The sequence below is a fragment of the Vibrio cionasavignyae genome, from assembly GCF_050337155.1.
GTDB classification, from domain to species: domain Bacteria; phylum Pseudomonadota; class Gammaproteobacteria; order Enterobacterales; family Vibrionaceae; genus Vibrio; species Vibrio nomapromontoriensis.
In genome coordinates, this window is the sequence record NZ_JAKJSR010000021.1 from 1 (window position 1) to 115343 (window position 115343).

The 115343-nt window shown below is 44.2% G+C and carries 99 protein-coding genes (1 of these 99 running past the window's edge); 39 read left to right on the top strand and 60 right to left on the bottom strand.

Annotated elements, in window-relative coordinates; translation table 11 throughout:
- Nucleotides 1-298 precede the first annotated feature (298 nt).
- Both L4D74_RS16730 and L4D74_RS16735 read right to left on the bottom strand, forming a co-directional pair.
- Nucleotides 299-1120, bottom strand: coding sequence for an NAD-dependent epimerase/dehydratase family protein (locus L4D74_RS16730; RefSeq protein ID WP_038891922.1), 822 nt, complete (start codon nt 1118-1120; stop codon nt 299-301).
- A gap of 180 nt (nt 1121-1300) precedes the next feature.
- Nucleotides 1301-1699: a GFA family protein gene (locus L4D74_RS16735; protein WP_428753422.1), complete on the bottom strand. Its 399-nt coding sequence runs from the start codon at nt 1697-1699 to the stop codon at nt 1301-1303.
- Nucleotides 1700-1949: 250 nt separating this feature from the next.
- Here L4D74_RS16735 and L4D74_RS16740 point away from each other — a divergent pair, with 250 nt between their 5' ends.
- Nucleotides 1950-2915, top strand: a complete 966-nt coding sequence (locus L4D74_RS16740; protein WP_428753423.1) for an integron integrase — start codon at nt 1950-1952, stop codon at nt 2913-2915.
- A gap of 52 nt (nt 2916-2967) precedes the next feature.
- On the opposite strand, the gene rplT is transcribed toward L4D74_RS16740, so the two are convergent.
- From rplT to thrS, 4 genes are all read right to left on the bottom strand, one after another.
- Nucleotides 2968-3321 carry a 50S ribosomal protein L20 gene (gene rplT / locus L4D74_RS16745; RefSeq protein ID WP_004401084.1) on the bottom strand — a complete coding sequence of 118 codons (354 nt, stop codon included), beginning with the start codon at nt 3319-3321 and terminating at the stop codon, nt 2968-2970.
- Between the two features lie 41 nt (nt 3322-3362).
- Complete coding sequence (gene rpmI / locus L4D74_RS16750) at nt 3363-3557, bottom strand: 50S ribosomal protein L35 (RefSeq protein ID WP_250618111.1); 195 nt, start codon at nt 3555-3557, stop codon at nt 3363-3365.
- A gap of 115 nt (nt 3558-3672) precedes the next feature.
- On the bottom strand, nt 3673-4224 hold the full coding sequence (infC, locus tag L4D74_RS16755) for a translation initiation factor IF-3 (RefSeq protein ID WP_428753586.1): 552 nt from the start codon (nt 4222-4224) through the stop codon (nt 3673-3675).
- Nucleotides 4225-4227: 3 nt separating this feature from the next.
- Nucleotides 4228-6153 carry a threonine--tRNA ligase gene (gene thrS, locus L4D74_RS16760; protein WP_265676645.1) on the bottom strand — a complete coding sequence of 642 codons (1926 nt, stop codon included), beginning with the start codon at nt 6151-6153 and terminating at the stop codon, nt 4228-4230.
- 361 nt (nt 6154-6514) lie between these two features.
- On the opposite strand from thrS, the gene L4D74_RS16765 reads away from it, so the two are divergent.
- Nucleotides 6515-6718: a hypothetical protein gene (locus L4D74_RS16765; RefSeq protein WP_428753425.1), complete on the top strand. Its 204-nt coding sequence runs from the start codon at nt 6515-6517 to the stop codon at nt 6716-6718.
- 71 nt (nt 6719-6789) lie between these two features.
- Here L4D74_RS16765 and fabV read toward each other — a convergent pair whose 3' ends face one another.
- From fabV to L4D74_RS16790, 5 genes are all read right to left on the bottom strand, one after another.
- On the bottom strand, nt 6790-7992 hold the full coding sequence (fabV, locus tag L4D74_RS16770; protein ID WP_265676647.1) for an enoyl-ACP reductase FabV: 1203 nt from the start codon (nt 7990-7992) through the stop codon (nt 6790-6792).
- A gap of 217 nt (nt 7993-8209) precedes the next feature.
- On the bottom strand, nt 8210-10492 hold the full coding sequence (locus L4D74_RS16775; RefSeq protein WP_428753427.1) for an acyl-CoA dehydrogenase: 2283 nt from the start codon (nt 10490-10492) through the stop codon (nt 8210-8212).
- A 154-nt stretch (nt 10493-10646) separates the two neighbouring features.
- Complete coding sequence (psrA, locus tag L4D74_RS16780) at nt 10647-11279, bottom strand: TetR family transcriptional repressor PsrA (protein ID WP_428753428.1); 633 nt, start codon at nt 11277-11279, stop codon at nt 10647-10649.
- A gap of 363 nt (nt 11280-11642) precedes the next feature.
- A complete protein-coding gene (locus L4D74_RS16785; RefSeq protein WP_428753430.1) occupies nt 11643-12827 on the bottom strand; it encodes a D-alanyl-D-alanine carboxypeptidase family protein in 1185 nt (394 codons plus the stop codon).
- 262 nt (nt 12828-13089) lie between these two features.
- Nucleotides 13090-14385 (bottom strand): sensor domain-containing diguanylate cyclase, encoded by a 1296-nt coding sequence (locus tag L4D74_RS16790; RefSeq protein WP_428753432.1) that lies wholly within the window; start codon nt 14383-14385, stop codon nt 13090-13092.
- 294 nt (nt 14386-14679) lie between these two features.
- Between L4D74_RS16790 and L4D74_RS16795 the strand changes: the two genes are divergently transcribed.
- The 6 genes from L4D74_RS16795 to L4D74_RS16820 all read left to right on the top strand — a co-directional run bounded on the left by L4D74_RS16795 (nt 14680) and on the right by L4D74_RS16820 (nt 19948).
- Nucleotides 14680-15072: a hypothetical protein gene (locus L4D74_RS16795; protein ID WP_428753434.1), complete on the top strand. Its 393-nt coding sequence runs from the start codon at nt 14680-14682 to the stop codon at nt 15070-15072.
- 285 nt (nt 15073-15357) lie between these two features.
- Entirely contained in the window at nt 15358-16563 is a 1206-nt protein-coding gene (locus tag L4D74_RS16800; protein WP_428753436.1) for an ABC transporter substrate-binding protein, read from the top strand.
- 6 nt (nt 16564-16569) lie between these two features.
- Complete coding sequence (locus L4D74_RS16805) at nt 16570-18276, top strand: ABC transporter permease (RefSeq protein WP_428753437.1); 1707 nt, start codon at nt 16570-16572, stop codon at nt 18274-18276.
- Nucleotides 18242-18892, top strand: coding sequence for an ATP-binding cassette domain-containing protein (locus L4D74_RS16810; RefSeq protein ID WP_428753439.1), 651 nt, complete (start codon nt 18242-18244; stop codon nt 18890-18892). The genes L4D74_RS16805 and L4D74_RS16810 overlap by 35 nt, the downstream gene beginning before the upstream one ends.
- Entirely contained in the window at nt 18885-19511 is a 627-nt protein-coding gene (locus tag L4D74_RS16815) for a CDP-alcohol phosphatidyltransferase family protein (protein WP_428753440.1), read from the top strand. The genes L4D74_RS16810 and L4D74_RS16815 overlap by 8 nt, the downstream gene beginning before the upstream one ends.
- A gap of 92 nt (nt 19512-19603) precedes the next feature.
- Nucleotides 19604-19948 (top strand): YajD family HNH nuclease, encoded by a 345-nt coding sequence (locus L4D74_RS16820; protein ID WP_265676656.1) that lies wholly within the window; start codon nt 19604-19606, stop codon nt 19946-19948.
- An 86-nt stretch (nt 19949-20034) separates the two neighbouring features.
- Here L4D74_RS16820 and L4D74_RS16825 read toward each other — a convergent pair whose 3' ends face one another.
- Nucleotides 20035-20634, bottom strand: coding sequence for a TetR/AcrR family transcriptional regulator (locus tag L4D74_RS16825; protein WP_428753441.1), 600 nt, complete (start codon nt 20632-20634; stop codon nt 20035-20037).
- A 164-nt stretch (nt 20635-20798) separates the two neighbouring features.
- Here L4D74_RS16825 and L4D74_RS16830 point away from each other — a divergent pair, with 164 nt between their 5' ends.
- Both L4D74_RS16830 and L4D74_RS16835 read left to right on the top strand, forming a co-directional pair.
- The gene (locus tag L4D74_RS16830) at nt 20799-21917 is read left to right on the top strand and encodes an efflux RND transporter periplasmic adaptor subunit (protein WP_428753442.1); all 1119 of its coding nucleotides are present in this window, start codon (nt 20799-20801) and stop codon (nt 21915-21917) included.
- Nucleotides 21914-24961, top strand: a complete 3048-nt coding sequence (locus L4D74_RS16835; protein WP_428753444.1) for an efflux RND transporter permease subunit — start codon at nt 21914-21916, stop codon at nt 24959-24961. Before L4D74_RS16830 ends, L4D74_RS16835 begins: the two co-directional genes overlap by 4 nt.
- 91 nt (nt 24962-25052) lie before the next feature.
- Here L4D74_RS16835 and gnd read toward each other — a convergent pair whose 3' ends face one another.
- A complete protein-coding gene (gene gnd, locus L4D74_RS16840; RefSeq protein ID WP_265676690.1) occupies nt 25053-26501 on the bottom strand; it encodes a decarboxylating NADP(+)-dependent phosphogluconate dehydrogenase in 1449 nt (482 codons plus the stop codon).
- A 101-nt stretch (nt 26502-26602) separates the two neighbouring features.
- The gene (gene zwf, locus L4D74_RS16845) at nt 26603-28105 is read right to left on the bottom strand and encodes a glucose-6-phosphate dehydrogenase (RefSeq protein WP_428753446.1); all 1503 of its coding nucleotides are present in this window, start codon (nt 28103-28105) and stop codon (nt 26603-26605) included.
- A 328-nt stretch (nt 28106-28433) separates the two neighbouring features.
- On the opposite strand from zwf, the gene L4D74_RS16850 reads away from it, so the two are divergent.
- Entirely contained in the window at nt 28434-29804 is a 1371-nt protein-coding gene (locus tag L4D74_RS16850) for an L-serine ammonia-lyase (protein WP_428753447.1), read from the top strand.
- A gap of 137 nt (nt 29805-29941) precedes the next feature.
- Here the strand turns inward: L4D74_RS16850 and L4D74_RS16855 are convergent, their stop codons facing one another.
- The 4 genes from L4D74_RS16855 to L4D74_RS16870 form a co-directional block, all read right to left on the bottom strand.
- Nucleotides 29942-30961 carry a YcjF family protein gene (locus L4D74_RS16855; RefSeq protein ID WP_428753449.1) on the bottom strand — a complete coding sequence of 340 codons (1020 nt, stop codon included), beginning with the start codon at nt 30959-30961 and terminating at the stop codon, nt 29942-29944.
- On the bottom strand, nt 30958-32331 hold the full coding sequence (locus L4D74_RS16860; RefSeq protein ID WP_428753450.1) for a YcjX family GTP-binding protein: 1374 nt from the start codon (nt 32329-32331) through the stop codon (nt 30958-30960). Before L4D74_RS16860 ends, L4D74_RS16855 begins: the two co-directional genes overlap by 4 nt.
- A gap of 131 nt (nt 32332-32462) precedes the next feature.
- Nucleotides 32463-32648 (bottom strand): hypothetical protein, encoded by a 186-nt coding sequence (locus tag L4D74_RS16865; RefSeq protein WP_428753451.1) that lies wholly within the window; start codon nt 32646-32648, stop codon nt 32463-32465.
- A 94-nt stretch (nt 32649-32742) separates the two neighbouring features.
- A complete protein-coding gene (locus tag L4D74_RS16870; protein WP_428753452.1) occupies nt 32743-34263 on the bottom strand; it encodes a fumarate hydratase in 1521 nt (506 codons plus the stop codon).
- 188 nt (nt 34264-34451) lie between these two features.
- Here L4D74_RS16870 and pabB point away from each other — a divergent pair, with 188 nt between their 5' ends.
- Complete coding sequence (gene pabB / locus L4D74_RS16875) at nt 34452-35846, top strand: aminodeoxychorismate synthase component 1 (RefSeq protein WP_428753454.1); 1395 nt, start codon at nt 34452-34454, stop codon at nt 35844-35846.
- A gap of 68 nt (nt 35847-35914) precedes the next feature.
- Here pabB and L4D74_RS16880 read toward each other — a convergent pair whose 3' ends face one another.
- From L4D74_RS16880 to L4D74_RS16895, 4 genes are all read right to left on the bottom strand, one after another.
- Nucleotides 35915-37609: an ATP-binding protein gene (locus tag L4D74_RS16880; protein ID WP_428753456.1), complete on the bottom strand. Its 1695-nt coding sequence runs from the start codon at nt 37607-37609 to the stop codon at nt 35915-35917.
- 12 nt (nt 37610-37621) lie between these two features.
- The gene (locus L4D74_RS16885; RefSeq protein ID WP_428753458.1) at nt 37622-38161 is read right to left on the bottom strand and encodes a heme NO-binding domain-containing protein; all 540 of its coding nucleotides are present in this window, start codon (nt 38159-38161) and stop codon (nt 37622-37624) included.
- A gap of 124 nt (nt 38162-38285) precedes the next feature.
- A complete protein-coding gene (locus tag L4D74_RS16890; protein ID WP_428753459.1) occupies nt 38286-39593 on the bottom strand; it encodes a hypothetical protein in 1308 nt (435 codons plus the stop codon).
- A 148-nt stretch (nt 39594-39741) separates the two neighbouring features.
- Nucleotides 39742-41721, bottom strand: coding sequence for an EAL domain-containing protein (locus L4D74_RS16895; protein WP_428753462.1), 1980 nt, complete (start codon nt 41719-41721; stop codon nt 39742-39744).
- A 292-nt stretch (nt 41722-42013) separates the two neighbouring features.
- On the opposite strand from L4D74_RS16895, the gene L4D74_RS16900 reads away from it, so the two are divergent.
- Together L4D74_RS16900 and L4D74_RS16905 are read left to right on the top strand one after the other, a co-directional pair.
- Nucleotides 42014-42388: a hypothetical protein gene (locus tag L4D74_RS16900; RefSeq protein WP_428753463.1), complete on the top strand. Its 375-nt coding sequence runs from the start codon at nt 42014-42016 to the stop codon at nt 42386-42388.
- Between the two features lie 99 nt (nt 42389-42487).
- Nucleotides 42488-42850, top strand: coding sequence for a hypothetical protein (locus tag L4D74_RS16905; protein ID WP_428753464.1), 363 nt, complete (start codon nt 42488-42490; stop codon nt 42848-42850).
- Nucleotides 42851-42889: 39 nt separating this feature from the next.
- Here the strand turns inward: L4D74_RS16905 and L4D74_RS16910 are convergent, their stop codons facing one another.
- Complete coding sequence (locus L4D74_RS16910) at nt 42890-43774, bottom strand: sigma-70 family RNA polymerase sigma factor (RefSeq protein ID WP_428753465.1); 885 nt, start codon at nt 43772-43774, stop codon at nt 42890-42892.
- 332 nt (nt 43775-44106) lie between these two features.
- Between L4D74_RS16910 and L4D74_RS16915 the strand changes: the two genes are divergently transcribed.
- The 4 genes from L4D74_RS16915 to L4D74_RS16930 all read left to right on the top strand — a co-directional run bounded on the left by L4D74_RS16915 (nt 44107) and on the right by L4D74_RS16930 (nt 47994).
- Nucleotides 44107-44442, top strand: a complete 336-nt coding sequence (locus tag L4D74_RS16915) for an Hpt domain-containing protein (protein WP_428753467.1) — start codon at nt 44107-44109, stop codon at nt 44440-44442.
- Nucleotides 44443-44448: 6 nt separating this feature from the next.
- On the top strand, nt 44449-45042 hold the full coding sequence (locus tag L4D74_RS16920; protein ID WP_428753469.1) for a CoA pyrophosphatase: 594 nt from the start codon (nt 44449-44451) through the stop codon (nt 45040-45042).
- 252 nt (nt 45043-45294) lie between these two features.
- Nucleotides 45295-46545, top strand: coding sequence for an aromatic amino acid transport family protein (locus L4D74_RS16925; protein WP_428753470.1), 1251 nt, complete (start codon nt 45295-45297; stop codon nt 46543-46545).
- 87 nt (nt 46546-46632) lie between these two features.
- On the top strand, nt 46633-47994 hold the full coding sequence (locus L4D74_RS16930; protein ID WP_428753472.1) for an L-serine ammonia-lyase: 1362 nt from the start codon (nt 46633-46635) through the stop codon (nt 47992-47994).
- Between the two features lie 164 nt (nt 47995-48158).
- On the opposite strand, the gene queD is transcribed toward L4D74_RS16930, so the two are convergent.
- From queD to L4D74_RS16950, 4 genes are read right to left on the bottom strand one after another with little or no spacing between them, the layout of a single operon-like run.
- A complete protein-coding gene (gene queD, locus L4D74_RS16935) occupies nt 48159-48521 on the bottom strand; it encodes a 6-carboxytetrahydropterin synthase QueD (RefSeq protein WP_250618141.1) in 363 nt (120 codons plus the stop codon).
- Between the two features lie 59 nt (nt 48522-48580).
- Complete coding sequence (locus L4D74_RS16940; protein ID WP_428753474.1) at nt 48581-49714, bottom strand: hypothetical protein; 1134 nt, start codon at nt 49712-49714, stop codon at nt 48581-48583.
- 4 nt (nt 49715-49718) lie between these two features.
- Entirely contained in the window at nt 49719-50723 is a 1005-nt protein-coding gene (locus L4D74_RS16945; RefSeq protein WP_428753475.1) for a glycosyltransferase family 2 protein, read from the bottom strand.
- Nucleotides 50720-51301, bottom strand: a complete 582-nt coding sequence (locus L4D74_RS16950) for a hypothetical protein (RefSeq protein ID WP_428753477.1) — start codon at nt 51299-51301, stop codon at nt 50720-50722. The genes L4D74_RS16945 and L4D74_RS16950 overlap by 4 nt, the downstream gene beginning before the upstream one ends.
- A 322-nt stretch (nt 51302-51623) precedes the next feature.
- On the opposite strand from L4D74_RS16950, the gene L4D74_RS16955 reads away from it, so the two are divergent.
- The 6 genes from L4D74_RS16955 (at nt 51624) to L4D74_RS16980 (ending at nt 59607) form a co-directional block, all read left to right on the top strand.
- Entirely contained in the window at nt 51624-53243 is a 1620-nt protein-coding gene (locus tag L4D74_RS16955) for a methyl-accepting chemotaxis protein (RefSeq protein WP_428753479.1), read from the top strand.
- Between the two features lie 144 nt (nt 53244-53387).
- The gene (asnS, locus tag L4D74_RS16960) at nt 53388-54788 is read left to right on the top strand and encodes an asparagine--tRNA ligase (protein ID WP_428753588.1); all 1401 of its coding nucleotides are present in this window, start codon (nt 53388-53390) and stop codon (nt 54786-54788) included.
- A 241-nt stretch (nt 54789-55029) separates the two neighbouring features.
- A complete protein-coding gene (locus tag L4D74_RS16965) occupies nt 55030-55329 on the top strand; it encodes a hypothetical protein (RefSeq protein WP_428753590.1) in 300 nt (99 codons plus the stop codon).
- Between the two features lie 247 nt (nt 55330-55576).
- Nucleotides 55577-56767 (top strand): amino acid aminotransferase, encoded by a 1191-nt coding sequence (locus L4D74_RS16970; protein WP_428753481.1) that lies wholly within the window; start codon nt 55577-55579, stop codon nt 56765-56767.
- 204 nt (nt 56768-56971) lie between these two features.
- Nucleotides 56972-58861, top strand: a complete 1890-nt coding sequence (locus L4D74_RS16975) for a DUF294 nucleotidyltransferase-like domain-containing protein (RefSeq protein ID WP_428753482.1) — start codon at nt 56972-56974, stop codon at nt 58859-58861.
- 29 nt (nt 58862-58890) lie between these two features.
- Nucleotides 58891-59607: a 3'-5' exonuclease gene (locus L4D74_RS16980; protein ID WP_428753592.1), complete on the top strand. Its 717-nt coding sequence runs from the start codon at nt 58891-58893 to the stop codon at nt 59605-59607.
- Between the two features lie 125 nt (nt 59608-59732).
- On the opposite strand, the gene L4D74_RS16985 is transcribed toward L4D74_RS16980, so the two are convergent.
- The 3 genes from L4D74_RS16985 to L4D74_RS16995 form a co-directional block, all read right to left on the bottom strand.
- Nucleotides 59733-61616, bottom strand: a complete 1884-nt coding sequence (locus tag L4D74_RS16985; protein ID WP_428753484.1) for a methyl-accepting chemotaxis protein — start codon at nt 61614-61616, stop codon at nt 59733-59735.
- Between the two features lie 501 nt (nt 61617-62117).
- Nucleotides 62118-63689 (bottom strand): BCCT family transporter, encoded by a 1572-nt coding sequence (locus L4D74_RS16990; protein WP_428753485.1) that lies wholly within the window; start codon nt 63687-63689, stop codon nt 62118-62120.
- A gap of 324 nt (nt 63690-64013) precedes the next feature.
- Nucleotides 64014-64487: a MarR family winged helix-turn-helix transcriptional regulator gene (locus tag L4D74_RS16995; RefSeq protein WP_428753487.1), complete on the bottom strand. Its 474-nt coding sequence runs from the start codon at nt 64485-64487 to the stop codon at nt 64014-64016.
- A gap of 383 nt (nt 64488-64870) precedes the next feature.
- Here L4D74_RS16995 and L4D74_RS17000 point away from each other — a divergent pair, with 383 nt between their 5' ends.
- Entirely contained in the window at nt 64871-66463 is a 1593-nt protein-coding gene (locus L4D74_RS17000) for a BCCT family transporter (RefSeq protein ID WP_428753594.1), read from the top strand.
- Nucleotides 66464-66551: 88 nt separating this feature from the next.
- Here L4D74_RS17000 and L4D74_RS17005 read toward each other — a convergent pair whose 3' ends face one another.
- The 6 genes from L4D74_RS17005 to L4D74_RS17030 all read right to left on the bottom strand — a co-directional run bounded on the left by L4D74_RS17005 (nt 66552) and on the right by L4D74_RS17030 (nt 72689).
- A complete protein-coding gene (locus L4D74_RS17005; RefSeq protein WP_428753488.1) occupies nt 66552-67187 on the bottom strand; it encodes a response regulator in 636 nt (211 codons plus the stop codon).
- Entirely contained in the window at nt 67187-68536 is a 1350-nt protein-coding gene (locus L4D74_RS17010; RefSeq protein WP_428753489.1) for a cache domain-containing protein, read from the bottom strand. The genes L4D74_RS17005 and L4D74_RS17010 overlap by 1 nt, the downstream gene beginning before the upstream one ends.
- Nucleotides 68537-68643: 107 nt before the next feature.
- Nucleotides 68644-69927: a TRAP transporter large permease gene (locus L4D74_RS17015; protein WP_428753491.1), complete on the bottom strand. Its 1284-nt coding sequence runs from the start codon at nt 69925-69927 to the stop codon at nt 68644-68646.
- 11 nt (nt 69928-69938) lie between these two features.
- Nucleotides 69939-70481, bottom strand: a complete 543-nt coding sequence (locus L4D74_RS17020) for a TRAP transporter small permease subunit (RefSeq protein ID WP_428753492.1) — start codon at nt 70479-70481, stop codon at nt 69939-69941.
- A 208-nt stretch (nt 70482-70689) separates the two neighbouring features.
- On the bottom strand, nt 70690-71784 hold the full coding sequence (locus L4D74_RS17025) for a TRAP transporter substrate-binding protein (protein ID WP_428753493.1): 1095 nt from the start codon (nt 71782-71784) through the stop codon (nt 70690-70692).
- Between the two features lie 491 nt (nt 71785-72275).
- Complete coding sequence (locus L4D74_RS17030; RefSeq protein WP_428753495.1) at nt 72276-72689, bottom strand: MarR family transcriptional regulator; 414 nt, start codon at nt 72687-72689, stop codon at nt 72276-72278.
- Between the two features lie 229 nt (nt 72690-72918).
- Here L4D74_RS17030 and L4D74_RS17035 point away from each other — a divergent pair, with 229 nt between their 5' ends.
- Nucleotides 72919-73596 (top strand): DUF2982 domain-containing protein, encoded by a 678-nt coding sequence (locus L4D74_RS17035; protein ID WP_428753496.1) that lies wholly within the window; start codon nt 72919-72921, stop codon nt 73594-73596.
- A 35-nt stretch (nt 73597-73631) separates the two neighbouring features.
- On the opposite strand, the gene L4D74_RS17040 is transcribed toward L4D74_RS17035, so the two are convergent.
- The 8 genes from L4D74_RS17040 to L4D74_RS17075 form a co-directional block, all read right to left on the bottom strand.
- Complete coding sequence (locus tag L4D74_RS17040) at nt 73632-74285, bottom strand: MBL fold metallo-hydrolase (RefSeq protein WP_428753498.1); 654 nt, start codon at nt 74283-74285, stop codon at nt 73632-73634.
- 78 nt (nt 74286-74363) lie between these two features.
- Complete coding sequence (locus L4D74_RS17045) at nt 74364-76025, bottom strand: L,D-transpeptidase family protein (protein ID WP_428753499.1); 1662 nt, start codon at nt 76023-76025, stop codon at nt 74364-74366.
- A gap of 88 nt (nt 76026-76113) precedes the next feature.
- On the bottom strand, nt 76114-77217 hold the full coding sequence (locus L4D74_RS17050; RefSeq protein WP_428753500.1) for a DUF1513 domain-containing protein: 1104 nt from the start codon (nt 77215-77217) through the stop codon (nt 76114-76116).
- A complete protein-coding gene (locus L4D74_RS17055; protein ID WP_428753502.1) occupies nt 77198-78265 on the bottom strand; it encodes an imelysin family protein in 1068 nt (355 codons plus the stop codon). Before L4D74_RS17055 ends, L4D74_RS17050 begins: the two co-directional genes overlap by 20 nt.
- Before the next feature lie 9 nt (nt 78266-78274).
- Nucleotides 78275-79633, bottom strand: a complete 1359-nt coding sequence (locus tag L4D74_RS17060) for a di-heme oxidoreductase family protein (protein WP_428753596.1) — start codon at nt 79631-79633, stop codon at nt 78275-78277.
- 120 nt (nt 79634-79753) lie between these two features.
- Complete coding sequence (locus L4D74_RS17065) at nt 79754-81013, bottom strand: imelysin family protein (RefSeq protein ID WP_428753503.1); 1260 nt, start codon at nt 81011-81013, stop codon at nt 79754-79756.
- 157 nt (nt 81014-81170) lie between these two features.
- Nucleotides 81171-81767 carry a GTP cyclohydrolase II gene (locus L4D74_RS17070; protein WP_428753504.1) on the bottom strand — a complete coding sequence of 199 codons (597 nt, stop codon included), beginning with the start codon at nt 81765-81767 and terminating at the stop codon, nt 81171-81173.
- 283 nt (nt 81768-82050) lie between these two features.
- A complete protein-coding gene (locus L4D74_RS17075) occupies nt 82051-82224 on the bottom strand; it encodes a hypothetical protein (protein ID WP_428753505.1) in 174 nt (57 codons plus the stop codon).
- Nucleotides 82225-82449: 225 nt separating this feature from the next.
- Between L4D74_RS17075 and L4D74_RS17080 the strand changes: the two genes are divergently transcribed.
- Nucleotides 82450-82926 (top strand): WbuC family cupin fold metalloprotein, encoded by a 477-nt coding sequence (locus L4D74_RS17080; RefSeq protein ID WP_428753506.1) that lies wholly within the window; start codon nt 82450-82452, stop codon nt 82924-82926.
- 260 nt (nt 82927-83186) lie between these two features.
- Nucleotides 83187-84563, top strand: a complete 1377-nt coding sequence (dbpA, locus tag L4D74_RS17085; RefSeq protein WP_265675540.1) for an ATP-dependent RNA helicase DbpA — start codon at nt 83187-83189, stop codon at nt 84561-84563.
- Between the two features lie 160 nt (nt 84564-84723).
- Here the strand turns inward: dbpA and gyrA are convergent, their stop codons facing one another.
- On the bottom strand, nt 84724-87369 hold the full coding sequence (gene gyrA, locus L4D74_RS17090) for a DNA topoisomerase (ATP-hydrolyzing) subunit A (RefSeq protein ID WP_428753508.1): 2646 nt from the start codon (nt 87367-87369) through the stop codon (nt 84724-84726).
- Nucleotides 87370-87677: 308 nt separating this feature from the next.
- On the opposite strand from gyrA, the gene ubiG reads away from it, so the two are divergent.
- The 4 genes from ubiG (at nt 87678) to yfaE (ending at nt 92848) form a co-directional block, all read left to right on the top strand.
- Nucleotides 87678-88388 carry a bifunctional 2-polyprenyl-6-hydroxyphenol methylase/3-demethylubiquinol 3-O-methyltransferase UbiG gene (ubiG, locus tag L4D74_RS17095; RefSeq protein ID WP_428753509.1) on the top strand — a complete coding sequence of 237 codons (711 nt, stop codon included), beginning with the start codon at nt 87678-87680 and terminating at the stop codon, nt 88386-88388.
- A gap of 694 nt (nt 88389-89082) precedes the next feature.
- On the top strand, nt 89083-91371 hold the full coding sequence (nrdA, locus tag L4D74_RS17100) for a class 1a ribonucleoside-diphosphate reductase subunit alpha (RefSeq protein ID WP_428753510.1): 2289 nt from the start codon (nt 89083-89085) through the stop codon (nt 91369-91371).
- Nucleotides 91372-91439: 68 nt separating this feature from the next.
- Complete coding sequence (nrdB, locus tag L4D74_RS17105; protein WP_428753511.1) at nt 91440-92573, top strand: class Ia ribonucleoside-diphosphate reductase subunit beta; 1134 nt, start codon at nt 91440-91442, stop codon at nt 92571-92573.
- Nucleotides 92573-92848 carry a class I ribonucleotide reductase maintenance protein YfaE gene (yfaE, locus tag L4D74_RS17110; RefSeq protein ID WP_428753512.1) on the top strand — a complete coding sequence of 92 codons (276 nt, stop codon included), beginning with the start codon at nt 92573-92575 and terminating at the stop codon, nt 92846-92848. The genes nrdB and yfaE overlap by 1 nt, the downstream gene beginning before the upstream one ends.
- A 102-nt stretch (nt 92849-92950) precedes the next feature.
- Here the strand turns inward: yfaE and L4D74_RS17115 are convergent, their stop codons facing one another.
- From L4D74_RS17115 to L4D74_RS17130, 4 genes are all read right to left on the bottom strand, one after another.
- Nucleotides 92951-93799 (bottom strand): sterol desaturase family protein, encoded by an 849-nt coding sequence (locus tag L4D74_RS17115; RefSeq protein ID WP_428753514.1) that lies wholly within the window; start codon nt 93797-93799, stop codon nt 92951-92953.
- A 12-nt stretch (nt 93800-93811) separates the two neighbouring features.
- Nucleotides 93812-94828 (bottom strand): DUF2804 domain-containing protein, encoded by a 1017-nt coding sequence (locus L4D74_RS17120; protein ID WP_428753515.1) that lies wholly within the window; start codon nt 94826-94828, stop codon nt 93812-93814.
- Between the two features lie 283 nt (nt 94829-95111).
- Nucleotides 95112-95354 carry a hypothetical protein gene (locus L4D74_RS17125; RefSeq protein ID WP_265675548.1) on the bottom strand — a complete coding sequence of 81 codons (243 nt, stop codon included), beginning with the start codon at nt 95352-95354 and terminating at the stop codon, nt 95112-95114.
- 226 nt (nt 95355-95580) lie between these two features.
- Complete coding sequence (locus L4D74_RS17130; RefSeq protein WP_428753516.1) at nt 95581-96819, bottom strand: CinA family nicotinamide mononucleotide deamidase-related protein; 1239 nt, start codon at nt 96817-96819, stop codon at nt 95581-95583.
- Nucleotides 96820-96981: 162 nt separating this feature from the next.
- On the opposite strand from L4D74_RS17130, the gene L4D74_RS17135 reads away from it, so the two are divergent.
- Nucleotides 96982-97551, top strand: a complete 570-nt coding sequence (locus L4D74_RS17135; RefSeq protein ID WP_428753517.1) for a TetR/AcrR family transcriptional regulator — start codon at nt 96982-96984, stop codon at nt 97549-97551.
- Between the two features lie 44 nt (nt 97552-97595).
- Here L4D74_RS17135 and L4D74_RS17140 read toward each other — a convergent pair whose 3' ends face one another.
- The 3 genes from L4D74_RS17140 to L4D74_RS17150 all read right to left on the bottom strand — a co-directional run bounded on the left by L4D74_RS17140 (nt 97596) and on the right by L4D74_RS17150 (nt 100093).
- A complete protein-coding gene (locus L4D74_RS17140; RefSeq protein ID WP_428753519.1) occupies nt 97596-99098 on the bottom strand; it encodes an arylsulfatase in 1503 nt (500 codons plus the stop codon).
- 45 nt (nt 99099-99143) lie between these two features.
- Nucleotides 99144-99545 carry a DUF4345 domain-containing protein gene (locus L4D74_RS17145; RefSeq protein ID WP_265675551.1) on the bottom strand — a complete coding sequence of 134 codons (402 nt, stop codon included), beginning with the start codon at nt 99543-99545 and terminating at the stop codon, nt 99144-99146.
- A gap of 80 nt (nt 99546-99625) precedes the next feature.
- Complete coding sequence (locus L4D74_RS17150) at nt 99626-100093, bottom strand: hypothetical protein (RefSeq protein WP_265675552.1); 468 nt, start codon at nt 100091-100093, stop codon at nt 99626-99628.
- 518 nt (nt 100094-100611) lie between these two features.
- Between L4D74_RS17150 and L4D74_RS17155 the strand changes: the two genes are divergently transcribed.
- Nucleotides 100612-101127 (top strand): glycine cleavage system transcriptional repressor, encoded by a 516-nt coding sequence (locus tag L4D74_RS17155; RefSeq protein WP_265675553.1) that lies wholly within the window; start codon nt 100612-100614, stop codon nt 101125-101127.
- A 123-nt stretch (nt 101128-101250) separates the two neighbouring features.
- On the opposite strand, the gene L4D74_RS17160 is transcribed toward L4D74_RS17155, so the two are convergent.
- The 8 genes from L4D74_RS17160 to pspA all read right to left on the bottom strand — a co-directional run bounded on the left by L4D74_RS17160 (nt 101251) and on the right by pspA (nt 109607).
- Nucleotides 101251-101931: a DNA-3-methyladenine glycosylase I gene (locus L4D74_RS17160; RefSeq protein WP_428753521.1), complete on the bottom strand. Its 681-nt coding sequence runs from the start codon at nt 101929-101931 to the stop codon at nt 101251-101253.
- A gap of 193 nt (nt 101932-102124) precedes the next feature.
- Nucleotides 102125-102736 (bottom strand): DNA-3-methyladenine glycosylase I, encoded by a 612-nt coding sequence (locus L4D74_RS17165; protein ID WP_428753523.1) that lies wholly within the window; start codon nt 102734-102736, stop codon nt 102125-102127.
- Between the two features lie 127 nt (nt 102737-102863).
- Nucleotides 102864-105974, bottom strand: a complete 3111-nt coding sequence (locus L4D74_RS17170; protein ID WP_428753524.1) for an efflux RND transporter permease subunit — start codon at nt 105972-105974, stop codon at nt 102864-102866.
- The gene (locus L4D74_RS17175) at nt 105974-107092 is read right to left on the bottom strand and encodes an efflux RND transporter periplasmic adaptor subunit (protein ID WP_428753598.1); all 1119 of its coding nucleotides are present in this window, start codon (nt 107090-107092) and stop codon (nt 105974-105976) included. Before L4D74_RS17175 ends, L4D74_RS17170 begins: the two co-directional genes overlap by 1 nt.
- Nucleotides 107092-108120: an efflux RND transporter periplasmic adaptor subunit gene (locus tag L4D74_RS17180; RefSeq protein ID WP_428753600.1), complete on the bottom strand. Its 1029-nt coding sequence runs from the start codon at nt 108118-108120 to the stop codon at nt 107092-107094. Before L4D74_RS17180 ends, L4D74_RS17175 begins: the two co-directional genes overlap by 1 nt.
- Nucleotides 108121-108313: 193 nt before the next feature.
- Nucleotides 108314-108700: an envelope stress response membrane protein PspC gene (pspC, locus tag L4D74_RS17185; RefSeq protein WP_265675608.1), complete on the bottom strand. Its 387-nt coding sequence runs from the start codon at nt 108698-108700 to the stop codon at nt 108314-108316.
- Nucleotides 108693-108929, bottom strand: a complete 237-nt coding sequence (pspB, locus tag L4D74_RS17190; protein ID WP_265675557.1) for an envelope stress response membrane protein PspB — start codon at nt 108927-108929, stop codon at nt 108693-108695. The genes pspC and pspB overlap by 8 nt, the downstream gene beginning before the upstream one ends.
- A 9-nt stretch (nt 108930-108938) precedes the next feature.
- Entirely contained in the window at nt 108939-109607 is a 669-nt protein-coding gene (gene pspA / locus L4D74_RS17195; protein ID WP_265675558.1) for a phage shock protein PspA, read from the bottom strand.
- A gap of 190 nt (nt 109608-109797) precedes the next feature.
- On the opposite strand from pspA, the gene pspF reads away from it, so the two are divergent.
- From pspF to L4D74_RS17220, 5 genes are all read left to right on the top strand, one after another.
- Complete coding sequence (gene pspF / locus L4D74_RS17200; RefSeq protein WP_428753526.1) at nt 109798-110880, top strand: phage shock protein operon transcriptional activator; 1083 nt, start codon at nt 109798-109800, stop codon at nt 110878-110880.
- A gap of 140 nt (nt 110881-111020) precedes the next feature.
- A complete protein-coding gene (locus tag L4D74_RS17205) occupies nt 111021-112640 on the top strand; it encodes an ABC transporter substrate-binding protein (protein WP_428753527.1) in 1620 nt (539 codons plus the stop codon).
- Nucleotides 112641-113603, top strand: a complete 963-nt coding sequence (locus L4D74_RS17210) for an ABC transporter permease (protein WP_265675561.1) — start codon at nt 112641-112643, stop codon at nt 113601-113603.
- Complete coding sequence (gene sapC, locus L4D74_RS17215; RefSeq protein ID WP_428753528.1) at nt 113590-114477, top strand: putrescine export ABC transporter permease SapC; 888 nt, start codon at nt 113590-113592, stop codon at nt 114475-114477. The genes L4D74_RS17210 and sapC overlap by 14 nt, the downstream gene beginning before the upstream one ends.
- Nucleotides 114477-115343: the 5' portion of a peptide ABC transporter ATP-binding protein gene (locus L4D74_RS17220; protein WP_428753529.1), read on the top strand. 129 nt of this gene lie beyond the right edge of the window; 867 of the gene's 996 nt are visible here — the first part of the coding sequence; it begins with the start codon at nt 114477-114479; its stop codon lies beyond the right edge, outside the window. Before sapC ends, L4D74_RS17220 begins: the two co-directional genes overlap by 1 nt.

Genomic DNA, 115343 nt, shown 5'->3' on the forward strand with positions numbered 1-115343 from the left:
TTACCTCTGGGTACGACACTTAAACCAGCTACTGGACCTTTTCCTGAGACATAAAGTAAATTGCCTGTTCGAACGCAATTACAATAACTACCTTGCGGATCACTGGCTTGAGGTAACTCCAAGCCAAGTTCTGCTAATCTTCTTTCTATGTTCATCTATCCTCCGTGATTGAATGGAAACATAACGCCTGCTTAAGTGGTGAGTGACGCACCACCAAACTTAAATTGACCACCGTAAACACATAAGCCGACAGTTACACCAAAATTGCCAAGCGTTACGAATCCACTTGAAGCATTTGTTATGTGTAATTTTCTATGTACTTCCTTAATGACTCAGTCGATTCAAACAAGGGACTAATTGGAAGGTTAAGATTTAGCTTTTCAATTTCGACTGCCGAAGAGCCATGGTATTTCTCAAAGTCACTCCAACTGCACTCGTGAACGCGCTTTACGACTCGAGAGTCGAGTAGCAATTGAGAAAATGCTTCGGGGCTATACCCCTTAGTCTCAGCAATAAAGTGTTGTGTAGCCGGACGTTTACCTTGAACCAGTGCCAAATAAAATCGAGCGATGTCATTAACATGGATATATTGGTTGTAACCTTGAGATGGTATCGCTACTTGGAGAGTTTGGTCAGATAAGGAGTCTACAATCCGCTTTAGCTGACAGTTTTCACCACCATAAACCAAACTAGGACAGTAAACGACATGCCACTTCTTTTTGATAGCACAACCTATTGTAACTGTGTCCGGTTTCACCACCTCTAGAGGCTTAAGCCTAAATTCTTTCAGGTCATTGTGAGAAGCATTGCCAAATAACCAAACGCCCGATGTGTGGATTTTTGTTGCTCCATCAGCCGCTAGTCTATCCAGCTGCGTGAGCAGCTTGGACTCTATATCAGCTATTTCCTCCGGTGAAAATTCTGACCAATGTGGGCGAGCACAATTTATAACGATATCAAAGTAACCAGAGAAATCTGATAGCACATCGGTAAGCTTCCGAGCAAGAGGTAAGACACCATTAGACCTGCTGTAAGTTGAAACTTCAAAGCCACTCTCGACAAACATCTTAGTCACGTGGCTACCAATATACCCATTAGATCCTGATATAAGTACTTTCATTCTTTCCCTGAACTCTCGATTACACATAACGCCTTGTTAAGTAGCAGCTAACTACCACTACACTCAAACAAGAGCAACGTAATCACTAATCTCAATTCAAACCAAAATCGCCAACTGTTAGCTGTCTGCTTGAACAATTTGTTATGCATACGTCTCCACGAAACGTACCTCGTTGATCGCTCACAGGGGCATCTTCTCGAATTTAGGGATATTGTCACTTAAGAAACCCTTATCCCAATCAGCTCTTGAGCTAACAAAAACATGTGCCGTTACACTTGTATTAGTAGCATCTGTTATTAAGCCCGCTGGTACCCAATATGAGTCACTACTGGTAGTTAAATTAGGAACTGGACTACCACATTGAGTACAGAACTCCGACTTGAAGCCTGATTTGGTGGAATAGGATTTAATTAAATGCTCACCCGAGCACCATCTAAAATTAGACGCTTTTACTATCAGAGCTGAATTAGACGAAGAGCCCGAAACTTTTCGGCATAGGGAACAATGGCATTGATAGATGGACGGTAGTTCGCTCAACAGTTCAAACGTAACATCACCGCACAAACAGCTTCCTTTCAATTTGGTTCTCCAAAACTAAATAGTATGCATAACATGTATTAGACTGCACCACGCTCGTATAGTCACCCCATGCTACCGCCCCTACTTGACAGCAGTACTCGTTCAATTTAACACGAACTTTCAATGTAATCAGTGCATTACGCGTGGAATTAATGTGAAGCGACTCACGGTATGCATCATTATGCTCATATAGTTCGGCGAATAGGCTAAAATCAATACTACTGTTTATTTATACATCACTTAAAAGACAATGAAATCACTCTACCTCTTGTATATCTCGGACTACATGTATGCTCGGCATTACGCTAAACGCACGATCGAGACCTATCTATATTGGATAAAAAATTTCATTATTTTTAATGGAAAAAAGCACCCTCGGGATATGGGATCACATGAAGTGGAAGAGTACCTTACTTTCCTTGCAGTAAAGCAGCATGTCGCCCCCAAGACACAGGCACTCGCGCTAAATGCACTGCACTTTTTGTACAAGGAAATCCAAAAAACACCCATTAGTTCTGAGCTGAAGTTCAAGCGTTCACATCAAGAGACAAAACTCCCTGTTGTGCTAACAAAACCTGAAATCACTCGGCTCATTGAGTGTGTGAATCCGAATTTCATGCTACCAGTACAGCTTATGTACGGTTCGGGACTGCGAGTTATGGAATGTGTTCGGCTTAGGGTCAATGACATTGACTCAGATTACAAAGCAATAAGGGTTTGGCAAGGGAAAGGGGCTAAAAATAGAATCGTGACACTGGCAGAGAAGTTGATGAGCTCACTGGAAGAACAAAAGAATCGGGCTCAACATTACTACCAAATGGATTATCAAACCAAAGGCTATTCAGGGGTGTATTTACCACATGCACTAAAGCGAAAATACCCAGATGCTAACCTAGATTTTGGTTGGCATTATTTGTTTCCATCAGTCAAACTTAGTATCGACCCGAAAAATCAACTTCTTCGTCGACAACACGTCCACCCTTCTAGTATTCAAAGAGCAGTGCGAAGCGCTGCTACAAAAGCAAACCTGCAAAAACCAGTGACCTGCCACACATTAAGACACTCTTTTGCTACACATCTATTAGAAAGCGGTGCCGATATACGCACGGTACAAGAACAATTAGGGCATACTGATGTGAAAACCACTCAAATATACACACATGTCATTAATCGTGGTGCTAGTGGGGTAACCAGCCCACTGTCTTCTATCTTATAGATATAAAAAAGGAGAGCAAATGCTCTCCTTTATCAAAGATCTAAACTGCTAATTAAAGAGCAGCTTTCGCTTTTTCAACTAGAACTGCGAATGCAGCTTTGTCGAATACAGCGATATCAGCAAGGATCTTACGATCGATCTCGATAGATGCTTTCTTAAGACCGTTGATGAAACGGCTGTAAGATAGACCATTTTGACGAGAAGCCGCGTTGATACGTGCAATCCACAGTTGACGGAATTGACGTTTCTTGTTGCGACGGTCACGGTAAGCGTATTGACCTGCTTTAGTAACAGCTTGGAAAGCTACGCGGTAAACACGTGAACGTGCTCCGTAGTAACCTTTAGCTTGTTTTAGAACTTTCTTATGACGTGCACGAGCTTGTACACCACGTTTTACGCGAGGCATTATGTCTCTCCTAAACTAAACGATTGATAAACTAAAAAGAATTAAGCGTATGGCAACATACGTAGAACTGCAGCAACTTCACATTTAGGAAGAATTGCATTCGGACGTAGTTGACGCTTGTTCTTAGTAGTACGCTTAGTCAAGATGTGACGTTTACCAGCGTGCTTAAATTTGATACCACCAGCTGTTTTCTTGAAACGCTTAGCTGCACCTTTGTTGGATTTCATCTTAGGCATGATGAAGAACTCCGCATTGTTGAGTTAATTAAACAATAGTAATTAGGCGAATAAAACCCTACCGCGTCCCTCTTTGAGAAGGAACGGCAAGGTTATATTACTTGCAAGCCGTAAATTACTTCTTCTTAGGGGCCAACACCATGATCATCTGGCGACCTTCTATTCTCGTTGGGAAAGATTCGACTACTGCAAATTCTTCAGTATCCGCTTTCAAACGATGTAGAACGTCAACACCGATGTCTTGGTGAGCCATTTCGCGGCCACGGAAGCGAATTGTTACCTTCACTTTGTTGCCGTCTTCAAGGAAACCAGTCAGGTTGCGTAGTTTTACCTGATAGTCTCCAATATCAGTTCCAGGACGGAATTTTATTTCCTTAATCTGAACCTGTTTTTGCTTTTTCTTCTGCTCTTTAGCAGCTTTGCTCTTTTCAAAGAGGAACTTACCATAGTCCATCACACGACAGACCGGTGGCTCGGCGTTAGGGCTGATCTCTACAAGATCCATACCAGCTTCTACAGCTGCATCTAGCGCTTCTTGAATCAGAACGATACCAACAGGTTCACCATCTGCGCCTGTTAGACGAACTTCACGAATGCCACGAATTTCACCGTTTAAACGGTGCTGGTTTTGTTTGGCCGGTTGTTGGCCACGTCTTCCGCCTTTAATAGGTTATTCCTCCAGATTGAGCTTACGGCTTGCGATTTCGGCTTGGATGTATGCGATAAAGTCATCCACTTTAAACTTACCTAAATCGTTGCCCTTACGAGTACGTACTGCAATTTCGCCAGCTTCCATTTCTTGGTCGCCACAAACGAGCATATACGGTACACGTTTCAAAGTATGTTCGCGGATTTTAAAGCCAATCTTCTCATTTCTCAAGTCCGCTTTGGCTCTAATTCCACTTTTTTGCAGTTTTTTCGTAATTTCTTGAACATATTCAGACTGTTTGTCAGTAATTCCCATAACAACAGCTTGCTCTGGAGCTAACCATGTTGGGAAGAAGCCTGCATATTCTTCAATTAGAATACCAATAAAGCGCTCTAGTGAACCTAAAATCGCGCGGTGAATCATAACTGGCGTGTGACGCTCGTTATCTTCGCCTACGTAAGTTGCTCCTAAACGCTCTGGTAGTGCAAAATCGAGCTGCACTGTACCACATTGCCAAGCTCGGTCCAAACAATCATGCAAAGTAAATTCAATTTTAGGTCCATAGAATGCACCCTCACCTTCTTGAATCTCATATGCGATGTCCATAGATTTAAGCGCAAGCTCTAAATCCGACTCTGCACGGTCCCACATTTCATCAGAACCAACACGTTTTTCAGGACGCGTAGATAGTTTAACAACGATATTGTCAAAACCAAAAGTCTGATATGTATCGTAAACCATCTCAATACAAGATTTTACTTCTTGCTGAACTTGTTGCTCGGTACAGAATACGTGAGCATCATCTTGAGTAAAGCCACGAACACGCATAATGCCGTGCAATGCGCCAGACGGCTCATTACGGTGACAAGAGCCAAACTCAGCCATGCGCAATGGCAGATCGCGGTAAGACTTAAGACCTTGGTTAAAGATCTGTACGTGACCAGGACAGTTCATTGGTTTGATAGCGTATTCACGGTTCTCTGAAGAGGTTGTGAACATGGCTTCTGCGTATTTGTCCCAGTGACCAGAACGTTCCCAAAGTACGCGGTCCATCATCAATGGGCCTTTTACTTCTTGGTAATCGTATTCTGTCAGTTTCTCACGAACAAAGACTTCTAAATCACGGAAGATAGACCAACCGTTGTGGTGCCAGAACACCATACCAGGCGCTTCTTGCTGCATATGGAACAAGTCCAGATGTTTACCAATTTTACGGTGGTCACGCTTAGCAGCTTCTTCTAGACGTGTTAGATGCGCCTTCAGTGCTTTCTTGTCGTGGAATGCCGTGCCATAGATACGCTGCAACATCTTGTTGTCGCTGTTACCACGCCAGTATGCGCCTGCTACGTTCAGCAGTTTAAAGTGCTGGCAGAAGCTCATGTTTGGCACATGTGGACCACGACACATGTCGATGTATTCTTCGTGATGGTATAGACCTGGACGATCATCTTTAGAGACGTTCTCATCCAAGATTTCAATTTTGTAAGTTTCGCCGCGGCTTTCAAATGCGTCGCGCGCTTCTTGCCAGCTTACTTTTTTCTTAACCACTTGATATTTGGTTTTAGCAAGCTCTTTCATGCGCTTTTCGATCTTCTCTATATCATCTTGTGTTAGAGATTCTTCTAGATCGATATCGTAATAAAAGCCATTGTCGATCGTAGGACCAATCGCCATTTTTACGTCTGGGTACAATTGCTTAATCGCATGTCCCAATAAGTGAGCACAAGAGTGACGAACGATCTCTAGACCGTCTTCGTCTTTTGCCGTGATGATTTCTAGGCTTGCATCATTTTCGATAAGATCACAAGCATCTACACGTTCGCCATCTACACGGCCAGCAATGGTTGCTTTCGCTAAACCAGGACCAATAGAAAGGGCAACATCTAGAGTAGAAACAGGGGCATCAAATGAACGCTGACTGCCGTCAGGAAGAGTAATTACAGGCATGTATAATCCTATTACAGTGGTCTTGCACACCAAGCAAGACTTGCATTAATGATTAACAACCTTACGCAGGGTAAGACTGTCACTATTTATAGAGAAAATTGCGCTATTGAGTACAAATACAGATGCACCCTTTAACGCAATGCGACATTGTAACTAATGAGTGTTAAATAACAATCGAATTCTATCGCTCATCACAGTTTTACTTACTGAGTTTGTCTATGCCTCTTCCATGGTCACTGAATCAATATTGAATTAACAAACAAGTTTCCTAATATTTATAGTGTAAGGCGGTCAATTTCTTCGGCGAGCCCTTCGTTTGAATAAAAGTTATTTAGTTAACGAATATGGATAGGTGAACAGTATGGATACTTTAGATTATTACGTCAGACTCAATAAAAACGGCCACGCCAATGTCTATCGCGATGGACACCTTCTGCTAGGAAGTGAAGTGATTGAAATTGATAACATGCACGATGAAAACAACCATTTAAACTCAGAAGCAACGGCTATTATTCAACTGGCGAATGGACAGCGAATCGATGATATTAAGGTGCGTGGCGAATAAGGTGCATGGCGAATAAAAAAGAAGGAAGCACTAGGCTTCCTTCTTCGATTTTGTACTAGCTAATTCGCTATTTATAGGTCGATAACGTCGAACTCTACGAGTGGAGAGATATCCGCTTCGTAGTCCACGCCTTCAACACCAAAGCCAAATAGCTTCAAGAACTCTTCTTTATACTCAACGTAATCCGTTAGCTCTTTCAAGTTTTCAGAAGTGATCTGTGGCCATAGTGCTTCACAGTGCTTCTGAATGTCTTCACGCAGTTCCCAGTCATCAAGACGCAGACGGTTTTTGTCGTCTACTTCAGGTGCTGTACCATCTTCTTTATATAGGCGCTGCGAGAACATACGGTGAATCTGTTCCATACAACCTTCATGAATGCCTTCTTCGCGCATCTTCTTAAAGACCATCGCGATATATAATGGCATAACAGGGATAGCTGAACTTGCTTGAGTCACAACAGATTTAAGCACAGCAACGTTTGCACTGCCGCCCTTTTCTGCAAGCTTAGCGTTTAGCTCAGACGCAGCACGGTCTAAGTCCATTTTCGCTTTACCCAATGCGCCTTCCCAGTAAATTGGCCACGTTAGCTCTGTACCAATGTATGAGTAAGCAACAGTCTTACAACCATCAGCCAAGACACCAGCATCAGAAAGTGCGTTAACCCACAATTCCCAATCCTCGCCACCCATAACGGTAACAGTATCTTTGATCTCTTCTTCTGTTGCAGGCTCAACGCTTGCTTCAATAATCGTGTCAGAGTTAGTGTCAACTGCGGTAGACGTGTATGTCTCACCAATTGGTTTTAGCGATGAACGAATCAGCTCACCGGTATCTGGCAACTTACGTACAGGTGACGCTAGTGAGTAAACAACCATGTCGATTTGACCAAGGTCTTCTTTAATCAGATCGATAACTTTTTGTTTTGCTTCATGAGAGAAGGCATCACCGTTAATGCTTTTCGCATAAAGGCCTTCTTCTTTCGCCAACTTTTCAAATGCCGCTGAGTTGTAGTAACCCGCAGTACCTGGCTTGCGCTCAGTCGCTGGTTTTTCGAAAAATACGCCGATTGTTGACGCACCACCACCAAATGCCGCAGCGATACGAGAAGAAAGGCCGTAACCACTAGAAGAACCAACAACAAGCACACGCTTTGGTGCATTCGCGATTGGGCCTTGCGCTTTGGTATAAGCAATTTGTTCTTTTACGTTAGCTTCACAACCTACTGGGTGAGTAGTAGTACAGATAAATCCACGAATTCGGGGTTTGATGATCATATTCAGTTCCTCAAAAAATCCTTGTTAGGATAAAAGGTTCAAAGACAAATCGCATCTTATTTCTGTCAAAACCCCTTAATTTCCTAAGTGGTTGGAGCACTTTCAGAGCAAAATCGTCTTTTCTTGAGAGCAAAAGAAGAGCGCATAAGCGCCCTTCTTGGATTTACTGGTTACGTTTCTCGCACCGAACGGAGTTATCCTCGGCAGGATTCAGTGATTAGGCCACACTATTTAACTTAGGCTTATTTTCACTGTGTGTTCTGACCTCTCTCAAATCATGGCTAAAGTGATCCACCTGAATCGCTTTATAACGCAATGCGTCCGCTGCGTTGATTTTGTCGACTTCTTCTTGTGTCAACACACCCGCTTCCAGAGCTTGAGCCAAGCGCTCGTTGAGCAAACCTTTTTTCGCTACCTTGCCCTCTTTTACACCTTTGAATAGTTTCTTCTCCAGATCTTGAATGTCGAACATCGCAATGAAAGCGCTCTCCATTAAGCCGATTTTGTCATCCTCTTGAGGCCCGATATAACAAAGTTGGGTTAATCGGTCACGTTGCGCACCTGGTACCATCATTGCTTTAGCGATATTAAGGCCAATTTCATCCGATGGTTTTTCAAAGTGATTACCAATTGGGAACAACAAGCCTTTTAAGGTTCGTCCTGCCCAACGTGCTGGGAAGTTACGATACGCTTCATTCAAAGACGTCGCAGCATGGTGCATACAGTGCTGAACTGCGTAATGAACAAAGTCTAGATCCGCACGCTGACGACCATCATCTTCATACTTTTTCAGTGCCGCCGACGCCATAAACAAGTACGCCAATCCATCACCTAAGCGAGCTGAAATCGTCTCTTTTCGTTTTAGGTCACCACCAAGCGTTAGCATGGCAAAATCCGCACTTACCGCTAAGGCTTTGCTAAGCCTTGTCAGATCTTTATAGTAGCGCTTTGTTGGACCACTCATGTACGCCCCAACAAAAGCGGAGCCTGTTAATGCCGCACCAAATGCGCCAAAGGTATTTTTCGTCGCGTGACCAATGTGCTTGAATAGTAACTTATCAAAGTCCGCTAATGCCTGCTTTTCATCTGGGTTTGCTGCCGCTTCCATCTCTTTTAGCACGTAAGGATGACAACGCGTGGCACCTTGACCAAAGATCATTAAGTTACGGGTTAAAATGTTCGCCCCTTCCACCGTAATGGCTACAGGGATCCCAAGATAGCTGGAGGCTAAATAGTTCATCGGACCATCTTGAATCGCTCGCCCTGCATGAATATCCATGGAGTCATTTAGAATGGTACGCGCCATCTCCGTCATGTGGTATTTCGCGATAGCGGTAACAATGCCTGGTTTTTCGCCCATATCAAGAGACGTTGTCGTCATGGTACGCGTGGCTTCAAGCAGATACGTCAAACCGCCAATGCGGCCCATGGCCTCTGCCACCCCTTCAAACTTACCAATCGACATGCCAAATTGCTTACGTACATAGGCATACGCCCCGGTAGTTCGTGTTGTGAGATGCCCGATTGCCGTGCCCAGTGCTGGTAATGAAATACCACGCCCTGCTGACAAACATTCCACCAGCATACGCCAGCCGCGACCTGCGTAATCAGCGCCGCCAATTAACCAATCCATAGGAATGAATACATCGTTACCACGTGTTGGACCGTTCATAAATGCAAGGTGAATTGGGTCATGACGCTCACCAATTTCCACACCTTTATGGTTTGCCGGAATCAATGCACAGGTAATACCTAAATCTTCTTTCTCACCCATCAGTTGGTCAGGATCATGAAGCTTAAAGGCTAAGCCTAATACCGTCGCAACAGGGGCAAGGGTGATGTAACGTTTGTTCCAGTTAAGGCGGATACCAAGCACTTCTTTACCTTCATGCTCGCCATAACACACAATACCTTTATCTGGGATACCACCAGCATCGGAGCCTGCTTCAGGGCCCGTCAGTGCGAAACACGGAATATCCGTTCCGTCTGCAAGACGTGGTAGCCAGTAGTCTTTTTGCTCTTGTGTTCCGTAGTGGGATAATAGCTCACCAGGGCCCAACGAGTTTGGAACCATAACCGATACAGCCGCACTAATACTTCGCGTTGCAATTTTGGTCACTATCGTTGAGTTCGCCAATGAAGAAAATTCACGACCGCCATATTCTTTGGAAATAATCAGTGAGAAGAAACGTTCTTTGCGTAAAAAGTCCCACACTTCTTTCGGGAGATCACGATCTTCAGTCACAATTTTATAGTCATCAAGCATCGCCAGTAGCGTTTCAAGCTCGTTGTCCATAAACGACTGCTCTTCCGCCGTCAGGGTAGGTTTGGGATATTGGTGTAATGTTTTAAAATTAGGTGTTCCAGAGAACAACTCCCCATCCCACCAAACACTGCCCGCTTCCATGGCCTCACGCTCTGTTGCGGATAGTGGTGGCAGTACTTTTTTAAACATTTTAAACGCTGGGTCACTTACCCATTTTCTTCTTAGAGAGCTCATGTTACCTATCCTTTTGTTCACAATTTGTCTTGTTTTTTAAAATAATTATTTAGGGTACAAACTTTGAGGTACAGCCCTATCAACCATGGTTGAAAGGGGGAAACACGTAAACAATTGTCGAGTTAAATATAAAAACTCGAGTTAACCATCTTGGCTAATCAGCGGCGACGCCGGCAGCCAAATACGGAATAATTTGGTCGATGATCATTTCCGCATCAACATTTCTTTCAAATGAACTGTATGCAATTTCTGAAAGGGCTTGGCTTGACGCCATGGTAAAAACACACGTTCCTAGGGTGAAATGCAACCGCCAAAACAGCGTTTCGGGGGTTAACTGAGTATTCGCCTTTAATATCGATTGAGTAAACATCGCCAAAGTTTCGGTGTAGCGCGTGGTAATAAACCAGCGTAAATGACCTTGTACATCGGTATAGCCACGCCCCACTAACAACATGAAACGACTGGCGCCATTAGGCTTCACTTTATTCAAGCTCAACAGCGGCTGTTTCAATGCCACAAACACTTCTTCCATCGTGTAGGTATCGCGATCGTTTAACTCATACAGAGCTTTCTCCACCGCTGGCATAAAGGCTTCTAAATAGCGATTCAATACCGCTCGCACTAAGGTTTTTTTATCACCAAAATGATAATTGACCGATGCCAAGTTGACATTCGCTTTGCTGGTAATCGTACGCAGGGAAGTGTCATTAAAGCCCTGTTCGGCAAACAATACCTCGGCTACATCTAAGATTTTGTCTTTGGTGGTTATCTTTGCCATTTCAATCATCCGTATAAAACATATGTTTGAATATACCCCCGCAACAGCAATATAACAAGTGATTAACATCAAAGATTTCAAAACTGGTTAGACCAGAGACCCAAAAGGTCACAGAACATCAAACGGTTACAAAAAGAAATTTGTTTGAATTTTTTGAAAAGAAAACGGAACTAACGCAAAAGAAGGGGGTCTATTATTATGCAGTCAGTAATAAACCGATGAACACATTTCCACTGATTTTTCATTACTGGCGGCAATGCTGCTTTTTTCTTATAAACTCCTATATTTGTATGTGCCCAAACCACCATTGGTTTGGGCTTTTTTTTTGTTTGAGCTTTTTCTTCGAAAGTGGTTACTTAGATGTTTAAATACCTAACTTTCCCACAGCGACTTGGTATCTGAAAACAACGACTTAAACCAAAGCACCACAGTATCAATAATACGAGTAATAATAGATCCTTGTTCAACACTCGACTTAGCGACCAAAGGTTCCGTCATGATCTCTTCTGCGCCAACTCGCCATGTCACGCTACCTACAATATCGCCTTGTTTCACTGGTGCAATGAGCGGCGCATAAATTTCGACTTCTTTGGACAACTGTCTGCCATTTCCTCGCACATAAGTGGCATAGACATCCTGCTCAAAACCCACTGAGACGTTCTTACCCTCACCTTTCCAAATACGAACCGAACGTTCATCCTTATCCGCTACTGCCAGTTGGTCTGTTTCATAGAAACGGAAACCATAATTGAGTAACTGCCTAGAAGCCTCTACTCGAGTTTGTTTACTTGGCGTCCCCATCACAACAGAAATCAATCGCATCTGCCCTTCCGTCGCAGAGCTGACCAAACTGTAACCTGCCTCTGATGTATAACCCGTTTTCCCACCGTCCACGTTGAGTGAGTTGTCCCACAATAAACGGTTTCGGTTATATTGCTTAATATCAGCCCAAACAAAACGTTTTTCCGAGTACAGCTCGTAAACCTCTGGTACGTCTTCAATGATACGTTGCATCAAGATTGCCATATTTTGCGGCGTAGTATGAATCCCTTCACCATCAAGTCCATGGGCGTTGATGAACTCTGTACTGCTCATTCCCAGCGACAATGCCCATTGGTTCATTAATGCGACAAAACCACTCTCTGTGCCCGCCACATGTTCCGCTAACGCTACTGCAGCGTCATTGCCAGACTGTATGATTAAACCACGCATCAAATCTGCCACTGTGACGCTGTCACCTGGTTTGATAAACATTTTTGATGAATCTGGGAATTTTACCGACCATGCATTTTCACTCACGGCCACTTTACTGTCCCAACTAGTACGGCCCGATTCAATTTCTTTGCCCACAACATAAGCCGTCATCAACTTTGTCAGGCTGGCTGGTGCTAACGCCCCGTCTTGATTCTTGCCCACTAAAATTGCACCAGATTGGTAATCCATCAACACATAGCCTTTCGCATTTAATGTTGGTGGGTTTGGTGTCACCAACGCAAAAGCGGTAGCGGACGAACACAAAGTCATCGATGCAAATAGCAGTGACAATGATCTATTCATCTCACTTACTCCTTAAATAATGGTTGCTCCATTCGTTTTCGATAGAGGAAATGCGGCATCGCTTGATGTTATAAATTCATCGAGTTCTGAACAGAGCGGATAAATGGATCCCCTCTCATCAAACTAGTTGAAAATCAGTTATTTCACATGGTTTTTTTGTAAGATTTATTGCAGGGATAGATCGCATGTAGACCCGATAAGGGATACACGTCAATCTATCAATTTGAAAAGGTAGCCAACGCCACTCGCTAGCATGGCGGGCTTATTGGCAATCTAGAAAGGCAATCGCCGAACCAGCGTGTTTCTTTGCTTGATACATGGCTTTATCGGCAATCGCAATCGCGTCTGTTGTACACCATTGCGATTCTTTACAAAGCGTAACACCAATACTCAAGCTAACCGCAATTTCTTCTCCATCATGAGTGATAAACTGATGCGAAAAGACTTGTAACAAATGTTCGGCAATACTTTGTGCATGCGGTTGGTTTTTAATTCCACTCATCACGATCAAAAACTCGTCGCCTCCTAAGCGTGCAATGATATCGGACTGGCGAGTGAAGTCGTTTATTCGCCGCGCAAGTTCTATTAACACTTCATCGCCTATCGTATGGCCATAGTGATCATTGATGAGCTTGAAATTGTCGACATCTAAATAAAGGAAGGCAATGGATTGTGTAAAGCTCTGGCTATCGTGGATTAAGGCTTTCAATCGGCGTTCCAATAGTCGACGGTTAGGTAGGTTGGTTAATGGATCAAGGTTTTGCTCTTCAATAACTTTAATTTCTCTCGCTTTTCGTTCCGAGATATCACGAACAATGGCCAACAGGTAGGAACAACCGTTGTGTTCAACCAAGTTCACGCTCGCTTCAACGGGTAATTCTGTGCCATCTTTCCTTCTGTGCGTCGCTTCAATATATTTACTGCGCTCAACTTTCATGATAGAGACATGCTTGCCCCATGAGACTGGAGGCTTAAACAACGGATTAATATCTGGCACGCTTAAGCGTAACATCTCCGCTTTAGTATACCCTAAGCGCTTATACGCTAATTCATTGCAGTTAAGAATTTGCCCTGATGGAGGATCGACTACATAAATGGCATCATTAGACTTCAATACCAATTGCTCTAGTAACAACTCTCCAGCTTGAGATTGGCGTTCAATCGATAGATCACGGATTTGCGAAACAAAATGAGTCACAGAGCTCTCATCGTCCCGCTGGGCGACAATGCAAAGCAAAGCATAAATGGTATGCCCATCTTTATGTTGATAACGTTTTTGAATTTCTACTGGTTCATCCGGGGTTTGCTCGAGCTTACTACGAATAACCTTGTTGAGACTTCTATCGTCTGGATGTGTAATCACCACATGATCCGACATAATTTCATCTTTCGTGTAACCCAATAAACTCAGCATTGCCTGATTGACATAGTCAAGCTTACCGGACGAATCTGTGATTATCGTCGGTACAGACGTTACATCAAATAGTTTCAATATCGCACTATTCAAATTAGCGGCACTCTTTTCAGTCACTTCCCTGTCACCTCTTACGGCATCCATTCCGCATCCATCAACTTAACTGTCTATTTAGTGGTCTCAGTTGCACTCTCGTCTCAATTGCACTTGCGTCTAAATGTTTAGACCATTATCGACATTAGAAACTATCGACATGAATAGCTCCTCTCATCACATTGAAGCGTGTAATCAGGGAAAATCGAATCACTGGCCTACCGTTATTTACAAAATGCTCAAAATTGAGACAGATCAAACTCCTGTTTGATTACTCATTTCGAGGCATATATTCCAGGTTCTTTATGCAATAGCATCGCGCCTTTCCTATTCTTGGCGCTCGCTATGCATACTCAAACAGATCACAAAATCAGCATTGTTAATCAGCAACTTAACGACAAAGCCCATCATGTAGCCGCCACTAGTACGCTTATTTCTCGCAAGCCCAGTATTTGTCGCAAGCCCAACTTAAACGAGGCAACTAAAACACTCATTACTCAAGTCAAAGCTGAACTGCCGCTATACGATGAGTCCACATTCAAATGTGGCCCTGATAATTCATGCATAGGCTGTCCAAAAAAACTATTGGAATTGGTTGAAACGGAAGTGAGCTACTGGGAGTCAGCGCTAGATCGCGGCATCACACCCAATTTTGAAGAACTGCGTCGTTTTGGAAAACTATGCCACAGCGTCAGACGCGGTCTCATGCGTAATGGACTGGTTAAAAATAACAATTAGCCTAACCATTATAATGCCGTGAAATGATCACGGCATTATCGTCTACCCAATCTCATCTCCCACCGTACAAACCTGCTTTCGCTCATCTCTGCTATAAATAAACAAAATCATTGAAATTTATTTTAATTTTGTCCGGTCGAGTGTCATAAGCTTCATGATTATTAAGAATTTTGCGGGTGTATTGACCTGAAAGCAAACTCACTATTGATTCTGACACACTAACCTTTAGTATCTTTTATTAACAACTCGGCATGGTTTGCCACACTATTCACAATGGATGATAAAATGAATAAAAAAACATTCAGCCGCGTCGCGCTGACCACCATCGTCAGTCTTTCGCCTTTTCAACTCTACGCACAAAACAGCCATGCTTTAGATAGCAATACGTCAGCCAACAGTCCGTCAGAAAAAAGCTGGGGCTCGATTGTAAAAGAGGCTAACGGTCAGACTGTCTACTTTCATGCTTGGGGTGGCAGCCAAGAAATTAACCGTTATTTACAATGGGCGGGTGAACAAATCCAGCAACAATATGGCGTCACGTTAAAGCATGTCAAAGTGACCGACATTGCTGAAACCAGTGCTCGATTATTGGCAGAAAAAGCGGCTGGTAAGACCAAAAATGGCAGCGTTGACATGGTCTGGATTAATGGCGAGAACTTCAAATCCATGAAAGAAAATGCACTTCTTCATGGCCCTTTTGTCACTTCTCTACCAAGTTGGCAATACGTAGATAAATCCTTGCCTATCGATGTTGATTTCTCGGTACCAACCGACGGACTTGAAGCTCCTTGGGGGGTCGGACAGCTCGTCTATATCCATGATACTCAAACACTTAATAACCCTCCTACGTCATACTCAGAAATGCTCAACTACGCGCAGGCGTATCCCGGTAAACTCAGCTACCCAAAACCGCCTGAGTTCCATGGCACCAGCTTCTTAAAATCATTACTAATTGAGTTAACTGAAAATGATCCGTCTTTAGCAAAACCTGTTGCGGAGGCGGACTTTGCCGGCGTCACTCAACCACTATGGGCGTATCTCGACGCATTTCATAAGGTCGCATGGCGTGGCGGCAAACAATTCCCGGCAGGTACCGCTGAAACGCTACAGTTGCTTGATGATGGGCAACTTGATTTAGCGATTACGTTTAACCCCAATGCGGTTTTTTCTGCTCAAGAAAGCGGCACATTAAGCGAAACCACCGCCGCCTACGCTTTCGATAATGGTGCACTATCTAACATTCACTTTCTTGCAATTCCATGGAATGCAAAGGCACAAGCAGGCGCACAGGTTGCCATCAACTTCCTACTCAGCCCAGAAGCACAGTCTCGCAAGGGTGACATTACCGTCTGGGGCGACCCTTCAGTGCTAGAAACGCAGTATTTACAAGGCTCCGCTGCCAAAAGTCAGCAATTCAAGTCGGTAGCAGAACCGCATCCAAGTTGGCAAGCCGCTCTCGAACAAGAGTGGCTAAAGCGTTATGGTAGCTAGTTCACGATGCTAAGACTGTTGTACGGCCTATTAGTCGTTGTCTGCATACTACCAACCATACCTGGATTACTGGGTGTGGTGGTGGCATCACTTGGCTACATTCCACCATTGAACCTGTATGCATTTTCTTTGGATGGATTTAGCCAAGTATTAGCCTGGCAAGGCGTTGAAACGTCACTGATACTGACCCTGTTTACGACACTCGCCAGCAGCTACCTTGCCTGCGTAGTGACCTTTTTTATCTTAGAGTCCTGCTGGAATCGGCCAATCTGGAACAAGATCGAACTGGCGCTGTCGCCGTTGCTTGCGATGCCCCATGTAGCTTTCGCCATCGGGTTCGCGTTTTTATTTGCGCCAACTGGATTTGGTATTCGCATGCTCCTCGAGTTTTTCGACATCCACCTGCACTCCGGCGCAGAGGCGCGAGCTTGGCTTATTAAAGATCCTTATGGCGTGGGTCTAACACTCATGCTGGCCTTAAAAGAAGTACCTTTTCTACTTCTAATGAGTATTCCAATCGTTAAACAGCTTAAAGTTCAGGAAACGATAAAAGTAGCATCAGCGTTAGGCTATCGTCACCATGTGACATGGTGGAAGGTCATCATGCCTCAATGGTTTAACAAAATGCGTTTTCCCATACTTGCCGTCATCGCATACAGCTTATCCGTCGTTGATGTGGCGTTAGTACTTGGCCCAACTAACCCGCCTACCTTTGCCGTACTCGTTTGGCAATGGTTCAATGACCCTGACCTACAGCTATTACCTCGCGCTTCAGCAGGCGCCGTCATGTTATTTATTATCGCGTCACTGTTAATCCTGCTAGCCAGACTCATCGAATCCATAATCTGCAGCTATGCAAAGCAATGGCAATATTCTGGGCGCTGGGCGCCTCGCCTCCCGGGCAAAATCATTATTCTCGCCATCATCACGCTTTCGCTTACCATTGTTCCGCTTTTAATCACTTGGAGCTTTGCCCAGCGGTGGCGCTTTCCGGATATTTTTCCAAGCCGTTTTACCTTACGATTTTGGCAATATGAATGGCACGGTGTACTCGACGTTTTGTCGCAAAGTTTATCCATCGCTTTAGTCTCTGCCACTATTGCCCTTTTCTTTGCGATTATTGGCCACGAATATCGACTCCGCTATCGATGGCAAATCCCGGGGTATGTCATTGCCATCCCCATGCTTATTCCACAGTTAAGCATTTTGTTCGGCTTACAAATTATGACGCTGGTTGTCAGCGATGGAAATTACGCATTCTGGGTCTGTTGGTCTCATGTATTTTTTGCCTTTCCCTTTGTGTATCTTTCATTAGATGGCCCCTGGAGAAGTTACAATGAAAAATTAACTCAAGTGTCATTAAGCCTTGGCAAGGGCCCGGTTTACACCTGGATCCACGTAAAGCTTCCACAACTACTGCCTGCCATTGTCTTTGCTTGGGCGGTCGGAATGAGTGTCAGCCTAGCCCAATACCTGCCAACACTGGTTCTCGGGGCGGGGCGAATTTCTACCGTCACCACCGAAGCAGTTGCGCTGTCGAGCGGTTTTGACCGCCGTGTCACCGCCATTTATGCGCTTTTCCAAGCGCTGCTTCCACTGTTATTTTTTACTCTGGCCGTACTGGTCAGTCGGTTAAATACTCGTTATCGAAGGGTACGAGTGAAAGGATTACGACTCAATGACGCTTTCTCTAGAAAACCTCACCATCCGTAAGAGTGATGGCGAGGTGCTGTTTTCTAATTGCAACATCTCGATTCAACCGGGAGAAATTGTGACCTTAATGGGCCCTAGTGGTTGTGGGAAATCAACGCTGCTCGATGCTGTCGCTGGGCACCTAAGTGCTGAATTCACATACACTGGACGCGTTATTCTAAACGATCAGGCTATGGATGCTCTCGCTCCCCATGAAAGGCGCGTCGGCATATTATTTCAAGATGATCTGCTATTCCCTCACCTTAATGTTTGGGAAAACTTGGCATTTGCACTTCCCAATTCCATAAAGGGCAAAAATCGCAAGGAAGAAGCATTCAGCGCACTTAACGCCATTACGCTGACACAACTTGCCCACCATTTCCCTGAACAGTTATCAGGCGGACAACGCGCACGGATCAGCTTAACAAGAATGTTGCTGGCAAAGCCAAAAGTTGCGCTATTAGACGAGCCTTTTAGCAAACTTGATAAGGCATTACGCAGCCAGTTTCGTGACTGGGTGGTCACGCAATTACATGACGCCAATATTCCCGCGTTAATGGTTACTCACGACAAGGACGACATCCCATTAAATAGTCGAGTCTATACTTGGCCATGGGAGGCACACACACATGCTTGATAGACTCAGTATTAAGGTTATTCGTTGGCCGTTGTCAAAAAGCGCCGAAGCACTAAATCAATTCGATATCACGGCAAATCAGATCACCCTGTTCGGCTTTGCTCTCGGCTGTCTAGCCTTCCCCGCCTTGGTATTGGAACAGTATACTGTGGCACTGATGTTCATCTTACTCAATCGGATCTGTGACGGGTTGGACGGCGCACTAGCACGTATTCAAGGTATCTCGGATGCGGGTGGTTTTCTCGATATCAGCCTCGATTTTTTGTTTTATTCTCTCATCCCTTTCGGATTTGTTATTGCCAACCCTGAAAGCAATGCTATCGCTGGCGCCTTCCTTATTTTTTCTTTTATCGGTACCGGTTCAAGCTTTTTGGCGTTTGCTGTAATGGCAGGAAAACAGGGCATAGAAAACCCAGTTTATCAGCACAAATCCTTATACTATATGAGTGGACTAACCGAAGGCACTGAAACCATTGCTTGCTTCGTGCTGTTTTGTTTATTCCCGCAACATTTTGCCATTATTGCCTATGTTTTCGGCTGCGCTTGCTGGTTTACCACATTCACTCGTATTTACTCCGGCTTTCACACACTCAAAGCAGCTAAAAATAATCAGCAATAATGAGATGGGGCTAACGGTGACATCGTCTCAATCCTGCATTAATATGATAAAATTAACGTTAGTATTAAAATTGAAAAAACGAAGGATTTACTATGTCTTCTGATTACACGGGTTCTAGCTCGGCGTATGCACGCCAAGAAAGCGGCTACCGCGAGAAAGCACTAAAGCTCTACCCATGGGTATGTGGTAACTGTGCTCGTGAGTTTGTTTATTCAAACCTTCGTGAACTTACGGTTCACCATAAAGATCACGACCATACGAACAATCCCAACGACGGCAGTAACTGGGAACTCTTGTGTCTGTATTGCCACGATCATGAGCACTCAAAGTACACCGACCACGACCGTTACGGCAGTGAAGTCAAACCGGGTCAAGATGAGCATGAAGGTGCCACTCATAACCCGTTCGCTGATTTAGCGAAAATGATGAAGAAATGACGATCATTCAGAGTCATTTTTGGCTCTGAATATCCCCCTACCTGTTCATAAACATCATTGCAGTCCTTAAGAATTAACAACGACAATTATTCCTTACTTGCAAAGCCTCGTAGCACGGTTCCAACAATCAATTCCACTTTTATACGCAATGCCTCTCCTTCAGGAGTAGGTGCGAGATCAAGCACCTGCGGCCAAAACAATTGACCTTGAAACAAACTTAAGTAAACACTTGTAATCGTTGTTGCATTAGCAGCGTGTAACTTGCCATCAGCAAGGGCTTGCTCAAACCATTGCGTAACCGCACGGGTGTGGTGAATACGCTGGCTGACACTTTTTGCTAGTTCAGGCTGTCTAAAGAACTCCATAATGATCGTTCTAGAAAACGCAATCCCATAGGTGCGATAAGACACTTCTACTTCTCGCAACGTAATGTCAACTAACTGTTGATATAAATCACCTTCAGGGTCATACGGGTAGCAACCTTCTGTTTCTACACTCTCTTGTACAATGGTCAGAACCGCTTCAAACAGCAGCTCTTTACTTTCAAAGTACCGATATAACGTACGCTTAGACACTTCTGCAGCACTACAAATATTATTCATGTTCGCAGCAGAGAAGCCATTTTCAATAAACTCTTCTCGTGCAGCCTCTAAAATGGCGCGTTTTTTTTGCTCAGAACGAGTCATTGCTGCCTCTCCTCTATGTTCGCTCAGCAGTCTATCAAAATGACAACTAAAGGTAAACTTCGGGGTTTACTTTTGCAAAGATCTACCATAACATCCAAAAATAAACTCATGAGTTTACTTTTGGCCTCTAATCTAAGGCCGCAACTTGTGCTTTGGAGAACAGCGTGGAAAACACACATACTTTTGCGACAACAAATACCCTTAAAACACAGGCATTGGTTATTGGCCTCTCTCTCTCTGGCTTATTGTTAACTGGCTGCCAGCCTGAATCTAAGCCTCACGCTTTAGAGCCTGCCATTCGTCCCGCATTAATTGAAACTGTAACTCGCCAAAGTAATGAGCATTTAAGTTTCAATGGCGTGGTGAGAGCGGCTGAACGCGCCGACCTTTCGTTTCGCGTTGGTGGCCGTCTTACCGAAATACTGGCTCAAGAGGGGGATCGCGTAGTTAAAGGGCAACTTCTCGCGAAACTTGATTCAAGAGATGCCGAAATCGCGTTAGCATCCGCTCAATTAGAGCTAAACAATGTCGAAGCAGAATATCGCCGAGCTCGTACCATTTATGACAAAAGCCAAGCAATATCAAAAAGCAGTTTAGATGAACTAACAACTCGCTTTAATCTCGCAACCAACCGTCGAGATGAAGCGAAACGTCAACTTGACTATACCCGTGTCGAAGCACCCTTTAGCGGTGTTATTGGCCAGAAACTTGTCGACAACCATATACAGGTGCAAGCCAATGCGGCCATTTTTACGCTGCATGATCTGCAAGATATGGAGGTGGTGATCCACATACCCGACAGCGTCATGCTATCTGGCTTACGGAGTACAACCGCTATCGGCGAAGTGACCGCGATACCAAATAAGCCGTTTAATTTACATTTACGCACCCACGCGACCCAAGCTGACGCAATCAGTCAAACATACGCTGTTGTACTGGGTTTTGACTCGTTAGAGGGCTACCGCGTGCTGCCTGGTATGACGGTAAAAGTTAGGCCAACCGATGAGAACAACGCACTGGTTGATCAGCTCATTACATTACCCATCACGGCGCTCGTCCCTGACAATCAAGGCAAGCAGTTCGTCTGGTTGGTAACCGAAGAAAACCAAGTTATTCGACGCTACGTTGGGGTTGGGGCATTGAGCCAAAAACGTGTCGAAATCAGTGATGGACTAACACAGGGTGACAATGTTGTGATCGCCGGTGTATCAAGTCTAAAGGACGGGATGAACATTCGTCCGGTTAAGTCCGTGGGAAATAATGCTAGTAAGGCGCAACAATGAATATCGTTCGTTATACCATAGCCAAACGCACCAGCGTTTGGGTTCTTATCGCCCTTATTTTGATTGGTGGCTATATCAGCTACTTAAAGCTAGGGCGTTTTGAAGATCCAGAATTTGTTATTCGCCAAGCCGTCATTCACACCTCCTATTCAGGTGCAACTGCGCAAGAGGTGTCTGACGAAGTGACCGATGTCATCGAAGGTGCCGTGCAAAGCCTTCAAGAATTAAAAGAGGTGAAGTCCGTCTCCAAACAAGGAATGTCGGAAGTCACTGTTGAAATTAAACTGGAATTTGCCAACAGTACTGCTGAACTGCAGCAAGTGTGGGATAAGCTAAGACGCAAGATCAATGATGTACAACGACAGCTTCCTCCTGGTGCAGGGCCTTCCATCGTTAATGACGATTTTTCAGATGTATACGCCCTATTCTTTGCCGTCACTGGTGAAGGGTTTAGCGACAAACAATTACAAGATTATGTGGATCAACTCCGTCGTGAAATCGTCCTCGTTCCGGGGGTGGCAAAAACCGCTACGCTGGCAGAGCAACAAGAGACTATTTTTGTTGAAGTCTCGAGCGAGCGCTTAGCGAGATTTGGCTTATCCGCAGAACAAGTGTTCCAAGTCCTGCAAAAACAAAACTTAGTCACCGTTGCTGGTGCGATTGAAACGAAAGCCATGCGTATCCCTGTGATACCCAGCTCTAACATTCGTACATTTGACGATTTACGTAACTTACAAGTTGGTGTTGGGCAAAGTAACACGGTCATGCGTCTGGGTGATATCGCAACCGTAACGCGGGGATATCAAGAGCCAGCAAGCATGTTGATGCGCTACAACGGCCAACGTGCTATCGGCTTTGGTATCTCAAATGTCAATGGGGGCAACGTTGTTGAAATGGGCGACGCCGTTAAAGCACGGCTCCTAGAGTTACAGCCACAGCGCCCTATTGGCATGGAGCTGCATACTATTTCGATGCAGTCTGATTCTGTTAAAGCATCGGTTGCCAATTTTATCGACAACCTCATAGCAGCCGTGTTGATTGTGTTCATCGTATTGCTGGTCTTTATGGGGGTTCGATCAGGGATCATTATTGGATTTGTTCTGCTGTTAACGGTCGCTGGTACCCTTTGCATCATGCTTATTGATGATATTGCAATGCAGAGGATCTCTCTTGGCGCGCTTATTATTGCCTTAGGCATGTTGGTCGATAACGCCATTGTGGTTACCGATGGCATTTTAGTGCGTTTACAGCAAGATCCTGTTCAAGACAAAGAAACCATCGTGTCAGACGTTGTTAAAGCCGCGCAATGGCCGCTATTAGGCGGAACTGTGGTAGGCATTTGTGCATTTAGTGCTATTGGTCTATCACCTTCAGATATGGGCGAGTATGCAGGTTCGCTGTTTTGGGTCATCCTCTACTCCATGTTTTTAAGTTGGATCTTTGCGGTTACGGTGACTCCGTTACTGTGTTTTGACTTGCTAAAGGTGAAAGCGAAAAAACAAGAGGAAAAGGTCAGTCGTACAATGGCAATGTACAAGCGCTTATTGGCGTGGGTATTACATCATCGATTGCTGAGTCTTACGATGCTACTGCTACTGATGGTCAGTGCAGTATTTAGCTTACGCTTTGTTCCGCCGGGCTTTATGCCGGACTCACAGCGCGCGCAATTTGTGGTGGATGTTTATTTACCGCAAGGCTCCGATATCCGTCGCACAGAACAGGTGATTGCTGAAATAGAACAGGATATTCGAGCTCAAGATGGGGTAACCAACATCACGAGCTTTATTGGCGGTGGCGGTTTGCGTTTTATGCTGACCTACTCCCCTGAAGCCCGTAACAGCAGCTACGGTCAATTGCTGATTGATATTGACGACTATAAAAAAATCGCTCCGCTACTGGTGCAACTACAAAGCGAACTGTCGCTCAAGTATTCTGATGCCTCCATTAAAGTCTGGAAGTTCATGCTAGGCCGAGGGGGAGGCAAAAAAATAGAAGCTGGTTTTAGAGGCCCAAATAGCGAAGTGTTACGCTCGTTAGCTGAACAAGCCAAAGCAGCCATGTTAGCGAATAACAATCTGATTGCTGTCCAAGATGATTGGCGACAACAGGTGCCAGTGCTTCGCCCGGTTTATTCAGCAGAAAAAGCGCAGCGCTTTGGGCTAACCACACAAGAAATTAATCAAGCCATCGCGCAAACGCTGGCAGGTCGGCATGTGGGTATTTTTAGAGAGGGCAATGACTTGATCCCAATTGTGGTTCGGGCGCCTGAAGCTGAGCGAAACCACCACCGAGCGGTAGAAAACACCGAAGTTTACGCCGCTAATGTGGATGGTTTTATCACAGTAAGTCAGCTGGTAGACTCGGTTGATGTTGTTTGGCAAGATGCAATTTTAAGACGTATTGATCGTGTTCCAACCATCTTGGTGCAAGCTGATCCTGCGCCGGGGGTAATGACATCCGATGCCTTTAATAGCATACAAAAAAATATTGAAGATATAGAGCTCCCACCCGGATATGAACTGATTTGGTATGGGGAATATAAGGCGTCCAAGGACGCTAATGAAGGGCTTGCTATTTCAGCCCCCTATGGCTTTGCAGCCATGATTCTGTCGGTTATTTTTATGTTCAATGCGATTCGTCAACCGCTTGTCATCTGGCTCACCGCGCCGCTGGCTGTGGTAGGGGTAACCGTTGGATTGATTCTATTCCAAACCCCGTTTGAGTTTATGGCGATCCTTGGGTTTCTAAGCTTAATCGGTATGATGGTGAAAAATGCTATCGTGTTAGTGGACCAAGCTGATGTGGAAATAGGACAAGGCAAGCAGGCCTATCAGGCAATTATCGACGCTGCGACAAGCCGCGCCCGACCTGTAATGCTTGGTGCGCTGACCACTATACTCGGTGTCGCACCGCTACTGGTAGATCCGTTTTTCAAAAGTATGGCGGTCACCATTATGTTTGGTTTGTTATTTGCCACCATCTTAACGTTAGTGGTTATCCCACTATTTTATGCGCTATTTTTTGGCATTCGTTCAGAGCCGTAACCGGTAGTACCACACAAATAAGTAGTACCACACAAAAAAATGGAGCCATAAGGCTCCATTTTTTAATTAGCATTCATTGATTATTAATCAATTAAACGTCGTAGGTAGTTGACGCTGTATCGCCACCAGTACCGGTCCAGTTTGTGTGGAAGAATTCACCACGTGGACGATCAGTACGCTCGTAAGTGTGAGCACCGAAGTAGTCACGTTGAGCTTGTAGCAGGTTAGCTGGCAAGCGAGCTGTTGTGTAACCGTCTAGGAACGAAAGTGCAGAGATAGTACATGGCATTGGGATACCAGACTCTAGTGACTTCGCAGAAACCTTACGCCACGCTGCTAGGCTGCTTTGTAGGATGTTCTTGAAGTACTCATCAGAACCTAGGAATGCGATGTCTGGGTTCGCTTCGTACGCGTCACGGATGTTACCTAGGAATGCGCTGCGAATGATACAACCACCACGCCACATAAGCGCTACGTTACCGTAGTTTAGGTCCCAACCATTTTCGTTTGACGCTTCACGCATTAGCATGAAACCTTGAGCGTAAGAGATGATTTTAGAAGCAAGTAGTGCTTGGCGAAGTGCATCAACCCACTCTTGCTTATCACCTTCAACTGGAGTGATTGTCTTCTCGAACAATGCTTCAGCTTCAACACGTTGGTCTTTCAGCGCAGATAGGCAACGAGAGAATACAGACTCAGAGATAAGCGTTAAAGGAATACCTAGGTCTAGTGCGTTAATGCCTGTCCACTTACCAGTACCTTTTTGGCCTGCCGTGTCTAGGATCTTCTCAACTAAAGCTTCACCGTCTTCATCTTTGTAGCCAAGGATGTCAGCCGTGATTTCTACTAGGTAGCTGTCTAGCTCAGTCTTATTCCAGTCCGCGAATACAGCTTGCATCTCGTCAGCAGACATACCTAGGCCATCTTTCATGAACTGGTATGCTTCCGTGATAAGCTGCATGTCACCATATTCGATGCCATTGTGAACCATTTTCACGAAGTGACCTGCACCGTCGTTACCAACCCAGTCACAACAAGGCTCGCCAGCATCTGTTTTTGCAGAGATGCCTTGGAAGATTGGCTTAACGGCTTCCCAAGCTTCAGCCGCACCACCTGGCATGATTGAAGGACCAAAACGTGCACCTTCTTCACCACCAGATACACCAGTACCGATAAAGTGAATGCCTTTCTCACGACAATGCGCGACGCGGCGGTTGGTATCTGGGTAGTTAGTGTTACCACCGTCAATGATGATGTCGCCTTTGTCTAGAAGCGGGATTAGGTTTTCGATGAACGTATCTACAACGTCACCAGCACGGACCATAAGCATCACTTTACGTGGGGCTTCTAGCTTCTCAACTAGCTCTTCTAGAGAGTAAGCACCAACAATGTTCGTCCCTTTCGCAGGACCTTGCAAAAATTCATCAACTTTGGCAGCAGTACGGTTATGCGCCACAACTTTAAAGCCGTGATCGTTCATGTTTAGGATAAGGTTCTGACCCATTACGGCCAAACCAATAACACCAATATCACCTTTCATCGTTCTCTCCATCAATTCGGCAACTTAACTTGCTGCGATTAAGTTTTATTTAACTTCATACAACCAAAGCAAACGGCTCTGATCGTTAATTTTATTTAAGTTTACAGCTCACAATAGTCTGTGTCTGTGAGGTTTTTACATGGGAAGCGCCAAGCTCGGCCGTCGTCATGCAATAACTTGTCGCACTCTTTTGGTCCCCAAGTGCCACATGCATAGCCATACAACGCTTGCGGTCCCTGCTTATAATCTAAGATTGGCTGAACAAACTCCCAGCATGCTTCTACGGCATCGCTGCGGGCAAATAGCGTGGCATCACCATTCAGCGCATCCAACAATAAACGTTCGTATGCGGTTAGCATCTGAGTCTCTTGCAATGAAGCGTAGTGGAAATTCATCTTCACTTCTTTGGCGTTAAACCCAGCACCGGGCTCTTTCAAGCCAAAACTCATTTGAATGCCTTCATCTGGCTGAATACGAATGATGAGCTTATTCTCCGGCGCATTTTTTCCAAAAACAGGGTGTGGCGTCTGTTTAAAGTGAATCACCACCTCTGTCACACGTGTAGGCAAACGCTTACCAGAACGAACGTAGAATGGCACACCATTCCAACGCCAGTTGTCGATAAACATTTTAAGGCCCACATACGTTTCCGTTCTTGAGTCGTCGGCCACGCCATGTTCATCTCGGTAACTAGGCAGGAACTGTCCGCGAACATTAGACTCGGTATACTGACCTAATACGAGGTTGTCACGTAGATCATCGTCGGATAATGGACGAAGACACTGAAGTACCTTAACCACCTCATTTCGGATAGCATCCGCGTTAATTTGTGCTGGTGACTCCATGCCCACCATTGCCAAGACCTGCAACAAGTGGTTTTGGAACATATCACGAACCGCGCCAGAGCCGTCGTAATAACCGCCACGCTCTTCTACACCAAGGAATTCTGCGCCAGTGATCTCAACATAGTCCACATACTGATGGTTCCACAGCGGCTCAAACATCGCATTTGAAAAACGCAATACCAACAAGTTCTGAACCGTTTCTTTACCTAAATAGTGGTCAATACGGTAAATTTGATGCTCTTGAAAATGCTCATGAATCTCTTTATCCAATTGACGAGCAGAAGCCAGATCGTAACCAAATGGTTTTTCAATAATAAGACGCTTCCAGCCATCTGCTTCACTGTTAAGACCGTGAGCTGCGAGACTTGCAGGAATAATGCTGTAAAGGCTTGGCGGAGTCGCCAAATAGAAAAGCGTATTACGTTGTTCAAAACCATATTGATTGGCTACGTCATCAAGACGAGTTGCCAGCTTTGCGTAATCTTGAGTATCAGACGTATCTATCGCTTGGTAATGAAGGTGGTCACAGAACGCGTCTAGTGTTTCGGGTTCCGTTTTCTCCATTTCTTGTAGCGATTTTTTAAGCTTTTCTCGATAAGACTCATCACTGTATTTTGTGCGGCTTACACCAAGAATAGCGAACGATTTTGGCAGCTGTTTGCTGGCAAACAAATGGTAAAGTGCAGGGATCAGCTTACGATAAGTCAGATCACCCGAAGCACCAAAAATAACGATGCTGCTGTTTTCAGGGATTACCATCTTTTTTCCTTAGACAATGGGGGCAGTTGTTTAGCGGACGCAATGTTAACAGCGTGCTAGACAAAAAGAAAATAACTTTTACCTATCCAAATAATAGGCAAATTCACTCAATTTATGACATCCGACCACCATAACGCAAACGTTTTACTGACCATATAAAACTAGGCTCATTAAAAACAGCATATTCCATACGACTTCATTCGCCATGACAGTGGAAAATCAAACCATTGCCAAAATTTACAAACAAATAATAATAAAATAGAAAATTTAACAATATAATAGAAAGGTCAATCGACGAATAGCTATAAGAAACAGTGAGACAGTCAATATGCTTTCAATTTTCGAAATCTACAAAATCGGTGTCGGCCCCTCAAGCTCTCATACTAATGGGCCGATGATCGCCGGGTACGAATTCACTCAACTCCTCGCAACTGACCTCGACAGAGTGAGTCGAATTCAAGTTGATTTGTATGGGTCACTTTCACTCACTGGTATTGGCCACCACACTGACCGTGCAACTATCCTCGGATTATTGGGTAACAAACCAGACACCATTAAAATCACCAGTGCTAATGAGGCCATGCGCGCCGCGATTAAAGAAGGCACATTATCCCTTTCCGGTCAGCATGATATTGGCTTCAACTTCAAAAAAGACATTCTTTTTCATGAAGAGAACCTTCCGTTACATGAAAATGGTATGACGATATCCGCCTTTAATGAGCAAGGTGATCGCCTCGCTTTTGAGACCTACTATTCTATTGGTGGCGGTTTCATCGCAACAGAAGATGAACTTAAGCATGGTAAAAAGACCAAAACCATTGAGGTAGAATTTCCATTCTCTAGTGCAGACGAAATGCTGGAACAAGCCGAAAAAAATGGTTTAAGTCTTGGCGGAATGATACTCCGCAACGAAGTATCGTTCACGGATATGGAGGCTATTAACGCCAAAACGGAACAAATTTGGCGTGTTATGACTCGCTGTATGGAGCGAGGCTTTGAAACCGAAGGCATCTTGGATGGTGGATTAAACGTTACTCGTCGTGCGCCTAATTTACTGAAAAAGCTCGAAGCCAATGCCGCAGTTGAAAATGACCCGATGGAAATACTTGATTGGGTTAACCTATTCGCTTTCGCCGTTAGCGAAGAAAACGCCGCCGGCGGGCAAGTTGTCACATCACCAACCAATGGTGCGGCTGGTGTCATTCCTTCGGTCTTGATGTACTACCATCGTTTCATCAAGGAGCTTGATACGAAACAGCTTAAAGACTTCCTTGCGGTATCTGGCGCCATCGGTATTCTTTATAAGACAAACGCTTCTATTTCTGGCGCAGAAGTAGGATGCCAAGGCGAAGTTGGCGTATCCTCATCAATGGCGGCAGCAGGATTGACCGCACTTCGAGGCGGCAGCAACGAACAAATTTGTATCGCGGCAGAAATTGCGATGGAGCATTCTCTAGGTATGACTTGTGACCCTATTGGGGGGTTGGTTCAAGTACCGTGTATTGAACGAAATGCTATGGGCGCAATGAAAGCCATTAATGCTTCTCGCATGGCGTTAAAACGCACCAGTAAATGCCTCATCTCTTTGGATAAAGTTATCGAGACTATGTACCAAACGGGCAAAGACATGCATAAGAAATACCGTGAGACATCGCAAGGAGGGCTGGCTCTCATTCATCTTGCACCGCCTTGCGAGTAATGTTGTCCAGAACGCCTAAACAATGAAAAAGCCAGCTAGATTAAAGCCTAGCTGGCTTTTTTAAATGACACTTAAGACTGTAAACGACCTGGTTTCGGTAGACGTTTAGCCACATCGGCCACGAGAACAGAAAATGGTTAACTTAGCTTGTTTTTTAGACTCGCCATCACTGACTTGCGAATTGATCCAAGCTTGGGCTTCTCTTCCACCGGAAACGGTATCGGGCGCATTAAACTGATGGTTTTAAGCCCTAATCGAGCAGTAATCAAACCAACACCCAGCCCCTGTCCCGCCCTTGCCGATAACTTTTCCGCTAAATTTAGTGACAAAATATCAGCGCTCGATTCAATGGCTAGCTCCGTTGCCCCCGCTAGCGCAATGTTTACTAACACTAACTTGAAGAGTTTTAAACGAGACCAGTATCCAAGTTCAACACCATACACTTCTGACAGTTTGTCGATCATCTTGAAATTTCGCCATGCTATTAACAGCATATCAGCGATTGCCAACGGGCTTAAAGCCACAAGCAGCGCGGCTTCTCCGGACAACTTCGACACCGTCGTGAGTGCTTGTTTATCTTGCTCTTTAAGCACCATAGATTGATACATATTCAGTACTTCAGCATCGCTATGGGCACTATGAACACTGTTTTTCCAGCGATCATACGAGGGATGCTCGGCTTGTATTCCCGCTTCCTCTGCTAATTGTTGACAGAACTTTTCTCCCTGCCCAACTCCATCACTATCAATTAACTTTTCCGCTTGTTCTTGAACCGAGAAATGATCTTTCAGCTTCCTCAGTTTGTAGAGTTCTTTCCCTAAAGCACCAATACCTAGAGTAGCAATAGCCGTGATTAAACCAGACCACCCCAATGACAGCCAATCACCTGTGTTCGCAGCAGTTATTACATTGTCAACCGCTTGCCAACCCACTAGCCCAGCAAAAGCCACGAGCAAGGTTGTGGCGACCCAGCCTTTTTTACTACTGCCTTTAATAACTCGCTCTAACTCTTTATCTTCGCTCTCACAAGACTCACTTGACACTATCGGTACAAATGTCTCTTGAGGTTCAAACAGTGTTTGACTGGTAACGTCAGAATCAACATCAACTTTCTTGTCATCTTCTGTAAATACTTGTCGCCCTTTTAGGTCATTCATCGAAGTTTATCTCCAATTAAATACTGCAGTGCTTTATCAATACGAATGTGTCCACATGGCTCATCCGCAGAAGTTTCCAGCGGCCTAAATGACGTAAACTCAAATTGCTTCGTTTGCCAGTAGTCTGGCTTTGGCAACTTAGCTGGTACGTCCCCTGGATAAAGCGTCATCGGCTCGCCATCGAGATTCGTTCCTCTCAACGCTGGTACACTCTCACCACTCTTTCCTACGAATCCCGCTTGAGTCGCCCGAATCGATGCGACACTCATACAGTTCATATCAATATTTTCGAACGCGGTTTCTTGCCACGCAGGGTGAACCATTTGTTGCAGTAGGCTCACTAAATTATTGTGTTGTTCGGGTGTAACGTGATCCGCCTTAGTCGCGGCAAATAGAATCTTGTCAATTCGAGACGAAAACATGCGACGCAGTAAGTTAGTTTGCCCATAACGGAAACTTTTCATAATTTGCTGTAATGCGTCTTTCATATCATGAAAGGCTTCATCTCCGGCCATTAAGGGCTGTAAACAATCCACCAGCACAATCTGACGATCAAAGGTTGCGAAGTGATTTTTATAGAACTGCTTCACGACCTTATTTTGGTACTCTTCGTATCGGCGTTGAAGCATGTCATAGCTACTATTTTTCACCACTTTTCCATCTGGATGTTTACATGGGAAAAACTGCAGTACTGGCGCGCCTTGCAGCTCACCTGGTAAAACAAACCGCCCAGGTTGTACCCAATGAAGGCCGCGACTTTTACAATCAAATAGATAGTCAGTAAACACGTGTGCGACTTCAGCAATGTTTTTTTCATTGGCTGGTGCGTTCAAATCAAAGTCTTCTAACGTGGCTAACCATGCTTGTGCACATTCCAAGCGAACGCCTTTCAAGTGTTCAAATTGCAAATCACTCCATTGCTCAAATGTCATATCCAATAAAGGTAAATCGAGCAACCACTCTCCCGGATAATCAATCACATCTATGTGCAGTGTTGAAGTTTTACTCAATAACCGTTTCGCGCCTTTTGCTGGCTTGTATTTTAACGCTAAACGTATTTCGCTTACGTCTCTTGTCGGCTTTGGCCAATCTGGTGGCGTACCATGCAGTTGAACCATCGCTTCATCGTAAGCAAAACGCGGAACCATCAGATTTGATTGCGGCATTCGCTTAGCCCCAATCAAGCGTTTATCGCGTGCGCACTCTAATAAAGGCAAGTTGTCATGAGTCGATGTGTGAAGTAATTGATTAACTAACGAAGTAATGAACGCGGTTTTCCCCGCGCGAGACAAACCGGTGACCGCTATTCTCACATGAGAGTCCATGCTGCGATGTAAAAGATCTGATACTTCCTGACCAATTCGGTTCATTCAACGAACTCCAAATAATTAACGAGATTGCAGTATGCACTATACGAGATTAATGAAACATGAACAAAAAACCCCTGAAACTATTCAGGGGCTTTAGTAATAATCAGGAGTACAATAAACGCATGACGGGGCTAATCGTCTTCGATGAGCTTGTAAATAACGAACAGGGCAATTTCAAGCAGTGCGGTGAGTACGCATACCATGGTCACGTATTTTTCATTAAAAATACTTACCCCATGAAGAATCAGATCGTAGCCGACAAAAAAACCGACGATGAGCAGTACTGCAATTTGTAATATTTGTATAAATCGAGGCATTCGCGCACTCTCCTTCATTGTTTTTTTCAGTATACTGCTGAATTATAGATAAAAAAGAGAGTATGTCTGCACATACTCTCTTATTATTTTTCTTCTATGACGCTCTTTCAGCCTCAGCAATTTTGACTTTCCACGTATCTGGTCCGATCTGGTGAGCATTTGCACCCGTCGAATCAACCGCTACCGTAACCGGCATATCCTCAACTTCAAATTCATAAATGGCTTCCATACCGAGATCTTCAAAAGCCACAACACGCGCTTTCTTAATAGCTTTAGCCACCAAATAAGCCGCCCCACCGACCGCCATCAAGTACACGGCTTTGTGCGCTTTAATGGACTGAACCGTTGCAGGCCCTCGCTCCGCTTTACCAATCATACCCATGATGCCAGTTTCATTGAGCATCATATCGGTAAACTTATCCATTCGCGTCGATGTTGTCGGTCCCGCAGGGCCAACGGCTTCATCACCTACCGCGTCAACAGGGCCAACGTAATAAATAAATTTGCCTTTAAAGTCCACACCAGCAGGTAAGCCTTCACCACTTTCTAACATTCCTTGAATACGCTTATGTGCGGCATCACGACCCGTCAGAATTTTCCCAGAAAGCAGAACCGTCTCCCCTGTCTTCCATTCTTGGACGTCTTCTTGGGTGACTTCATCTAAGTTAACGCGACGCGTATTTGCGCCCGCTTCCCAAGTAATATCAGGCCACTCTTCCAGTTTCGGTGGTGTTAGTTCAGCAGGACCACTTCCATCAAGAGTAAAATGAACATGACGCGTTGCTGCACAGTTAGGAATAAGACAAACGGGTTTAGATGCCGCATGCGTCGGCGCGGTTTTGATCTTAACATCAACAACTGTCGTCAATCCGCCCAGACCTTGCGCACCAATGCCAAGCTTATTCACACGGTTAAAAATATCGAGACGAAGTTCTTCTTCAGCGTTCTCGGCACCTTTATCAATAAGGTCTTGAATGTCGATGTGCTCCATCAACGATTCTTTGGCTAGTACCGCGGCTTTCTCGGCAGTACCACCAATACCTATTCCGAGCATACCCGGTGGACACCAACCTGCGCCCATTGTCGGCAGCGTCTTCTCTACCCACTCAGCGACATCATCCGATGGGTTTAGCATTACCATTTTCGTTTTATTCTCGGAACCGCCGCCTTTCGCCGCAATCTGAATTTCAACTTTATCACCCGGCACCATATTTATGTGTACTACTGCGGGTGTGTTGTCTTTAGTATTAATTCGCTTACCCGCAGGATCTGCGAGAACTGAAGCGCGCAACGGGTTATCTGGATTCGTATAAGCTTGTCGCACCCCTTCATCGACCATCTGTTGAACAGTAAGATCCGACTCCCATTGGACATTCATACCAATGTTAACAAAACACGTCACAATACCCGTATCTTGGCAAATTGGTCGATGGCCTTCCGCAGACATTCGAGAGTTAATCAAAATCTGTGCAATCGCATCTTTTGCCGCTTGGCTCTCTTCTTTTTGATACGCTTTGTCCAGCGCTTGAACAAAATCGAGAGGGTGATAGTACGAGATGTACTGCAATGCATCAGCGACGCTACTGATTACGTCTTCTTTACGAATAATCGCCATTGAATACCTCTTTATTCTAATTGCTTCCTATAGGACGGACTTCTAGTGCGCGATTTCCTTGTTGGTAACCAGGCTAAACCCCAATAAATTCAAGGATAATTGTCCGACTTTTTATTGTGAAATTATGATACTCTTGCTTTCCTCTATGCGCCATGTGTGCGACAACGTTTCTGTCACAATTTACACAAATGAATACAAAACAAGTACAACCTATTCAATTCCTTGACGTTCCTTATCAAGAAGATCTTGCGAAGCACTACTTTGCTAAGATTGAATCTCAGCCTTGGTCTATGTTACTCAAATCTTCATCATTGACCCATGAAAACGGCCGATTTGATATTCTCGTCAGCAATCCAATCGCCACATTAGTGACTCACGGTTTAACCACCACGTTAACACATGGCACAGTGGCACACGCTGGCACCGTAAGACAGGAAACATCTAGTACTCACAGTCAACAAGACCCTTTTGTATTAGTTGACAAGGCAATCCAAGATCATATCGGTCATATTGAATACCAGTCAAAATGGCCATTTCTAGGCGGGGCGCTAGGCTACTTTGCCTATGACCTAGGGCGACGAGTTGAAAACCTTCCCGAGTTATCGCTTCATGATATTCATGCGCCCGATATGGCGGTAGGCATTTATGAGTGGGCTCTGATTGTCGATCATCAAGACAAAGAAGCAGCGATCATTGGCCGTAACGTCAACGACCATTTTCAATGGCTGCAAGCGCAGCAGCCCGCATCAGTGGAGCCGTTTGTGCGAACGTCAGATTGGCAGACCAATATGTGCCAAGTGGATTACTCCACAAAGTTTTCCGCGGTTCAGCAGTACCTTCAAGCCGGAGACTGCTACCAGATTAACCTCGCCCAACGCTGGCAAGCCGACTACCAAGGTAATGAGTGGCACGCTTTTCTACAACTAGACCAGCAAAACAAAGCCCCTTTCAGCGCGTTTATTCGTCTAGAGGACATTGCAGTATTGAGTGTTTCACCAGAACGATTCCTTCTGGTCAATGACAAGCAAATTGAAACCAAACCAATCAAAGGGACGCGTCCACGTAGCCTTAATCCACAACTAGACCAAGCGAATGCCATTGAACTGGCGAGTGCGGAAAAAGATCAAGCAGAAAACTTGATGATCGTGGACTTGCTGCGTAATGATATTGGTCGCGTCGCCCAACCTGGTAGCGTTAAAGTACCCAAGCTGTTTGCCATAGAGAGCTTCCCTGCCGTTCATCACTTGGTGAGCACAATTACTGCTACGCTAGATGACAAATTCAACGCCATTGACCTATTAAGAGCGAGCTTTCCCGGGGGGTCAATTACCGGTGCGCCTAAAATTCGGGCGATGGAAATAATTGAAGAATTGGAACCTCACCGTCGGCATATATACTGCGGCAGTATTGGCTATATCAGCGCTCATGGCGTGATGGATACGAGTATTACCATTAGAACGTTAGCCGCTTATAACGGTAAACTTCATGCTTGGGCGGGTGGTGGTATTGTCGCCGATAGCCAATGCGAAGCCGAGTATCAAGAAACCTTTGATAAGCTCGCTAAAATTCTGCCTATTTTGTAGCCGACGAAATTAATTTAAACTAGGTTGTTCTAGACTAAGTTGTTCTAAACTAGTTTTTCTAAATAAGGTTAAGCCAAGTTTGAGCTCCATTTCGTCAGCGTTTTCACGAGGTCCTTTGCGGTGTAGGGTTTGGACAAAATATCGTCCATACCCACATCAAAACAGGTCTGTCGTTCTTCTCGGGTAGTACCCGCGGTCAATGCAACAATAGGTTTTTGATAGTGTTTTGAACGCAATATTCGCGTTGCTTCAAACCCATCCATAACTGGCATCCGGCAGTCCATAAAGATAAGGTCGTACTGTTGCTCCTTTACGTAGTCAAGCGCTTCAACGCCATTGACTGCAACGTCAGGGGAAATGTCAAATTTACTTAACATCTTAGTGATGATGACCTGATTAAGCTTAATATCATCAACGACCAGTACTTTCATGGTAGATAAATCAACGGGCGCTGCCGCACTGTTTTCCGACCTTTTCGAATGTGTTTCCGTCGCCTCAACCTTTAATGGCAAGCTAACGTTAAAGACAGTTCCAACACCTAACTCACTATGAAGTGAGATACTGCCACCCATTAATTCGACTAAGCGCTTGCAAATCGCCAAACCTAACCCAGTGCCTTCATAATTTCTTGAACTTGACCGGTCAGCTTGAGTAAATGGCTGAAATAGCTTTTTTTGCGCGGCTTCACTAATACCAATGCCAGTATCAGCAACACGGAATACGTAATTCCCTTTCTCTTCCTCAATGCTCAAACGCACTTGTCCGCGATCAGTAAACTTGACAGCATTGCCCAATAAATTGACCAGTACTTGAGTCATACGTTCTTGATCGGCACAAATGATTTTGTCATCTAAGCATTGTGCGTCGATACTAAACTTCAGTTGTTTCTCGGCCGTTTTATGTTCAAAGATGCTTTGCAACATTGTATTGATACTATGCCAACGAAACTCTGAATCAATGAGCTCTAACATCCCCGCATTAATCTTACTGAAATCGAGGAGATCATTAATAATCGTTCGCAGCATTAACCCAGATTGACTTAAATTTTGATGAAGGTCTCGTTGAGAATCTGTCAGCGCGGTATCGGCTAATAGCTCCACACTACCTAACAACCCATTAAGTGGCGTTCTAAGCTCATGGTTGATCATTGCTAAAAACTCTCGAGTTGCCCGCTCAGATGCTTCTGCACGCTCTTTTGATTCAACTAAACGAAGGTTAATCAAATTTCGATAAATTGAACTAGAAAGTAGTTCTCCAACCAACGACATTTGGCTATGAACAAAGCCCATATCGACTGAGGATTGCGACACAAGCAGGTTAATTGACCCTATTTTCTTTTGTTCGATCTCAATGGGGATACTTGCGTTAATGTTCGCATCCCCTTCAGGTATGACTTTAGGAGTACCAGAAACATAGGCGCTTAACTTTAGCGACGGTAAAATGCCGGGGGTTAATGTTATAGAGCATTTTATACTCTCAGATATTTCATCAAGTTGCCCTACCACATCAAGCAGTAACACGTCGTCGATATTGGTTCGTAAAAACAACCGACCAAAATAAATTAATATTTTTTCAACACGCTGTTGTATCTCCAAGCGTTTGAAGCTCGCTTCCGAGCGCTGCTCGACTTGCTTAAGCGCTACCTCAAGTTTTTGATTCGCATGAAACAATTCAAGACTTTTTTCTTCTAATAACTTCTCGGCTGCCTGACGGGCGGCCTTCTCGCGTTTTAGTTTTCTTTCGATTGCTGCTTGGCTAGGCATAACATATACGCCTTAAACTAAGGTCAAATGAAACCGAACCACACTGTTGTCGTCTGTTTGTGGCGCCATATTGACCTCGATTTTCTCTCCAAAATGATTCGCACACCCTTCGATTAAGCCCAAACAAACATGCGACATACAACGTGCACTCTCATAATCCATGACCATTTCTGATTCGTTTTCGCTAACAAAGTGGAACTTGGGTGGCTGAGCATCGGCATACAGCTTTTTTACTTCAACATGAATATAATTTTCTACATGGCGAATAAATTGAAACGTAGAGTTACTGTTATTGATCCCTGCATTATCCGGTAATGAGCGCAACAAAGCATTAAAGACCGTTTGTCCGAAAACTTGTTGTAGTGTGGCAGGATCGATATTGGTTTTTTTACTGAGATTAACAATCAATTTGACCAAGTCTCGATGGTCATAGCTACCGACTGAGGTATATACCCCCTCATCTCCTGACATTTCAAGAACCTCGTCCAGAACATCTAGGCCAAATTTCTCTTCGACTAACTCCATAAATTCAGTAAAAATAATTCCCTTCATCTACGTTCTCCTTGCCTACAATAGAAATAAGTCGTTTATCTTTCTTTGTTATAAAAGTAATAGAAGATTATCACCATAAATCAATACTTGTGGTACCAATAGCATGGCTAAAACCGTGTCACTATTAAATTGTAATGGAAGAAAAACCTACGGTTCCATCATCAAAACTAAGTGTTAAATTCAACATCATTTGCTCTTTAGACTCAGCAGTCCACAACGAACACAGATTAAGGTCATTTGCGGTAATAAAAGCTTGTCGGCAGCTCACACCAACATGCTGTATGCGTTTACGAGTCCTCTGGCTAACTAATTGTTCAATTTCGCGTCGACTCACCTGCCAATGATTGTCTGTTTTATTTGTTACACAATTTTCATAAACCAGATTGGGCATAAAAATCAATTCAAACGATGATAAGCCCGCAGTACCACAAGAATCGTCTGGGTATATTGATACTTTCTCTATCCCTCGACTATTATCAGACGTTGTCAGCCGCAATAAGTGACTACTTTGTCTCTTCATTGCTACCATATCGGAATAATCAAACTGAATAGTGCTTATTGTGCCAGCGATATCAGGTTGAGAAATGACGTGCAGAAGATCTGACTGATTCAGCTCTATCGCACACCACTTCATTTTTTCCTTCTGCGCGAGCCTATTGTCCCAGGCATCCCTTAACGGCTTCACAACGCCTAAACCGACCACGGCAACCGCGTCTGAAATATTGTAAAAAAGCAGCTCTTTATGCTTATCACCTAAACTTCCGTAATCTATATCAAAAGAGCCATTGGGCTTCGGTGAGTAAATTGCTTGCGTGGCGGTCGAATACAACGCATCGACAAGCAAAATCGGACTGGATAATTGGCCGGTGTTCTCCAGCAATTGCTGCTGTTCAAACGTATACTGGTTAGATAGTGAGGATGACAAAAACCACTGTGGAATAACGCTAGAAAACAATGCACCATCGATCATTAGTGTCTGCTTTCTAGCGGTCTGCTGTGTTACATCAAGCACGGTTACGTCTAAAGAACAACGCTGCGGCCTGCTGCTCTGCGGATTTTCTTGGAAGACAACGCAATACTGGTCAGTTTGCTTAACGACATAACCTAAAGAGTTTGTCGATATAGAAATAATACGCAAAACATTGTTAGCTGAGGGTACTATTCCTAACGCATCGGTAAGCTGCTGTTTAGAAATAAATACTGAATTATCACTTAATATTGAATAAGAAAAGGTGGGGCGCTGTGCATGGGTACGACTAAATTGTTCAGGAATAGTGATATTTGTCTGATGACTGAGACGGCACTTAACTCTTATTGGTATGCCCTCCACCATACAGCGTAGATAAACGCTGCCATTAAAGCTCGCCGAAGGAATAAAGCCGTAAATTCCGCAACCGAAATCCTTAACTACGCCATCTAAATTATCGCTCAATACTAACTCTGGAGACAATCCATTTAACGCAGGGCATTGAGCACAAAGATAAGTGTCTGAAAAAATCAATAAGCCACACGCGAGTTTAGCCACGGGGCTGAAAACCGTTGTGTTAAGTGACTGAGGAGGTGATGCGTGTCTATTCATATCAGCACATCGCCTCCTCTGTCGGCCGTGCGAGTAACTTCGCCACCTGCTGCGGTGTCATTGGTCGATAAAACAAGTAGCCTTGAATATAATCAATACCAATATTTTTTAGAACTTCCAGTTCAGCCTCTGTCTCTACCCCCTCGGCAACAACCTTAATGTCTAAGTCATGTGAAAGCTGCCCTAACATTTTAACAGCAAAGTACTTTTGTTTGGTATTTTGAATATTTGAAATGAATTTTTTATCAATTTTCAACTCATCAAAATCAAAATCACTAAAATATGAAAATGACGCATTCCCTGTTCCAAAGTCATCGACAGCAATTTTCACCCCTGAAGAGCGAATAGTTTCAATCAAAGTCGCGTTTTTACTATTATTGGTAAAATAGGACGTCTCTGTAATTTCAATCGTGACATGATCATTACTAATCAACGACGAATTGATTAAATCAAAAAGGTCATGAAGATGATCAGAGTACTCACCTGATTCTGCAAGTGAGCAATTTAGTGAGATCGACAACGGTTCTGTTCTTGCCACTTGTATCTGTAACATTTCAGTAATCGCTCGTTCAGCCACGATCAAATCAAGCTCAGAGATAAGCTTCAGGTCTTCGGCTAAATGAATGAGCTCCTGAACAGAATATTCTATTCCTTCGAATCTAAAACGGCATAAGGCTTCCAATTTAGCCACTTTGCCTGTGGCCAAGTCGACAATTGGTTGAAAGTAGACATCTATTTCCTTATTTTGGATTGCGCTGATTAACAAGCGTTCCAAGTTTTTTCTTCTAATGTTTGCTTTAACGAGTGCTTCATCATAAAAGTTAACATTACTCGCTCCCACATCATGAACATACATAGCTTGCAGTGACTGAGAAATGACTTCGTCAACGCTAAATTCATTCCCTCCATACAAAGCAACACCAATTTTCCCTTCAGAGATATCATTAATTAAATGATCTTCTAGATAAGCTCTTAGACCTGCAAGAAATTGTCCGACGCTGGTGTTTATCGTCTGTAAGCTTTGCCCATCGGTGCTTCTGATTCGAATCAGCACTAGAAACGTATTGTTGCCTAAATACCCAAAGCTCTCTTTATTATAAAAATCGCTCAATGCGAGCAACACTTTATTGCGTGACGCTTCTTCAAGGCCTGAATAAAAGTTTGGCTGAAAAGCCAACACGACAAATTTTTCTGCTCGCAATGACAAGCTCTGCGCTTTTTTACGAAAAGAAGCCTCATCCAGTACACGCTTGGCGATATCACGACCTTCACTTGATGGTGCGCTGATAAATCGAAGGTCAAAGTCAGTGCGAAAGGTATAAATATACAAACTCTGAGAGTTCGCTAATTGAACTTGTCGTACATTCACCATCTCTAGCATTGTTTTATTTTCTTTGGATCGCGTAGCCATCGCACCTTGCCATTTATCACTGCAAGTAATTGCGCGTTTAAACGCCTCTAGATGTGCGCGATTTTGATGAAATAAGCTGATATCGGTTATGTTGTGTCCCAACATTGTAATAGCGGACACCGAATGCTGCTGGCACAGCGTTTCATTAACAAAAATAACGTCATGGTGATGATTGGTGATCATCACCCCCCCCATTCGTTCATCTAACAGCTGATCAATAAGGGTGAGTACGCTGATATAATCAATCGTTTTTGAAAGTACGGTAGCGCAGCCCTTAACCTTGCCATCCAGTACTAAATAGACTTCAAACTTGATGATCAATACTTGACCTTCCGAAGTTTGTAGCGATACCGATAAGGCCTCCGGCTTACCGCTAAACTCCACATTTCGCACCAAACGAAGCAGTTGGTTAATGGTTTCTAGTGGCGGCGTTTGTACATAGTCGTTAGCTCCGTCATGTGGATGTGATAGCAACTTCTGCCAGAAATCCGCCGTCGATATGACATAAGCCATATCGGATAACACCTCAGTCCAGAATATTTTCTCTCTAGCCTTTGTAGTCGATACCATGACGTCTCTCTCATAAATTCACAACACATATGATGTGGTCTATATACGATATTGCATGCAGTTGAATAAGCCTATTTTCAAACTAGGAAAAATGTACCAATAATCAAGCCCCCTTATTCCAATCGTTCTATATTCTCTCCTTCGACTGGCTGCATTCCAATATTTGCACCTTATTGAACTATGTGAACTTCGTCCCGTTCTGTTAACTTAATTCAACTTTATCAATAACAACCTTGAATCAAGGAAAAACACTCCTAGTTTAGTGTTATCCCAAACTGAACGAGAACATATAATGAGTTACATTTATGTATCTGATATATATGACGATCATTATGTTTCCCCCCCTCCATCAAGGACTTTAAGTAGAAGAGAGGTTCCGGAAGAGGAAATTGAAATTCGGGATATCTTAGTATGCTGGTATGAGACTGGATTTGTGCCCCTTCAGCACTCAATGCAGTTGCAAACAACGTTCCTTGATAGCAAAACAACATTTGAGCGTCTGACACGTACACTAAATACATTAGTGAAATACAAAGCGTACTTTTTTGCGGTAAAGCGCGTCATTTCAATGTGGGATCGCGATTCACTTGAATGCCGCTACCTTACCTACTTGCTCAATAAACACTCACAAGGTTCAGCAATAATCGACCGTAATATTCAACTGTGACACTTATTTGTCGCTTTTGTGAGAGCGAGCACTAATAACAACAATATCAATAGAAGCCTTAATGATGGCATGTTAGTATTACATTAAAAGGTCAACCGTATGATTTTTATGTATAAATTCGTTACAGACAAGCTAGACACTCAGTATACTCAACTCCCTCCTACTGATCGTGAGTTGAATCATGCAGACATACCACTTGAAGAAATTGAGATGAGAGAAATGCTGTCTGCATGGTATGACAGTGCTTATCAGCCTTTGATCAACGTAAACAGTAAAGGGGGCAATAACCAAAGCGAAAGCGCTCGCTTGACGAAACTAGAGAACACCTTGCTGACAGTACTAAAAAATAGAGTCTATCAAGCGGCTTTCCAACGTATCTTGACGACGATGAAACCGTCTACAAGTAAGGAGCGACTGCTAAGACTGCTATCCAATTCAAAAGGAAATTACTCAGTACAGTAGCAAAGCCCGAAAGCTATCATGCTTTGTCTTAGTTGATCGCTAGTTAATCCAACCATCAAACTTAAGTTTATTTTGGAGCTTAGCAACACCTTCTTGCTGCAATTGTCGCACTCGCTCTTTCGATAAACCATATTTCTCACCTAGCGCATCTAACGTAAGTGTTTCTTTACCAAACAATCCAAAGCGGTGAATGACTATGTCTTTATACTTCTCTGGTAATGTCATGATAACTTGCTCGAGATTATTAAGTAACTTTTCGTCATAGCAAACCTCATAAGGCTCAGGTATTGCCTCTGAACGACAGTTATCCAGTGACAAATACGCTTTATCGATCGTATCCACCGAAGAGCTGGATTCGATAAAACCACTCATGTGGATCAACTCACTAATATGATTTTGCGACTTATCCGCTTGAACAGCAATTTCTTTAACAGAGGGGGCACGCTTTAAATCAGCACTCATTTGATTCGTTTGCTTAGACAGGCGATTAATTTCTTTGATAACATGAACAGGCAATCGAACCGTTCTCCCCGTATTCATCAAAGAAGATTCAATGCTTTCTCGGATCCACCACACAGCGTAGGTACTAAAGCGAAACCCTTTATCTGGGTCAAACTTGTCTACCGCTTTCATTAATCCTAGGTTGCCTTCTTCAATGAGATCTAAGATTGTATGATTGCTCAACCCCCGCTTGGTGTACCCTCTTGCTATTTTCACGACAAGTCTTAAGTTAGATTCAATCAACACGTCTCGTGCAGATTTCTCGCCTCTTCGCGCCAATGTTGCATAATGAAATTCCTGCTCAGGTGTGAGCAAATCAATACCCACAACATCGCTAATGTACCTAGAGTAAAAGTCGATACTTTTTTCGTTATAGTCCTTACCTGTATTTTTTGGACTTGAACCTTCTATCCGTGTACCCATAACATGCTCCTTTTTGCATCTAGGCATCAATTCCAATGATTAAAATTGTTAATTATTTGTAAGAAATGCCGCACAGATAAGCATAGGCAGGTTTAATCAAAGCATCAAAGTTTAATACCAAAGATCAAGTCAATTAGTAGAAAATTTAGTAGTAAAGTACTAGATAATGACACTGAAAAACTAACGAGTTTAGATAATGTAGCGTTTTTATAAGTTAAGACAGTTTCTATTTTCATTTTCTCAATAGCTGTACTATTTTGTACTGTATGAATTTGAAAAATAAACGTAAACCAGATTTGAGTACCCTTACCCAATCGTAGAAGGACCTTAGAATGATTGATTTCGAAGTATTACGTAGCTATATGGATAATGACGAAGACATCATCGCAGCCGTGTTTATGGCCTTTATGGAAGAACATGAAAATGGCGCAGAAACAGTACAGCATCTCTATCAGACTCAAAACTGGAGTGAGCTATTTATCACTGCACACTCTTTAAAAGGTATTCTCGCCAGTTTCGGTGAAACTAAGGCAGTAGACAAACTTGAAGCCATTGAAGGGACGACTCGCAATAATGAGTCTCCTAATGCCGATGACATTAATTTTGTGGTTGCAGAGATGCAGGTGATAAAAAATCAAATTAATGATTATTTAGCTTCGGTAGCGTAAGGCACAATGACACGACTCGAATTCCTACAACGCTTTCAGCTTCATCAGTTATCGGACTATCACCCAGAGTCTAAACAACGCTCAGCTCATATTCAGCACTTGTCACTTCGATCCGCAAGTGTGCTTATTGGTTTGGTCGAGCGGCAAGGGCGGCTACAGGTCATTTTGACAAAAAGAGCCGCTCACCTTAAGCACCACCCCGGACAAATTAGCTTCCCCGGAGGAAAAGTAGAGCCCAGTGATGCCAATGTTCACTTCACCGCGTTAAGAGAAGCCAAAGAAGAAGTCGGAATTTTACATAACGAAGTCGAAATCGTAGGTGATTTACCTGAGCTTCTCACTATTACTCGTTTCCAAATCACACCAGTTATTGCATTTATTGATCCGAACTACCAACCTAAACTTGACAGAAATGAAGTGGATTATCTGTTTGAAGTGCCATTGGAGTTTCTGGCCAAGACGAGCAACATGACGACGCACCGCTTCAATATTAAAGGTGAAAAACATCGCGTATTGGCGATTCCATACCAATCCCACTTCATATGGGGCGTCACCGCACAAATTATTCAAAGTTTGCAAACTCAACTCCTGCAACACTAACGCTACCCACCGACACAACTAACACACTTCCTTGCAACAAAAAGTAATCGTTTACATCACTTCGGATTAGTTATTCTAATAACAGACATAGGTAAACTAATCTGTAGCACACAAAAAACGTGAGCCAATTAACGAATTAATCAGTACAATGAATAGACCCAACCAAACCATGACCTAGATCTAATTTTTACACGCAAAAACGTTGCAAACTCCTCCCGACTTATTTCCTGTTCCCAAAATGAGTAAAACTTAATGACTACTTCAACTTCTACGGCTACAAGCCGCACTTCAACTAAGTGGAATTATAAAGATTTCACTTGGGCTCTATCACTTTTCGGTACTGCAGTTGGTGCCGGTGTACTATTCTTACCAATTAAAGCGGGTGCTGGTGGCTTTTGGCCATTAGTTATCTTAGCGCTAATTGCAGCTCCAATGACTTGGTTCGCGCACAAAAGCTTAGCGCGTTTTGTACTTTCAGCTAAAAACCCTGATGCAGATATTACTGATACGGTAGAAGAACACTTCGGTAAAACTGGCGCAAACCTTATCACCTTCGCTTACTTTTTCGCCATCTACCCTATCGTTCTAATCTACGGTGTGGGTATCACTAACACAGTAGACTCATTCCTAGTAAACCAAATGGGTATGGAATCTATCCCGCGCTGGTTGCTGTCTGGTTGCTTAATCGCAGCAATGACATGTGGTGTGGTATTTGGTAAAGAGCTGATGCTAAAAGCAACGTCAGTGATGGTATACCCACTGGTTGCTATCCTACTTGCTCTTTCACTTTACCTAATCCCTGATTGGAATACTTCAATGGTTAGCGTTAGTCCAGACTGGGGCTCAATGCCAGCAGTTATCTGGCTTGCAATCCCTATCATTGTATTCTCATTCAACCACAGCCCTATTATCAGCCAGTTCTCTAAAGAACAACGTCGTGTCTATGGTGAAGATGCCGTTAAGAAAACAGACATGATTACTGGTGGTGCAGCGACAATGCTAATGGGCTTTGTTATGTTCTTCGTATTCTCTGTTGTATTGTCTCTTTCACCAGAGCAACTTGCGACAGCACAAGAGCAAAACATCAGCGTGCTATCATACTTAGCGAACGTTCATGAATCTCCTCTGATTTCTTACCTTGGTCCAATCGTTGCTTTTGCTGCAATTACATCAAGCTACTTTGGTCACTTCCTAGGTGCTCATGAAGGTTTGGTAGGCTTAGGTAAATCTCGCTCTGCTATGCCAGTTAAGAAACTTGAAAAAGCATCTTTGCTATTCATCGTTATCACAACTTGGATTGTTTCTATCATCAACCCAAGCATCCTTGGCATGATTGAAACAATGGGCGCACCAATGATTGCGGCTATCCTGTTCCTAATGCCTGTGTTTGCAATGCGTAAAGTACCAGCAATGGCTAAGTTGAAAACCTCTGCTCCTGTACAAATTTTTACAGCAGTTTGTGGTATTGCGGCAATTACTTCTGTAATCTACGGCGCTTTTTAATTGACTCCATCAATTAAAAAAACAAACAACCTATAACAATAAGATAAGCCTCCTCACTCGAGGGGGCTTTGCTAGAGGTAAATCAGTATGATCAGTGTTTTCGATATCTATAAAATTGGTGTTGGTCCTTCAAGCTCTCACACTGTGGGTCCAATGAAGGCTGGTAAAGAGTTTATTGATGACTTACGTTCAATGGGCAAACTACGCGACATCACCAAAATTACCGTAGATGTTTATGGATCACTATCACTGACAGGGAAAGGTCACCACACAGATATCGCGATTATTATGGGCTTAGCTGGTAACTCACCTGAAAAGGTAGATATCGACTCGATTCCAAATTTTATTGCGCGCGTAGAAGAAACTGAACGTCTTCCAGTTGGCATGCACTGCCATACTGTGTCATTTCCACGCGATGGCGGAATGAACTTCCACTCTTCAAACTTATCACTCCACGAAAATGGCATGCAAATTCATGCTTGGATAGATGAAGAAGTGGCTTACTCAAAAACATACTACTCGATTGGCGGTGGTTTCATTGTCGACGAAGAACACTTCGGCAAAGAAGAAACATCAGCAATCAAAGCGCCGTACGAATTTAACACCGCTGAAGAGCTGGTGAATCAATGTAAAGAGCATGGCTTATCTATCAGTACGCTTGTCATGGCAAATGAACATGCTATGTATTCTGATGACGAGGTTCGTACCTACTTTGCTAACATTTGGAAAACCATGCGTGAGTGTATGGAGCGCGGTATGAATACCGAAGGTATTTTACCGGGTCCATTGCGAGTACCTCGTCGCGCATCTGCATTACGTCAGCAGTTAATCACCTCTGAAAAAACAACGACCGATCCAATGGCTGTTGTAGACTGGGTGAACATGTACGCATTTGCAGTAAACGAAGAAAATGCAGCTGGTGGTCGTGTAGTGACCGCTCCAACCAATGGTGCTTGTGGCATCATCCCAGCAGTACTTGCTTACTACGATAAGTTCATCCAAACCGTGACAGAGAAAGACTACATTCGCTACTTTGCTGCTTCTGGCGCGGTAGGTGGTCTTTATAAGCAAAACGCTTCTATTTCTGGCGCTGAGGTTGGCTGTCAGGGTGAAGTGGGAGTGGCTTGCTCTATGGCAGCTGCGGGTCTTGCAGAACTGATGGGTGGAAGTCCAGAGCAAGTATGTATGGCTGCAGAAATCGCGATGGAACACAACCTAGGGCTAACTTGTGACCCTGTTGCTGGTCAAGTGCAGGTACCATGTATTGAGCGTAACGGCATTGCTGCGGTTAAAGCGATTAACTCAACTCGCATGGCACTTCGTCGTGCCTCTGCACCACGTGTCTCTTTGGACAAAGTGATTGAGACGATGCTTGAAACCGGGAAAGACATGAATGCTAAGTACCGTGAAACCTCTCAAGGTGGGCTAGCAATCAAAGTTGTGTGCTAAATCAAGCAACCGATAAGCAAAAACAAAAAAACCGAAGCATTCGCTTCGGTTTTTTCAAATTAATAGCAGCTCTATTCGTTTATAATGCTTTAAGAAGGCGTGTTTACTACTCTCCTTCCCTACCATTTAACACCACTATTTCTAAGTGTTACTCGCCTATATAGTTACTCGCCTATATAAATACAGCCAGCAGTACATGTTTCTTTAATTTCTACTTTACTTAGTAATGGCAAGCTTGGCTTAAGTTGTTGCCAAATCCACTTTGCTAGCACTTCACTTGTTGGGTTCTCTAACCCTTCAATATCGTTCAAATAGTAGTGATCAAGGCGGTTATAGATTGGCTTGAATGCCGCTTTTATTTCAGAAAAATCAATCACCCAACCTGTATGTGGATCAACTTCACCTTCAACATAGAGACGCACCAAAAAAGAGTGCCCATGCAAACGTCCACACTTATGCCCTTCCGGCACATGTGGAAGATGGTGAGCAGCTTCAAACATGAACTCTTTATACAACTCAGTTTTCATAGGGTATCTCTGGTAAAAAATGACACGCAATCCTACTGAAAACCGAGCGGTATCTCAAGTTATACCGTAAAGAATACCTTTGAGAAAAAGCCAATAGTAATAAAGGTAGAGACGGCTGAACTCACCAATAGTGCTGGCATCCTTACCGTCGGAAACCGCTCGAGCAACATAAATATCGCTAAGTAGGTCGGATAAAGACCAAACAAGTACCTTGGCATTGCGTTCACACCCGATGAGAGAGGAATAAGCAAATTAATGAGCATAAACGTCGCTTCCGCATAGCGCTTCTTAAAGAACAGATATGCATTAAGTGCTAGCCCAATAAGAGACACAACAACCAAGTAAAGTTTAGCGCCGCCAGTTTCCACACCATAAATAAGCCACTCAACCGGATGACTAAACACCCTTCCCCAAGCAACTTGAATATGACCAAACGCTAAGGCATCTCCCATATGGAAATGAAGAAAAACCATATAGGTAAAGAACCCCAATGGGATTAACCAAATCGCAGCAATGACAGACAGAGCATTGTTTTTTAACCGTATAAAACTGGATACGCCATACGCCTGCACACCAAAAATCAGAACCGAGAAAACCAACATAACACCTAAATTACGAGTCACTGCCGCCACCAACCCAAGCAGCCCAACAAGCCACCAATTTTTCCGATAGCACGCAATAAAAACACCACAGATAAGTGCGATATACAGCGGCTCAGAGTAACCCGCAAGAGCATATACGGTATAAGGCGAGAAACACATCAACCAAATAGCTGTGTCTTGAATGTCCTTACTAAATGACTGTTGCTTAAGCGCCATAATAAACACAGCAATACTGGCGACAAATGTGAGGTTAGACATCACTATCAAGGCAAGATTCGTATCACCAACGAGCAACGACATCCATTTACCTAAATAAGGGGATACTGGCATGAAGGCCCAGTTCGCGGCATTACCACCCTTCATATAACTTGGGATGAGTGCATACCCATCATCGGCGATTCTTTGGAACCACAGGCAATCGAAACGACAAATTTGCTGCCAAACATCCATATTTGTCATTGATTCTGGGTTATATGCGTGAGCGCCAATTAACCCCAAACTATAGAACACGGTGCGGCTGACAATAACGGCAAGAAGTATCGTCAACCATTGTTGCTTAGAAATAGTGAGAGAAGGTTGTTCATATTGCATCGGATTAACTCGCCTTTCTAGCTGGGTGGTTTAAGATTTCTTGTGATTTTTCCTGCTTTCCATATCGACCGTAAACCCCTTCTACAAGGTATATAGGCCGCTGCTTTAACTCCCTGTACATACGGCTAATATAACCACCAATAATTCCCAATGAGATGAGTTGAATGCCACCTAGAAAAAGAACGACACTAATAGTGGACGCATAGCCTGGCGTTTTGACATCAAAAAATGTCGCACCAATGACAATCTTCAACATAAATAAAAAAGCAAGACAAGAAATCGCGCAACCAACAAACCCCCAAATTCTTAAAGGCCATGCGGTAAAGCTAAATATCCCATCGACAGCAAAATTCCACAGTTTCCAATAGTTGAATTTAGTTTCACCTGCATGCCGCTCCGGGCGTTGAAATGTCACTCCTGTCGAGCGAAAGGCCGACCACGCCATCAGCCCTTTCATAAAACGGTTACGCTCTGGTAGTTGACGAAGTGCATCTATCACGACGCGATCGATTAATCGGAAGTCCCCTGCATTTTCAGGTATTTTAGTATCCGAAGTTACCCAATTGAAAAATCGATAAAAGCCGCCCGCAGTTAGTCGCTTAAACCATGTATCTTTGGAGCGATCAACTCTAACGCCATAAATGGTATCCCACTGCTTGGTTTGCCATAACTCAACAAACTCCAGAATCAGCTCTGGTGGGTCTTGCAAGTCAACATCCATAATGACGCAAGCATCGCCTTTAACATAGTCAAGTCCCGCTGTCATCGCCGCTTCTTTGCCGAAGTTACGAGCTAGATTCACTAAGCTTACTTGGGGATCTGAGGCCATTACCGACTCAATAACCTGCTTGGTATTATCACTGCTACCATCGTTGACAAAAACGACGTCAAGGTTGGCTTTTATTGGATCCAGCACCTCGTCAAGAGCTTGTATAAATGGGGTAATAGACGCTTCTTCGTTATACACAGGAACCAATATTGATAAGATGAAATCGTTGTTGCACTTCATGAGGTTAACTCCTGTATCGCAATCTGTTTAATAGTTAAGCTCGCTGGTGTTTCAATTTCCCAATGCTGAAGCTTAGGGCTAATGGCACCAGCCGGGATAAGCGCTTCTAACATTTCAAAACCCATTGGCATTAATTTTACTTTGTTGCCATTTCCCAACGACAAATAAACCGGCTCAGTAATGGATTTAGATAAGGAAAGCTGCACTCGTACTGGCCCTTTAGGAACCTGAGAAAAATTGAAAAACAAGCCTCCAGAATGAACCAAAACCCTCGCCCCCTCACTCGCGGTCTTAGCCCAGCCAGCCCGACTAAAGTACGGAGAGTTGTCACTGGCAGTCACGACTCCAGAACTAGGCCAAAGCAATTCTGTATTTGCTTTGGCCCAGTAATGCGTTTTTTTATCGATATAATAGACTTGATAAGCGACGGTGACGTTAGGGTGGGCGGCAAGATACAGCGTCCACAGATAAAAGGACGATAAAGTGACAAGCATTAAGAGCGTCAGTGGCCGAAAAAAACGTTGGATCAACGATTTCTTAACATCCACAGTTTGTAGTTCAAAAGATAAAGAAGGCATGAGCAAATACATTTAGTTACATATACCCTCGTTTTACTCTTGTGCCAGCCACCCCCTGTCAATGCACGGTCAGAAGCAGATTAAGATTCCATGAATGCCAAATACCACCAATTAACCCATCAAAGAGGTGAATTATTCCTTTTAGTCGAGTATTCAATAACTAACGAACTTTCAATAATAGATTGCTTCAATTCTCAGAAATGATACAAGTTGCAACAAAAACCATGAGCTTTACGAGGTTTTATGCATCTATAACCTTCCCCACCCATTGAAATTAACTTACCATTCACTCCGTCAGCCCAACCTTTTAACAAAAACAATTATGCGACTTACAATAACTAATAAACTACTTATCGCGCTTATATTGGTATTTGGCACTGTTGTGATTACCTCAACAACCTATCAATATAACCAGCAACGCGAGCTCATTTATTCCGTACTCGGTGAACAACTCCATGACAAAGCGGGTAACTACTTTGATAGCCTGAACATGATGATGCTCACCGGTACCATGGCTCAAAAGGAAACACTTAGAAATAAAGCGCTCGCACAAGAGAATATAGAAACCGTGCGTGTACTACGTGGCGACGCAGTAAGCAAACTCTACGGCGCAGGGCTAGCCAACCAAGTCCCTATCGATGATATAGATAAACGTGCATTACTTGGTGAAACCGTATTAGAACCCTTCAAAGCAGAATGGGGGAATGGATTAGTTGTCGCCCTGCCAATGAAAGCCAGTGCGGATTATCGAGGTACTAACTGTATAACCTGCCATATGACAGAAGAAGGGGAGGTACTTGGTGCGATTCGAATTGAATACAACTTAAATCAAGTGAACGGTTTAATTAATAAGCGTACGGCTATTGCCGTTGCTATCATGGCCGCAATTGCCTTTATTGGTTACCTATGTACTATTTTTATTGCTCGCCGCTTCATCGTTGCACCCGTTCAAACCACATCCCGATTTATGAACAGAGTGAGCGGCAGTAAAGATCTCTCGATCCGTCTATCTCAACACCAAAATGATGAGGTTGGCGATCTCACTAACGATATCAACGCGTTCTTAGATACCGTGTCTGAAAGTTTGAATAAGGTCCAGTCAACGGCAAAGACCGTTAGCGCCAATGCCGACAAGCTGACTGATATAGCCCAAAACAACGAGGAAACCGCCAAAAGACAACTTGATGAAACCGCGGCCGTTGAGAGCAACATGCAACTATTAGAGCAACAGCAAAGCACGGTGAGCGAAGCAACCGAACGAGCCTCCGAACTCATGCAGCAAACTTGCCAACTCACCAAAGCCAGTAGCTCAGAAGCACAAAGCGCCAGCGCTGATATCGAATCTTTAGTCCAAGATATTGGCCAAGTATCAACACACATCTCCGAACTGAACGAGCAAACCGAACAAGTGTCAGCTATTCTCTCTACGATTAAAGGCATTGCAGACCAAACTAACCTGCTCGCCTTAAACGCAGCCATTGAAGCCGCGAGAGCTGGGGAACAAGGTCGCGGGTTTGCCGTTGTTGCCGATGAGGTCCGCTCACTTGCGAGCAGAACAACCGAGGCCACCAGTGATATAGAAGCCATTATTGCCAAATTCCAACAAGGCAGTAGCTTTTCGGTACAAGCCGTGAATAAAGTCTCACAAACTGCCCATCAGCGTGCTGATGAAGTTCAAGCCTTAGCCAGCAAAATGCAGCGAGTTGTCGAACAAATAGAGTCAACAACCGACATTGCGAATCACGTTCAAACTCAGATTCAAGCTAACCGACAAACTAGCGCAAGCGTTGGACAAAAGACCGTGGTTATAACAGAACACGCCAACGAAACCTCTGGAGCCGCGACACAAACTCATCAAATCAGCATGGATTTGCAACAGCTTTCCCATCAATTAGAGACATTACTTAATCAATTTGTATTGAATAGCCACAATAAAGGCTGATTAACCACAATAAAGGTTGAACCAAGAAAATTGACAGGTAATATATCTGTTTGAAAAGAAATTTATACTCCACTCAATATAACGTTCATATTTTAAACAATGAACATTGAGTGGTTTTTTACCTCCATGGAGAAGATGAATAACATGACTTACGCGCCTGTAACAGACGTACTTGGCGGCAAGCTAGCAGTAGACAGTGAAGTAACTGTTCGCGGCTGGATCCGTTCACGTCGTGATTCCAAAGCTGGAATCTCTTTCCTTGCCATTTACGACGGCTCTTGTTTCGACCCGATTCAGGCCGTGGTCCCTAATAATCTTAATAATTACGACGAAGAAGTGCTTAAGTTAACGACTGGCTGTTCTGTTGAAGTAACGGGCAAGATTGTTGAATCTCCAGCAAAAGGTCAAGACTTCGAACTTGCAGCCACTGACGTTAAAGTCGTTGGCTGGGTTGAAGATGCAGACACATACCCAATGGCTAAGACTCGCCACTCTATTGAGTACCTTCGTGAAGTAGCGCACCTTCGCCCACGCACTAACGTCATCGGCGCAGTCGCACGTGTACGTAACTGTCTATCTCAAGCGATTCACCGTTTCTACCACGAGCAAGGTTTCTTCTGGACTTCGGCTCCGCTTATCACTGCGTCTGATGCAGAAGGCGCAGGTGAAATGTTCCGCGTGTCTACGCTAGACATGGAAAACCTACCTCGCACTGAAGCGGGCAAAGTGGACTTCAACGAAGATTTCTTCGGTAAAGAGACGTTCCTAACCGTATCTGGCCAACTTAATGCTGAAGCTTACGCTTGTGCACTAAGCAAAGTTTACACGTTCGGTCCTACTTTCCGTGCTGAAAACTCAAATACCAGCCGCCACCTAGCGGAATTCTGGATGGTTGAACCTGAAATTGCTTTCGCAGACCTTGATGATGCTGCAAAACTGGCTGAAGACATGCTTAAATACGTGTTTGCTGCTGTTCTTGAAGAGCGTCGCGATGACCTTGAGTTCTTCGCTTCTCGCATCGACAAGCAAGCCATCACTCGTCTAGAGCAATTTGTTGACGCAGATTTCGCACAAGTTGACTACACTGACGCAATCCAAATCCTACTAGATTCTGGTAAGAAATTTGAGTTCGACGTTGAGTGGGGCATCGACATGTCTTCTGAACATGAGCGTTACCTAGCTGAAGAGCACTTCAAAGCGCCAGTTATCGTTAAAAACTACCCGAAAGACATCAAAGCTTTCTACATGCGCTTAAACGACGACGGCAAAACGGTTGCGGCAATGGATGTACTTGCACCAGGTATTGGTGAAATCATCGGTGGTGCACAACGTGAAGAGCGTCTAGATATTCTAGATGAGCGCATGATTGCTATGGGCATCGACCCTGAGCACATGAGCTGGTACCGCGATCTACGTAAATACGGCACAGTGCCTCACGCAGGTTTCGGACTTGGCTTTGAGCGTCTAGTGTCTTACGTAACAGGTATGGGCAACGTTCGTGACGTAATTCCATTCCCACGTACGCCACGCTCTGCTAACTTCTAAGCAGCGTTTAGGTATAATAATTAGGTCACTCTTAGGGTGGCCTTTTTTACGCCCGCTCACTCAAAGCTCTTGCCGCCCTCTTCCCTTATATACTGCTATTTCACCTTACATTTCTGCACCCTTACGTTTCATTTTCAATCCATCATTCGGCTTGGTTTCTTTCTTCGCCAGCACTATATTTAAAATAACAATACAGTAATTCAAATCAGCGATACGGCTGATAGGATAAAAGGTGTTAATGATGAGCAAATTTACTGAATCTGATATTCAATATCGAGGTGAGTCCAACGGTGTTCATAAATGGGAAGCTTCCAATGGCCAACCTTATTACTGGCACCCAGACTGGCTTCACGTGGCAGAAGATGAAATGGGACTTCACGCCAGAGCTAAGCTTAACGTTGAAGAAAGCGCAACCCCATCAAAAGCTCACGCGATTTCGGCTGTACTTCAACATTTGAATGATTGGGTTGAATCAAAACTTACTCAACATCCAGACATTGAAACTCAAGCGCACGAATCAGAAATCAATCTAAAAAAATAACAACCTCATTGTTCCCAAATGCCAAATTGGTGTTTGGGACTCCATTCTTACTCACGAGATTAGCAAACGTTTCCGCTTCAAAATTACAAAAAGAACGAATTAGCGCCATTTTCTGCTCCAAATCAAACTAATTTTTTGTTTTCTTCTTTAATCTGGTTGTCACGTATGGCCTACAGAGGTATAAATAGGCTGTTATCGTCACAAAATATGTTCACATTTGCCCCTTCAATTAACATGGATGAAGATTATGTTTGAAAAAGTTGTAGCTGCACCCGCTGACCCTATACTTGGCCTCACTGAAGAGTTTAAAAAAGACACTCGTGCAGAAAAAATTAACCTCGGCGTTGGTATCTACAAAAATGAGCAAGGCCAAACCCCTGTTCTTGCTACAGTAAAAAAAGCTGAAGCAGCATTGCTAGAAAATGAAAAAACAAAATCTTACCTGACGATTGAAGGCACAGCTGAGTATGGTTTAGCTGTACAAAAACTGCTATTCGGTGCTGATTCAGCGATAGTTAGCGAAAAATTGGCAAAAACCGCACAAGCTCCGGGTGGCACTGGCGCACTTCGCGTAGCTGGGGAGTTTATTAAACGCCAACTTAGCAGCGCTAAAATTTGGATAAGTAATCCAACATGGGCGAACCATAATGGCGTATTTGCTGCCGCTGGCATCGAAACAGCCCAATACAGCTACTACAACTCAGAAACAAAAGACAAAGACTTCGCAGGCATGGTGGCTGATTTAGAGCAAGCCGCTGTGGGCGATATTGTTTTGCTACATGGCTGCTGCCACAACCCAACTGGCATCGACCCTACTCCTGCCGAGTGGGAGCAATTAGCAAAACTGGTAGCGGACAAAGGTCTGATCCCATTATTCGACTTTGCATACCAAGGCTTTGCAAAAGGCGTTGAAGACGATGCTCAAGGCCTACGCACCTTTGCTAAATACAATAAAGAAATTCTCGTCGCGAGTTCATTTTCAAAGAACTTCGGTCTGTACAATGAGCGTGTAGGCGCCTTCACTCTTGTTGCCGCGTCTGAAGAAATCGCAACGACAGCCTTCTCACAAGTAAAAGGCATCATTCGCTCAATCTATTCTAACCCACCCGCTCACGGCGCTGCGGTTGTTACATACATTCTTAACGATGAAGCACTTCGTGCTGAATGGGAAAACGAAGTAGCGGAAATGCGTGATCGCATTCAAGAAATGCGTGGCCTGTTTGTTGAAACGCTAAAAGCAGAAGGCGTAGATGCGGACTTTAGCTTCATTGAGCGTCAAAATGGCATGTTCTCTTTCTCTGGGCTGTCTAAAGAGCAAGTAAACCGCCTAAAAGACGAGTTTGCAATTTACATTGTTGGCTCTGGCCGTATCAGCGTTGCTGGTATGACGAAATCTAACATGACACCATTGTGTAAAGGCATAGCGGCAGTTTTATAACCGTACTGCGATGCACAATTAAGCGTGAATTCGCCTGTCATTTAGCGTATTCACTAGCTTATTAATCAACGTGTTAGCGTTTGTGCTTGATAAAAATAAAGGTCAGCTTCGGCTGACCTTTTGTGTTTCTGCGTGTACTATTAACCCATCACGATTACATTTAGATAGTACGTAATTACATTTAAATAGTACTTAAGGCCGCACATGGACGCAGAACTCATAGAGATCCAACACTTTCTCGCCAGCTACCCTCCTTTTGATGAACTACCAGAAGAGACCATTTTGTATGCGTCTCAACATATTGAGATAGCCTACTATCGCCAAGATACGCCCATCATACATTTTGGTGATGAGATCAATGACCTCTATATGGTTAGAAGTGGCGTTGTAGAGGTTTACCGTCGTAAGGGCGAGCTGTACAACCGATTGGACGAAGGCGATCTCTTTGGGCAAATGGGTCTGCTGACAAATAATAAAGTCCGATTCCCAGCCAAAGCGGTCGAAGATACGCTCGTCTACTGCTTATCCGCTGAGGTATTTCAAGAGCTCTATGACAAATTTGATTCATTTGCCGACTTTGTTGAAGTTGAAGACAGAGTCAGGCTAAGACAAACTGTCTCCAACAATAGCAACACTAACGACCTCACCACATCAAAAGTCCGAACGCTACTCACTGGTGAACCTGCCACAATCGATCGGCATAGAACCATTCAAGAAGCGGCGAAGCAAATGGCCGACGAACAAGTGTCATCCCTGCTCATTCTCAATCCTGATATCACCGAAAACGATGAAGATGATTCCTCACCCATCGTTGGTATCATTACCGATAGAGACCTTTGTACGCGAGTGTTAGCTCAAAACCTAAGTCCACAAGATGAAGTGGCTTCCGTGATGTCTACCGACCTTATTTCACTCGATCACAACGCCTATGTGTACGAAGCCATGCTTATCATGCTGCGCTATAACGTCCATCATTTACCTGTTGTAAAAAACAAAATTCCTCTTGGTGTTATCGAAACATCCGATATCGTTCGCTACGAGTCTCAAAACTCACTCCTATTAGTAAGTAGTATTTTCCAGCAGCAGTCGGTTGAAGAGCTTAAGCAGCTGTCTGATCAAGTTCGCGATAGTTTCGTTCGCTTAGTCAATGAAGACGCCAACGCACACATGGTCGGCACGGCAATGTCAGTAATTGGCCGCAGTTTCAAACAGCGCATCATTGAGCTTGCTGAAGAAGAGTTAGGTCATGCCCCTATTCCTTATTGCTTCCTAGCACTTGGCTCCATGGGACGCGATGAACAACTCATGGTCACCGACCAAGACAATGCCATCATTCTTGACGACAGCTACGACGAAAAGAAACACGGCGCTTACTTTAAAGCCTTCTCGACCTTTATTTGTGATGCGCTTGCCGATTGTGGTTATACCTACTGCAGTGGTGACATCATGGCGACGAATCCGGAATGGCGCATGACGAGAAAAGAATGGGAAGCGTGCTTCTCAGATTGGATTGATGATCCAAACCCAAAAGCATTACTCAATGCGTCTATCTTTTTCGATTTGGATGGGGTTTACGGCAAGCTCAAATGGGCAGAGCAACTCAATAGCTTCATCGTCAGAAGAGCAAGAAGAAATAACCGCTTTTTGGCCTGCTTAGCGCGAAATGCGCTTAATCGTACTCCTCCATTAGGCTTTTTCAAAGATTTTGTGATGGAAAAAGATGGGCAACACAACAACTCCATCAACCTAAAACGTCGCGGTACAGCGCCACTGGCTGATTTAATTCGTGTCCATGCCCTAGCGGTTGGTTCTCGTTCTACCAACTCATTCGAGCGCTTAGACGACATCCACGACGCCGGCATATTGCCAAAAGGACGCGCTCGTGACTTGAAAGATGCCATGGAATTCATCTCAATGGTTCGTATCAGCCACCAAGCTATGGATGTTCAGATGGGCATCGCGCCAGACAACAACATTGAGCCAGAAAACTTGTCCGACTTTGAACGTCGCAACCTTAAAGATGCGTTCCAAGTCTTGAGTAATGGCCAGAATTTCCTAAAATTTCGCTATCAAGCTAACAACAATTTTAAATAGAGCCGTCTAAGTGGTGAGTGTGGATTATGATAAAAAAGCTATTTAGTGCGCCTAGTATACAGTGGCAAAGCAAGTTTAAAACGCTAGCGGGTCGCGCTCAGGATGAGCGTCTGCAGGCGTTTTACGCTAAAGGGTTGCCCAACAGCGATACACTGCTCAAAGACGTATCATTTGTTGCTCTAGATTTTGAAACGACAGGGTTAAACCCAGAGAAAGATGGCATCCTCTCAATTGGCCTTGTGCCTTTCACCACCTCAAGGATACGACTCAATGCCGCTAAGCACTGGACGGTAAGGCCTAAGGCCATCTTAGAAGAAGAGTCTGTGGTCATCCATGGTATTACTCATAATGACATCTTAGACGCACCAAAATTCAAAGATATCCTTGGCGATGTGTTGGATTCGCTGGCAGGACATATCATCGTGGTGCATTACAACCCAATTGAACGTGGTTTCTTTGATGATGCATTAAAGGGCATGATAGGTGAAGGCATCGAATTTCCGGTCATCGACACAATGCAAATTGAGTCTGTCTACCAAAAACGCGCCACAGCTGGTGTAATCAATATGTTGAAAGGTAAGCAAGCCGACTCGGTCCGTTTAGGGCAAACTCGCCGTCGTTACGGATTGCCTGACTACCCGCCCCATCATGCATTAACCGATGCGGTGGCGACTGCAGAACTGCTCCAAGCACAGCTTGCCTATCACTACGATGAAAATACCGTGCTTAACGATATCTGGATATAGACGCAGCAAACCTGACTATCCCGACTATCCCGCAATCTAACCTACCCTCTGATATCAGATGGTACACACAAAAAAGAAGGCTCTGATGAGCCTTCTTTTAGTTTTTAGATCTGAGTGTTACCTAACTAAATCTTGAATCGACCAATCTCACGACCTAGCTTCTGCGACAGCTCTGACAGCTCTACCGCTTGTTGAGCAGCTTCATGCGCTTCTTCGGCTAATTCATCGGAAACATCGCGGATACCCTGAGTATTACGAGTAATTTCAGAGGTCACCGACGCTTGCTCTTCTGCCGCTGTCGCGATTTGCGTTGCCATATCACTGATTTGCCCTACCGCCGACAAGATTTGAGTCAAGCTTACCGCTGCACTGTTGGCATCGTCTACACTGGTTTCAGCTAAGCCACGGCTATCATTCATAATACCAACCGCTTTGCCTGTTGTGGCTTGAAGTGTCTCGATGGTCTGCTGAATCTCTTGAGTCGATGCATGAGTACGTTGACTCAATACACGCACTTCATCAGCAACCACAGCGAACCCTCGACCTTGCTCGCCCGCTCGTGCGGCTTCAATTGCGGCATTCAGAGCCAACAAATTCGTCTGCTCGGCAATGCCTTGAATCGTAGATAAAATGGTGTTGATGCTACTACCATGGACTTCGAGCTCACGAATCACCGTGGTAGCAACATCCACTTCTTGAGCCAGATTTTGAATTGAGTTTTGTGTCGCAGATACTTGACCCGCTCCATGGTTACTCGCCTCTACGGCCTCAGAAGAGTTATTAGCGGTCATATCAGCGTTATTAGCAATTTCTTGAGTCGCCGCTGCCATCTCATTGATTGCCGTGGCGACCATATTGATTTCATCTTGCTGCGTTTGAATACGCTGGCTTCGGACGCGCGCGTGGCTCGCGGTATCTTTCGCTTGTTCTGACAAGGCGACCGATACATCGGTAAGCTTCATAATCGTTTCGTGCATGTAACTAACAAACGTGTTGAAGTTACGAGCTAACTGACCCACTTCATCGTTACTTCTTGGTTCTAAACGGCTAGTTAAGTCCCCTTCACCAGATGCAATCTCCGCTAGTGCTTTAGAGACTCGCGCTAAATCATTAATAAGAAAACTCACCATCCAAGAGGCTATCGCGGCAACAAAAATAACGATGACGACTGACGTGAGTATTAACTGCGTCAGCGCACTGTTCAGTTTTGCTAGCTCCGTTTGCTTATCTAACTCTACCGCCAGTACCCAATTAGTTTCTGGAACCTTTGTAAAGTACAGCATTTTCTCTATGCCCTGGATGGTCACTTCTGCCATCTCTCCACGAGAAGCTAACGCATTGATAGCAGAGCTCGTCAATGTTGGGCTGAGTTCCGTTGTTGATTTCAGCAACAATGAGGTTTTTTGGTGGGCCAAGAATGTATTGTTTGATAAGTCTATCAACATCGCGCTGGCATTATGGCCAACATTCAAACTAATCACGTCTTGCACTAATTGGTCAATCAGTACATCAGCACCAACGATACCAACTAAGCGACCATTTTTCTTCACTGGCTCCGCTATAGTTACAAGCAAAGCATTAGTAATGGCATCTTGGTATGCCTCGGTAATGATCTGTTCATTCGCCGACGCTGCATCTTGATACCACGGACGAGTTCTAGGGTCATAATCAGCTCGGTTACGCTCTGGATGAGAACGATACATCCCCCCTTCAGGAGTACCCAAGAATATGTCGTCAAAGCCCCCGGCGACACGTGCTTGTTTTAGGTAGGGAACTTTATCTTCTACTTCGGAGAATGGATTAAAAGCGGTCGCAATGTCCTTTCTCACTCCGATCCAATTTTCTATTCCTTCTACTGCCGCAAGCGATACGTTATTCGCACGACTCGAGATTGCATCATGCGTCTGTGTTGAAAGTTGTTGCGCAGACAAGATGGTTAATACCACTGCCATCAATAGTACAGCAGACAACATTGCTGTAATTAATTTTTGCTTTAGAGATAATTTCATAGGTTATTATTCTTTTAGTAACTTAATAGTTAATTAATCATGTTAGTCATGAAAAGTACTGCGGGCAGATAATATCCAAATTCCGATGCAAAATCGACCGTCAATATTTTGTCTGGCTTTTCATTTCCGCCAAAATTATGCCGATGTGAATCGCAACCAATCGAGTCACATTTTTTACCTCAGTTAGCCAAGCATTCTCTCGTTATCCCACTTTTAACACCCATGCTAAAACTTCACATTAAGCATATGATTTTATGATGCTATTTATCGGTAGCTGTTTATCACCTCGATATAGTGAACAGGCTGACCAAGTAAGAGCATAGGGGTCGTGTAATATAAGATTTCAGAAGCGGAACATGACAAATTAAATATCAGTTTATAAGAATAAATAGGAAAACTTAACGTAGAAGAACATCGATTAGATCAAAAAAAGAGCAGCCTTAGCTGCTCTTTTTACGTTATTTAGAATTTATACACATCAACATACATAGATGCTGTTCACTATGTGCGTTCTGTTTTCATACCCATAAGTAGACTCACACACATTGCCAGTAATATAAAGGTAAATGGCAACGCTGATGAAATAGCACCCGCTTGCAATGCTTGAATGGCTTCACTGCCACCAATCCACAATAACGCGACCGCAATAGCACCTTCCATAAAGGCCCAAAATACGCGTTGAATAACAGGTGCATCAATTTTACCACCAGCAGTAATGCTATCGATCACCAAAGAACCGGAATCCGAGGAAGTGATAAAGAACACCAGAACAAGGATCACGGCAATGACAGACAGTAGCGTGCCCATTGGTAGCGAATCAAACATTTCAAACATGGCGAGCGGCACATCACGCAATCCATTTGCACCCAGCGTACCCACTTGATTAACCACTTGGTCAATGGCAAGGCCGCCAAATACAGACATCCAAATAATCGTCACGGATGTCGGGACAATAAGTACAGCTGTAATGAACTGCCTTACTGTACGTCCTTTAGAAACGCGAGCAATAAACATACCAACGAATGGGGACCACGAAATCCACCAAGCCCAATAGAATACTGTCCAACCGTGCATCCATGCTTCATCATCTCGACCATGAGGATTACTCAATGGCACGATATTCTTCAAATACGCAAACAGGGTATCAGGAATCGATGCGAACGTTACTGCGTATCCAATTAAAGCGACTAAAGCCAAAAGAATAAAAGCAACGATCATGTTGATATTACTGATGACCTTAACACCACCATCAATACCACGTAATACCGAAACAACGGCAAGCAAAGTCACGACTGCGATAACGATCACTTGCAACGTCATACCCGATTCCACACCAAAGACATGATGGATACCGCTTGCTGCTTGCTGTGCACCTAAACCAAGAGAGGTCGCTAATCCAAATAAGGTCGCAAGAACGGCTAGGATATCAATGATATGTCCTGCCCATCCCCACGCTCTATCGCCCAAAATAGGATAGAAAACCGAGCGCATTGAAAGAGGCAAGCCTTTATTATACGTAAAGAACGCAAGAGATAAGGCGACAACACCGTAGATTGCCCATGGGTGTAAACCCCAGTGGAACATAGTGGCGCCCATCGCCAGCTCGCGAGCCTGTTCTGTGTTGGCAGCCACGCCTAACGGCGTTTCATAGAAGCCAGTAAAGTAAGCCACTGGCTCCGCGACACTCCAAAACATAAGACCAATGCCCATACCAGCGGCAAATAGCATCGCCAGCCAAGACATAAATGAATAATCTGCCGTAGCATCTTTGCCGCCTAAGCGTATTTTACCAAATGGAGAAACAATCAGACCCAAACAGAAGATGACAAAAATATTGCCCGCCCACATAAATAGCCAGTCGAACTTATTTATGATCTGCCATTTAATTCCATCCAACGCATTTTTCGCTGTCTCGGCATCGACAACCACAGCCAGCACTAGTAACAGCGCAATAAAACCTGCACTCCAGCCAAATACCGGGTTGTGCACGTCAAATCCCCATTTTTGGACATTATCTTGCCCAATTGTATAGTCAGTACTGTCAATACTGTACTTATCAATACCTTTTGTCATCGTTCCTCACCCTGACGAACTGCTATCCATCAAAATATTTTGTGTACTAAGTAATACCAAAAATCCGCATCACACAGACTGGGCTATCACTCAACTTTTAGTGCTACGAAAGTTTCAGTTTAGCAAAAAATGTCTGATTTATCATATAGTCTTTGCCATTAGCACGTTATCCATCGTCGACTACCGCAAAGTATAGACTATTTAGATGTCAAATTATTGATACTAAAATCGACCCTGTTAATCGCTAACTTACGAGCACAAAAAAGCCCACAATACTTTCCAGTAATATGGGCTTAATGCGTTATTATTCGGGCGTAGACAACGTTAGTTTTTCGCTATCGCATCTATTTGTAATACTGGCGCGGCATCGATGCCTTCCGCATTCATCATCGATGATATTCTTTGGATAGAAGACAACAACAAGGTTTGCTCCCACACCTCAAGACTTTGAAATTTTTGAACAAAGCTGTCTTGAAGTGGCAAAGGGGCGCTATCAAGCACTTCAGTGCCTTTTTCTGTTAACACTGCATGAACTTTTCGCTTGTCTTGATGACTTCGTTCACGTCTTACATAATCGTTCAGTTCTAGACGGTCGATAATAGTCGTCGCTGTCGCCTGACTAACATTGGTATAATTCGATAACTCACGAATGGTTACATTCCCTTTTTCCCTGATTGCCTTCATCAGCACCAGTTGCGGCCCAGTAAGTCCGCACTCTTTTTTTAATTTTTTCGAATGTAAATCGATGGCTCTTATTACTTGGCGTATCGCCACGAGCACTTCTTCGTGTTTTTCCAATTCTTTATTCCAAATTAGCGATTATCCGTTGATCCCTGCGTTGTAACACATTCATACCAATGATGCATCTCAATCACACCTATAAACCGATCGCGGCCACCATTGACTCATTATTAGTGTTTAAAAAGGTGCGCTTACGCGCTCCCTTGACAATGCACTGTAACCCTTGGTCGCACTTACGTTTACTGCGGTTATTTTACCGATAAAAACACAGAAAAAACAGCCTATTTCATTAGAGCTAAAACGGTTAGTGCTCTATACAGTTTGTCTATTCAATTTAGTCCAAAATGCGAGCAAAACAATGAATATCTTCCCATTTATAATTACTTTTGTTAGTATTCCGCCGAATTTTAGTTAGAGCTCTAAGTAGTATCAGAGGAATGATGAATAATACTAAGGACAAGTATAGTATTGAAAATACTGACTATACTGTTGGGCAAGACAATGTCCAAAAATGGGGGTTTGATGTTCACAACCCTGTCTTCGGCACCAGTGCAGCACTGATCGTACTGTTTCTCGTCGCCCTTCTCGTCGTAGACCCAGCCACTGCCAAAGCCACACTCGATGGCGCTAAATGGCAAATCATCGGCGCATTCGACAACTTATTTATGTGGGCTGGCAATATCTTCGTGATTTTTTGCCTAGGCCTCGTCTTATCCCCTTACGGGAAAATTCGCATTGGTGGTGCTAGCGCAAAACCTGACCATTCAACCCTATCTTGGATCGCGATGCTGTTTGCTGGCGGTATGGGTATTGGTTTGATGTTTTGGGGGGTAGCTGAGCCTGTTGCCTATTTCACAGGTTGGTATGAAACGCCACTAGGTGTTGAAGCTTATACTGAAGAAGCTCGTAAAGTAGCACTAGGCGCAACAATGTTCCACTGGGGTATTCACCCATGGTCCATGTACGCAGTTGTGGCACTTTCGATGGCCTTCTTTGCCTTTAATAAAGGTTTGCCTCTTTCAATGCGCTCAGTGTTCTATCCACTACTTGGTGATAGAACGTGGGGGTGGTTTGGTCACGTTATTGATGTCCTTGCTGTGTTAGCGACCCTATTTGGTCTCGCGACATCATTAGGTCTTGGGGCACAACAAGCGGCCAGTGGTATTGGGCATGTATTTGGGTTTGAAGCCGGTACTTCATTACAACTCGTCGTGATTGCCTTTGTGACTGCTCTAGCAATTTTTTCCGTTGTTCGTGGTATTGATGGGGGTGTAAAGCTACTGAGTAACACCAACATCTTGGTTGCTTTCGTGCTATTAATTGTTGTTATTGTGGTATCAATTGCGACGTTCTTCGGCTCACTAGGCACGACTATTGTCGGCTACGTAGAGAATATCATCCCACTGAGTAATCCTCACGGTCGTGAAGACGAAGCTTGGATGCACGGTTGGACCGTATTCTACTGGGCGTGGTGGATTTCATGGTCCCCATGTGTTGGCATGTTCATTGCGCGTGTTTCTAAAGGACGTACCGTACGTGAATTCCTGACAGCCGTTATTGTCATCCCGACAACCATCACTCTATTTTGGATGGCGGCGTTCGGTGGCATGGCAATCGACCAAGTGATCAACCAAGTCGGTGAGCTCGGCCAAAATGGATTGACCGATCTAACGTTGTCACTGTTCTATGCATACGAAGCACTACCGATGAGCACCATTTTGTCGGTTATCTCTATCATCTTGATTATGGTGTTCTTCATTACTTCGTCAGATTCAGCTTCACTGGTTATCGACAGCATCACTGCTGGCGGTAAAGTTGATGCACCAGTACCACAGCGTGTGTTCTGGGCAACTATTGAAGGTGCAATCGCTGCAGTATTACTATGGGTTGGTGGTACAGAGGCAATTCAAGCACTGCAAGCTGGCGCGATCTCAACCGCGTTGCCGTTTACGGTTATTCTGCTGGTTATGTGTGTCAGCCTATTGAAAGGCATGCGTACCGAGCTGCAAGTGCATCAACATAGCTACGCGTAACGCTATGATGTAGAACGTAAAGACCCGCTTTCGCGGGTCTTTTTTTGTCTAGCGTCACTGCTCATATCAATAGTGTTCACTCTCTGCCCTACCCCAAACCATGTTCCAGTGCGTATTTTGCCAATTCAGCTGTCGAATGTAAGTCCAACTTATGTTTAATGTTCTGCCGGTGCGTTTCTACCGTACGATAGGATATATTGAGCACCTGCGCTATTTTCTTGCTGCTACTCCCCTGTGCGACTAATTTCAACACTGACTCTTCTCGACGACTCAATGGGTTTGTCTTGCTCACGGCTGGTGACACCTCTTGCGAAAATAGCGTTTGTGTGACGGACTCACAAAAATAGGTAGAACCTTGTTTAACCGTTTTAATGGCTTGAACCATTTTTTCTGCAGAGATTTCCTTTAACATATAGCCCACCGCACCTGCCTGCATCACTTTCATAATATACTCACGGTTATCATGCATAGTAAGCATTAAGACCTTGGCTTCAGGGCGCTCTTCTTTTAGTAGCTGTGTTGCCTCTATGCCGTTCATAATTGGCATACTCACGTCCATTAGTACCACGTCAGGCTGATAAGATTTGACGACATCTATCGCCTCTAGCCCATTACTTGCCGTTGCAATCACCTCAATATCCGGCTCTCGCTCAAGTCGAGCGATGAAACCTTCCAAAACCACTTGATGATCATCCACTATCACCACTTTGATCGGTTCATCCATTATTCCGTTCCTTCTAGCTTCAGCAAGACTGTGATTTCTGTACCGGCTCCATAATCACTCAATAGTTCAAACTCGCCGCCAATAAACTCAACACGCTCTCTCATATTACGCAAACCGATGCCGCGCGCTGCCATTGCATTAGTCACATCAAAACCAATGCCATTATCACGGATCATTAATTGCAACACATTACCGAACTGTTTGAGAAACACGGTAACTTGCGTCGCATCGGCATGCTTTTCTATGTTGTTTAATGATTCTTGTACAACACGATACAAGGTCGTTGCTACCTCTGATTTAAGTTTAGATGCTTGTGTATCCAGCACCAGTTCTGTATTTGCATGAGAGTACGTTTTAAAATCTTGCAGCAAACTGGAAATTGCCGCTTCCAGTCCGATATCATCTAAGGCGCTGGGTCTAAGATGGTGAGAAATTCGCCTCACTTCAATAATCGCTTCTGACAAAGAAGACTGGGACTTACTCAAATGCCCTATGGAGCGAACATCAATATCCTTGGTATCCATCAACTCTAAGTGACACTTACTAGAAACCAACAATTGGTTTACCCCATCGTGTAATTCTCTGGCAAGGTGCTTTCTTTCATCCTCTTGAAACATCACTGTTTTGTGCGCTAGCTCCTTTAAGTTCTTATCCGCCAACTTATGCTCATGCCAATTCACAGCTAAGGTCAGTACAATAATGACGGCCACCGTCACCGAAAATATCGTCACAATAGAAAACATCGTGGTTTCTATATTTTTATCGATAGCAGCACGAAGAACAGCGACCTCTCTCGCCACGTCCTCAATATATAGCCCCGTGCCAATCATCCATTCCCATTTATCTAGCCAAGCCGCATAACTAAGCTTAGTCACGGTTTCACCAGTGGACGGTTTTTGCCATAAATACTGATGAAAACCTCCCCCAGCCTGAGCTTGGAACAGTAATGTCTCGATCAAATAGTTACCGTCTTGGTCTTGTAACTTGAGTAAATTCCGACCGACCAACTCTGGTTGTATCGGATGGACGAGGTTAGTCCCGGTTTTGTCGTAAGCAAAAAAATAGCCATCGGTCCCATAACGTAGCCTATCCAAAATTTCCCTTACCTGTGCTTTTGCTTCGGACTCTGACAGATCAGGATCATTGTAGGCGTATTCGATAGCATCAAAGGCTAATTCAACGCTGTCTTTCAGCGCTGATTCTTTTGAACGAATTAAGCTCTCGCGGAAAATCTCGATTTCTTTTTCGCCAAAGGATTTGGCTTGATGGAGGGCTATCCAACTCACGCTAGCCGTCAGAATAACTAACGGCAGCAACGTCAATAAGATAAGTTTGGCTTTGAGTGGCATAGAAGTCCCTTCTAACTACAGCCGCCTATAAAGGCAATGCATCCCTTAAGACACATTACCACGGCGGCTAAATAAATGAACTTCCTTACGCCACAACGGTAATTGGATCACATTCCATAAAAGGATGGGAACACTAACAGTGACGCTAACACTAAGATTTGAATAGCAATAAATGGCATGACACCACGGTATATATCTCTTGTCGTCACGCCATCTGGCGCCACCCCTTTCAAATAGAACAAACTAAAACCAAATGGAGGCGTTAAGAACGAAGTCTGTAGGTTCATTGCGACAAGTATGGCAAACCACGTCATATTGATGCCCATGATTTCAGCAACGGGCGCGATCATCGGAACAATAATGAAACAAATTTCCACAAAATCGATAAAAAAACCTAGAATCAAGATCACCAGCATAGTGATAATAAGGAAGCCCCATTTCTCACCGGGTATCTCTAACATCCACTCTTCCACGAGCATATCGCCACCGGTATAGGTAAACGCCATTGAAAATGCTGTCGCACCTAACAGAATCGCAAACACCATCGCGGTTACTTTCACCGTTTCTTTTGAAGCTTCATAAAGCATACGGAAGTTAAACTGGCCATAGGCAAGGGACAGTACAATTGCGCCTGCGCCCCCGAGAGCAGCAGACTCTGTCGGAGTTGCAACCCCTGCAAATATTGACCCTAGAACAATCACAATCAACGCCAGTGGCGGTATGATCGCTTTCAACGCTGTTTTGACTTCTTGAGAACGAGAAATAGACTCATCTCTAGGAATAGGCTGCGCAGCTTCTGGGTTAAGTTTTGCATAAATCAGGATGTATAAAACATAGGCGCCAACTAACACCAATCCAGGCCAAATTGCCGCCTGAAATAAATCACCAACCGGCACACCGAGTACATCCCCAAGCAAGATCAGAACAATCGAAGGCGGAATGATTTGACCCAATGTACCAGACGCACATATGGTGCCACACGCTAGCCCTTTGTCGTAATTGTACTTCAGCATAACCGGTAGGGAGATAAGCCCCATCGCCACTACTGACGCTCCTACAACACCTGTAGACGCTGCAAGCAATGCACCCACTAGTACCGTTGAAATAGCAATACCACCACGCACACCACCAAATAGACGCCCCATTGATTCAAGCAGTTGCTCTGCCAACTTGGTTTTTTGTAACACTAAGCCCATGAAGACAAATAACGGAACCGCCATCAAAACGGTATTTTCCATAATCGATTGGATGCGATATGGCATGAAAGCGAACATTTCTATGCCTTCTGCCCACACGCCAAATATCAGCGCGATACCTCCAAATGTGAAGGCCACTGGAAATCCTAACAGTAGCGCAAACAGCGCTACAAAAAACATGACTATGCCGATCATAGAAACAATCCTTATTCTTTAGAGTCGGTTGAATTGGCGTATATCAAATGAGGGTTGACCAGCTTATTCAGAGAGTGGAGCACGAGCCCTACTCCACTGATCGCCATGAAGAAGAATGAAAGAGGGATCATAGCTTTGATTACCCAGCGATACGGCAAGCCTCCTGGATCACCTGACGTTTCACCTAGTGCAAAGCTTTCTTTGGCAAAATCAATGCCGAACCAAGCCACGAGTAAACAGAATGGGAAAAGAAACACAAAGGTACCGATCAAATCGATAATAGCGCGCGCTTTTATCGACAGTCGTTCGTAAAATACGTCGACCCTCACGTGGCCTCCAGCTTTAATCGCGTATGGAACACCAAGTAAAAATACCGCTGAAAATAGGTGCCACTCCATCTCTTGAAAGGCAATCGATACGTCATTAAATACGTAGCGCATCACCACGTCGTACACGACGTTTGCAAGTAGTAATAAAAACAAAATACTCGACACCACTCCCAGCATGTCGCTAACTTTGTTAAACAGTCTCTCTATATAAATTAGGCTTCGCATACCAGACTCCATCCCGCGACTCATATTGTTTTATTTATGTGTAGAGTGCGTAAGTATTCAACATTGAACATCGGACAATAAATTTTGATGACGAAGGAACACTCTGCGAGCATCTCGTCACTTTATCGTTAATAAGATTAAATAGGTGTAAAACTGAATTCGGAACTCATCGACAGGAGAAGTGGCGCAAAGCGCCACTTCAGAACCATTAGTCATCGAACTTATTAAGGTAAGCTTTAGAAGCGATATCAGTCCATGAACGAACTTGCTCTAGATAAGCAGCTTGAGACATTTGAATCTCTTTCGCTGTTGCATCTTTCGCAGCATGCTCTTTTAGCAATTTATCGTTCGCATCACGCAATGCATCGATAACTTCGCGTGGGAAATCTTTCACTTTAATATCAGGGTAATCCGATTGGATTGTTGCCCAGTTTTTACCGCTTTCATGGGTAGATTGGATATACATATCGTACGCGGCTGTTTTCATTGCGATTTGTAGGATAGCTTTCAGGTCATCCGGCAACTTATTCCAGGTACGTTTATTCACAAGGAATTGAAGCTCCGTTGCAGGCTCATGCCAGCCTGTATAGTAGTATGGTGCGATTTTGTGGAAACCCATACGTAGATCTAGAGAAGGCCCTACCCACTCAAGAGCGTCGATTGTACGACGTTCTAGAGACGTATAAAGCTCGCCCGATGCGATATTCGTTGGTTTTGCACCAACTTCTGCCAGAATTTCGCCCGCGAAGCCTGGTATACGCATTTTCAAACCTTGTAGGTCTTCAACACTATTAATTTCCTTTTGAAACCAACCGCCCATCTGTACATCGGTGTTACCACCTGGGAATGACATCATGTTATGTGGCGAGTAGACTTTTTCCATCAACTCCATACCACCACCATGATAGAACCACGCGTATTGCTCGGGTGCCGTCATACCAAAAGGCATCGTAGTGAAATACAGTGTGTTCGGTACTTTACCTTTCCAGTAGTACGACGCCGAATGACCCATATCATATTGGCCAGACTTCACCATATCAAAAACACCGAAAGGCGCTTTATGTTTATTTGACGAGTCGATACGAATTTGCAGTCGACCATTCGACATTTCTTCGGCCATCTTAGCCATATTTTTTGTGGCATCGCCAAAAATAGGGAAATTAGGTCCCCATGTCTCAGCAAGCTTAAGGCGATATACTTTGTCGGCCGCATTTGCCGTAGTCGCAACAAAGGCTAAGCAGGTTGCCGCAACAATAGCTGTGCTCTTAAGTGCACGAGTGACTGATTTCTTGATTAGACTCATTTTCAGTTCCTTGAGTAGTTTCTTATATGGAGTGACATCCGAACACCCCAAGTTTCACGTTCAAGGTAACTATGAATCTAATTATCAATATCTTGTATTCGTGCGACCACGCATTCTCCCCTCCACACAAACCTAAGTTCGACCTTTGTATTACGTAGTAATACGTAGGATATTTGCGACTAATAGACGTAACCCATTATATTTCAATGAATTGCCATAGCTCTCACGCCAATAAGAAAAGTTACTACGTACGTATTTACCCTCGCTAAAAATTACAGAAATGCTACGCAACTCACAACAACTGCTAACAAATAGAGCGCTATAGCAAAGTAACAACAGCAATGCATAAGCAAGTAGGTGCGTTTAATCCAAGAGAGTACAGCAAAGTTTAGGAAGGCTATTTAATTGTGGGGCGTGAGATAGGTCGTGAAGCAACAAGATCAAAAAAGCCCCTTAACCGGGGCCTTTTTGACATTGAATAAAGTGAGGCATTACTGCGCTTTGTAGATCACTTTATTACCAGCAAGCTGTTCTTTCGCAACTAAGCCTTCTTCTAGTAACTTCTTAAGAGCACCCGTTGCCCAAGATGCTGCTTTAGCGTCTTCTTGGCCGGCTTCTTGGCCAATCCCTTTAGGGTTGATACCATCGGCGTGCTTAACAACAATATCTAATACTTGTTGCTGCTTAGGAGTTAATGCTACTTCAACTTTTTTTGTCGCAGTTGCTTTTTCAGCTACAGGTGCTTTTTTTGCTACCGGTGCTTGTTTAACTACAGCTTCTTTTGCTACAGATGCTTTTGCTACAACAGATTTTTCTGTTTTTGTTGCAGCTGCTGTATTCGCAACTACCGCTTTAATGCGCTTTTGCAATTTTGATTGCACTTTGCGCTTATGAGCAAGTTTCATTGAGTTTTCTCTCCATTTCACTGCGCTGTAAGCAGTGGTCAAAATTTGAAGCGCGTTTTATACCAAAATTTTGACAGCTTTTGTAGAGGCATGACACAAAGCGTCACGAAAAATGCCGACTTTCAACGTTTATGACTATTATTTAAACAATAATGCTGACATTTTTCGAGCATCATATAACGTCATGTGCATGACTGCTTTTTGCTATTAAGGGTGCTATTTGTAATCTATGAACAGTATTCACATAAGTAATCACCACTATTCTTTGCACTCACCCATACTACGAAAAAGTGTGGCTATCGCTGCGCTTATAGGATTCGCAATTGTCCTTTTCTCACCAAACTGGCAACTGTCGCTTGTTGTTATTGCTTTACTTGTCGTCGCCCTAAGTTTCACTTACTACACCATAGTAAAAAGCCGGGTTACCTTTACGTTAACCGCGACTCATTTTCAACAGCATATGTTTAAAGGCGGCTGGGCACTTCGTTGGTCTGACATCGAACGTATTGGGATTTGTAGTCACCATCATGATGGTTGGCATACTCCACTTCCTTGGATTGGTCTACGAATTAACAATTACCAAGCTTATCTCAATGCTATTTGTCCACGGATCGCGACGGATTTGCTACTTAGCCAGCGCGCCTTGCTTTATCTTGGACTGCAGCAAACATCTCCACAGACGACCTTTGAAGACATTGTGCTGGATTCCACACCATTTATCGATTGCGATGGTTCTGAGTATCACGGCCTTATGGCAATGCTTGCCAATCGTATGAAGTATCAACGCGAGTTCTTTGGTTACGATATTTTTATTTCGGAAGCAGATTTGGACAGAAGTGGGGAGGAATTTGTAGGACTGACCCGCCGCTACTTAGCAGCAGCGGATCGTGACATGTTCGAATCGTAACTATGCCATTTTATAAGCGAAAATTAGCTTAGTGCTCAGTAAAGCGGCATCTCATCAGCAACAAATGGGTTTGATACTCTTTCATGACCAAACGTAGACTCTGGTCCATGGCCAGGAACAAAAGCAACGTCATTACCTAAAGGCCATAATTTGCCTTTAATCGACTGGATCAACGTTTCGTAGTTACCTTGTGGGAAATCCGTTCGACCGATACCACCTTTAAACAACACATCGCCAACAAATGCTTGTTTAGCAGCATTGTTAAACAGCACAACGTGGCCTGGAGTATGACCTGGCGTGTGAATGACGTTTAAAGACTGATTGCCAAATGTAATAACGTCTCCATCATCAAGCCATTGATTAGGTTCAAAAGCTTTCGTCAGAGGGAAACCAAACATTTGACTCTGATTTTCTAAGCCTTGCAGCCAAAAATTATCAGCCTTATGGGGACCAACAATTTCTACACCAAGTGCTTTTGAAAGAGGCTCAGTTCCACCAACATGGTCAAGATGCCCATGGGTGAGCACTAATTTTTCTACTTGAACGCCGAGCTCTGCGATAAGCACTTGCAGTTGTTCAATGTCTCCGCCTGGATCAATCAACACACCTTTCATGGTTTCATCACACCAAACAATGGAACAATTTTGTGCAAAAGACGTCACGGGCACGACTTGATACTTAAGACTCATCGGAAATCCTACTATTCAAAAAAAGTAGCGAGACTATGACATTGTCTATAAGCGATGACAAGTCAGTTACTGCCCTCGCTAGTTTTTAATCAGAGCCGTTTCAGTAACACTCCCTCTTCTATTGTCATACTGATACACGTCGGCTCTAAAGTGTGCTTTACCATCTTCAAGCCAAGCCGTTTGATAAATAATATGGACAGGAATTCTATTTTTAAATGAAATGGCTTTGTTGTCTCGATACGTCGATAAGTCGTCAAGTAGCTTTCCCTGATGTTCTAATAATACCTGTGCAAACTTATCAGCATGCTCAACTCGAATACAACCAGAGCTATAGGCACGACTGCTTTCATTAAACAGTTGTTTGCCGGGGGTATCGTGCAGAAAAATCGCCCGTTCGTTGGGGGTGTTAAACTTATATTGTCCTAATGCATTCCACACGCCTGCTTGCTGCCTCATTCGATAAGGAAACTGTTTAGGCTGAACTTCTTTCCAATCTATCACCGTAGGATCAACCGTGACGCGGTTATGCCAACCCTCGAGAATTTCAATACGCTGTGAAAACAGGTACGTTGGATCATTCTTAACTTTAGGGATGATGTCTTTCACCATAATTTTCCAAGGCACATTCCATGTTGGATTCACAATTAACGAATCCATCTTGGTTTCAAAAATCGGTGTGGGCCTCGTTAACCGCCCAACAATCACTCTCGATTCAAAACGTGCCTCACCTTCGCCCCAATATTTGAGTTCAAAACTAGGTACATTCACCAAAATAATATGCTCTCTCTGCTGAGGCCAGAGGCGTGAACGTTCAGCATTAAGCGCTAACACTCTTAACTTCTCTTGCGCAGGCATATTTAACCAATGCAGTGTATTGGGTCCAATAATACCGTCATCCTCAAGACCATAAAGCCTTTGAAACTCCTTAATGGCGTACTCTAAAGATTGGTCAAACATCCCGTCTTCTCTTACGTCGACATAAAGCTCAGATTCTGCAAGGCGATCTAACAAATGGATATAGGGTTCAGGCTCAAGCTTATCCCCTTTTCTGATTAGCCCGACTTGTTCGTATGCCGTCAGCTCAATTTGGGATTTGGCTAATAAATCTATATAGGCATTTTCAAAACCTAATTGCTGTAGCATGGGCGGTGATAACGAGAGCAAGTAATTAGCTAATGTGTTGTTCTCGATAGCAAGTAGGAGTTGATGGACTTCCGTTGCCGATGGCCTTGGCAACGCATCAATTAAGCTTTCAGAAAAATACCACTGCTTACCAAGTTCTGGGACAGCAGCAATATAACTGATGTACAGCAGTAACGTGTCGGTCGCGGCTCGATCATATTCATCAAAATGCCCCGTCTGATACAAAGACTGCATATGTTTTACTCTTTGCTCAAATAAGGGACTAAAACCAGCCAGGTTAACCATTTCTAATTGCAGGTTTAATTGTGCGTTGAGCTCATTATTGGACCAAATTTTTTGACTATTTGTCTCGTTATAAACGTAATCAACTAACGAGCCATACAGTAAGATCTCAGTCACTGACTTTTTTGATATGGATGATGGTAGGCTTGGTGCTGAAGGCGCACTGCGTTTGTCATAATAGGCAGGTTGTACGGTTGCCGCGATCGCAGCAACCGTATCCCTTTCATTAATATCTTGATCGGGGGCAGCCCACACCTGCGCTGCCACTAAGCACACCACTCCTGCTGTCACCACGGAAAATAACTGCTTTGACATCTAGCCACTCCCTCTCTCTAGAGTTTAAGTATGGCAGATCTCACCGTCTCAACATGACTAATTTACAGGCAAACTCCCTCCGTCTCATTTATGTGATCATCTTCCAGTGGTTATCCCATTGGATCGGAGAATGCAGCATTTTCACCGTCAAATCGGGGGCGATTTGCACCACTTTTCCAGCGCCTGAGCTGATGAAAAAATGCTCATCTTTAATCACGACGCCTGACGCGTCTGGCAGTACTTTGATTTGTAATAACTTCAGTGTCTTCTTATCCCATATTCCATAGCAGTTGCCCCTAGGTGATGTGGCAACAATATGCTGTTTATTGGCTGCAATGCTGGCAACATAGTGATTAAATCTAGCCCAATCTTCCGCTTCTCCACCTAACTCTTGCAGCGGTTGCCCTCGCTTGTGCGAAGCGACAAGCGGGACATACGAGTCAGCTTCGCCACGGTATTGCTGGCCTGTCAGTATCGTATCATCATCATCGTGAGCAAGATGACGAATACTTTTTCGATGATCCTTAAGCGACACTTGCTCTAGCAACTCACCAGTGGCACTAAGGTACGCTAGACTCGGGGTCATCGTGGATAAGTTTAGTGGTGTACGCCCATCAGTATGCACACCGCCAACGCCAACCACCAAAGTGTCGTCTCGCGTAATGATCACTTCATGTGGTCCTTTGCCAAACCCGGTAAACTCTTCAACTTTTTTATAGCCTTGCTGTGTATCGTATACTCCAATAATGCCACGGCTAGATGAACGTTCCCCTTCTGTTGCATATAACCAGCGACCATTAGAAGAAAAAACACCATGGCCATAAAAGTGGCGTTGTTTAGATGCTAGGATAAGGGATGTCATTTCACCGCTTTGGTAGTTAAATACCATAGCGTAAGTGCCAGGCCTTCGACCAAACATTACCGCCAAGGGCTGATGAGGATGTATAGCCACACCGTGCCCTCGACCGGGCAGTGGTAATTGATGAACCGGTTGAGTGCCATTCGCAGCAATGACGACGTCGAATTCTCCATTGTGACGGATAGAGCCACCAATCAACTGGGGAGAACGTCGCGGCTCTAACACTGAAGAAGCAGCCGTACTGCAGCCCGCTAACCACGTAGGAGCCATTGCGCCCATCGCTCCTAACCGTATTAAATTTCTCTTGGTTATATCAATCGCCATCAGTTGCATTAAACCCTATCACGACACCCAACTTTATCGCCGCTTCTTCACTCATTAAGTATCTAAGCTGCTCAAGTTTGTTATATTGGTTTAACACCATTCGGTAACCATCTTTGTTTTGCAGTAACTCAAAAAGACTGGAGGACGCAGGCCAAGTTTCTAGGATGCTTTTAAACTGATGGTCAATTCTCACTGCCAGCTCAGATGCCCCCGACTCACGGAGTATCAAATCAAGTCCTTGCCCATTCGCCATATAAAGCGACTGCAAGGCTTCTACATTGGCTCGTAAATGCATCATCGATGTCTGAGAGCGCCAAGATTCAGAAAAGTACGGTTTTGCTGCCCCCACTTTCGCTAAAGGGCGTGACAATTTTTTCATGCTGTAATCCAACTGATTGGTCAGCAACGCTAAATATTCAGCCGTCCAAGCTTTGTCATCCAATGCGCTCCAGGGGTTTACCGACCATGCCTGCACGATGACTCCCGAACGCTCCGTTAATGCTCCGGTTATGGCAATAAGTAGTGAGCAGCTTGATGACGGGTTGGTTTCCAAATTAGATTTTGGATCAAATAGTAGCCATTCGACGGCACCTAATCCCTGCACAGTGACACTCTCATCTTTTATCGCAGCAACAGACCAGCTATCTCGCTGACTCGCGGCCGTCATTTTGCGCCCAGTCGTGTTTTTTTTGTCTGGCCAAAACTGAATATTCCAATTTTGTTCTAACGCTTGAGTGGGACCTCTTTCTTGTCCCTGCAACCACATCCATTGCTCCATCCCTTTCTGCCAAGCACGCTCAACAGAAGCAATGCTCTCCGTTTGCTGACAATATGCTTGAGATTGCTGGTACAAACTGTCCATGGAGAGGTTGAATTGCACGGCCGATTGGTGCTCAAGCTCATAAACATGTTGGCTAACATGGTGTGTCTGTTCGGGCTGAAGAGCTTCAGGCGGAGAAGATGCACTCCGCTGCACCTCGCTTGTCGCGCCGCAGCCTACTAAAAGAGCTGACAACATCATCGCTAATAGACCCATTATCGATACATGGTATTTCATCACGTTTCCTTATAATGAGTTCAAAAAAGCAATCAACGCCTGACGCTCTTTACCACTTAGTGCCAAGAAGTTCTGCTGTGTTGCTTTTGCTTCACCACCATGCCACACAATGGCTTCAGTTAAGTTTCTCGCTCGCCCATCATGAAGAAAATACGTATGCCCATTCACTTCTTTGGTATAACCAATGCCCCATAACGGCGGCGTCCGCCATTCTTGACCTGTCGCAGCATATTCAGGTCGATTGTCGGCCAAGCCTTCCCCCATATCATGCAACAACATATCAGTATAAGGATGAATCCTTTGCGCCGATAAAGCGGGTAAGTTCTCTCGAGTATCGGTTTGAACATTCGTTCGATGACAGCTCTCACAACCGACTTTCGTAAAGAGTTCTTGCCCTTCAATCACTTGTGGGTCTTGAGTATTCCTACGGCTAGGTACGGCTAAATGTTGGCTATAAAACTCGACAAAGTCTAAAATTTTGTCACTCACTTCTGGAACCCCTCCACTTACCCCTTCATGACACACATCTTGCTGTGACGAGCAGTTTTCGGAAGGAAATAGCGTGCTGGTGAGGCCGAGATCACCTTGAAATGCTGCGGCATTTTGTTGCATTAAGTTGGGTTGTCCAGCCTTCCAACCAAAGCGACCTAATGCCATTTTTTGGGTACGCGCATCCAGGACATAATTAGGTTTACCTGAAACCGTCGAACCATCTTTAGCTTGTTGTTTTGCCATTTCTAGAATTGTTGATTCAGGTATGGATTCCAATAACCCAAGGCCAATCATAGGTGGTGCCACTCTTGCAGACATCATGACATCTGGGTGCATATCTCCATACGCCAACTCAACAATCTTTAAATTTGGTTTACGCAGAAGGACAGTCGTCCCATCACTAAATTGAACAGGAAGCTCACTATATGTAATGCTTATCTGACCTTCCGGTGTCATATTAGGTAGAGCGAAATCTTGCAGCTGACCACCATATGTTGGCTCTGGAATCACCCCTGATCGCTTAATTTGGCTTTTCTGTGCTTCTGTTTCGGCGGGTATACTTAATCGTACCAACATTGAAACCGCATGCTGATCATTTGCCTCAGGCGGATGTCCTCGTCCATCTTTGATATGACAGTTTTGACAACCATTGGTATTAAATAATGGGCCAAGTCCATCTCTAGCATCCGTTGATGCGGGAGCTTGAACCCAAGGGTTTCGGAAGAAACTGTTTCCCACACTAAAATCCAACCGCTTACTCATCGGTAAGTTTGCCGCGGGAAGAGAAAACGCGTTAGCACCTTGCTTATTTACGGTCGTTTTACCACCAGAATACTTGCTAATTGGCTGCTCGGCATAGCTAAATAGAGACATCATGGCAAAGGCGGTGGGCAATAATATTTTAAACATTCAACACTCACTCATATCGGATCAACAAAGGGGGTTCATCCCCCTTTTTATTATTATCTGTTAAGAACTAACGAGAATTCAGACGGACTAAAAGTCATGGTCTGCCGTGTCTGGGTTCAAGCTTGTGATGCCAATAATTCCAGCGGCACGCTCAATAGAACCAGTCTGAGCAACTAACGCGACGATCGTATCGTTGACCAATTTGTTACCTTGAGGGTTGTTTGAGGCGATAAGCTGATCAAAGTGTTGGTTATCGTTTTCCGCAGAAGAGACCAGTTGACCAACTTGAGCACGAGTCACGTCGAACTGCTTTTGAATTTCTTTCGCGGCCATCTTATCTTTTTGTGCAACAAGGTCCGCGATACTTGGACCGACAACTAAAGTCCCATTGGTACGTACATACGTTCCGGTATACACGTTGTAGATACCTTGTTCATTGTAGTAATGTGAGTTGTGAGTATTATCCGAGAAGCAATCGTGCTCATCTTCAGTCGAGTTAGCTTCTAATGCAACTTTCATACGCTCGCCTGCCAGTTCGCCCAGCGATAACGAGCCCATACCAAACAGCATTTTTCTCACACCGTTAACTGGTTTATCTGCCAACAGCGTCGAGCGGTAATTATTTTTCTCTGAATCCGACCACTGTTTTTCCATCCATGCCAAATCTTGAATTAACAAGGTTGACGCCGCCTGTAAATACTCAGCACGTCGCGCACAATTACCGTTACTACAACCTTCACCCACGACATAATCCGTGTAAGGACGCTCGCCGGCACCCGCATTTGTGCCGTTAAGATCTTGCCCCCACAACAGAAATTCAATGGCATGATAACCCGAAGCAACATTCGCTTCTGAGCCACCAACTTCGTTCAAATCAGCAATCAATGCCGGTGTAATCGCTTTAGTATCGAGTGTGTTTGCACCGATGGTTAGGCTTTCATTCGCCACAATATTGGCTTGCGCACCATCATTACCTAATTCGTATTGGTAGTCTGAGCTAACATAATCAATCAAACCTTCATCGAGCGGCCAAGCATTAAGTTGCCCTTCCCATTCATCAACGACAGCATTGCCAAAACGAAACACTTCGGTTTGTTGATAAGGTACACGAGAAGCGATCCATGCTTGTTTTACATCAGATAACCCCTTTTCTGAAGGGTTCGCTAAAAAAGTGTTAATAGAAGTGTCTAGCGATTTGGCCGTAATAAGGGCATCGGAGAAAACGGCATGAGCCAAATCGGCGTAATGTTCGACGACTTGTTGTTGCGAAACTGCAGATAGCGCAGTCGTTGAAGTCAGTACCAGAGAGGCAGCCACTGCACTCTTCACAAAAGTGGTTACATTCATTGAAGCATCCTTGTTGAGCATAATTATTATTTCGTAGTGCGAATTGTTATCATTAACACTATCAATGCGCAATAATACTCAGTTACAATTTATTTTCAATGACTAATACAAAAAAACCCCACTTTCGTGAGGTTTCTTAACAAATTAAAACGTGGCGTTAGAATTTCAGATTGTGCTTACCATGGGACACTTTGGCTTTTAGGTAACTTTCGTTTCCGTCTTTTACATGAGCGTTGGTGTTCACTACCTCTTTAATAGTGATGCCATGCTCTTGCAGTTCTCGGACTTTCTTCGGATTGTTAGTGACCAATTTAATCACATCCATACCCAGTGCTTGTAGCATTTGTGCTGCTTCAGAAAAGTCTCGAAGATCATCACCAAAACCTAGATGGTTATTGGCTTCATAGGTATTCATGCCTTCAGATTGTAGCTTATAGGCATCAAGCTTATTATATAAACCAATACCTCGCCCTTCTTGGCGTAGATAAAGAATAATGCCGCCTTCAGCACCCATTTTTTGTATGGTTTCTTCTAACTGTTCCCCACAATCACAACGAGATGAGTGGAAGACATCGCCAGTTAAACATTCCGAGTGCATTCTCACCAAAGGGATATCTTGTTGCTGGTCGACGTTTTTAAAGATTAGAGCAACGTGCTCTTTGTCTGTGCTAAGTCCACGAAAGGAAAGCATCTCAGCTTGGATATCACTATTAAGTCCAACTTTTAATTCTATTCTGGCTCGTACTTCCGCCATAACTTCTCTCACTTGATTTTTTAGGCCAATATCAATATCGTCTTAGCCAGTTCACACTACACTCTACCCTTGACTATGGGGGTTGGTCACTGAGTTTTCAATGATAACTTTGTTATAACCGTTGTTATAATATAACAGTCGGTAGTATGAAGACACTAAAAAACCCTAAGTGCTTCCACCTAGGGTTATAAAAATGTGACCTGTTTGACCGTATGATCTAATGGTTAAATTATCACTTCAACGATGGGAGCGCAGCCATTAAATAGAGTGAATGCGGTGAACTTTATGCCTGAGTCTGTTTCCAAACTGCTAATTGAATCCAAACATTTTCAAGCTCGGCTAATTCATCTTGAGTTAAAATAGAAAGGGTTTTGAAACCACTTGCTGCTTTCGGTTCCTGATACGACTTTAGGTGAGCGTAAAAGTCCTTTTTTAACTGGTTAATTGCTGCTTCCACTGCGTTTTCCACCATCGTAACTGGTTAATCTATAGTCATAAAATGATAATAACATCATGACATTTTCGTACACTTTAATTCGAACGAACTGGAATCATAATCACACTTTGACGCGACTAGGTTGGCATCGAATTAAATAGAAACACGCCAATATAAATTTTGTTGCTGCACATTTCGCTCAAAGCTTTAGAATACCTGGCATCGTTCACTTTACAGAGCCTAGCAATGTTAAAAATAATCAGTAATCAAGACTTTGATACGTTTTCAAACAACGCAAAGCAAGCCCCCCGCCAGCGCAGCCACCATAATTTACACGAGCAACTAGACGCGAACGTACAGCGTTTATTCATATCAACAGAACCTGATACCTATATGCGACCTCACAGGCACAGTGAGTCACATAAGTGGGAACTGTTTTTAGTATTAAAAGGTCAGCTTGATCTGCTAATCTTCAACGATGAAGGCCACGTGACAGAGCGCCATAGCCTCTCACCGGATACTAACCGAGCTATCGAGATCCCACCAGGAACTTGGCATGGTTACGCTTGTATGAGCGAAGGCACGGTTGGCTTAGAAATAAAAGAAGGGGCTTACCTTCCAACCCAACCACAAGACTTTGCTTCTTGGTCACCTGCTGAAGGCGAAGACGGCGCGGACGCATATCGCGACTGGATGAGAACGGCTCAACCTATTTCAGAGTAGTCCTCACCTAAATCTCAATAACGAGGCCAATATATTCGGCTCGTTGAGTATCAATGCTATGATTCTCTCTGAAGAGTCATAGCATATAGCGCCTATTGTAACCATGTCTTGTTGCCTTCTATACGGCTCTTTCTTTATCCCGCTGCTGATTAAGCACACATAAAATCCATCTCCCAGAGAGATCAAATTCACTTTCTGCTGGTATCCCAGACAGATATGTTGATAATACCCCCTTGCCCTATGACCACTAAGGATCGCACTTGAACAGTTCCACTTTCTCTACCCTAAATTTATCCCCTTCTTTGTTAAGTAACCTAGAAGGACTTGGCTTTACTAATATGACTGAGATTCAAGCACAATCGCTGCCTTTGATTCTTGATGGTAAAGACGTTATCGGTCAGGGAAAAACCGGTTCAGGTAAAACAGCTGCATTTGGTCTTGGGTTACTCTCTAACCTGCGCGTTAAACGCTTTCGAGTACAATCACTCGTGCTATGCCCTACTCGTGAGCTTGCAGACCAAGTTGCAAAAGAGATTCGTAATCTCGCTCGCTCTATTCACAACATTAAGGTACTAACCTTGTGTGGCGGTACACCTATGGGTCCTCAAATAGGGTCGCTTGAACACGGCGCGCACATCCTAGTAGGCACACCTGGTCGTATTCTTGACCATTTAGAGCGAGGTCGCATTGACCTAAGCGAATTAAACACGCTAGTGCTAGATGAAGCAGATCGCATGCTGGATATGGGCTTCCAGGACGCACTAGACGCTATCATTAGCGAAGTACCAAAAGAGCGTCAAACCTTGCTCTTTAGCGCAACATTCCCTAAGCAAATTGAAGCGATTGCTTCTCGTATCATGAATAAACCCGAAGTGGTTAAAGTTGAAAGCAAACATGATCACAGCAGTATCCAACAGTTCTTTTACAAATTAGATTCGCATGAAGACCGAGATAATGCATTAGAGAACTTACTACTGACTCACCAACCTGAGTCCGCTGTTGTATTCTGTAACACTAAGAAAGAAGTTCAAAATGTCGCAGATGAGCTTCATCACCGCGGCTTTAGCGTCATTGATCTTCATGGCGACCTAGAGCAAAAAGAACGCGACCGCGCATTGGTTCAGTTTGCGAACAAAAGTGTTACCGTCCTAGTAGCAACGGATGTTGCCGCTCGTGGACTCGATGTCGATAACCTAGACGCCGTGTTTAACTATGAGTTATCACGTGATCCTGAAGTCCATGTTCACCGCATTGGTCGTACTGGCCGCGCTGGTAATAAGGGGCTCGCGTTTAGCTTCTTTAGCAGCAATGAAATGCATCGTGTGGCTCTAATCGACGAATATCTTGATATGCCCATTGAGCCAAGCCAATTGCCAGCACAATCATCAAATCAACCTTATCAGGCGAAAATGGTGACGATCCAAGTATCTGGTGGTAAAAAGCAAAAGCTACGTCCAGGCGATATTCTTGGTGCGCTAACTGGTGACAAAACCATTCAAGGTGCGCAGATTGGTAAAATCAACATGTTCCCTATGGCGTCATTTGTCGCGGTTGAGAAAAAGATTGCTAAGAAAGCACACGGTAAAATTGAAAACGGCAAAATGAAAGGCCGCAGTTTTAGAGCACGTATCCTGTAATATTACTCTCCTACCTAGATTAAGCGTTACTGCGATTAATCTAGGGTTTTGGTTTAGGACTAGATAGCTGCATCTATCCCCAGAAATACGATAGACACAAAAAAGCCGAGCTATGCTCGGCTTTTTCTTATCCTACTTCAGAAGATCTTAGCTTAGAAGATTACTCTTCATCGCCTGCTTCGTCTTTAGGTTCTGCGTCCATTTGTGGCGCTTCCTCTACAGATGCAGTAGTCGTTGCTTCTTCACCTTCAAGAACTTCTCCTTCAGGTAAATCCGCTTCTTCTACTTCATCAATGCGTTGAAGACCAACCACTGATTCATCATCCGCCGTTCTAATCAGTGTCACACCTTGCGTATTTCGGCCAACCTGGCTTACTTCCGCAACGCGTGTACGAACTAACGTACCAGCATCAGTGATCATCATCATTTCATCGCCAAGTTCAACTTGCACCGCCCCAACTACTGGGCCATTTCGCTCTGAAACTTTGATAGACACAACGCCTTGAGTGGCACGACCCTTCGTTGGGTATTCAGCCAGCTCAGTTCGTTTGCCGTAACCATTTTTCGTTACCGTTAAAATATCACCTTCGTTGGAAGGAACAATCAACGACACGACTTGGTCATCATCAGCAAGCTTCATACCACGAACACCTGCTGCAGTACGTCCCATAGCACGAACTTTATCTTCACTAAAGCGAACCACTTTACCCGCTTTAGAGAACAGCATGATGTCGCTATCGCCGTTGGTAATATCAACGCCAATCAATGAATCATCATCACGTAAATTAACAGCGATTAAGCCATTCGAACGTACGTTAGAGAATTGATCCAACGACGTCTTCTTAACCGTACCGTCGCCCGTCGCCATGAAGATGAACTTCTCTGGGCTAAATTCGCTGACTGGCAGAATAGCAGTAATACGCTCGCCTTCTTCCAATGGAAGTAGGTTAACAATAGGCTTACCACGTGCCGCACGGCTCGCTAGAGGCAGTTGATACACTTTCAGACGGTAAGTTTTACCACGAGTAGAGAAGCACAAGATGTTATCATGAGTATTCGCAACAAGCAGACGCTCGATGTAATCCTCTTCCTTCATCTTAGTCGCGCTCTTACCTTTACCACCACGACGCTGAGCTTCGTAGTCGCTTAGGATTTGATATTTCACATAGCCTTCATGAGATAGGGTCACAACCACATCTTCACGAGCAATCAGCTCTTCCATGTCAATATCGTGTACCGCAGCAGTAATTTCACTGCGACGCGCATCGCCGTAAGTCGCTTGAACTAATTCAAGCTCTTCACGAATCACTTCCATCAAGCGCTCTGTGCTACCCAAAATGTGCAGCAGTTCAGCAATTTCTTCTAGAAGCGCTTTGTATTCATCAAGAATCTTCTCATGCTCTAGACCAGTTAGACGGTGTAGACGAAGTTCAAGAATCGCTTGTGCTTGTTGCTCTGTTAGGTAGTAAAGACCATCACGGATACCGTACTCATCTTCCAACCAATCAGGACGAGCAGCATCAGTTCCCGCTCTTTCAAGCATAGAAGCAACATTACCCAATTCCCAACCGCGCGCCACAAGACCAGCTTTCGCTTCTGCTGGCGTTGGTGCGTTACGAATCAATTCGATGATTTCATCAATGTTCGCTAATGCAAGAGATAAAGCTTCAAGGATATGAGCACGGTCACGTGCTTTCTTCAGTTCGAAGATAGTACGACGTGTTACCACTTCACGACGGTGATCAACGAAGCACTTCAACATGTCTTTCAGGTTGAAAAGCTGTGGTTGGCCGTTGTTAAGCGCAACCATGTTGATACCAAATGTCGTTTGCAGCTGAGTTTGTGAATAAAGGTTATTAAGGACAACCTCACCCACAGCGTCACGCTTACATTCGATAACAATACGCATGCCGTCTTTATCCGACTCATCACGCAGTGCACTAATGCCTTCTACTTTCTTGTCTTTAACAAGCTCAGCAATTTTTTCAATCAGACGTGCTTTGTTCACTTGATACGGGATTTCAGTAACGATAATGGTTTCTTTACCATTTTTCTCTACTTCAATATCCGCTTTCGAGCGCATATACACTTTACCACGACCCGTCTTGTAGGCGTCAATGATACCTTTACGGCCACTGATTAATGCAGCTGTCGGGAAGTCAGGCCCAGGGATGTAATCCATGAGCTCGTCAATCGTAATCTCTTCATTAGCAATAAAGGCCAAACATCCATCAATCACTTCATTTAAGTTGTGTGGTGGAATATTTGTTGCCATACCTACCGCGATACCAGACGCACCGTTAACCAATAGGTTAGGGATTTTTGTTGGTAATACTGCAGGAATTTGCTCTGTCCCATCATAGTTGGGAACGTAATCAACCGTCTCTTTATCAAGGTCTGCCAACAGTTCGCCAGCAATTTTCGACATACGTACTTCGGTGTAACGCATGGCCGCTGCTGAATCACCATCGACCGAGCCAAAGTTACCTTGGCCATCGACCAGCATGTAACGAAGCGAGAATGGCTGTGCCATACGAACAATCGATTCGTAAACTGCACTATCACCATGTGGGTGATATTTACCAATAACATCGCCTACTACACGAGCAGATTTTTTGTATGCTTTGTTCCAATCATTGCCTAGCACGTTCATCGCGAATAAAACACGACGGTGCACTGGTTTTAGGCCATCACGCACGTCAGGAAGAGCACGACCAACGATGACGGACATCGCGTAGTCGAGGTAAGAGCCTCTCAGCTCATCTTCTATATTTACGGGCGTGATCTCTTTAGCTAGATCGCTCATAGAGCTAACATTCCTCTATATATTGATCGTATATTCGATACGTATAAGGTCAGAAAATATAACACAATAATACCTGGTTCGGCATCACTTTCACGCGGCTTTTATCATGTTGTGACCTTTGTTACGATTCAACTGTCCACTATTTGCACATTTCCAAACCATCACATTGAGAAGTGGTGCAAAAACCACCACTATTTGGCTGAAATTTGCCAAGGTAGCCAAAAACACATAAACCCACTTCATGGTATTCGTAGTAAAAAAGATTTGCGGTATACTCGACGAAAAATTGGAAATAGGCATTGCTCACTATGGATAAGCATCAAAACGTCGATTTAGACGAAATCAAAAAATTTGAAGACATGGCAAGCCGTTGGTGGGATCTTGAAGGCGAATTCAAACCTCTGCATCAAATTAACCCATTACGACTTAATTATGTTCTTGAAAATGCCAATGGGCTGTTTGGCAAAAAAGTCCTCGATGTGGGCTGTGGTGGCGGCATACTCGCCGAAAGTATGGCGGTCCAAGGCGCAACAGTTACCGGACTCGATATGGGCAAGGAGCCCCTAGAGGTTGCAAGATTGCATGCGTTAGAAACTGGTACCAAACTCACTTATGTTCAAAGCACTGTTGAGCAGCATGCGAGTGAGCATGCAGGGGAATACGACGTGGTAACCTGCATGGAAATGCTTGAACATGTCCCAGATCCTGCATCTGTCATTGCTTCATGCGCAAAACTTGTAAAGCCTGGCGGACAAGTCTTTTTCTCGACGTTGAATCGTAACCTGCAGTCTTATCTATTCGCCATTGTAGGCGCAGAAAAGCTACTCAAAATCGTACCCGATGGTACCCACGACCATGAAAAGTTTATCAAGCCATCGGAGCTGATAAAAATGGTCGACAAAACCGAATTGGTTGAGAAAGGCATCACAGGTCTGCAATACAACCCACTTACGGATAGCTATAAGCTAGGTAAACGTGTCGACATCAACTACATAGTCTATACAGAAAAAGCGAAATAGAAGATTCTTATGAATGCAAAGAGTAGAGTTCACAGGCTACTCTTTGTGTCACTAGTACGCCAATCGTGGTAGTCCAACGCTCATTTCCTCCATACCGATGGTTATACCAACTTGAAGTATCGTCATCTTGTAAGCCTTAAACTCTGTGATAGTTTTACTACGGGTGCCACAACATCTGCTGTAATCACTCGATCCCGACCTACTGCAAAACCCTCACTCCCCAGCCTGCACTGCCATGCGTTGCACAAGATTAACAACGTTAATTTTTCGACACAAATGCGCTACAAAAACAAGACAAACCTGTGCGTTTTGCAGCCTAATATCGCACTTTTAATTATCTACTCAATACCGTCCAGAAATTATCAAAGATCAAGGAATTTTTTTTTGAAATGGTTAAAAGAAAACCATTTTACTAGCATACAAATTTCACCACTAAGTCTGCTCTATCTTCAATGGTTAGTATCTACTAACAGTTTTTTTCTGTCCCCTGCTTATCCACAGTTTCAAACAAATATGTGAACTTGAAAATTTTGGCTTATAGCACTATCTTGTAAGCCGGAATGCAAATTACCCCTATATCTTGTGTTAACAACAAAAAGCTATAGGGCGACTTGGATCACGAAGTCATCGCTAAGACTCAACAAAATTTCATAAAAGCAAGACTTCATATTGTTTTGTTAGGGAACACCTCAGAATGAACCAGCAACTAACCGTTACCAAACGTAATGGCCGCAAAGAAACTATCGACCTTGAGAAGATTCACCGTGTTATTGCATGGGCAGCCGAAGGTCTTCAGAATGTATCCGTCTCGCAAGTAGAACTAAAAGCTCATATCCAGTTTTACGACGGGATCACGACATCTGATATTCATGAGACCATCATTAAGTCAGCAGCAGATCTCATTTCAGAAGAGACGCCAGATTATCAATATTTATCTGCTCGCTTAGCTATTTTCCACCTTCGTAAAAAAGCGTACGGCCAATACGAGCCGCCAACGCTATTTGACCAAGTGTCTAAGATGGTTGAAGCAGGTAAATACGACAAGCACCTACTTGTTGACTACACCAAAGCTGAATTTGATGAGCTCGATAGCTACATTGACCACACTCGTGATCACGATTTCTCCTACGCCGCTGTTAAACAGCTGGAAGGTAAGTACTTCGTGCAAAACCGTGTAACGGGTCAAATCTTTGAAAGCGCACAATTTTTGTACATTTTAGTTGCTGCTTGTTTATTTGCTAAGTATCCAAAAGAAACGCGTCTTGACTACATCAAGCGATTCTACGATGCGACATCAACTTTCAAGATTTCTCTACCTACACCGATTATGTCTGGTGTACGTACCCCTACTCGCCAGTTTAGCTCTTGTGTACTGATTGAGTGTGGTGACAGCTTAGATTCGATTAACGCGACAGCAAGCTCTATCGTTCGTTACGTTTCACAACGCGCTGGTATTGGTATCAACGCAGGTCGAATTCGTGCTCTTGGTTCGGAAATCCGTGGTGGCGAAGCCTTCCACACTGGCTGTATCCCATTCTACAAATACTTCCAAACGGCAGTTAAATGTTGCTCTCAAGGTGGTGTTCGTGGCGGTGCTGCAACTGTTTTCTATCCGATGTGGCATGGTGAAGTTCAATCACTGCTTGTATTGAAGAATAACCGTGGTGTTGAAGAAAACCGTGTTCGTCATATGGACTATGGCGTTCAACTCAATAAGCTGATGTACTCGCGTCTTGTAAAAGGTGGCAATATTACCTTGTTCTCGCCGTCTGACGTACCGGGTTTATACGACGCGTTCTTTGAAGATCAAGACGAATTTGAGCGCCTATACGTTCAATACGAAAACGACCCTTCAATCAAAAAAGAAACGGTTAAAGCGGTCGAGCTATTCTCATTGCTCATGCAAGAGCGTGCATCAACGGGTCGTATCTACATTCAGAATGTCGATCACTGTAATACACACAGCCCATTTGATTCAAAAGTTGCACCAGTGCGTCAATCTAACCTTTGTTTGGAAATCGCGCTGCCAACTAAACCACTAAGTAATGTTGAAGATGACGAAGGCGAAATCGCACTTTGTACTCTGTCTGCATTTAACCTTGGTGCCATCAATGAGCTTGATGATCTTGCTGAGCTTTCTGACCTTGTGGTTCGTGCGTTAGACGCGCTACTCGACTACCAAGATTACCCGCTACCAGCAGCGTACAAGTCCACTATGAACCGCCGTACGTTAGGGGTTGGTGTGATTAACTACGCCTACTACTTAGCGAAGAATGGCGTGAAGTACTCTGATGGGTCAGCGAATAATCTGACACACCGCACCTTTGAAGCGATTCAATATCACCTATTGAAGGCGTCTGTTGAGTTATCGAAAGAGCAAGGTCGTTGCCCTCTGTTTAACGAAACCAACTACGCGAAAGGTTTGTTGCCTATCGACACTTACAAGAGTGATATCAACTCTTTATGTGACGAGCCACTGCATTACGATTGGGATAAACTGCGTGAAGAAATCATGGAGTTTGGCCTTAGAAACTCGACATTGACTGCACTTATGCCGTCAGAGACGTCATCTCAAATTTCAAATGCGACCAATGGCATTGAGCCGCCTCGTGGCTACGTTTCAGTAAAAGCCTCTAAAGATGGTATTTTGAAGCAAGTTGTGCCTGATTTTGTCAATCTTAAAGAGAACTACGAGTTACTTTGGGAGATTGGTAACAACGACGGCTACCTGCACCTTGTGGGCATCATGCAAAAGTTTGTTGACCAAGCTATCTCAGCTAACACAAACTATGACCCGAGCGTCTATGACAGCGGTAAGGTTCCGATGAAGAAATTACTTCAAGACCTTCTGACTGCCTATAAGTTCGGTGTAAAAACTCTGTACTATCATAACACCCGAGACGGTGCAAAAGATGACCAAGGCGATAAAGGCGTGGTTGTTGAACAAGAAGATGATTGTGCAGGCGGCGGTTGTAAGATTTAACCGTTCATAAGACAAATTAGTAACACAGCCCTTTCCTTAGCGAAGGGGCTAAAAAGGATTGCAGCACCATGGCTTACAGTACTTTTACTCAAACAAAAAATAACGCCCTAAAAGAACCAATGTTCTTAGGCCAACCGGTCAACGTAGCGCGTTATGACCAACAAAAATTCGAGATTTTCGAAAAGTTGATCGAGAAACAGCTTTCCTTTTTCTGGCGACCAGAAGAAGTTGACGTATCCAGCGATCGTATCGACTACAACAAGCTACCAGAACATGAAAAGCACATTTTCATCAGTAACTTGAAATATCAAACTCTGCTTGATTCAATTCAAGGTCGTAGCCCTAACGTGGCGCTTTTACCATTGGTGTCACTTCCAGAGCTTGAAACTTGGATTGAAACATGGTCGTTCTCTGAAACGATCCATTCTCGCTCATATACACACATCATTCGCAATATTGTCAATGACCCAAGTGTCGTCTTTGACGACATCGTGGAAAATGAGCACATTTTAAAGCGTGCTAAAGACATTGCGCATTACTACGACGACCTCATTCAAGCAACAAATGACTACCACCGCTACGGCGAAGGTACGCACGTTCTGAATGGTGACGAAGTTAAAGTTAGCCTGTATGAGCTTAAGAAAAAACTCTACCTTTGCTTGATGTCAGTGAACGCGTTGGAAGCGATTCGTTTCTACGTAAGTTTTGCTTGTTCGTTTGCCTTTGCGGAGCGCGAGCTGATGGAAGGTAACGCAAAAATCATTAAGTTGATTGCACGTGATGAAGCATTGCACCTTACTGGCACGCAGCACATGGTTAACATTCTTCGTAACGGTCAGGATGATTTCTCATTCATGCAAATTGCAGAAGAGTGCAAGCAAGACTGTTTCGACCTGTTTAAAGACGCAGCAGAACAAGAAAAAGAATGGGCTGAATACCTATTCAAAGATGGTTCAATGATTGGCTTGAACAAAGATATCCTATGCCAATACGTAGAGTACATCACAAACGTGCGTATGCAAGCTGTTGGCTTGGGTGTGGCATATCCGGAAGCGACATCGAACCCGATCCCTTGGATTAACGCTTGGTTATCTTCAGATAATGTTCAAGTTGCCCCTCAAGAAGCCGAAATTAGTTCTTATCTTGTTGGTCAAATTGATAATGAAGTAAGCGCGAACGACTTCGAGGACTTCGAACTTTAATGCCAACCATTAAGATAAACTCTATCACTACCATTGAATCTAACCCTTCTAATACGGTCTTAGAGACCCTAGAACAAGCGGGGTTAGAACCAGAGTACAACTGCCGAGACGGTCATTGTGGCGCTTGTCGCTGTACGTTGGTTTCTGGAGAAGTAGAATACGTAGGGTTTGCAATGGCTTACACAAAAAGTAATGAAATATTACCTTGTATCTGTCGGGCGAAAACGAATATTGAACTCGGCGATATTGCGCATCAAGTAAAGAAGCGAGCATAAACAAGCTCCCTCCTCTTTAAACGGCTCTTCATGAGCCGTTTTTTATTGCCGCTCATTTAAATCTGTCGTTAATCTTGTTCTATACCACCTACCCTAATTGCCCTATTTGTTATCATTCGGCGGCGATAGCATGGTAGTAAGCCGTTGCTTTAACGTTTTGTCTGGTGCAAAAACATCCCGCCACATGTCTTTCCACTCGGCAAACGTCACTGTAATGGGATTAAAGCTTTCGACTGGCTTGCTGATGCCATATCTTACCGTCTCCACTTCAGGCTCAAACGTACCAAACATTCGATCCCAGACTATCAGCACTCCGGCATAATTTTTATCGATGTATTGCGAATTCCGACCATGATGAACACGATGATGCGAAGGGGTATTAAACACCCATTCCAACCAACCGAGACGCTTGATCCATTGAGTATGTACGAAAAACTGTAACCCCAAATTCAACAGCACAACGAACACTACCCACTTAGGGTCAAACCCTATGACAATCAGTGGTAACCAGAATAACCACATCCCGGCTAATGGGTACATTAGGCTTTGTCTAAAGGCAGTACTAAAATTCATGCCCTCCGAGCTATGATGAACAACATGTGCCGCCCACATCCAACGAACTCGATGACTCGCTCTATGGAACCAATAATAGAAAAAATCCTGCAAAATCATCAGTAATAAAAACGTTGATAGCGACATTTCTATATCAAACCAGCGCCAGCCAAATACACTCAAATATAAATAGGAAATAAGTAGACCCGCAAGCAGATCAGACAACTGATGCAACCCGGCCAAGCTAAAATTGCACATGAGCTCTTTTAACGAGTAATACCCTGATGTAGGTAACCGTCCTGCTCGCTGACCAAAGATATATTCAAGCCCCATCATGACCAAAAAAACAGGGGCAAGCAGCAGTAATAGCCACTCTGGGTTATCGACGATATCAGTCACGCTAAGTTCTCCTTACCATTTTGCATAATGATCTTCCGTCAAACCAAGCACACGGTCTAATGGATAGCGATTACCTTCTAGATCCGTTAATACTCCGGAAAAGTAACCGACGTACTGGCGAAAATTGCTCTTCAATAGTCCAAAGTTGAGCTTTTCTGACCTTGATTGAAGGGGTTGAAAGGTAAGATCGATGGCACCGTCATCCCCATAGATCCGCCATGGTTTATTCGAGTCCAGCCGATCAAAATCAAAATGCACACCATTAAGTAGATAACGTTGCCCATCGATCCATAACGTGTTTTCCGTCGCCCCTGTTTCGTTGACACCAGCCGCTAAATTTACACCGATTCGACGCTCGTTGACCGTCGCATTAAGACTGGCCCAGCGCCAACTGGTCTCTTGCCTCATATAGCCTGCAGAAAAATCATAACCAGCAAGACAAGTCGACACATCAAGCGCTTTACCTTGCACCTTTATACGGCCTGTTACTGCCAAAGCATTGTGTTTTTGCGTATACGTCCAGCCTGAATAACCCGTAGGCGTACACAGCATGAGCGGGCCTCCCACACTAGAAGGGTTCAATATGATGTCCATATCAAGTAACTCAGAATCAACCGTGACCCGCCATAACCCCTCCTCGATTTCAATCCGTGTTCCCAAGGCGTTAAAATAGCTGATGCTTTGCCATGGCGAAGGCATTAACTGATAGCGATAGCCCAAGGGTTGGATTGTTTTCGCCTCTATAAGCTCATTCGTGGCAATGTCATAAACATAATAAAAACTATTGCCGAGGTAACGTATGTCAGCCATCGCCACCCCTATGATGTAATCTGGCGTACTAATACTGACAAATTCAAATTGCTTATAATGAAAATACTTCGCCAAGCGATTTGCCGTTTTGTCCATTGTGGTGCGATACACAAAACGTTCTAAATCAAGGTATTTAGGGATAGCAGTAAGGTGACCAAATTCTGGTTCCCCGTTATCGTTAAATAGGCTTTCGATTTCCACCAGCGATGATGCACTCATAATAACTTCATACTCTAACCGTAATAGACGTGTTACATCGAGTATGAGCCATGATTTATAATTGTGATTAAAATTAGAGCAAAAGCACAAAATAGATCACATTTGATGAATGCATTAGTTAATAACTACTGGCTTATCATTCGCTATAGATAACGAACCTACGATAGGTGTCAGACAGCAGAGGTAATAAGAAAAGGGCAGAAATAAATGGCTGAGCATGCCACTACAAAAAGAAAAGCCGGTTTAATAAACCGGCTTAAAAGAGAAAATACGATGTAGACGGCTAATCAACCGTCGCTAGAATGCTATCGGCGGTACCCATCGAGACGGCTTTATCCGCTACGTGACGACCACCATCATCATAAAGTGAAATCTTAAATCCTTCTTCATCAGACAAAAGGTCTTCCATCGGTGCTTTCAACCACATCGCCGCAATATCACCGCATGTTTTACTAAAGGCTTCGCCTAACATGATCTTCTCATTTGCGACTTGGTATACCACACGAATCTTTGATTGTTGAATCATTGCTTCCTCCCTAGACACCACTGTTTCCAGAGTGAACATTGATTCTAATCAATTTTTTAAGAAGAGCTACTCTCAAAAATGAGAATCTAAACTTTTGCTTTAAGATCAATATACTGTGACATAGATCTTATATTTATATAGTGATAACCAATTGGCATATACGCACTTAATTGAATAGATTTCATGAGGGCTATACGAACCAGAAAAAGTCTAACTTACCCGGCCCTTACAGCACACTAGAAGGCACGTAGATCTCCTCTTTACGATTCACGTAGCCATAATCGGGAAACATTGGCTTGCCATCTAAGTAACGTCGTAACATGTCCCCAGCGACCGTGGCAATGATCGTTTTTACATCCTTCGAGCTATACTTGCGCTGTAATTGGAGAATCTGTCCCCACTCTCCTTTTGGTGTCGCAATCGCAACTGAAAATACACCCGACTCAAACTTTCCCGTCGCCAAAGCAATATCCGCCTCGCAATTGCTTTTTGTCGCAGCAGCCAATGCAAGAACCGCACCTAGAGGTTCACCTTCTTTCGTCAAAGGTGAAGACGTCTTGTCGCCTAGTATCCATGTTGCACCGCAATAACGAGCTAATGACTCATCATCTTGTAGCCATGCCGACAAGTACCCTTTAGTCGCATGTTCAGATATGGCGAGCGTCGGCTTATGAGTGTCCACTAGGTGGCTAATACGAGACAACATTGGTTCATCAACACTGACCACATTTTGATGCAGTAATTTCTCTATCATCGCGAGGAGGCGCACGCCTTTCTCTACATCTTGAGAAGGACCAAAGAGCTTTACTTCAATAAAAGGTAGGTACGAACGATAACCAAGCTCATAGCCGTCTGGCAAAGCAATTACAGACAAGGTATCTGCGATACCTGACTCGGAAAGGCCAAACGTGTACAAACGGCGACAATCTCGGCCCGCTGACTGTCCAAACTGTCGCTTCAAATCTGGTAATATTTGCTCTGTTGCCATCTTTTTAAATTCGCTTGGCACACCAGGGGTAAAGTAAAACAGGCAATCATTGATCATCATTTTAAAGCCACACGCGGTGCCAATTGGGTTATCGACTACCACTGCTCCCTCAGGCAACATCGCTTGTTTGATATTGCTGTCAGGCATGGATTTACCACGTTGAGCATAAAAAGCTGTCAGCGTCTCCAACCAATCTTGATTCAACACCAAAGGTTGATCCGCGGCTTCGGCAGCCACTTCAGCCGTGAGATCGTCAGACGTAGGGCCCAAGCCACCATTGACAATCACCACATCCAAATTCAAACTCAGCATGACCATCTCTTGTAGCAATGCAGTTCGCTGATCTCCTACCGTTGAGCGCTTCGACATGGAAAACCCATGCTCATAAAATAGACGGCTGAGCCATGCAGCATTGGTATCAACAATATCGCCATACAATACTTCTTCACCAGTACTCAACATTGCAATTTTAGGCATGATCTCTCCTTGTAGGTTTTTCCATAAGGATGACATGAGTTGTTGAAATAGCAATAGCGATTTCGTGGCAAATCACCCGATTAACGATGCTAACGCTACTAGACTGTACGGTCTGTTTGTTCAGGGTTACAATAGTCGCCGATTGCAACAAATGGTGGACTTATGGCTGATTTAAAACAAACACTTCTCAACGCTGGGTTTGAGCTCATTAGCGAACATGGATTTGCTGGTATTGGTATTATGAAGATCATTCAACAAGCGAACGCGACGAAAGGCTCTTTCTACCACCATTTCAAATCGAAGGAAGATTTCGGTCGTCAGTTATTAGAGGACTATTTTAAGGTCCATCTAAACACGCTCAGTCAATATCTTGAAGACAGCTCCATCACCTTTGAACAGCGATCGATACGTTATTTCGAGTTCTGGTCAGAATCAAAAGTGACTGAGGACTTTCAGATCAAATGTTTGGTGGTGAAATTGTCCGGAGAAATATCTGGAACATCATCGAGCATGCAAGCCGAGTTAGATAATGGCGCAGAGAAGGTCATCAATCGTATGGCGGGTTACTTCACATCTGGCAACGAGCAAGGTCTGCTGACCATTGAAAACCCTTACATGGCTTCGCGAACACTTTATGCTAAGTGGCTAGGTGCCACACTACTGTGCGCCATGCAAAAAGACCGAACGCACTTAGAGCAAGCCATGACCGAAACTAAGTTACTGATAAAATAAGGGCTGCAAGCAGCCCTTTAATAACTAAGCTAATTAACAACCATTTAGCGCCCTATTCCGGATACATCCACCGCATCCGGCTCAAAAGTGACAGGAGGCCACTCTTTAAAGCTCTCTAAGTGTTGCTGTACCGTCGCCTGAGCGGGACCAAACGCCCACATTTTCTTACCCATCCAGTTGATGTACATACCAGATTCCTCGGCAGCACGCTCGTAAGGGTCACGACGTAGATTAAACAGCAGCGGTGCGTTGAGTTCTTCTTTCGGTCCACTCCAACCGTGGTTTTGCACCACAAAGTGAGCTTTCCAATCACCAACCCGAACCGCTTGGAGTCGATCACGCTCGTAGTATATGATCTCTTTACGGTTTGACGGAGCTAACTCGGTTAGCATTGCTGTTTGATTGTAACCATCCAAATGCGCTTTAAAGCCTTCATAACCAGTCAGCATTTGTTGTTTAAGATCGCTTGGTCCCCCCGCCGCTTCAACAAGCGTAGGTAACCAGTCCATACCGTCAAACATGCCGTTGTGTATTTGTCCGGCTGGAATCTTACCTGGCCAGCTCACGATCAGAGGCGCACGAACCCCCCCTTCCCATGTCGAGCCTTTTTCACCGTGAAATGGCGTCATACCACCATCAGGCCAAGTCATGATTTCTGGCCCATTATCCGCCGTAAAGATCACAATCGTGTTATCGGCCACGCCCAACTCTTCTAATTTGGCAAGCATCTCACCGACATGATCATCAAGGTCTTTCATCACGACTTCTTGCAAGCCCCAACCGTTTTGTCCAAGCATGGCTTCGTATTCTGGGGACAAGTGGGTCCAAACATGGCCTCTTGACGGGCAATACCAAGTGAAAAAAGGTTTGTCTTGTTTCACCGCATTTTCAATGAAGTTGATCGTATGTTTATTAACCTCATCGTCTAAAGTACGCATGCGTTCGATGGTCAAAGGTCCATCATCTTTGATGGTTTGTCCACCCTTGCCATCTGATTTGGAATGAATCACATTCCGTGGTGCAAATTTCTGGAACGCTTCGTCTTTTGGCCAATCAGGATCTTCGGTGTATTCCATCGCATTAAGATGGTATAGCCAGCCCCAATATTCATCGAAACCATTCATTGTTGGTAGCACTTCATCTCGGTCACCTAAATGGTTCTTACCAAACTGACCCGTTGTATAGCCAAAGGTTTTCAGTATTTCCGGCAGTGTCGGAGTTTCAGCATTCAGCCCTACTGGACTACCTGGAAGGCCAACAGTATGCATGCCGGTACGAACGGGAAACTGTCCGGTAATAAATGCTGAGCGCCCTGCGGTGCAAGAAGGCTGAGCATAATAGTCCGTCAGCAACATCCCTTTCTCGGCAATACTATCAATATTGGGCGTCTCACTACTCATTAACCCCCGATGGTAAGCACTTAGGTTAGAGATACCGATATCATCAGTAAAAATAACAAAGATATTTGGTGGCTTTTCATTCGCATTCACAAATGAACTCAAGCCCAATAAACTCACCACTAACCATTTCATTAATATACGGTGCATCCTGCCTCCTAATATATTCACGCGACATTATTCATGCGACACTATTCATGCGACACGTTTGGTTTTAAAATCATCTTTTTGGAGAAGCACAATCCCTACCACTCCAAATCCTATTTCGAGGAGAAGATATACGACTAACAGCCCATTTGGTATCCCATCAACGACCATGCTTATAACACGACCTAAACCCAGCCCCCACATAAAGACAATCAGACTTTGTAGTGCAGAGCGCGCCATTTTTGGTGTCCCGAAAGCCCCCATCAGCCAATAGACCGCCAATGCAAGATAAAGCCCCATTACAGCACGAAAGATATGACTCACATTCGTCGGTGATGCATCAATATCAAACAGGAAAGGTAAGGTGATACTAGGTACCAACCCATACATTAAAGCAATTGGGATTAGCCCAAGTACCGCCATTAACAAGAACTTTTGTGTATGTGTCATGTTGCGACTCCTGCTTGCTCTTACAGACTAGTTGCTGGTATCCATAAAGCAAACTTTCAGATTTAATAAAGTAAGTTAACTCAAAGCCCTATCTGTGTGAGCAAGCCTTGTAGATTGAAGTGTGTACTGAGATCTAATGCATTGACGAGGCTATAGCTCAAGCCACTCCAACACAAAATAGACGATGACAATAAAATGAAGGTTGTCACTCGATCTTGTCTAAGCCGCCTTGCGACCAAGGTATACAATGGAATGCCAACTAGAACAGGAGCAAGTGTCGCCATTGTTTTATTGCCGTATCTTTTCCATGCCGCAACAAAGCGCCTCAGCTTAGGCCTATGAGGATGAAAGTTCTTTCTTGCATAAAGATAAAAGGAATATCGCCCAATAAACCATCCAAAACAGCCTGCCATCAATGCTGGAAGCACATTAAACAACAACATTTCAGGATAACTAAAACCAACAAAGCCTGCTAATGCCGGACCAGAGTATGTTTTCCAAATACTAAGCAAAGCCATGGCCAAGCCCAGTAGTAAATAACTATCCATATTGCCACCCATTCAATGTACATGCGGTTTTCACCACACTATTTGGCTTAAGTATATGACCGATAATTGGCTCAATATGATGAAATATTTGTTGCCCGTGTTGGTACACATAATTGAGTTCTGGATCCCCGTATTTAGTGAGCACTTCGTGACATCCAGTAGACCATATCCGGTACCCTAAGATGGTATTATTCCGCGGATTTGCCAATCCAACTCATCGTTACGATATGGTTATCCTCCTAAGAAAGTAATCACACAATAACCAAAACAAACCGGTCGGTCTAGTTATTAAATGTCAGAGAACGGTAAATTAGATCTGCGACAAGAAGGGTATTATAGCTAACTCTTTGTTGACCAAATAAAAACCATGTAAATTGTGCGCCTAATTACAGTTCAATGATCTTGTTTTAGTTTTAGAGTGAATACTTGACGTTCATCATGCGGCGGAACTGTTTTACATCTAAACTGGAATTAACTATTCAATTAGTTATCGGTTTTAAACCCGTGGAGGGAATCTTATGAGCAGTACTACTTTCATCGTCAGCTTTGTCGGTCAAGCCACCCCAGCCACCATCAAAAACTTAGCCGCGATTACTCATGAAAATGGTGGAAAATGGTTGGTGAGTAAAGTGAACTTCCTCGAAGATCATGTTGCGGCCGTCATCAAAGTCGAGCTTCCTAGCGAAAATCAAGCCATCGTCAAACGAGCTTTTGAAGATCATACTAATCTCACGGTTCAGATCACCGATACCGAAAGACATATCCACGATCAAGAAACTATTTATCACCTAAGATTGGATGCTAACGATCGAGCCGGTATTGTGAATGAAATTACTCAATACCTCGACGCACAAGATATTCGCATTTTAGACATGGACTGCCAGCGAGTCTTCCTAGCTGGCGGCGGCGGCATTAGCTCGAGCTTATTCACCGCAAATATCGCCCTTAAAATCCCGCAAGCAATGAAAATTGCCGATATAGCCAATGAATTAGAAGCGCTCAGTGAAGACACTCGTGTTATTTTGGAGTCTTAACCGTCTCCGCAGTATGCTGACTCTTCAAAACCATCGCCTCAGCGATGGTTTTCTTTATCCGTATAAACAGCTAATAGAACAGCGGCTTGAAATTGCAGAACTTACGCCCTATAGATGAACAAGTTAGACCCTGTTTTCTCCAAAACCATAGGCTATGATTTGGCTAATTTCTGACAGCGATCGCCCTGACTCTTGCTGCCACTCTGCAAAAGCCACATTGGCCGCCTTAAGCGCCCGTTTTGTTCCTCTTCCTGAATCCAGCACTTTTGTGTTTCTCAGATAACCTTCTACATCCGAGGACAAAATAAACGTGTCAACACCAAGCTGACGCAATGCATAAGGTCCGGTATTTCCCCCTAATCGGGCGCCATGTTTTTTCAAATGCAGCCACAGCTCCGTCACAGAATCCGCAGGCCAGTTAGACACCATCTCGGCGAAAGAAGCATGCTCAAAACGAGCAGATTGAATCATTCTCGCGTTGCTAGGAATCGACATCACCTTGGTCAGATGTCGAATAATGCGCGGGTCTTGGGCTTTTTGCTCCCAGTGTTCATCTGACAACATCAATAACGGCTCGACTCGAAACTGGAAAAATACGTCTTCAAAGTTATCCCATTTATTACGCACCACTTGCCATGAGATACCGCATTGGAACACCTTCATTGTAAACGCAGCCAACCACCTATCATCCGATATCGTCAATAACTCTGATCGCGTAAGGGGTTTAGCAAGTAGAGACTCCAGCGCGTCATCACCGCCTTTACGCTCTGAAGCACGAGCGTAAATAGAGGAAAATTTTTCCATATTATCCTTCGTCTTGTTCGACATTTTTGTCACACTATTTTCAACACTATAACACGCTTGATTAAACCGCTTCTATCTACTCCACATGCAGGTGACAACGTCACTCAATAACTATCGCTATTCGCGTTACTGCTGTTACTGCTACCACGAATAGCGATCACTCGAATTAATATAGCTAACTACTCGCCAATCGTTATGGATTAGAAATAACGTAATTCACCCCTAGTGATGAGTAACTATCGATGATTTGTTGGCGGCGATAGCATTGTTGACTATGGTCATTAATCAAACCAGCGGCCTGAAGGTAGGCATAAATAATGGTGGAGCCGACAAACTTAAAACCACGCTTTTTCAAATCCTTACTCAAAGCGTCCGATACAGACGACGTGGCAGGGTAGTCTTCTAAACACTGCCAGTTATTAACAATGACCGCATGATCAACATACGACCACAGGTATTGACTAAACGAACCGAACTCTTGTTGAATCTGAATAAAGCATTGCGCATTCGTGACCGTCGATTTGATTTTCAACCTATTACGAATAATGCCCGTATCTTGCATGAGCTGTTCTTCATCTTGTTGGGAAAACTGCGCGACTTTCTCAACATTAAAATCGGCAAAGGCGCCTTGATAACCTTCACGTCGTTTTAATATCGTATACCAACTTAGGCCTGCTTGAGCCGACTCAAGAACCAAAAACTCAAATAACGTCCTATCATCAAATACTGGCACGCCCCACTCGTTATCATGGTATTCAACATAATCACTCTTTGTTTCATCCAACCATGGACAACGCTTACACATACTCACATCCTTCCTGTTATCAGTATTGCCAAAATGCTGTCGCCGCAGCTGGTGACAGCATTCAATTTAGAGTGTTAATTTCCGATAAATACCGCGATTGAGATTTCCTATCACAGCATATCTGTCATTACATGACGTTAACTCGATGGAACAATCGATACAGCACAGGTACAACAATCAACGTCAGTACCGTCGCAAACCCAAGCCCGAACATGATGGTGACCGCCATCGGTTTGAAAAAGATATCTGGCAATAATGGAATCATACCCAGTATCGTTGTGATGGCCGCCATACACACCGGACGAACACGACTCAATGCCGCATCAACGACCGCGTAATACGCTTCTTTACCCGATTTAATCTCAATTTCTATCTGATCGAGTAGTACGATACCATTTTTCAAAACCATTCCTGATAAGCTAAGGAAACCCAGTAGAGCCATAAAGCCAAACGGGGTATTCAACGCCAACAACCCAGTGGTAACACCAATAATGGCAAGCGGCACCGTCAACCACACAATCAACGCCTCTTTCACCGCATTGAACAGAAATATAGTGATCAGGAACATAAACAAATAGCCCATAGGCATCGTTTGGAACAGTGACGCCTGCGCGTCTCCTGATGACTCATATTCCCCCCCCCACTCCAAGAAATAGCCAGGTGGAAGCTCTATGGCTTCAATCTGAGACTGAATACGTTGTTGTAATGTTGCTGCGGTTTCTTCACCAAGAAGATCAGGATCCGCCATCACCGTCAACATACGCTTGCGGTTCTTACGCACAATTATTGGGTCCTCCCAGCGAACATCATAACCCTGAGTCACTTGCTGGAATGGGATAAACTCGGACAGAGCCGGGCTCCATATCATCATGCCCTCAATATTACGGATATCCACCCGCTCGTCATCAGGGAGACGAGCGACGATAGGCATAAGCGTTGTTCCGTCGCGATATAGCCCAACCGACTTCCCAGAAAAGGACATCATCAACACATCATCGACATCAGACTTAGTAATACCGTAGCGTCTTGCTTGGCTTTCATTAAATATTGGCTCAAGTACTTTGGTTCTCTCTCGCCAATCATGACGAATATTAAATGCACCGGGATCAGCATACATAATATCCATGACTTGAGTTGCAATACCACGTAATACCGTTGGATCCGAACCGATAATGCGCGCTTCAATCTTCGCCCCTCCACCAGGACCAAGTTCAATCTGTTTAAGCTTATAATTGATCTCAGGGAAAGTGCTATCTACATAATCTCTAAAACGATTCATTAGAGGTTGAAGTTGCTCGTAACTCTTCGCTCTAGTGGTGATTTCACCATAGGCGGCATAACTCTTTTCGGGCGCGTAAGTCAGCATGAAGCGCTGTAAACCTTTACCTGCTGTCGTCGTAATATGGTCGGTTTCGGGCTGCTCTGCTATCCAATTCTCCAATACTTTTAACTTAGTATTCGTTGCGCGAATATCGGTACCTTCGGGCAACCACACATCCACCTGAAACATCGGCGTTGTCGATGCAGGGAAGAACGACTGCTTTACTAAAGTAAACCCATATAAGCTGCCGCCAAGACATACAATGAGAAAAGCGACGGTTAACCAAGCACGGTGCATACAAAATTCTAAAAACTTTCGATACATCACAAAGACAATGCCATTATAAGGATCACTGCCCTGTCCACCGTCTTCACCCCCTTTGATTTTCTGACCTTTAAAGAACATGTCTGCAAAAAATGGGGTAAGCGAAATTGCCGTAAACCAACTTAACATCAGCGAAATAAGCAGCACCGTGAACAAGGTGCCACAGTACTCACCGGTAGAATCTTGCGACAAGCCAATAGGCGCAAATGCAGTGACTGCAATCACCGTCGCGCCTAATAATGGCCACTTAGTTTGAGTTACAATGTCTGTTGCGGCTTGAAGCCGCGTCTTCCCTCGCTGTGTACCTATTAATATCCCTTCAACCACCACTATGGCATTATCCACCAGCATCCCTAGCGCAATCACCAACGCACCCAATGAGATTCGCTGCAAATCAATCGCCATGTATTGCATGAAAATAAAGGTGCCAAGTACCGTCAGTAACAAGATCAAACCGATCAACAAGCCCGATCGCAACCCCATAAAAAACAGCAGAACGATAATAACAATCGCAACGGCCTGCCCCAAACTCACGACAAAACCACGAACGGACTTGTCTACTTCCTTTGGTTGGCTATACACCTCTGCGATCTCGATACCAACAGGTTGCTGAAACTTAAGCTCTGCTAGTCGTCGGTCAAACCGCTCTCCAACCTCTACTACATTCACCCCTGTCGCAAATGATACCCCCACATTCAACGCCACTTGGCCATTAAAGTTGATGATATTCGTCGGCACTTCGATAAAGCCGCGTTTAATGTCAGCCACATCTTTTAGATAGATGAGCCCATCAGCTCCACCTTCTGTTAAAATCAAATCGCCGAGTTCACTGACATCGGTAAATTCACCCGTTGGCTGAATACGAATATACTCACTACCAATGCGAGTCGCGCCTGCGTTAGACACCACATTCTGCGTTTGCAGCAAATTAAAAATCGTACTGGGCGCAATGCCTAAAGCACTAATTCGTTTAATCGAAATTTCAATAAAGACTTGTTCTTGCTGCTGCCCCGTCACCGACACTTTACTGACACCATCAATAAGTTCGAGCTCCCGCCGCAAGTAATCCACATAATCAGAAATTTCTTTATAGCTGTACCCCTCGCCTGTTAACGCCAGTAATACGCCATAGACATCACCAAAGTCGTCTATTACCGTTGGGTCGTTGACGCCTGGTGGTAATGACCCCTTTAAGTCATTCACTTTTCGGCGTAACTCATCCCAAATTTGCGGTAAATCATCAGGCCCATAATTGTTTTTCATGGTGACGGTTATTTGAGACAAACCACGGCTGGAGATTGAATTGATTTCATCGACATAGGTCAGCTGTTGAATCGCTTTTTCGATGGGATAAGTCACTTCTTCTTCAACTTGTTGCGGTGTCGCCCCCGGATAAGAGGTGACCACCATGGCATCTTTAATGGTAAAGGCGGGATCTTCCAAGCGTCCTAAGCCAAAAAAGGCGGATACACCTCCAATAAGGAAAATCAGCGAAACCATCCAACTGACCACTTTGTTACGAATAAAATAGGCGGCTACACCCGTGATATCATCATCACTTTGAGGCAAAGACTTCTTTTCTTCTTGGCTCATTAGTTCGCCTCCTGCGCGAGAACTTCCACTTCCATGCCGTCACGTAATCGGGCAATACCTGCAATGACTATCTGATCATTACTCTCTATTCCATCTAATATTTGAATGGTAGAACGAGAGACTTTACCTGTGAGTACCTTTTGCTTGCTTACCGTTGCCCTGTTTCCATGACTTAGGTTTTCATGGTTCAGGTTTCCATCATCAGAGACAACCCAGACATATTTTTCAAGATCGCCCAATCCATCGCCATCTTGGTTAAACACCGACTCAATCGGAACACTCACCCCCAAGTCCAACTTGAGTCCGACATCTTTCGCCTTGGAGGTGACATCCACAGCCATGCCATCCAAAACAAATTCCGTCGCAGGCATTGGCATCACTAAGGTGGCGGTAAACGTACCAAGCGCAGGATCCGGTTCAGTAGTAAACTCTTTTAGCTGCGCTTCATATTCGTTGCCAGAAGGTACTCGCACAAGCGCCCCAATGTGGCTTATATCGTTACTTTTAGGCTGATTTAGCGAGAAACTATCAGGCATCTGCATAATAATTTCCACCTCCTCAACGCTATGAATATTCACGACTTGCTGGCCAATTTGGACATTTTCAAATTGCTCCGCGGACACCCTTGAAATAACGCCATCCACTGGAGCAAGCAACTGGGTAAACGACAACCTCAATTGTGCCAACTCAAGTTCTGCTCTGGCATAAGCGCGTTGCGCCGCTATTTCATCAAATTGCGACTTTGCCAAAAGCCCTTTTTTCACCAAAGGACTCGAACGGCGATACTGACTATCAATAACCGAGAAACGCGCCTGTGCATTATCAACATCTAACTTGTAATCCGTTGGGTCTAGGGTAGCGAGAATATCGCCTTTTTTTACAAAGTCCCCTTCTTTAAGCGTGATGCTATTGATCTCTCCCGACACTCGAAAGCTCAAATGGGAACGATCTGCCGCGGTTGCTAATGCTGGAAAATACAACTTGTCTTTTAGCTCTGCTTTACTAATCGTTGTCACTCTCACCTTCGGAATTTCATTTCTTTCTTCTACAGCTGCTTTGTCACAACCAACTAGCAGCGTAACAATACCAAGTAGACTAACTAGGCGAAAATTCATCATCATAGCCCTCTTTCCTTAATCCACTCACGAACCTTAATGCCCGCTTCTATTCCTTGAACACCTGAAATGACGATCTTGTCACCATCTTCAAGTCCGGTGATTACTTGTCTTTTTGCATTGAGCTCCACCGCCACCTTCTCAACAATCCCATCGTCACCGACCTTCCACACGCATTGCTTGTCATTTTCAACAAACAAGGCTGACACAGGAATCACCGTCGCAGCTTCGCTTTTGGCAATCACTCTCACTTGCCCAGCCATACCCGGTAAAATGCCGATGTCAGACGGCCTCTCCATAACCATCGTTACTTTATAACTGCCTGTTTTAGGGTCAGCTTCCGTATCAATTTCTTGGAAAGTCAGCTCATATTGGTTACTTGGAAACGCATCAAACGCCATCGATGCATCAATCTTATTTTTACCTTGAAAGCGGTTAAGTAGGTAATCTGGCAATTGGAATATAACCTTGAGCAACTGGTTAGACTGAATATTCATAACCCCCTCTTTGGCTTGAATATATTCAAAATTATCGGCAGGAATAATAGAAATGGTACCATCGTAAGGCGCCACTAATTTAGCGTAACTTAAGTTGGCTTTAGCTTGCGACCAGCTCGCTCGTGCAGACTTCATATTGGCATTGGCTTGATCATAATCTTGCTCAGATACCACTTTTTCTTTGCGTAGTTTTAGTGCTCTCTGATACTGCACATCTGCAAGCCTGAAGTTTGCTTTTGCTTGTTTTTCCAATAGCAGGTATTCGTCTGGGTTAAGGCTGGCAAGTAAGTCACCCTTGTTTACTGTCTGACCCGAGCGCACCACAATTTGTTCTAATTGCCCGGGCACTCGAAAAGCCAACACCGCTTTATCGCCCGCTTCAGAGGTGGCCGGAAATGAACGCTCGAATTGACTATTGCCAACCGAAACAGAAAATAACTTTGCCGGTCGAGATTCCGGCTCAGGAATAGGAGGGGGAGCTTTACCACATGCACTAAGCACTGCTACCACTAAAAATAATGCTGACAACTTCATGTTCATTTCTAACTACCCTGTTTAACTTGTAGTTAAAAAGATAGTCTAGAGCACTCACCTCTGCCAGCAAGTGACTAATTATTAATAAATTTTATCTCTTCTTTGGTAATTTATTACTCAACGCTATTTTTAACGGACAACAAAAAACCCAGCATCCTAAGATAACTGGGCTTTACCATGGTTTTAACATCGCTTATAACTTACTAAATTCTCGATTCACTGCATACGCATCTGAAGTAACGTAGGCCTCCATACTACGAAGCGACCCTTCCATTTTATCCATGTCGTTTTCAATAGTATTGAGCAGGTCTTTGGCATTTTGCCCTTGTTTCCAAGGCTTGCTTTTGAGCGAGTGCTCTTGCTTCGACCTCAGTTCTTCAACAAAATTATCGGGTTGCTTCTCTAACATCAAACTCATTGCGACATAAGCCAATAATACTAAGAAGCTTCCTCCTAGCAAAGCGGCGGAAATAACCAAAATCCGAACTAACCATACCTCGACACCAAAATAATTCGCAATCCCGGCACAGACCCCTGTGAGCTTGCCGTTGATCGGGTCCTTATATAGGTCTTTATGCATCATAATTTTGCCTCCACTTAGGTGACTCCGCATCTAAGATTCGCTCTAGACTCTCAACACGGCGCTGCATATTTTCCGCTCTCGCTGACAACGCTTGTAGCTTCTCGAACTCTTTTGAAGACAACCCAGATTCGGACTTACGCTTGCTTCGGTAATGAAGGAACAACCATAGCGGCGCCACGAATATTAGAAATACAATAACGGGTCCAGCAATGAGAAATGTCGACATGTTCGTCTCCTATTTATTTTTATTCATTTGCTCTTTGAGCTTAGCCAGTTCTTGATCAATTTCGTCTTGCGCTTGTAACTCTGCAAATTCTTGATCTAATGACTTAGCATTACCACTATTGGCATACAGATCTGCCTCTGCTTCTAGTTCATCGACTTTACGCGAGTACTGTTCAAATTTCGCCATCGATTCATGGGTGCGGCTAGTATGTAGATGCTTTTGCACATCACGACGGTTATTAGCTGTCTGTGAACGAATCATAAGTGCTTGCTGCTTAGAGCGCGTTTCCATTATTTTTGATTCGAGTTTACTGATTTCATTAGTCAGCTTATCAATCGTTTCTTCGACCAATGTTTGTTCATCATGCAAACCTTTAACAATTTTCTCTACTTTTTGCTTTTCAATCAACGCCGCACGAGCCAGTTCTTCTCTTTGCTTAGTCAGTGCTAACGTCGCTTTATGTTGCCATTCAAGCACTTGCTCTTCTAATGCTTTGACCTTGCGAGCCAATTCTTTTTTATCCGCTATGGCCTTTGCCGAGTTAGTGCGAACTTCCACCAAGGTGTCTTCCATTTCTTGGATGATCAGGCGAATCATTTTCTCCGGATCCTCTGCCTTGTCTAAAAGAGCGCTAACGTTAGAATTTACGATATCAGCGAAACGAGAAAAAATACCCATAATACATCTCCTAAAAAATCACGTGGTGTCATCATTCAATCATGTGCCACCTAAGACAATCCAAGTTTCATGCCAATTTTACAAAGCCTACATTAACAATATGTTAGCTCAATCATTCGCATTTTATTAGTAGACTGCTAATATGATTCACCAATAGTTGGTAAAAAAAACCACATCTAAGGACTGTAACATGGCGCAAAACCTCATTGGCGAGTCTCCAAGCTTTTTAGCCGTTCTCGATAAAGTTTCAAGGCTGGCTCCCATTAATCGCCCCGTGCTGGTCATTGGCGAAAGAGGTACGGGAAAAGAGCTCATTGCACAACGCCTTCACTACCTATCCACTCGCTGGGATCAACCGCTAATTTCGCTAAACTGCTCGACATTGAGTGACGGGCTGATCGACTCAGAATTATTTGGTCATGAGTCCGGTGCATTTACTGGCGCTAAAGGTCGCCACCTTGGGCGATTTGAACGCGCAGAGAATGGCACGCTGTTCTTAGATGAATTGGCCACGACGCCGCTATCGGTTCAAGAAAAACTATTACGCGTTATCGAGTATGGCCAGTATGAACGTGTCGGCGGAGCAAAAGCATTAGAAGCCAACGTAAGATTAGTGTGCGCCACCAATGAAGATCTGCCCGCTTTAGCCCAAAAAGGTAAATTCAGAGCGGACTTATTAGACAGGCTTGCCTTTGATGTCATTCAACTTCCACCGCTAAGAGCCCGCCAAGAAGACATTGCATTGCTTGCCGAGCATTTCGCAATAAAGATGTGCCGTGAACTAAGTTTGCCTCTGTTTGTCGGCTTCACCTCTCAAGCTTGGCACAGTATTCATGAATACCCTTGGCCCGGAAACGTTCGAGAGCTCAAGAACGTTATCGAGCGCGCCGTCTACCAACACGGTACGAGCTCACAACCAATCAATACGCTTACTTTTAATCCATTTAGCAACGACTTCCCTCTATTGAGTCCAGGCGCAAAAGCTGCGACAAACCCTGCTACAAATATCGTTACTGAATCAGTAAATGCAGCACCGGAAGTCATCAGCCAAGCAACGACACCCAATAGTGCCCCTTTGCAGGCATCATCCACACCACTCTCTGATACGCTAACCTTTCCTATTGATTTTAAATTATGGAAAGAAGAACAAGCCATCATTGTTATTCGCGCAGCATTAGAGCAAGCACAATACAACCAAAGAACCGCCGCTAAAATGCTGAGCTTAAGCTATGATCAGCTAAGAGGGCTGGTTAGAAAGCACAAACTCATATGAAAGCGCTCAAAGAGTCACCATCAAAATAAATAAAATCGTCGATAACTACTTGTCGTTATTGGTTTAACAATCAAATTAGTGGTAAATTACTCTGTTCTCAATACAGATATTACGTTCACTAAAATGAATGTAGCGTGTTTATGAAGGCATTACTAAAACTATCCATTACACTTTGCAGCATCGCGCTTGTCGCTGGCTGTGAGGATACGATCGACCATACAAAAGTTCGACAGGACGGTTTCGTGTACTGCGACCAAGGTCGTCCAAGTACATTTAACCCTCAATTAGTCGATGGCGGCATTACTGTCGAAGCGATCGCGCCTCAATTATATGACACGCTACTCACGCTAAATTCAGGCACTCACCAACCCGTGCCCAATCTAGCAAAAAGCTGGACGGTCGATGAAAGCGGTACCGTCTACACCTTTAATCTGCGTGATAATGTTGAATTTCATACCACAGATTGGTTTACCCCAACTCGAACGCTCAATGCTGACGATGTGGTGTTCAGTTTTGAGCGTATTTTAGATACTGACCACCCTTATCACCAAGTGGGTGGCAGCGTGTATCCATGGTTTGCGGGCATCAACTTTGCTTCGCTGGTCACCCGTGTTATTGCTATTGATGATCACACGGTTCAATTCACGCTTTCGAAACCAGACAACTCCTTCTTATCTAATATTTCGACCGCCCACGCTCCCATATTCTCCGCAGAATACGGTAAAATATTGCAGCAGGAAGAGAACAAGCTCAATCTCGACACACACCCTGTTGGGACAGGCCCATTCTACCTTGACGAGTATCAGGTCTCCGATTTAGTACGCTTAAAGCGTCACGACAAATACTGGCGTGGGTCGGTCGAAATGGAGCAAGTTGTGTTCGACATCTCCCACCGAGGAGCGGGAGCTTTAGCTAAGTTATTACGTGGTGAGTGTGACGTTCTCAATTCACCAGTATCGAGCCAAATACCTATCATACTTAAAGAAGACTCCGTCGTACTTCAAGCCAAGCCAGCGATGAATGTGTCATTTATTGCACTCAACACGCAGCATCCAGCGCTCAGTGACCAACGCGTGCGAAAAGCCCTCAATCTGGCGATTAACCGCGACAATATTCTCGAAGCGGTGTACTACGACAGTGGTGAAAAAGCCTACACCCTCTTACCACCAAGCTCTTGGGCCTATCAAAAGGATCAAACTCAAGTTCGCTATGACCGTAATTATGCGATGGCACTACTTCGTGACGCGGGCTATAAGAGCGGATTAGAACTCACCATGGCAGTTCCACTCGAGCCACGTGTATATAACCCAAGTCCGAGAAAAACGGCAGAACTTATCCAAGCAAATCTTGCTGATGTCGGCGTCACACTGAATCTGTTAACCGATGAACGCGTTGACCGAATTGAGCTAGCCAACATCCAAGAGGTAGATTTATTGCTGACTGGCTGGGTCGGTAATACTGGTGATCCCGATAACTACTTAAGACCCCTGCTGTCTTGTTCATCGAAACGAGAAGGGTTGAACCTTTCAATGTGGTGTAATGACGATTTTGATTTTTTACTCGATCTCGCCCTTGAAGTGAGTGAACCACGCTACCGTGTTAACTTGTATCGACAAGCTCAAAATATTCTTTTCGATCAAGTTCCGGTCATTCCTATTGCGCATGGACAAAAATATCAGGCACATAATGATGACCTGACCGGTTTTCGAACAAGCCCATTTAATGCTCAACCGTTTGACCAAGTAGTGAGGTTAAAATAGATGTTCTGGTATGCGATTCGCCGACTCAATTTATTTGTCATCACCTTGCTTATCCTAACGCTGGTCGGCTATAACTTGCTGCGCTTAGAGCCCGACTCTTTTTGGGCAAACCAAACGTTTTTCCAAGGCTGGATTCACTATGTTGGACAACTGACAAAGCTAGATTTTGGATTAACAAAAGCTGGTGTCCCAATCATTGATGAGCTCACCGCCGTTCTGCCTGCAACGTTAGAACTGTGCTTTGCCGCATTTACCATCTCCGTGTTTATTGGCATTCCTGCAGGTACCATCGCTGGCATGAAAAAAGGCAAGTGGCTCGATAACATCATCTCTTTTTCATCCATGGTGGGCTACGCTGCCCCGCTATTTTGGATTGCACTGTTGATGATTATGTATTTTTCACTCAATTTTCAATGGTTTCCGGTAGCCGGTCGCTATGACTTACTCTATGAAATAGACCATGTGACTGGTTTTGCGTTGATCGATGCCCTACTTTCGGATGGACCATACCGACGCGAAGCGCTGCAAAGCGTTATCGAGCATATGATTCTTCCTTGTTTCGTACTAGCACTATCGCCTACGATGCAAGTCATACGAATGATGCGTACCTCCGTGACAGAAGTAATGGCACAAAACTACATCCGAGCCGCACGAATCAAAGGTTTATCCAATTATGAGATCGTAATAGAGCACGTTCTTCGTAACGCCATACCGCCGATAATACCGAAATTAGGGGTTCAGCTGTCGAGCATGATTACCCTCGCGATTATGACGGAATCCATTTTTAACTGGCCGGGTATCGGTCGTTGGCTCTTAGATGCGCTATCAAGTCAGGATTATGCATCAATACAAGCTGGCGTAATGGTGGTTGCGACCATTGTGCTCGCGGCAAGTATCTTGTCCGATATTATCGGCGCGATGATCAACCCGTTAGTTAGGAAGGAATGGTATGCTGTCAGATAATATCTATCAGGAAGAACGCATTCCAACCCAACTCGAACGCTTTTGGCGAAGCTATCGAAGTAACAGCCTGTCCATGTTTGGGCTATGGTGCTTTGGTCTAATCATCCTCATCACGCTCGCTTCGCCATGGCTCGCCCCATATGACCCAATGGCGCAAAGCTCGTTTTTACTTATTCCACCATCTTGGGATCCTGCGGGGACGGTCGAGTTCTTTTTTGGTACCGATGATTTAGGTCGTGATATCCTTTCTCGAATCATCGATGGCTCTCGCCTATCCTTCGGTGCGGCGGTCATTATTACCGTTATTTCCGCGTTGGTGGGCTGCTTTATCGGTATTTTAGCGGGTATGACAAAGGGCTTACTATCCAGTATCTTGAACCACCTTCTTGATACCGTGATGTCAATACCATCGCTATTACTCGCCATTATTTTTGTGGCATTTTTAGGCCCCGGCGAATACAACATCCTGCTTGCTATCTGCCTAGCCTTGATCCCGCGCTTTGTTCGTACCGTTTATGTAGCAGTGCACACCGAAGTGGAAAAAGATTACATCATGGCCGCTCGCCTTGACGGCGCCAATGACTTCTACTTACTGTGGAATTCAATATTGCCTAATATTTTGTCCATTATTGCCGCCGAATTCACCTTCGCGCTATCCATCGCAATTTTAGACATTACCGCACTTGGCTTTTTAGGATTAGGCGCTCAAGCCCCAAGTAGTGAATGGGGTGCGGTATTAGGTGATGCCGCTGAGCTTCTTTATCTCGCACCTTGGACAGTGGTCCTACCCGGCCTTGCCATTTTATGTGTAGTTGTCGTCATCAACATCGTCGGCGAAGGCGTGCGTAGCGCGTTAAACGCGGGAGTGGAATAATGCCTGTATTAGATATTCGTCATTTGACTATCGAAATTGAAACCCCACAAGGATTAGTTAAAGCCGTCGACAGAATGAGTTTTACCATTAATGATGGGGAAATTCGCGGTCTCGTTGGCGAGTCTGGATCCGGAAAAAGCTTAGTTGCCAAAGCGATCGTTGGCGTATGCAAAGACAACTGGCGGGTGTCTGCCGATCGTATGCGTCTTGGTAACATCGACTTATTGCAACTCACCCCACGCGAAAGACGTCGAGTGATTGCTCGTGATGTCGCGATGATTTTTCAAGAACCATCCACTTGTTTGGACCCTTCAGAAGAAGTCGGTAGGCAGCTCATTGAAGCCATTCCTTCGCGTTCTTTCGATGGTAAGTGGTGGGAACGATTCAAATGGCGTAAGAAGCAAGCCATTGCCCTGTTGCATAAAGTCGGCATCAAAGAACATACGCGTGTCATGCATAGCTACCCATATGAGCTTACCGACGGTGAGTGCCAAAAAATCATGATTGCGATGGCGATTGCTGCAAAGCCTAAATTGCTGATAGCGGATGAACCGACTAATGACTTAGACCCCATTACTCAGTCGCAGATCTTACGTTTATTAAGCCGTATGAATCAGCTCCATAACACAACCTTGATCCTAATTGGCCATGATTTAACCACCATTACCCAATGGGCTACGCGCATTACCGTTATGTACTGTGGGCAATCTGTAGAGTCTGCTGATACCAAAAAAATCTTAGATGCTCCTAAGCATCCTTATACCGTCGCCCTATTGAAAGCGATGCCTGATTTTGGTGATTGGATCCCGCACAAAGAAAAGCTACAGTCTTTACCTGGTTCTATTCCGCCACTTCAGCATTTACCG

Coding starts and splice junctions, on each gene's coding strand:
- L4D74_RS16730 (WP_038891922.1), bottom strand. CDS start 1,120: ATGAAAGTACTTATATCAGGATCTAATGGGTATATTGGTAGCCACGTG.
- L4D74_RS16740 (WP_428753423.1), top strand. CDS start 1,950: ATGAAATCACTCTACCTCTTGTATATCTCGGACTACATGTATGCTCGG.
- rplT (WP_004401084.1), bottom strand. CDS start 3,321: ATGCCTCGCGTAAAACGTGGTGTACAAGCTCGTGCACGTCATAAGAAA.
- rpmI (WP_250618111.1), bottom strand. CDS start 3,557: ATGCCTAAGATGAAATCCAACAAAGGTGCAGCTAAGCGTTTCAAGAAA.
- thrS (WP_265676645.1), bottom strand. CDS start 6,153: ATGCCTGTAATTACTCTTCCTGACGGCAGTCAGCGTTCATTTGATGCC.
- L4D74_RS16765 (WP_428753425.1), top strand. CDS start 6,515: ATGGATACTTTAGATTATTACGTCAGACTCAATAAAAACGGCCACGCC.
- fabV (WP_265676647.1), bottom strand. CDS start 7,992: ATGATCATCAAACCCCGAATTCGTGGATTTATCTGTACTACTACTCAC.
- L4D74_RS16775 (WP_428753427.1), bottom strand. CDS start 10,492: ATGAGCTCTCTAAGAAGAAAATGGGTAAGTGACCCAGCGTTTAAAATG.
- psrA (WP_428753428.1), bottom strand. CDS start 11,279: ATGATTGAAATGGCAAAGATAACCACCAAAGACAAAATCTTAGATGTA.
- L4D74_RS16785 (WP_428753430.1), bottom strand. CDS start 12,827: ATGAATAGATCATTGTCACTGCTATTTGCATCGATGACTTTGTGTTCG.
- L4D74_RS16790 (WP_428753432.1), bottom strand. CDS start 14,385: ATGGATGCCGTAAGAGGTGACAGGGAAGTGACTGAAAAGAGTGCCGCT.
- L4D74_RS16795 (WP_428753434.1), top strand. CDS start 14,680: ATGCATACTCAAACAGATCACAAAATCAGCATTGTTAATCAGCAACTT.
- L4D74_RS16800 (WP_428753436.1), top strand. CDS start 15,358: ATGAATAAAAAAACATTCAGCCGCGTCGCGCTGACCACCATCGTCAGT.
- L4D74_RS16805 (WP_428753437.1), top strand. CDS start 16,570: ATGCTAAGACTGTTGTACGGCCTATTAGTCGTTGTCTGCATACTACCA.
- L4D74_RS16810 (WP_428753439.1), top strand. CDS start 18,242: ATGACGCTTTCTCTAGAAAACCTCACCATCCGTAAGAGTGATGGCGAG.
- L4D74_RS16815 (WP_428753440.1), top strand. CDS start 18,885: ATGCTTGATAGACTCAGTATTAAGGTTATTCGTTGGCCGTTGTCAAAA.
- L4D74_RS16820 (WP_265676656.1), top strand. CDS start 19,604: ATGTCTTCTGATTACACGGGTTCTAGCTCGGCGTATGCACGCCAAGAA.
- L4D74_RS16825 (WP_428753441.1), bottom strand. CDS start 20,634: ATGACTCGTTCTGAGCAAAAAAAACGCGCCATTTTAGAGGCTGCACGA.
- L4D74_RS16835 (WP_428753444.1), top strand. CDS start 21,914: ATGAATATCGTTCGTTATACCATAGCCAAACGCACCAGCGTTTGGGTT.
- gnd (WP_265676690.1), bottom strand. CDS start 26,501: ATGAAAGGTGATATTGGTGTTATTGGTTTGGCCGTAATGGGTCAGAAC.
- zwf (WP_428753446.1), bottom strand. CDS start 28,105: ATGGTAATCCCTGAAAACAGCAGCATCGTTATTTTTGGTGCTTCGGGT.
- L4D74_RS16850 (WP_428753447.1), top strand. CDS start 28,434: ATGCTTTCAATTTTCGAAATCTACAAAATCGGTGTCGGCCCCTCAAGC.
- L4D74_RS16855 (WP_428753449.1), bottom strand. CDS start 30,961: ATGAATGACCTAAAAGGGCGACAAGTATTTACAGAAGATGACAAGAAA.
- L4D74_RS16860 (WP_428753450.1), bottom strand. CDS start 32,331: ATGAACCGAATTGGTCAGGAAGTATCAGATCTTTTACATCGCAGCATG.
- L4D74_RS16865 (WP_428753451.1), bottom strand. CDS start 32,648: ATGCCTCGATTTATACAAATATTACAAATTGCAGTACTGCTCATCGTC.
- L4D74_RS16870 (WP_428753452.1), bottom strand. CDS start 34,263: ATGGCGATTATTCGTAAAGAAGACGTAATCAGTAGCGTCGCTGATGCA.
- pabB (WP_428753454.1), top strand. CDS start 34,452: ATGAATACAAAACAAGTACAACCTATTCAATTCCTTGACGTTCCTTAT.
- L4D74_RS16880 (WP_428753456.1), bottom strand. CDS start 37,609: ATGCCTAGCCAAGCAGCAATCGAAAGAAAACTAAAACGCGAGAAGGCC.
- L4D74_RS16885 (WP_428753458.1), bottom strand. CDS start 38,161: ATGAAGGGAATTATTTTTACTGAATTTATGGAGTTAGTCGAAGAGAAA.
- L4D74_RS16895 (WP_428753462.1), bottom strand. CDS start 41,721: ATGGTATCGACTACAAAGGCTAGAGAGAAAATATTCTGGACTGAGGTG.
- L4D74_RS16900 (WP_428753463.1), top strand. CDS start 42,014: ATGAGTTACATTTATGTATCTGATATATATGACGATCATTATGTTTCC.
- L4D74_RS16905 (WP_428753464.1), top strand. CDS start 42,488: ATGATTTTTATGTATAAATTCGTTACAGACAAGCTAGACACTCAGTAT.
- L4D74_RS16910 (WP_428753465.1), bottom strand. CDS start 43,774: ATGGGTACACGGATAGAAGGTTCAAGTCCAAAAAATACAGGTAAGGAC.
- L4D74_RS16915 (WP_428753467.1), top strand. CDS start 44,107: ATGATTGATTTCGAAGTATTACGTAGCTATATGGATAATGACGAAGAC.
- L4D74_RS16920 (WP_428753469.1), top strand. CDS start 44,449: ATGACACGACTCGAATTCCTACAACGCTTTCAGCTTCATCAGTTATCG.
- L4D74_RS16925 (WP_428753470.1), top strand. CDS start 45,295: ATGACTACTTCAACTTCTACGGCTACAAGCCGCACTTCAACTAAGTGG.
- L4D74_RS16930 (WP_428753472.1), top strand. CDS start 46,633: ATGATCAGTGTTTTCGATATCTATAAAATTGGTGTTGGTCCTTCAAGC.
- queD (WP_250618141.1), bottom strand. CDS start 48,521: ATGAAAACTGAGTTGTATAAAGAGTTCATGTTTGAAGCTGCTCACCAT.
- L4D74_RS16940 (WP_428753474.1), bottom strand. CDS start 49,714: ATGCAATATGAACAACCTTCTCTCACTATTTCTAAGCAACAATGGTTG.
- L4D74_RS16945 (WP_428753475.1), bottom strand. CDS start 50,723: ATGAAGTGCAACAACGATTTCATCTTATCAATATTGGTTCCTGTGTAT.
- L4D74_RS16950 (WP_428753477.1), bottom strand. CDS start 51,301: ATGCCTTCTTTATCTTTTGAACTACAAACTGTGGATGTTAAGAAATCG.
- L4D74_RS16955 (WP_428753479.1), top strand. CDS start 51,624: ATGCGACTTACAATAACTAATAAACTACTTATCGCGCTTATATTGGTA.
- asnS (WP_428753588.1), top strand. CDS start 53,388: ATGACTTACGCGCCTGTAACAGACGTACTTGGCGGCAAGCTAGCAGTA.
- L4D74_RS16965 (WP_428753590.1), top strand. CDS start 55,030: ATGAGCAAATTTACTGAATCTGATATTCAATATCGAGGTGAGTCCAAC.
- L4D74_RS16970 (WP_428753481.1), top strand. CDS start 55,577: ATGTTTGAAAAAGTTGTAGCTGCACCCGCTGACCCTATACTTGGCCTC.
- L4D74_RS16975 (WP_428753482.1), top strand. CDS start 56,972: ATGGACGCAGAACTCATAGAGATCCAACACTTTCTCGCCAGCTACCCT.
- L4D74_RS16985 (WP_428753484.1), bottom strand. CDS start 61,616: ATGAAATTATCTCTAAAGCAAAAATTAATTACAGCAATGTTGTCTGCT.
- L4D74_RS16990 (WP_428753485.1), bottom strand. CDS start 63,689: ATGACAAAAGGTATTGATAAGTACAGTATTGACAGTACTGACTATACA.
- L4D74_RS17000 (WP_428753594.1), top strand. CDS start 64,871: ATGAATAATACTAAGGACAAGTATAGTATTGAAAATACTGACTATACT.
- L4D74_RS17005 (WP_428753488.1), bottom strand. CDS start 67,187: ATGGATGAACCGATCAAAGTGGTGATAGTGGATGATCATCAAGTGGTT.
- L4D74_RS17010 (WP_428753489.1), bottom strand. CDS start 68,536: ATGCCACTCAAAGCCAAACTTATCTTATTGACGTTGCTGCCGTTAGTT.
- L4D74_RS17015 (WP_428753491.1), bottom strand. CDS start 69,927: ATGATCGGCATAGTCATGTTTTTTGTAGCGCTGTTTGCGCTACTGTTA.
- L4D74_RS17020 (WP_428753492.1), bottom strand. CDS start 70,481: ATGCGAAGCCTAATTTATATAGAGAGACTGTTTAACAAAGTTAGCGAC.
- L4D74_RS17025 (WP_428753493.1), bottom strand. CDS start 71,784: ATGAGTCTAATCAAGAAATCAGTCACTCGTGCACTTAAGAGCACAGCT.
- L4D74_RS17030 (WP_428753495.1), bottom strand. CDS start 72,689: ATGAAACTTGCTCATAAGCGCAAAGTGCAATCAAAATTGCAAAAGCGC.
- L4D74_RS17035 (WP_428753496.1), top strand. CDS start 72,919: ATGAACAGTATTCACATAAGTAATCACCACTATTCTTTGCACTCACCC.
- L4D74_RS17040 (WP_428753498.1), bottom strand. CDS start 74,285: ATGAGTCTTAAGTATCAAGTCGTGCCCGTGACGTCTTTTGCACAAAAT.
- L4D74_RS17045 (WP_428753499.1), bottom strand. CDS start 76,025: ATGTCAAAGCAGTTATTTTCCGTGGTGACAGCAGGAGTGGTGTGCTTA.
- L4D74_RS17050 (WP_428753500.1), bottom strand. CDS start 77,217: ATGCAACTGATGGCGATTGATATAACCAAGAGAAATTTAATACGGTTA.
- L4D74_RS17055 (WP_428753502.1), bottom strand. CDS start 78,265: ATGAAATACCATGTATCGATAATGGGTCTATTAGCGATGATGTTGTCA.
- L4D74_RS17060 (WP_428753596.1), bottom strand. CDS start 79,633: ATGATGTCTCTATTTAGCTATGCCGAGCAGCCAATTAGCAAGTATTCT.
- L4D74_RS17065 (WP_428753503.1), bottom strand. CDS start 81,013: ATGAATGTAACCACTTTTGTGAAGAGTGCAGTGGCTGCCTCTCTGGTA.
- L4D74_RS17070 (WP_428753504.1), bottom strand. CDS start 81,767: ATGGCGGAAGTACGAGCCAGAATAGAATTAAAAGTTGGACTTAATAGT.
- L4D74_RS17080 (WP_428753506.1), top strand. CDS start 82,450: ATGTTAAAAATAATCAGTAATCAAGACTTTGATACGTTTTCAAACAAC.
- gyrA (WP_428753508.1), bottom strand. CDS start 87,369: ATGAGCGATCTAGCTAAAGAGATCACGCCCGTAAATATAGAAGATGAG.
- ubiG (WP_428753509.1), top strand. CDS start 87,678: ATGGATAAGCATCAAAACGTCGATTTAGACGAAATCAAAAAATTTGAA.
- nrdA (WP_428753510.1), top strand. CDS start 89,083: ATGAACCAGCAACTAACCGTTACCAAACGTAATGGCCGCAAAGAAACT.
- nrdB (WP_428753511.1), top strand. CDS start 91,440: ATGGCTTACAGTACTTTTACTCAAACAAAAAATAACGCCCTAAAAGAA.
- yfaE (WP_428753512.1), top strand. CDS start 92,573: ATGCCAACCATTAAGATAAACTCTATCACTACCATTGAATCTAACCCT.
- L4D74_RS17120 (WP_428753515.1), bottom strand. CDS start 94,828: ATGAGTGCATCATCGCTGGTGGAAATCGAAAGCCTATTTAACGATAAC.
- L4D74_RS17125 (WP_265675548.1), bottom strand. CDS start 95,354: ATGATTCAACAATCAAAGATTCGTGTGGTATACCAAGTCGCAAATGAG.
- L4D74_RS17130 (WP_428753516.1), bottom strand. CDS start 96,819: ATGCCTAAAATTGCAATGTTGAGTACTGGTGAAGAAGTATTGTATGGC.
- L4D74_RS17135 (WP_428753517.1), top strand. CDS start 96,982: ATGGCTGATTTAAAACAAACACTTCTCAACGCTGGGTTTGAGCTCATT.
- L4D74_RS17140 (WP_428753519.1), bottom strand. CDS start 99,098: ATGCACCGTATATTAATGAAATGGTTAGTGGTGAGTTTATTGGGCTTG.
- L4D74_RS17145 (WP_265675551.1), bottom strand. CDS start 99,545: ATGACACATACACAAAAGTTCTTGTTAATGGCGGTACTTGGGCTAATC.
- L4D74_RS17150 (WP_265675552.1), bottom strand. CDS start 100,093: ATGGATAGTTATTTACTACTGGGCTTGGCCATGGCTTTGCTTAGTATT.
- L4D74_RS17155 (WP_265675553.1), top strand. CDS start 100,612: ATGAGCAGTACTACTTTCATCGTCAGCTTTGTCGGTCAAGCCACCCCA.
- L4D74_RS17160 (WP_428753521.1), bottom strand. CDS start 101,931: ATGGAAAAATTTTCCTCTATTTACGCTCGTGCTTCAGAGCGTAAAGGC.
- L4D74_RS17165 (WP_428753523.1), bottom strand. CDS start 102,736: ATGTGTAAGCGTTGTCCATGGTTGGATGAAACAAAGAGTGATTATGTT.
- L4D74_RS17170 (WP_428753524.1), bottom strand. CDS start 105,974: ATGAGCCAAGAAGAAAAGAAGTCTTTGCCTCAAAGTGATGATGATATC.
- L4D74_RS17175 (WP_428753598.1), bottom strand. CDS start 107,092: ATGATGAATTTTCGCCTAGTTAGTCTACTTGGTATTGTTACGCTGCTA.
- L4D74_RS17180 (WP_428753600.1), bottom strand. CDS start 108,120: ATGAAGTTGTCAGCATTATTTTTAGTGGTAGCAGTGCTTAGTGCATGT.
- pspC (WP_265675608.1), bottom strand. CDS start 108,700: ATGCATAAAGACCTATATAAGGACCCGATCAACGGCAAGCTCACAGGG.
- pspB (WP_265675557.1), bottom strand. CDS start 108,929: ATGTCGACATTTCTCATTGCTGGACCCGTTATTGTATTTCTAATATTC.
- pspA (WP_265675558.1), bottom strand. CDS start 109,607: ATGGGTATTTTTTCTCGTTTCGCTGATATCGTAAATTCTAACGTTAGC.
- pspF (WP_428753526.1), top strand. CDS start 109,798: ATGGCGCAAAACCTCATTGGCGAGTCTCCAAGCTTTTTAGCCGTTCTC.
- L4D74_RS17205 (WP_428753527.1), top strand. CDS start 111,021: ATGAAGGCATTACTAAAACTATCCATTACACTTTGCAGCATCGCGCTT.
- L4D74_RS17210 (WP_265675561.1), top strand. CDS start 112,641: ATGTTCTGGTATGCGATTCGCCGACTCAATTTATTTGTCATCACCTTG.
- sapC (WP_428753528.1), top strand. CDS start 113,590: ATGCTGTCAGATAATATCTATCAGGAAGAACGCATTCCAACCCAACTC.